The following is a 113,466-nucleotide window of genomic DNA, read 5'->3' on the forward strand; positions in this document are numbered from 1 at the left end:
CGCGCTACGAGTACTCGCCGGCAGGTTCGGGGCGCATGTCATGGGTAAGGCAGGTCTCCCGCGCATAGGTTCCGGCTTGCTACGTAGACGAGCCGCGCGAGCCTTTTTTGAAGCCGTCCGTGGGGGGCTCGCGCATGTTATGCGCGGCGTATGGGACGGTGCGCCGCGCGTTTATTTGACTGCAAATAACGTTGCATTCATCAGCAGCTTGAAGACGAACCCGAGCGACATCGCCGAGGCCACGCCGAAGCACCATAGCGCGATGAACCACAGCCAGCCCGGCAGCTTGCGGCGTTGCATCGGGGCCGCGTCGGGCGAGCCGTGCGAGCGGGCCGAGCCGCTCTGCTCAGTGATAGTGATGTTGGTCGTCATGACGCACCTTGCCTCGGAATACCCAGTAACCCATCGTCGTATAGGCGATGATGATCGGCAGAATCACCGCCGCGCCGACCAGCGTGAAGGTCTGGCTCGAACGCGGCGCGGCCGCTTCCCACAGCGTCATGCTCGACGGAATGGCGTAGGGCCACAGGCTCACCAGCAGTCCCGCGTAGCCGAGCAGCACCAGCAGCAGCGCGAGCACGAACGGCGTGTTGTGATGTCGCGCCCGCACCGCGCGATGCATCAGGAACGCGCAGATCGCGACGAGGAACGGCACCGGCAGCAGGCGGTAGAAGAGGTTGTCGTGGAACCAGCGCTGCGCGATCGTCGGGTCCTGCAGCGGCGTCCACAGGCTGACCATCGCGATGAAGCCGAGCAGCACCAGCGTCAGCGGCCAGACTACGCGATGCAGCCGGCGTTGCAGATCGCCTTCGGTCTTCGCCACCAGCCAGCAGCAGCCGAGCAGCGCATACGTGACGACGAGCCCCAGACCCGTGAGCAGGCTGAACGGCGTGAGCCAGCCGAACGCGTCGCCGGCATAGCCGCCGTCGATCACCGGAATGCCTTGCAGGAACGCGCCCAGCACGATGCCCTGGAAGAACGTCGCGCCCGCCGAGCCGCCGATGAACGCCAGATCCCACAGATGTTTCGTGCGATTGGCCTTGGCGCGGATCTCGAACGACACGCCGCGAAAGATCAGGCACACCAACATGAAGATCAGCGGTAAATACAACGCGGACAGCACGGTCGAGTACACCACGGGGAACACCGCGAACAATGCGGCGCCGCCGAGCACGAGCCAGGTCTCGTTGCCGTCCCACACGGGCGCGACGGTGTTCATCATCAGGTCGCGTTCTTTCTCATCAGGGAAGAACGGGAACACGATGCCGATGCCCAGATCGAAGCCGTCCAGCACGACGTACATGAAAAGGCCCAACGCGATGATCGCGGCCCACACGACGGTTACGTCCATTTTCTTTCTCGCAAGTGGTTGGGGTGAGGGGTTGCGCTTACGCGGCGTCGATCATCTGATCGGCGGCCGACAGCGGACGGCGCGCGGTCTGATTCGGCTCGCGTCGCGGCACACCGTGCGGCGTGTGGCCCGGCAGCGCCGGACCCGAGCGCATCAGCTTGAGCATGTAGTAGATGCCTGTGCCGAACACGAGGAAGTAGACGACCACGAAGGCCATCAGCGAAATGCCGACCTGTTGCGACGTCAGCGGCGACACCGCCTGCGAGGTGCGCATCACGCCGTAGACGACCCACGGCTGGCGGCCCGCTTCGGTCGTGACCCAGCCGGCCAGCAGCGTGATGAAGCCGGTCGGGCCCATCGCCACCGCGAAGCGCTGGAACCACTTCGATTCGAACAGGCGTTCGCGGCGGCGCAGCGCCCACGCGGCGAGCGACATCACGATCATCAGCACGCCGAGCCCCGCCATGATGCGGAAGCTCCAGAACACCACCGTCGAATTCGGGCGGTCCTGCGGCGGGAATTCCTTCAGGCCGCGAATCTCGCCGTCCCAGCTATGCGTGAGGATCAGGCTGCCCAGGTGAGGAATCGACACGGCGTAGCGCGTGGTTTCGGCCTTCATGTCGGGGATGCCGAACAGGTTCAGCGCGGTGCCGCCTTTCTCGGTGTCCCACAGGCCTTCGATCGCGGCGATCTTGGCCGGCTGATATTCGCGCGTGTTCAGACCGTGCTGATCGCCGACGAATGCCTGGATCGGCGTGAGGATCAGCAGCAGCCACAGCGCCATCGAGAACATTTTCTTCACGGCCGGATCGCGCCGTCCGCGCAGCAGATGCCATGCGCCCACCGCCGACACCACCAGCCCCGCGACGATGAACGCCGCGAGCGCCATATGCGCGAGCCGGTACGGGAACGACGGATTGAAGATGATCTTGAACCAGTCGAGCGGCACGACGTGGCCGTTCACGACTTCGAAGCCTTGCGGCGTTTGCATCCAGCTATTGGACGCGAGAATCCAGAAGGTCGAGATCAGCGTGCCGATCGCCACCATCAGCGTGGCGCCGAAGTGCGCGCGCGGACTCACGCGCTGCCAGCCGAACAGCATGATGCCGAGGAAGCCCGCTTCGAGGAAGAATGCGGTCATCACCTCGTACATCAGCAGCGGACCTGTCACAGGTCCGGCGAACGACGAGAAGCCGGACCAGTTGGTGCCGAACTGATAGCTCATCACGACGCCGGAGACGACGCCCATGCCGAAGGCCACTGCGAAGATCTTCGACCAGAACAGGCAAAGATCTTTGTAGTACGCCTTTCCGGTTTTCAGCCAGCGCCATTCGAGCACCGCGATAAAGCTGGCGAGGCCGATGCTGAGCGCCGGAAACACGATGTGAAAGGAGACGGTGAACGCAAACTGGATGCGGGCGAGATCGAATGCCGATATTGCGGAGTTCATGAGCGTGGTGTGCGTGATGGCCGCGAGAGCGGACTACGCGCGTCGACCGTTGTCGGTGCGCACTGCGGCGGGCAGTGGCGCAAGAGTAGGGGAACAGGGGAAAGTTTGCTGCGCTGCGACGTGCGTCAAAAAACCGCCTTGTTTTACGCCGTTCTTGCCTTTTTAAGCAGCAAACCGTTGATGAGTATCAAGTTTTTCTGATTGTTTTCGGCAGCGGATTCCATGCGGACCAATCGAAACTGCGTCAATAGACCGCGCTGCAGCAACGCGGGCGATGAGGGCTGTGGCGGGCCATAGCGGGCAGTCGGTGGTGATGTCGACGGCGCGCATCCAAGGGCGGATTGGAAAGCGCACGCCGCGCGATGAGCGCGCTTCAGGCGGCTTCGCTCACCCACGCCGCATGCGGCCCATGGCGAACGAAACCCTACGCCCGTCGTCAACCGACAATTCGCCGATCCGAACCGACTTCCGCCGTTTTGTCGGCTAGCGGACAAATAAGTTTGCCTCTACCATGCATGCAGCCAGTTGTCGGCGTTCCCGGACGAGTGCACGCTCGAGCGGCACGCGCGCCGTGTAGCCATCAAGTCGTTTATTCCCGTTATTCGTTTCGAATAGTCATGCCGACGCACCGTGAGCGAAACTCCGGCGCGCGTCGCGAATCCGTCATCGATATGCAGTGCAATGCAGCGCAGGCCGTGCTCGAACGCGCGTCCTGTCATGCGTCCGCGAATGGTCCGCAAGCCAGCTTCATCCACCTGCCGGCGACGGCAGACTTCATCCACAAGGAGTCAGCAGATGAGCACGATCAAGACGAAAGACGGTACCTCGATTTTCTACAAGGACTGGGGCAAGGGCCGCCCCGTCGTGTTCTCGCACGGCTGGCCGTTGACCGCGGATGCGTGGGATGCGCAGATGCTGTTTCTCGGCAGCAAGGGCTTTCGCGTGATCGCGCACGACCGCCGCGGGCACGGCCGCTCGGAGCAGCCGTGGGACGGCAACGACATGGACACCTATGCCGACGATCTCGCCGCGCTGATCGAGCATCTCGACCTGCAGGACGCGACGCTGGTTGGCCATTCGACCGGCGGCGGGGAAGTTGCGCATTACATCGGCCGGCATGGCACGCAACGCGTCGCGAAGGCCGTGCTGATCGGCGCGGTGCCGCCGCTGATGTTGAAGACCGACGCCAATCCGGGCGGCCTGCCGATCGACGTGTTCGACGGCATCCGCAAGGGCGTGGTCGACGACCGCTCGCAGTTCTTCAAGGACCTCGCGCTGCCGTTTTACGGCTACAACCGGCCGAACGCGAAGGTGTCGCAAGGGGTGATCGATTCGTTCTGGGTGCAGGGGATGGCCGGCTCGATCAAAGGGCTGTACGACTGCATCAAGCAGTTCTCGGAAGTCGACTACACGGAAGACCTGAAGAAGATCGACGTGCCGACGCTGGTGCTGCACGGCGACGACGACCAGATCGTGCCGATCGACGCGGCGGGGCGGCAGACCGCGAAGATCGTCAAGGACGCGACGTTGAAGGTCTATCCGGGTGGGCAGCACGGGATGTGCACCGTCGAGGCCGACAAGGTGAATGCCGATTTGCTGGAGTTCATCGGGTCGTGATGCGGTGATGCGGTAATCCGCGCGAGTGCGGAGTGCGGGCGTGTTCGAGGCGGCCGGCGCGGGCGGGCAGCGGTGAAGGCCGCGCCGCGTCGTCCCGTGGCGGTCGCCGGCTTCGTGGCCGTACTCGTGCTTGTCTCGGCCTCGCACCTCGCGCGATAAAGCGCGGGCGCTTCAAACTCAGGGACGCCCGCCCCCTCACGCAGTCGGCCACCCCATCCGCGCTGCGCGCCGCAATGCCGAGCGCACCACCATCCGGTGGAACGGCGCGATCGCGAAGATATAAAAACGCCCGAGCCCATTGTGGCAATGCACGACCGTCGACAGCACCAGATAACGCGAATGCCCATCGCGCGTGCGCCGGGTCTGCTGCAGCACCGACAGCCGGAAGTCCAGATGACTGTCGTTCTCGCCGAGGACGATCTCGTGCGCGCTGCGCGTGTAGATCCTGAAGATGTCGACGCGCTCGCGCGGTCCGGCCGAGCCTTCCGCGCGCAACTGCCGGGTCGTCTTGAGCCCGAAGCGGGCGACCAGCGCATCGCGCAGCGCCAGCAGTTTCGCCACCCATCCCGCCTGATGCGCGAACAGGAAGCGCGCGAGCAATTCCGGATCGTCGATCGCATTGTCGGGCAGGCGGACCGCGTACGCGTCCGCGAGATCCGGCGCGTGGTACAGGCGGGTCACCGCCGATTCGGACGGCAGGGCGACGGATTGCACGGAGGAGTCGGCGTGGGTCATGGTGACGTGCTGCGCTGAAAGTGAAGCGGGCTCGAAGGGCGCGTCGGCAACTGACGACAATGACGACTGCGGCGGCGCGGCGGTTCGCCGTTTCGCGGAGGCACAAGCGCGACGAACGCGACGAACGGGCGGGTCAAACAAGCGGACAAGTCTACGCGTGCTTGCGCGCGGCTGCGTCGACGGAAGGCGATGCGCTGCGCGTATAACGGCAACACAAGGAAAAAGTTTAGATTAAGTTATACGACATCTTATAAATTCAGTGCGGCTAGCTTCTTGTTTCTGAAGGGAAAGCCGTTTCTATCACGAGGCTTATAGGGGTAAATGCCTGGTTGAATTCCGCTTGAGCATCGCCGATAGTACGTTATCGTACAACTAGCGTGTGTTATGCAGGTGGCATTACCCACGCCGGCCCGCCAGTTGTATCCCCCAGTTCGATCGCGCGCGGCGCAGTCAAAACGCGGCAAGACGCAGTAAAGGAACCCCTATGAAGAAGATTGCTCTCAGTGGCGCCGGCGGCCAGCTCGGCTCCGTGGTACGCGCTGCCATGATTGCGCGCGGCACGCCGTTGCGTTCGGCGGCCGGCTCGAAAGCGCTGACGCCTCTCGTCGAAGGCGAGGACGTGATGCATGGCGACCTGCGCGATCCGGTGGTTGTCGATCGCCTGCTCGAAGGCGTGGACGTGCTGATCCACTTCGCCGGCACGAGCGTCGAGCGCCCGCTGCCCGAAATCATCGAGAACAATCTGCGCGGTCTTGTCGAAGTCTACGAAGGCGCGCGCCGTCACGGCGTGAAGCGCATCGTGTTCGCGAGCTCGAATCACGCGATCGGCATGTACCCGGTCACGGAGCGTCTGTCGCTCGATTGCGAACTGCGCCCGGACGGCTTCTACGGCCTGAGCAAGGTGTGGGGCGAAGCGCTCGCCCGCATGTACTGGGACAAGCACGGCATCGAGAGCGTGTGCGTGCGCATCGGCAGCTGCCTCGAACGCCCGACCGAACCGCGGCATCTCGCGACGTGGTTCGGCCATCGCGATCTGATGCACTTCCTCGACCGCTGCGTCGAAGCCGAGGACGTCGGCTTCCTGACCATCTGGGGCGTGTCGGCCAATACGCGCAGCTGGTGGGACAACAGCGGCGCCGCGCGCTTCGGTTATCAGCCGACCCAGAATTCCGAGGACTACGCCGCCGAAATCCTGGCGCGGCCGAACCCGCTCGACGCGCTGGGCCAGCGCTTCCAGGGCGGCGGTTTCGTCGGCATCGATTATTCGCGCGAAGACGGCGGTCCGGACGCACCGGCCGCCACGGCGGCACGGCCGGTCTGACTGGCGCAGCATCACGAGGAGACGCAGTCATGAAAATCAAGGGCATCCGCTGGTGGATGGTCAGTCTGGTCGCGGCCGGGCTCATCATCAATTACCTTGCGCGCAATACGCTGTCGGTCGCCGCGCCGACGCTGATGAAGGACCTCAATATCACCACCGAGCAGTACGCTCACGTGGTCGTCGCGTGGCAGCTTTGCTATGCGTTCATGCAGCCGGTCGCGGGCTTCGTGCTCGACACGGTCGGCACCAAGATGGGCTTCGCGGCGTTCGCGCTCGCGTGGTCGCTGGCCTGTGCGGCGGCGGCGTGGTCGACCGGCTGGCGCAGCCTCGCGTTCTTCCGCGGGCTGCTGGGTCTCGCTGAAGCGGCCGGCATTCCGGCCGGCGTGAAGGCAACCAGCGAATGGTTTCCGGCGAAGGAACGCTCGGTCGCGATCGGCTGGTTCAACATCGGCTCGTCGATCGGCGCATTGCTGGCGCCGCCGCTGGTGGTCTGGGCGCTGTTGCGCGGACAGTGGCAACTGGCGTTCGTGATCGTCGGCGTGGCGGGCATCGTGTGGAGCGCGCTGTGGATGGTGATGTACAAGCATCCGCGCAAGCAGAAGATGTTGAGCGACACCGAGCGCGACTACATCCTGAGCGGCCAGGAAGCGAAGCACGCGGACCCCAGCGCGCCGAAGCGCAGCTGGCGCGCGATGCTGGGCAGCCGCGATTTCTGGGCAATCGGTATTCCGCGCATGCTGTCCGAGCCGGCCTGGCAGACCTTCAACGCGTGGATTCCGTTGTACATGATGACCGAGCGTCACATGAACCTGAAGGAAGTTGCGCTGTTCGCATGGATGCCGTTCCTCGCCGCCGACATCGGCTGCGTGCTCGGCGGCTACCTGAGCCCGCTGTTTCACAAGTACGCGAAGGTGTCGCTGTTCACGTCGCGCAAGATGGTGTTCGTCGTCGGCGCGCTGTTCATGATCGGACCGGCGTGTGTCGGCCTCGTGCAAAGTGCGTACGTGGCGGTGGCGCTGCTGTGCATCGGCGGCTTTGCGCACCAGACCCTGTCGGGTGCGTTGTACGCGATCACGTCCGACATGTTCGGCAAGAACGAAGTCGCGACCGCGACGGGCATGGGCGGCATGGCCGGTTATCTGGGCGCTGCCGCGTTCACGATGCTGTTCGGCGTGCTGGTCACGCAGATCGGTTATAGCCCGCTGTTCGTCGTGCTGGCCGTGTTCGATCTGATCGCCGCCGCCGTGGTCTGCCTGCTGGCGAAGAGCAACGACAAGGCGCCCGAGCCGCGCTGGTCCGGCGCGGGTGCGGTTGCCGCGAAGTAACTGACTCGGTGAGTCCCGCGAGCGTGATTCGCGGGACCTCCAGCGTGACTTGCAAATAGGGAAGCGGCGCCTCGTCGATGAGGCGCCGCTTTTTTTAGCTTCTTCACGCCGGCCTGGGATGACGAACATGACGCCGCTTGTGCGAATGCGCGGCTCCATGCGTCGACCCTGGCGGCGCTAACGGCGGAGCCGACCTCACCCGCACGCCATCGAGTGCTGTGGGATAATTGCGCGGTTTGCCCGGAGCGCGGCTCAAAAGGTTGTTCGCACGGGCGCGCGAGGGGCCTTACTCCCGTGGCCCGCTTCTTTTCAGCGATATTTCTTCAACAACCACGATGCCCGCATACCGTTCCAAAACCTCCACCGCCGGCCGCAACATGGCGGGGGCGCGCTCCCTGTGGCGCGCCACCGGCATGAAAGACGAAGACTTCTCGAAGCCGATCATTGCGGTGGTCAATTCGTTCACCCAGTTCGTGCCCGGCCACGTGCATCTGAAGGACCTGGGCCAGCTCGTCGCGCGCGAGATCGAAGCCGCCGGCGGCGTCGCCAAGGAATTCAACACCATCGCGGTCGACGACGGCATCGCGATGGGCCACGACGGCATGCTGTATTCGCTGCCGAGCCGCGACATCATCGCCGACTCGGTCGAATACATGGTCAATGCGCACTGCGCCGATGCGATGGTGTGCATCTCCAACTGCGACAAGATCACCCCCGGCATGCTGATGGCCGCGATGCGCCTGAACATCCCGGTGATCTTCGTGTCCGGCGGCCCGATGGAAGCCGGCAAGACGCGCCTCGCGAATCCGAAAACCGGCACCATCGAGTTCAAGAAGCTCGACCTGGTGGACGCGATGGTGATCGCCGCCGACAAGGCTTACTCCGACGCCGACGTCGCCGAAGTGGAACGCTCCGCGTGCCCGACCTGCGGTTCGTGCTCGGGCATGTTCACGGCGAACTCGATGAACTGCCTGACCGAAGCGCTGGGTCTGTCGCTGCCTGGCAACGGCACGGTGGTCGCCACGCACGCGGACCGCGAGCAGCTCTTCAAGCGCGCCGGCCGTCGCATCGTCGAACTGGCCCGCCAGTACTACGAGCAGGAAGACGCGAGCATCCTGCCGCGCGCGGTGGGCTTCAAGGCCTTTGAAAACGCGATGACGCTCGACATCGCGATGGGCGGCTCGACCAACACGATCCTGCACCTGCTGGCGATCGCGCTTGAAGCGGAGATCGACTTCACGATGACCGACATCGACCGTCTGTCGCGCATCGTGCCGCAGTTGTGCAAAGTGGCGCCCAACACGAACAAGTACCACATCGAAGACGTGCATCGCGCGGGCGGCATCATGGCGATCCTCGGCGAACTGGACCGCGCCGGCAAGCTGCACACCGACGTGCCCACGGTGCACGCGCCGACGCTGAAGGACGCGCTGGATCAGTGGGACATCGTGCGCACCGAGGACGACGCGGTGCGGACCTTCTACATGGCGGGTCCGGCAGGCGTGCCGACTCAGGTCGCGTTCAGCCAGAACACGCGCTGGCCGAGCCTCGATCTCGATCGCGCGGAAGGCTGCATCCGTTCGTACGAACACGCGTTCTCGAAGGAAGGCGGCCTCGCTGTGCTGACCGGCAACATCGCGCTCGACGGTTGCGTGGTGAAGACCGCGGGCGTCGACGAGAGCATCCTCGTGTTCGAGGGGACGGCTCACGTCACCGAGTCGCAGGACGAGGCGGTGGAGAACATCCTCGCCGGCAAGGTCAAGGCGGGCGACGTGGTGATCGTGCGTTATGAAGGCCCGAAGGGCGGCCCCGGCATGCAGGAAATGCTCTATCCGACGAGCTACATCAAGTCTCAGGGTCTCGGCAAAGCCTGCGCGCTGTTGACGGATGGCCGCTTCTCGGGCGGCACCTCGGGCCTGTCGATCGGTCACTGCTCGCCGGAAGCGGCAGCGGGCGGCGCGATCGGCCTCGTGCGCGACGGCGACAAGATCCGCATCGACATTCCGAATCGCACGATCGACGTGCTGCTGTCCGATGAGGAACTGGCGAGCCGCCGCGAAGCGCAGAACGCGAAAGGGTGGAAGCCTGCGAAGCCGCGTCCGCGCAAGGTGTCGGCGGCGCTCAAGGCGTATGCGAAGCTGGTCATGTCGGCCGATAAGGGTGCGGTGCGCGACCTGTCGCTGCTGGAGGACTGATCGTGTGACGGGCTTTGCGCCCGGTTGCATGCAAGTAAAAAAGCCGCTCTTTCGAGCGGCTTTTTTTTCGAACAGACACCTCGGGCTGCTGCGTGCGCGACGAACGCTGAACATTGACGCATGCACAGCATTCGCCGCGACAGGGCAAAGACCGGCGAGTCTCGCGGCCGCTGGCCATCCCCCGACGATTCCCGCTTACCGCTGATCGACCACCGTCGTGTTATAGGTCGTCGACCCAATCACCACATTGTCCAGCGCGATGCCGTTGACGTTGTACGCGTAGATCGGCCCCGGCGTGCTCGCGCTCGCCGGTCCTGCGCACACCGCGGTGCCCAGATTGCAATTCTTGATCGTGACGCCGGTGATCGCCGGAATCGCCGGCGCCGGGCTCGCGCCGTTGTAGTCGAACGCGACCGGCCCTTGCGCGACGATTGCCTGGAAGCACGAACCCGTCACGCCGTTGAGCGTCACGTTGCTCGCCTGCACGTTCGAGATGTTGACGTTTTGCACGACCGCCGGACGCGTGCGAATCGCGTCGTTGGCCGGCTGGTAGTCGCAGTCGAACGTGATCAGGCCGCCCTGGGCCGCCGACGGATTGGCCGCCGTCGGCGTGACCACGCCGAGCGGCACCGTGCCGTTGATCGGACTGCCGGGCAGCAACGCGCTGCCGTAGCCCGAGCCTTTCAGCGCGACGCCGTTAGGCAGCGTGACCGTATCGACGTAGAAGTTCTTCACGAAGCCGCCGCGATTCATGTTTGTCTTGATCCGGATCGCGATGTTCAGCGGATTGGTTGCCCAGTTCTGATTGAGCATCTGCAGATTGCGCGCGTAGATGTTCTGCACGCCGCCGCCCATCTCGCTGCCGAGCGTGATGCCGCCGTGGCCGCTGTTCATCGTGCAGTTCTGGATCACGTGGTTCTGCGCGGGGCCGTACTGCGTGTCGAGGTCCTTGCCCGATTTGATCGCGATGCAATCGTCGCCGGTGTTGAAGGTCACGCCGTCGCACAGCACGTTGTCGCATGCGTCCGGGTCGAAGCCGTCGTTGTTCGGGCCGATGCTGTTGGTCGTCACGCCGCGAATCACGACGTTCTTGCAATCGGTCGGATGATGCTGCCAGAACGGCGTGTTGTTGGTCGCGTAGTTCTCCATCAGCACGTTGGTACAGCCGAGGAATTCGACCATGCACGGACGCAGGTAATGGCCGACGCCGAAGATGCGTTGCGCGACCGGCACGCCCGCTTCGGACAGCGCGGGCAGGTAGTTCGCGTCCTCTTGCCATGGCGTGGTGGGGCTCGTGAGCTGCGCATACAGCGCGTCGGAAATGCCCGGCGCGGCGGTGCGCAAATCGACGTTGTTGGGGTTGAGCGACACCTGCGACGGCGTCGTCGAACCCGCGCAGCCGTACGCGCCGTTCGATCCCTTGAAGGTCCACCAGCAGGTCGCGGTGTTGCCCGTGCCGGCGAACGGCGTCATCGCCTGTCCGTTGAGCACCGAGGTCGCGTCCTCGCCGGTCAGCGCGATGTTGGTCTGGTTGCGCGCGTAGACCGGCGAGCCGTAGTTCAGGCAATCGTTTGCCTGCCAGCGGCTATAGAACAGGTTGCCGTTCGCGCCGCAGTTCACCGGGCCGTCCTTCGCGTAGTCCGCGGGATTCGGGCTGAAATAGATCGTGCAGTTCGCGCTCAGATGGAAGTTGACGTTGCTGAGCAGGACGATCGGTCCAGCGCAATACCACGTGCCGGCCGGCACGACCACGCGTCCGCCGCCGGCCGTGTTGCACGCCTGGATCGCGGCCAGAAACGCGGGCCGCGAATCGAACGAACCGGCGGCGTTGGTCTGCTCCGAGCCGGGGCTCGTGAGCGATGCCGAGCCCGTGTACGGATTGGTCGCGGCGATCACGGAGCAGGGCTGCGCGCCGTACTGCGTGACCACGTAGTCGCGCGCGGGAAACATCGACTGGTTGATGCCTTTCAGCGACGCGATGATCTGCGTGGCGGCGCCCGACGTGCCCCAGATCGGGTCCTGCACGACCGGCGGGGTGGTGGGCGCGGCCGGGGTGGACGGTTCGTCGACGGAACTGCCGCACGCGGACAAGCCGCCCAGCAGCGTCGCGCCCGCGGACGTGCCCGCCAGCACGATGAATGCGCGGCGTGCGGGCGAGTGGAGTTCGGTTTGCTTGCGGCTTCTCGATGCGTTCCGTTGGCCGTTATTTTTATGCTGCGTTGTCACGGATGTCTCCTTGCCCTTCGAGGGCGTTGTTAGTGATCGTGAGGACAGGTGAGGACGACGGTGCGTCAGCGGTGCTTTTCCATTAAGGTAGTCATCCTTAATATCTGTAAGGAACCGGCGACGCTGGTGGGACCGTTGTCGTCGAGTCAGGCTTCAGAGCGGGAGCGCCCGCACGCGTCGCTCCATCGACTCCATCTGCACGGAACCGGTGGAAGGACGCGGCGGGCACGATGTGCGGCGTTAAGCAAGTTGCTGGCCGATTTCGTGATTGGCGAGCACTTCGAGCGCGCGCACCATCGCGGAGTGGTCCCACGCCTTGCCGCCATGCGCGACGCACGCGTTGAACAGCGCCTGGCAGGTGGCGGTGTTCGGCAGCGACACGCCGAGCGCTTGCGCGGTCGACAGCGCGAGGTTCAGGTCCTTCTGGTGCAGCTCGATGCGGAAGCCCGGATCGAACGTGCGTTTGGTCATGCGCTCGCCGTGCACTTCGAGAATGCGCGACGACGCGAAGCCGCCCATCAGCGCTTCGCGCACGCGCGCCGGATCGACGCCGGCCTTCGACGCGAGCAGCAGCGCTTCGCCGACCGCTTCAATCGTCGCGGCGACGATCACCTGATTGGCCACCTTGCACACCTGACCCGCACCCACCGCGCCGATCAGCGTGACGTTCTTGCCCATCATGTCGAACAGCGGCTTGACGCTGTCGAAGCTCGCGGGTTCGCCGCCCACCATGATGGTCAGCGAGCCGGCCTTGGCGCCGACTTCGCCGCCCGACACCGGCGCGTCCAGGTACTCGGCGCCGTGCTCGCGCACGCGGGCCGCGAATTCGCGCGTGGCCATCGGCGAGATCGAGCTCATGTCGACCACCGTCTGCCCGGCGCGCAGCGCGCTTGCCAGTCCCTGTTCGCCGAACAGCACGCGTTCGACGTCCGGCGTGTCCGGCACCATGATGAAGATCACGTCGGCCTGCGCGGCGACGGCGGCGGGGCTGTCGCACGCGACGGCGCCGGCCTGGACGAGTTCGTCGGGCACGCCGCTGCGCGTGAACGCGGCCAGCGCGACGCCGTTCTTGAGAAGGTTGGCGGCCATGGGCTTGCCCATGATGCCGAGTCCGATAAAGCCTGCTTTTTGCATGGAATGCTCCAAAGATGTCATGGCGGCCGTGCTTGCGGCTGATTCAGTCCTGACCGATGTCTGGTCGACGCCTGGTTGGGCCTCGCTCAGCCCTGGCCCGCCGGTTTCTGCATGAAGTGTTTCTGAACCGTCTGCGCGGCGTTTTTCAACAGACCCATGTCCGCACACACCGCGACGATGCGGCAACCCATCGACAGATAGCGCTCGGCGTCCGCTTGCGCGGGCGCGAGGATGCCGCTCGATTTGCCGGCCGCCTGCGCGCGCTCGAACACGCGCGCGATCGCCTGTTGCACGTCGGGATGGTTTGCGTTGCCGAGGTGACCGTAGCCGGCGGCGAGGTCGGACGGGCCGACGAAGACCGCATCGATGCCGTCCACCGCGAGGATTTCGTCGATCGCGTCGACGGCTTTGCGGCTTTCGATCTGCACGATCACGCAGACGTTGTCGTTGGCGATGTCGAAGTAGTCGGGCACGCTCGCAAAGCGATTACCGCGATGGCTCACCGACACGCCGCGAATGCCCTGCGGCGGATAGCGCGTCGCGGCGACCGCGCGGGCCGCGTCGTCGGCGCTTTCGATGAACGGCACGAGGAAATTCGAAAAGCCGCTGTCGAGCAGCCGCTTGATGAACACGCTATCGTTGGCCGGCGGCCGCACGACCGGCGCGCTCGCGCTGTCCTTGAGCGACATCAGCTGCGGAATCAGCGTGAGCACGTCGTTCGGCGCGTGTTCGGCGTCGAGCAGCATCCAGTCGAAACCGATGCCCCCCAGCAGTTCCGTGACGACCGGACTGGCGAGCGACGCCCAGCAGCCGATCTGGGTTTCACCGCCGCAAACCGCGCGACGGAAGCGATTGGGTAAGGCCTGGTAGGGCGTGACGGGCATACGATATCTCCTCGAACGGCAATAGATCGGGCGAGTCCGACGACGGCGATGCGCGATGTTATAAGTCGTCGTATGTCTTGTCGTCAGGTTAGCATTGGCCTCAAAGGTTGTAACGGCCACGTAAACCCGAATTCCCCGCCAGACAAGCGTTTCAGGTTGCGCTGAGGGGTCGCTATGTTGTAGGATGACTTATATCTAAGGCCTTCAATTAAGGAAAGCGAAATGTCTATTACCGGTGAAATGCTGATCGGCCGCCAGGCGGTGCGCGGCGAGGAACAACCACTGCACGCGGTCAATCCCGCTACGGGCTCCGAGATCGCCGAGCCGGTTTTCGGCAGCGGCGGCGTTGCTCAGGTCGAGCGCGCGTGTGAACTGGCGCAGCAGGCGTTCGACAAATACCGCGCCTTGCCGCTGACGGTGCGCGCCGAGTTTCTCGAACGCATCGCCGACGGTATCACCGCGTTGGGCGACGCGCTGATCGAGCGCGCGCATCAGGAATCCGGTCTGCCGAAGACGCGTCTGGAAGGCGAGCGCGGCCGCACGACCGGCCAGCTCAAGCTGTTCGCGCAAGTCGTGCGCGCCGGCCAATGGCTTTCCGCGACGCTCGACTCGCCGCTGCCGGAGCGCAAGCCGCTGCCGCGCTCGGATCTGCGTATGCAAAAGATCGCGCTCGGCCCGGTCGCTGTGTTCGGCGCGAGCAACTTCCCGCTCGCGTTTTCGGTCGCGGGCGGCGATACGGCGGCAGCGCTCGCGGCCGGTTGCCCGGTCGTGGTGAAGGCGCACCGCGCCCACCTCGGCACGTCGGAAATGGTCGGCCGCGTGATTCAACGTGTCGCGCAGGAAATGGATCTGCCTGAAGGCGTGTTCTCGATGATCGTCGGCGCGGGCAATCTGGTCGGCGAAGCGCTGGTCGCGCACCCGGCGATCAAGGCGGTCGGCTTCACCGGTTCGCGCGCAGGCGGCACTTCGCTGATGCGCGTCGCGGCGGCGCGTGCCGAGCCGATTCCGGTCTACGCGGAAATGAGCAGCATCAACCCGGTGTTCATTCTGCAGAACGCACTCGCGCAACGCGGCGACAGCATCGCGCGCGGTTTCGTCGATTCACTCGTGCTCGGCGCAGGTCAGTTCTGTACGAATCCGGGTCTGGCGATCGTCGTCGACAGCGACGCGCTGAAGGGCTTTGTCGCGACGGCGTCGGAAGCGCTGGGCGGCAAGCCGGCGCAGACCATGCTGACCGCGGGTATTCACGCCGCGTATCAGGACGGCGAAAGCAAGCTGGCGGCGACCAAAGGCGTCGAAGCCGTGGCACGCGGCGTCGAAGCAACCGGCCCGACGCAGGCTCGCGCGGCGCTGTTCGTCACCGACGCGCAGACGTTCCTCGCCAACCCGGCGCTGGAAGACGAAGTGTTCGGCCCGGTGTCGACGATCGTGCGTTGCAAGGACGAGCAGGAGTTGCTGAAGGTGGCCGAGCACTTCGCCGGCCAGTTGACCGCCACGCTGCAAATGGACAGCGCCGACCTCGCCGTAGCGAAGAAGCTGGTGCCGATTCTCGAGCGCAAGGCAGGGCGGATTCTGGTCAACGGTTACCCGACGGGCGTCGAGGTGTCGCACGCGATGGTGCACGGCGGCCCGTTCCCGGCGACCTCGGATAGCCGCGCGACGTCGGTCGGTACGACGTCGATCGAGCGTTTCCTGCGCCCGGTGTGCTACCAGGACTTCCCGGCGGATCTGCTGCCGGAAGCGCTGGCCGACAGCAATCCGCTCGACCTGTGGCGTCGTCGCGACGGCGAAATCACGCGCGGTTGACGCGATTGAGTACATGATCGCGTTCGTGGCCCGGCAGATAAGCGGGCCGCGAACGCGGTGAAAAGAAGAGCAGGATAAAAAATGGCCGGGAAAATCCCGGCCATTTTTTTGCGTGCAGCTCGTGCTGAATCAGCTGTTCGCCTCGGTCACCTCGTTGGCGCGCCGCAACCGCTCGCGGCTATTCGACAGGTGCATGCGCATGGCCGCGCGCGCGCCTTCCGCGTCGTGCCGCGTGATCGCTTCGAGAATGCTCTCGTGTTCGAGATTGACGAGCGACAGATACGCGTCCGGCTCCGCCCGTGCAATGCCGGCCGAGTCGAGCCGGTTGCGCGGAATCAGCGCGCTGCCCATTTGCGTGAGGATGTCGACGAAATAGCGGTTGCCTGTTGCGCGCGCGACCGAGATATGGAACTGCAGGTCGGCGTCGACACTGTCCAGCCCGTTGTGCCGGGTCGCCTCGATCGCGTCGAGCGCGGCGCGCATGCGCGCGAGATCGTCCGTCTTCGCGCGTTGCGCGGCGAGGCCGGCGCATTCCGTTTCGAGGCTGATACGCAGTTCGAGGATGGACAGCACGTCGCGCAGCGTGGTGGCCGGCACCATGTCGATGCCGAGCTTTTCGCGCTGCGGTTCCAGCACGAAGCTGCCGATCCCGTGCCGCGTCTCGATGATCTTGCCGGCCTGCAGACGTGAAATCGCTTCGCGGATCACCGTGCGACTCACGCTCAGCGTGACCATCAGCTGTGATTCGGTCGGCAGTTTGTCACCGGGCTTCAGCGCGTTGGTCGCGATTTGCTCGGTGACGTAGTTCACGACGAACTCGGCAAGATTGCGAGCGCGTCGTGGCGGTGCAGCGGATGCCAGTGGAGTAGCCATCGAAAACGCCCCTTGAATCAGATAGTTGCAGATACGCTCTGCGGTTCATTATACCGTCGTCTGATGACTGATTATAAAAACGCCGGATCATTTTCAGCGCCGCTGCCTGAGGTGGCGGCGACGCATGCCGAAGGGCGCCCGGCGCGGCAGGACAGGGCTCGCGCGAGACGCCCGGAAGTACGATAACCGCTCGCCGCTCAGGCCTGGCGCAGTTCGACCCGTTTGATGTCCTTGACGATCACCAGATAGCTGAACACCGTCAGCAGCGCGTTCGCGCCGACGAACACCAGCGCGCCGTTGAATGAGCCAGTGCGGGCGACCAGGTAGCCGATCACGATCGGCGTGACGATGCCGGCCACGTTGCCGAACATGTTGAAGATCGCGCCCGACAAACCCAGTGCTTCTTTCGGCGACGTATCGGCGACCACCGCCCAGCCGAGCGCGCCGATGCCTTTGCCGAAGAACGCGAGCGACATCAGCGCGACGACGATCCAGTCGGTCGACACATAGTTGCAGCCGATGATGCTCACCGACAGCAGCATGCCGCCGACGATCGGCACCTTGCGCGCCACCGTCAGCGAGTGGCCGCGGCGGATCATGCCGTCCGACAGCACGCCGCCGAGCACGCCGCCGGAGAAGCCGCAGATCGCCGGCAGCGACGCCACGAGGCCCGCTTGCAGGATCGTCATGCCGCGCGCCTGCACGAGGTAGATCGGAAACCAGGTCAGGAAGAAGTAGGTCAGCACGTTGATGCAGTACTGCGCGAGATAGACGCCGAGCAGCATGCGGTTGCCGAGCAGTTGACGCACCAGCGACCAGCCGCCGGTGTTTTCGATCCGCTCGGCGCGCGCCGTTTTCTGATGCCCGGTCACGACGCCGCCGCCCTGCTGGATGTACTCCAGTTCGGCGCGCGAGACGCGCGGATGGTCGGCGGGATTCTTCATCACCTTCAGCCAGGTGACGGCGAGCGCGAGGCCGATGGCGCCCATCACGACGTACACCGCCTGCCAGCCGAACGAGTGGGTAAGCCACGCCATCAGCGGCGTGAACACGACTGCGGCAAAGTATTGCGCAGCATTAAAAATAGCCGATGCGGTGCCGCGTTCGCTGGTCGGGAACCAGCTCGCCACCACTTTCGCGTTAGCCGGAAACGCCGGCGATTCGGCCGCGCCCATTGCGAACCGCAGCGCGAACAGCGCGACGATGGCGGCGCCCGCGCTGCCGAGCAGACCGATCGAGCTTTGCAGCAGCGTGAAGAGCGACCACAGGAAAATGCTCGCCGCGTACACGCGCCGCGCGCCGAAGCGGTCCAGCAGCCAGCCGGCCGGCAGTTGCGACAGCACATAGGCCCAGCTGAACGCGGAGAAAATGTAGCCCATGCGGATCGCGTCGAGGCTGAACTCGGTGCGCATCGCCGAGCCGGTCACCGAAAGGGTCGCGCGGTCCGCGTAATTGAGCGTGGTGATCAGAAAGATCAGCAGCAGGATCGCATAGCGCACTTTGGTGCGCTTCGCAGTGTCGGCGGGATTCGCCGTGCGGCTCATCTCCATGGTCATCTCCTGAAATATTTATGCGTGGGAGCTGGGCTCCTGGGGCCGGTGGTGGCCCTGATGTCCGGCACCCGAAGGCCACGCGACGCGGCTTCGCGTGATGCGTCGCATGCCGCTGCGCGGTACAAAAAACGCCCGGTGACGTTGCCGTCCCGGGCGCTCGTGACGGAGCCGTCTACGCGGTTCTTGCTCGCATGGCCGTCGGGTGTTGATCCGGCTGTGACGCCGGAAACAACGCTTACTGCGGTCCGAGCTTCTTGATCAGCGCGTCGAGCTGGCTCATTTCTTCGTCGGTCAGGTCGGTCAGCGGTGCGCGAACCGGACCTGCGTCGTGGCCAACCAGCTTCGCGCCAGCCTTGACGATGCTGACCGCATAGCCTGCGCGACGGTTGCGGATCTTCAGGTACGGCAGGAAGAATTCGTCGATCAGCTTGCCGACCGTCGCGTGGTCGTCAGCGGCGATCGCGCGGTAGAAGTCCATCGCGGTCTTCGGGATGAAGTTGAACACGGCCGACGAGTACACCGGCACGCCCAGCGCCTTGTAGGCCGCGGCGTAGACTTCAGCGGTCGGCAGGCCGCCGAGGTACGAGAAGCGATCGCCCAGACGGCGGCGGATCGTCACCATGTTTTCGATCTCGCCCACGCCGTCCTTGAAGCCGATCAGGTTCGGGCAGCGCTCTGCCAGACCTTCGAGCATGTCGGCGTTGAGCTTCGAGTTCGCACGGTTGTAGATGATCACGCCCATGTTCGGCACGGCCTTGCAGACTTCTTCCGCGTGCGCGGCGATGCCTTCCTGGCAAGCTTCCGTCAGGTAGTGGGGCATCAGCAGAATGCCGTTCGCGCCGTGACGCTCGGCTTCCTTCGCGTAGTCGATCGCCACGCGGGTCGGGCCGCCTGCGCCGGCCAGGATCGGTACCTTGCCTTTGCAGACTTCGGTCGCGGTACGCACCACGTTCGAGTAGTCGTTGTGCGTCAGCGAGAAGAATTCGCCCGTGCCGCCGGCGACGAACAGCGCCGATGCGCCGTACGGCGCGAGCCATTCGAGGCGTTCTGCGTACGTGTCGGCGCGGAAATCGCCTTGTGCGTCAAAGTCGGTAACGGGGAAGGACAGCAGGCCTTCCGAAACGATCTGCTTGAGTTCCTGCGGTGTCGTCATGGTGAATATCCAGGCGTCAGTTTTGAGTCGATTAGTCGAAGTTCAATCGAAATGGAGATTTCTTATACGTCATCGTACAACAACAAATCGGCTAACTCAACGGGGTTTTCACGGCATAATGCACGCTATAGGGTAAATACGGAACGTCCACGCAAAGTTTGATGTTGTAGGATGACGTATGAATAGCTGGCGCAGCGGGCGATCATGCCAAAAAGCGCCATAAGGATCGATGCAATGGAACAATCTCCGCTCTACATTCGCGTTCACCCCAATGACAATGTCGCGATCGTCGTCAACGACGGCGGACTGGGTGAGGGCGCCGTTTTCCCCGATGGCCTCACGCTGCGCGAGCGGGTGCCGCAAGGGCACAAAGTCGCGCTCGCCGATCTGGCCGAGGGCGACGAGGTCATCCGCTATAACGTGGTGATCGGCTATGCGCTGAAGGCGCTGCCCAAAGGCAGCTGGATCAACGAACACGTGATCCGCATGCCGAGCCCGCCGGGACTCGAAGACCTGCCGATCGCGACGATCAGGGCGCCGGAGATGCCGCCGCTCGAAGGCTTCACGTTCGAGGGCTACCGCAACGCGGACGGCTCGGTCGGCTCGCGCAACATCCTCGCGATCACGACCACCGTGCAATGCGTGGCCGACGTGGTCCAGCATGCGGTCACGCGCATCAAGGCCGAGCTGCTGCCGAATTATCCGAACGTCGACGACGTCGTGAGCCTCGGCCACACGTATGGCTGCGGCGTCGCGATCGACGCGCCCGACGCGATGGTGCCGATCCGCACCGTGCGCAACATCAGCCTGAATCCGAACTTCGGCGGCGAAGTGATGATGGTGAGCCTCGGCTGCGAGAAGCTGCAGCCCGAGCGCCTGATGCCGCCCGGCACGATTCCGATCGCGGCGGCCGCGAATGTCGCTGAAGTCGCGGACATCGGCGACGTCGAAGCCGATGCGAACGGCGACGTGGTGGTGTTGCAGGACGACTCGCACGTCGGCTTCCAGTCGATGATCGAATCGATCATGCGGATGGCCGACGGTCATCTGAAGCGCCTGAACAATCGCCATCGCGAAACCTGTCCCGCGTCCGATCTGGTGATCGGCGTGCAGTGCGGCGGCAGCGATGCATTCTCCGGCCTGACCGCGAATCCCGCCGTGGGCTTTGCGACCGATCTGCTGGTGCGCGCCGGCGCGACGGTGATGTTCTCGGAAGTCACCGAAGTGCGCGACGGCGTCGATCAGCTGACCGCGCGCGCGGCCAACGCGGACGTGGCGGCGGCGATCATCCGCGAGATGCAGTGGTACGACGATTATCTGAAGCGCGGCGGCGCGGACCGCAGCGCCAACACGACGCCGGGCAACAAGAAGGGCGGTCTGTCGAACATCGTCGAAAAGGCGATGGGCTCGATCATCAAGTCGGGCAACTCGGCGATCTCCGGCGTGCTGTCGCCGGGCGAAAAGGTCCGCCAGAAAGGCCTGATTTACGCGGCCACGCCGGCGAGCGATTTCATCTGCGGCACGCTGCAGGTCGCCGCGGGCATCAATCTGCACGTGTTCACCACCGGCCGCGGCACGCCGTACAGCCTCGCCGAAGTTCCGGTCATCAAGGTCGCGACCCGCTCGGATCTCGCGCGCCGCTGGCATGACCTGATGGACGTCAACGCCGGCACGATCGCGACCGGCGCATCGACGATCGAAGAGGTGGGTTGGGAACTGTTCCGCCTGATGCTCGACGTCGCCAGCGGACGCAAACAGACCTGCGCCGAAAAGCTCAAGCTGCACAACGCGTTGACACTGTTCAACCCGGCGCCGGTGACCTGATTTCCGGTGGCGCGGTGTGCCCGTGCCGCGAAGCCGATCCGATCGCAAACACATCAACAGAAAGACATGACCGACTCGAACCTTGACCGCTCCGCGGCACAGAAACCTTTCCGCCGTCTGCTGCTGACGGGCGCTGCCGGTAACCTCGGCAAGCAATTGCGCGGCGCGCTCGCCGCATGGGCCGACATCGTGCGCGTGACCGACATCGCGCCGCTCGGCGAAGTGGCGGAGCACGAAGAAGCGTCGATCGTCGACCTCGCCAACGCGGACGCGGTTCACGCGCTGCTCGAAGGCGTGGACGCGGTGGTTCACCTTGGCGGCATTTCCGTCGAAGCGCCGTTCGAAGACCTGCTCGAAGCGAATATCCGCGGCCTGTACAACCTGTACTCGGCGGCGCAGAAGCAGGGCGTGAAACGCATCATCTACGCAAGCTCGAACCACGCGGTGGGCTTTCATCCGACGACGTCGGTGGTCGATATCGACGCGCCGCTGCGTCCCGACACCCTGTACGGTGTGACCAAATGCTTCGGCGAATCGCTGTCGCGCTACTACTTCGACCGCTTCGGTCTGGAGACGGTGTGTCTGCGGATCGGGTCGTCGTTCGAACAGCCGCGCAACCCGCGCATGCTCGTTACCTATCTGAGCTACCGCGACTTCATCGAGCTGGTGCGCTGCTCGCTGTTCACGAACCGCGTCGATCACGCGATCATTTACGGCGTGTCGGATAACCGCATCTCGTGGGTCGACAACAAGAAGGCGGCGTTCCTCGGCTTCCGTCCGCAGGACAGCTCGGCGCAATTCGAGCATCTGTTCCCGGCCAGCGCCCCGAACACCGAGTTCGACGATCCGACCCAGCGTTTCCAGGGTGGCCCGTTCGTGCTGGCGGGTCCGATGGAGCCGAAACGGTGAGCGTCACGATGAATGCGCCGGTGGAGCGGCTCGACGCGGCCGGGCGAGCGTCGGTGGGCGAAAGCCCGGTGTGGCGTCCGGCCGAGCAGGCGCTGTACTGGGCGGACATCCCGGCGCAGAAAATCGTGCGGCTGCGGGTCGATTCGGGCGAGCGCACTGAATGGCTATTGCCGGAGAAGGTCGCCTGCATCGCGTTCGATCGACGCGGCACCGTGCTGGCCGGTTGCGAGACAGGGCTCTTTGCGGTCGCGCTGACTGAAGCTGCGCAGGTTTCGGCTGGCGGCGAACCGGTCGCGGCGTCGATGCGCAAGCTCGCCGCGCCGGCGTTCCCCGCCGACGGCATGCGTTTCAACGACGGCCGTTGCGACCGCCAGGGCCGCTTCTGGTCCGGCACGATGGTGATGGACATGGCGGCGGCCAATCCGGCCGGCGCGCTGTATCGCTTCGATGCTAACGGCGTGCTGTCCGCGCCGGTCGTCGATGCGCTGATCACACAGAACGGCCTGGGCTGGTCGCCGGACGGCAAGACCATGTACCTGTCCGACTCGCATCCGCTGCACCGGCTGATCTGGGCATTCGACTACGACGTCGAGTCGGGCGAGCCGCGCAACCGGCGCGTGTTCGCCGACCTGCATCACTATGCGGGGCGCCCCGACGGCGCGGCGGTCGACGCCGACGGCTGCTACTGGATCTGCGCGAACGACGCGGGCCTGCTGCTGCGCTTCACGCCGCAAGGCAAGCTCGACCGGCAGGTGCCGGTCCCGCCGACCAAGCCGGCGATGTGCGCGTTCGGCGGCAGCAACCTGGACACGCTGTTCGTCACCTCGATCCATCCGGGAGCGAGCGCGAGCGAGCACGACGGCCATCTGTTCGCCGTGCGCCCTGGCGTGACCGGGCTGCCGGAGCCCGAATTCGCGGGCCAACTGTAAGCCTGTCCCGTATGAAAGCTGGCGCCGGAGCGGTTTGGCCGGCCGGCGCCAGTCACATTATTGCTTCGTAATTCATCACTCGTCGTACAACACTGTGGCGTACAGACCACGGTCCGACGACGTTTCGGCAACAAAAATCCCAGCGTGCCGACACGCCTTCCTTCCCTCCCCATTTCTTCTCCCACTGGCGCGGGCTCTCGCCGCGACCCCGATCAGGTCATCCATACCGAGGCTGTCAATTGTGCGGGTAAATACCGTCTGTACAAGTGAAAATGCCTTTTATAGACTTCGTATGTCGTCGTACAACGTATAAGCCCAAACAGATTCCTTTCTGTTTAATTTGAGATGACTGGGGAAAGCAAGGCGTTTGCGCACACGAGATTCGCACCACCGTAATCAAAGTAAAAGAAGTGAGGTTGTCTGGCAGGAGTACTGAGTATCTGTGCCGGGGAATTTGTGCAGACCAGTACGGCAACGCACTCGCCACCGCGAGGCCGCGGGTGCCGAGCCGGGAGACGCAGCAAAACCAGGGCGCATCCGCAATCGATTGGATGGTCTATTTTTCAAGGAATGTCACGATGAACAAGAAGTTTGTCTCTTCCCGTGTTTCGATGATCGTCGCTGCCGCGACGCTGGCGTTCACCGCCGCGTCGGCAGAAGCGCGCGTGTTCCGTGTTTCGGACGTGCATGGCGACACGTACCCGACCAACATGGCCGTGAAGTACATGGGCGAAGAAATCAACAAGGCAACCGGTGGCAAGGATTCCGTGAAGGTCTTCGGCAACAGCGCGCTGGGTTCCGAAAACGACACGATCGATCAGGTGCGCATCGGCGCGCTCGATATGGCGCGCGCCAACGGTGCCGCGTTCAACGAAATCGTTCCTGAATCGATGATCCCGTCGCTGCCGTTCCTGTTCCGCGACATCGACCATTTCCGCAAAGTGATGTACGGCCCGGAAGGCCAGAAGATTCTCGACGCGTTCGCGGCGAAGGGCATGATCGCACTGACGTTCTACGAGAGCGGCGCGCGTTCGATCTACACGAAGAAGCCGATCCATTCGCCGGCTGACATGAAGGGCCTCAAGGTGCGCGTGCAGCCGTCGGACCTGATGGTCGACGAAATCCGCGCAATGGGCGGCACGCCGACCCCGATGCCGTTCGCCGAAGTCTATACGGGCCTGAAGACGGGTCTGGTGGACGCAGCGGAAAACAACATCCCGTCGTACGAAGAAACCAAGCACTTCGAAGTCGCGCCGGTGTTCTCCGAAACCCAGCACTCGATGACGCCGGAAGTGCTGGTGTTCTCGAAGAAGGTGTGGGACACGCTGACGCCGCAACAGCAGCAGATCATCAAGAAGGCAGCGGCTGATTCGGTGCCTTACTACGAGAAGCTGTGGACCGCGCGTGAAGCCGATGCGAGCAAGACAGTCACCAAGGGCGGCGCGACGATCGTTGCGGCCAACCAGGTCGATCGTGCGGCTTTCGTGAAGGCGATGCAACCGGTGTGGGCGAAGTATGAAAAGACCCCGCAGATGAAGCAGCTCGTCGACGAGATCCAGGCAATCAAATAAGATTCGCGGCCGCAGCGGCGGCCAATCGCGGCGGAAACAGCCTTGCAGGAAGCTCTGCGGGCTTTTCCGCTGCGTGGCATGCCGTGCTCGCGCATTCGAACGTGGTTGCTGAATATTAAAGACAGGCCTGTTGTGAGCAAGGACGGGGTCAATGAGTTTCTTGAAACGCCCAAATGATTTTCTCTTTCGCGTGCTGACTGTCGTGGCGTCGACAAGTCTGGCCGTGCTCTGTCTGCTGGTGATCTATAGCGTCGTGATGCGCTATGTCTTCAGCGACGCACCCGATTTCGTCGAGCCCATCGCATTGCTGCTGGTGATCGTGATCGCCATGTTCGGCGCCGCGCTCAAGGTTCGCGAAGGCGGTCACATCGGACTCGATTCGCTGGTCAAGAAGTTGTCGCCGAAAGGACAGGTGATTGCGGCGGGGATTCAGCATCTTTGCCTGATGACCTTCGCCGTGATGGTTTTCATCGGTTGCCTGGATATGGCGAAGACCACCATGGAAGACCGGATTCCGATTCTCGGTTTGCCCGAAGGATTGCGTTATTGCATTCCGGTCGTTGCCAGCGTCTGCATCGCAATGTTCTCGTTCGAGCACCTGCTGGCGCTCTTCGTCAAGAAACAAAAATAGAACAATCATGGAACTCGCCCTTCTTGGTATCAGCTTTATTGTCTTTCTCCTGCTCGGGGTTCCGGTTTCATTTGCGTTGGGACTCTCGTGCGTCCTGACGTATCTGTTCGAGGGCTTGCCGGCGGCCACCGCCATGCAGTCGATGATCTCGGGGATGAACGCGTTTTCGTTCCTCGCGGTGCCGTTCTTCATCTTCTCCGGCGAACTGATGCTGCACGGCGGCATCGCCGACCGCATCCTGCGTTTCGCGCAGGCCACGGTGGGGCATTTCCGCGGCGGCCTCGGCATGGCCAACGTGGTCGCGTGCACGCTGTTCGGCGGCGTGTCGGGTTCGCCGACCGCGGACACGTCCGCAATGGGCGGCGTGGTGATTCCGCTGATGAAGCGCGAAGGCTATAGCGCGGCTTATGCGGTCAACGTCACGACGCACTCGTCGCTGGCGGGCGCGTTGATGCCCACGTCGACCAACATGATCATCTACGCGTTCGCGGCACAGGGCATCACCGGCACGCTGAACGGCGTGAAGATGAGCGGCGTGTCGATCGGCGATCTGTTGTTCTCGGGTCTGCTGCCGGTGTTGTGGGTGATGGGCCTCGTGCTGATCGCGGCCTACTGGCAAGCCGTCAAATACGGCTATCCGCAGCGTCCCGACGGTTCGACCGGCGTGCAACGCTTCCCGGGCTGGATGGCGGTGTGCCGCACGTTCCTCGGCGCGGTGCCGGGCCTGATGGTCATCGCGATCATTCTGGTGTGCGTGGCGAAGGGGATTGCCACCGCGACGGAAGCCGCCGCGATTGCCGTTGCCTATTCGCTGATCCTCACGCTAGTCGTGTATCGCACGATGACGATGAAGAAGCTCGGCTTCGCATTGTCGAAGGCGGCCAAGACGACCGGCGTGGTGCTGCTGCTGATCGGCGTGTCGAACATGCTGCGCTTCCAGATGGCTTATCTGGAGATTCCGGATGCGATCGAACGTCTGCTCGACGGCGCGACGACGCTGCCCTGGCTCATGCTGCTGTACATCAACCTGATCCAGATTTTCCTCGGCACGTTCGTCGACATGGCGGCGCACATCCTGATCACGACGCCGCTGTTTCTGCCGATGGCAATGCACAACGGAGTGGGTCCTGTCCAGTTCGGCATCATGATTCTGTTGAACTGCGCATTGGGTCTTGTACACCCGCCAATCGGTTCGGTACAGTTCATCGGCTGCGCGATTGGCAATGTGTCGATTGGTGAAACTACCAAGATGGCGTGGCCGTATTACCTGGCTATCTTCAGCGCGATCAACATCGTGACGTACGTACCGATGTTCTCAACCTGGTTGCCGAGCGTGATCAATGGGCACCCTGTGTTCTGATTCACGCTCATAAATAAATAACACACACACTCAGCGGCGCTCGTTCAAGGCCGCACTCAAAAAAAGAATTTTTAACGCAGGAGTAGAAATGAAAAAGGCACTGGTTGGTTCGGCTCTGGGGTTGGTCGCCCTGGGCGCGCAAGCGCAGAGCAACGTGACGCTGTACGGTATCGTCGATACGGGTATCGGCTATCAGAACAGCGCGACGACGCTGAGCGCAGTGGGCTCGGCGAAGCCGTCGGCAGGTGGCGCGTCGCAAGTCAAGATGATCAACGGCATCTGGGCTGGCAGCCGTTTCGGCCTGAAGGGCTCGGAAGATCTGGGCGGCGGTACGAAGGCGATTTTCCAGTTGGAGCAGGGCTTCAACAGCGCAACCGGCGCACAAGGCGTATCGGGTCTGGCGTTCAACCGTCAGGCATGGGTCGGTATGTCGAACGGCGCGTTCGGTACGCTGACGGCTGGCCGTCAGTACACGTCGTACTACACGCTGCTGTCGCCGTATAGCCCGACCACGTGGCTGACGGGCGCATACGGCGCGCACCCGGGTGATATCGATTCGCTGGATACGCTGTACCGCGCGAACAACTCGCTGGTCTACACGTCGCCGAGCTTCGGCGGCCTGACGGTCAGCGGTTCGTACTCGCTGGGCGGCAATGCGGGCAGCTTCGCCGCTGGCCAGGTCTGGAGCGTCGCAGCACAGTACCTGAACGGCCCGATCGGCATCGCAGCAGGTATCCAGCGCATCGACAACGCAGGGATCGCGACCCGCACCCCGGCCGCAGTGAACTGGAATTCCGCAATGTCGAACAACGGCGCGGAGCCGGCAGTGTCGGCAATCAACAACGGCTTCCAGACCGCAGCGAAGCAGCAGCGTATTGCAGTGACGGGCGGCTACGCGTTCAACTCGCAGTGGGACGTGTCGTTCGCTTACTCGAACGTTCAATACGCTGCCGGTTCGGGCTCGTTCTTCCACGACACGCAGATCTGGAATACGGGTGGCGCAGTGCTGCACTGGAAGCCGATCACGCCGCTGGACCTGGCCGCTGGCTATAGCTACACCCGTGCAACGTCGTCGAACGGTATTGCGAGCACGGCTGCCTACAACCAGTTCAACCTGTCGCAGTACTACAGCCTCTCCAAGCGTACGGGTCTGTATGCGCTGGAAGCGTATCAACGCGCTAGCGGCCAGACGCTGGCAGGCGACGGCCGGACGATCATCGACGCAACGGCAAGCGTTGGCGATGGTCAGAATGGTGCGCCGTCGTCGTCGCGCAGCCAGATCGCTGTCGGCGTGGGCATCATCCACAAGTTCTAATCGGACGGTGGAGTGGCGGCGTTTTGCTAAGCCGCCACGACAACGCATCGAAAAAATGCGTTGTAGAGCAACAACAGTTACGCGCGCAATGTGCGTAACTTTTCAGCGGTGCGGGGCCTTCGCGGCCTCGCGCGCGTTGGTCCCTCCAGCGCATTTCTACTGCATGAACGTCACTAGCGCGCTTGAGCCGCTATTCGGCGTCCGACCACAAACGTCCCCCCGTCGCCCAGTTTTCGCGCTTCACGTCCGTGAGGATGATGTCCACCGAGTTCGGTTCGACGCCGAGCGATTCGCAAGTCGCTTGGGTGATGGCTTCGACGAACTGGCGTTTCTGTTCCAGCGAGCGGCCTTCGAAGAGTTCGATATGAAACGTGGGCATGGTGTGACTCCGTTCGTTGAGTAATGAAATAGAAGTAGATGGCGTTGCCATGGACCGGCTTCAGTCGCGATAGCCGCGATCGAGCCGGTCGAGCTTGCGCAGCAGCGCAGGCCATTCGAGCGCGCCTTCGATCGCACCGCCGTCGTACAGTTGTTCCGCGGTGCGTGCGGCGACCGCGTCGTCCGGCACCACGAGTTGCGCGCCGCATGCCTGCGCCTGCAACTGGATCTCGCAGGCCTTCAGCAGCGTGGCCATCAGCACGTAGGCTTCGGCGACCGTGCGGCCGGCCGTCAGTGTGCCGTGATTGCGCAGCAGCATCGCGGGTTTGTCGGCGAGATTCGCGACGAGGCGCTCGCCTTCGGCCGCGCTGAACGCGAGACCTTCGTAGTCGTGATACGCGAGCTGGCCGTAAAAGCGCAACGCGTGTTGCGAAGCGGGCAGCAAGCCCGCCGGTTGCGCGGACACCGCCACGCCCGCCGTATTGTGCAGATGCATCACGCAGAACGCGTCGGCGCGCGCCGCGTGGACGGCGGCGTGCAGCGCGAAGCCGGTGGCGTTCACCGCATGATCGCTGGCGCCGATGATATTGCCCGCGATATCGATCTTCACGAGGTTCGACGCGCACACTTCGTCGAACGCGAGGCCGAATGGATTGATCAGAAAATGGCCGGGTTCGCCGGGCACGCTCGCCGAGATATGCGTGTAGATCAGATCGTCCCAACCGTTAAGCGCCGCGAGGCGGTAGGCGGCGGCCAGGTCGACGCGGGTGTGCCGCTCCGCGTCCGGGAGCGGGCCGGACTCGGCGACGCGGCCGGCCGGGGTGTGAGTGAACGACATGACTGGCTCCTCAGTTGCGTGGGTTGCATCGTGTTTGCCGGATGCTGCGTGATGCATGCTTGATGCTACATGTGGTCAGCGTGTGCAAACCTGCGCGCGATGCTACCGCAGCGTGTCAATTCGTGCGTGAGGCGTGCGGCGGGAGCGGGCTTCGGTCAGCCGGAAGTTGTGCCGGTCCTGCATGTCCGGCTGCGAGCGCGCCGCGTATGACACGCTGCCTGAGCCACTGCATGCACCACGTCGCGAGGACGAACGGCGCCGTCATCGCAGGCCAGCCGAAGCGGGTGGCCGCCGCTTGCAGCGCGACCGAAACGGCCACGCCGCCGAGCATCCACGCGAGCCCGCTATCGACCAGCGCGAGTGCGGTCAGCGCGCCGTTGAATCCTGACAGGCCGGCGTCGAACGAGTTCGAGGTTGCGCCGAGCAGCAGATTCGCGGCGCTCGCGAGCGTCGCGCCGACCAGTGCACCCAACGCATGCCGGCGCGATGCGGCGGCGATGCCGATCAGCACGAGGCAACCCGGCAATGCGTCGGAGGCAAAGACGGTTTGTGCGAACGCGGCGAATACGCCGCTACTCCATTGGGCCGCGCCCGACGCGAGCAATGGGGCCACGCCGGTTGGCTGTGCGCCGCTCGTGACCATCGGCAACCAGAGCCACGTCACGATCAAACACGGGCTTGATAAGCCGCTCAGCCCACGCGCACGCAACCAGTTCGACCACGGCCCCGCGAGCCATGCCGTGGCCGTCGCGCCGAGAATCGCGACGGCCACGGCGGTCGGCGCGTCGGCGATGAAGCTGAAGGCGGCGAGACCCGCCAGCGCACCGTTGAAGCCGTGCAGTCCGGCGCGCGTGTCGTCGTCGCGATAGCCGGCCAGCAACGCGCTCACGTTAGCCGCGACCGCACCCATCAGCGCCGCGCAGGCGAGGCGCGGGTTCGCCAGCAGCCACGCGGCGAGCAGACACGCGCCGGTGAACGCATTCGCTTGCAGGACGATCTGGCCGAGGCTGCGCAACAAGGTGCGCAAGGCGTCGGATGGGGCGTCGGTCGCGGCGGCGTGCATGGTTGAACGGCGGCTCGGTTGAATGTCGATGGGGTTGGCGGGAGTTCGCAGCGTGAGTGTCAGCGTCCTGCTCGACTGCGAACCGCGAGCATAGGCCAGCCAGACCGCCATAGGCATCGCCGCGCGTTGATAGTGGCTATTTGCGTCGCGACACCTGTGCCCGACGCACACGCCGTCGCCGACGTGCAAGCATTCGCGCTACGATAAGAGCCCGGTGCGCGGGCTGCGCCGCTTCGCGAGGAGACAGGCTGATGCGTGAACTACGATGGGCATCGGAAGAGGGCGACGGCATCGAACACCTGACGTTCGACGCGCACGACGACGGCTTCGCCGTAGAGAGCGTGGTGGTCGGCCAGCGCTACGGCAACGCGTACGGGCTGCACTACACGGTGCGCGGCGACGCGCAATGGCGCACGCGTCATGCGTGGCTGAAGATCGTCGGCGGTGGCGAACTGGAATTGCACGGCGACGGCGCGGGTCATTGGCGCGACGGCCACGGCCTCGTGTTGAGCGCACTCGAAGGCTGTATCGACATCGATATAGCGGCCACGCCGTTCACCAATACGTTGCCGATCCGCCGCCTGCAACTGGCCGAAGGCGAGCGTCAGCCGATTTCGGTCGCGTATATCTCGACGCCGGATTTGCAGGTCACGCGTGTGGAGCAGGCGTATTCGTGCGTCGCGTTCGAGCGCGAGTATCGCTACGAAGGCATCTTCCGCAACTTCACTGCGAACATGCAGGTGGACGAGGACGGCCTCGTGATCGACTATCCGACGCTGTTCACGCGTCTGCCGCGCGCGCGTTGAGCGCGGCTGTGGACGCGGCCGGGTCGCCGTGCCCGGTTCGATGCTGTTCGACGAAGCGTTCGATGCTCGCCGCGATCAACGCGGGGTCACGCAGCACGACCCAGTGGCCGGCATCGATCTCGTGGCGTTCGTAGGCGCCGAGCCAGCCGTGTAATCCGAGCGATAGTTCCGGCCCGACATAACGGTCGCGCAGCGGCACGATGAATTGCACCGGCGCGTGCGCACGACGCGCGCGCGGCCGCAGCAGCTTGTCGATGAAGTTCGCGCGATACAGATTCAGACCGTTGATCGCATTGCGCATCTGCGCCGGATCGTGAGCCGGGCGCACGCGTTCGGTCAGGCGCAGCCATAGCGGCCACATGCGTACGCCGCCCGCGCGCCACACCAGTTCCGGCAGCCACGGCAGATGAAAGAAGAAGATGTACCAGGACTTGAGCGTTTGCCGCACGCCGCGGCCAAACGGACGTTTTGCCGCTTTGCGCTGCGGGTCGGTTGCGTCGTCACCGCGCAGGTTGAGCGATGCATGATCGAGGCATGGTCCGGAGATCGACGTATACGACGCGATACGGCCTTTGAACGCCGGATCGGTGACGGCTTCCCAGCTTTGAATCGAGCCCCAGTCGTGCCCGACCAGATGGAAGGGCTGCGGGCCGCAAGTTGCATCGACAACCGCGGCGAGATCGGCGGCGAGTCGATCGACACGGTACGCGTTGCGCGTCGCCGGCGCGTCGGAAGCGCCCGCGCCGCGCACGTCGTAAGCGATCACGCGATAGCGCGTATCGAGTTGCGCGCGCACAGGCTCCCACACCCGTGCCGAATCCGGATAGCCGTGCACCAGCAAGATCGGCGGCGCGTCGCGCGGCCCGCTCACGTAGACCGCGAGCCGTACGTCGCCGGTCTCGACCGACAGCGCGTCGCGTATCACGCGCTCGCCTGCACGCCGCGCCGCGTGGCCTTGCGAGCGCTCGGGGTGATGGCGTTGGCGGCGTCGATCGCGGCGACGAGTCCGTCGATCCTCGCCAGTTGCGCGCGATTGTCGTAATCCCACGGATGGAAGCCGGGCCGGAAAAAGCTCAGCCATTCCCCGGCGATGCGCGGAAACACGCCGTGGCGCGGACCGTACAGATACTTGACGATGCGCCACATGCCGCGCAAATGGCCGCCGCGTTTGCGATCGGCGATCAGCAGACGCACGTGGAAGTCGAACACGATCAGCCAGAACGTCACGGTGGTGGCGAGCATCGTGCCGGTGCGCAGCAGATAGCGGCCGAGCCCAGGTTTGAGCACGGTATTCCAGACGTCATAGGAAACGGCCTTATGCTCGGTTTCCTCCAGCGCATGCCAGGTCCACATCTGCGTATAGCCTTCGACCGATCCACCGATGCGCGTCGCGTCCTCTAGTAGCAGGTTGGCGAGCATCGCCGTGTAGTGTTCGAGGCAGACGGTGATCGCGAGCTGATACGAATCCGGCAGCACCTTGCGGAAGAAGTTGAGAACCGCCCACAGTCGCTTGTCCAGTTTGTGCGCGGGCAGGCCGGCCTCCTGCAACAGGTCGTTGTACTCGATGTGCTCGCGCGTATGCATCGCTTCCTGACCGATGAAGCCGAGCACCTGCTTCTTCAACTCGGGGTCGTCGATGCGGTCGCGATAGTTGCGCACGCTGTCCATGAAGAACCGTTCGCCAGCCGGGAACAGCAGCGACAGCGCGTTGAAAAAATGCGTCACGTACGGGCCTTGCGCGTGCCAGTCGCATGCGCGTTCGGGCGGCAGGTTGAAGCGGACGTCGCGGCGAACCGGCATCATGGCCTTTCTCCTTGTGATTCTGGGCGCACGACTGAGCGTGCGGGGTGAGTGGAGCGCATCGCGCGCATCACGCGCGTTTGCCGTCGACCTGAGCGGCGCGGCGCGCGCGCTTTTCGGCGACGCGTTTCAGTCGCCGCGTTTGCATCACGACCAGCGCCTGGTAAGCAGCCGGCAACATGCGAGCGAGCCAGTCGGCGGCGCGCGCGTCGCGTCCGATCAGCACGCGCCGTTTGTTCTTGCGCACGCCGTCGAGAATCACGCGCGCGGCGTCGTCGGCGGTGGTGATGAAAAACTTCTCGAAGTCGTCCTTGCCTTGCTGTTCGTTCTCCAGCATGAAGCCGACCATGTTCGGCGCAATCCGGCTCGCCTGCGCGATGCCCGTGCGAATGCCGCCCGGATGCACGCAAGTCGCGGATACGCCGCACTTCATCAGGTCGAGTTCCTGGCGCAGTGCTTCGGTGAAGCCGCGCACGGCGAACTTGGTCGCGTTGTAGCCGCTCATGCCCGGCTGTGAAAACAGGCCGAATACGCTCGACGTATTGACGATGTGTCCCGCGCCGGACGCTTTCAGATACGGCAGGAACGCCTTCGTGCCATGCACCACGCCCCAGAAATTGATGCCGACGATCCACTCCAGATCGGCGTAATCCATGCCTTCGATGGTGCTCGACAGCGCCACGCCCGCGTTGTTGAACACGAGGTTGACGCGCTCATGCCGCAGCGCCGTTTCGGCGGCCCATGCGAACATCGCCGCGCGGTCCGCGACGTCGAGCACGCGCGTCGTGATGTTCAACGGCGAGCCGACGATGTGCGGCGCAGCGGCGCGCGCCAGTTGCTCGGTCTCGGCGAGGCTCGTCGCATTGCGGTCGGCGAGCGCGAGGTGGCAGCCTTCGCGCGCCAGTTGAATCGCGAGCGCGCGACCCATGCCCGAACCCGCGCCGGTGATCGCGGCTACCCTGTCGGTAAAGTTGTTCATCGGCTTATCTCCTGTCCTCTCTGAACGGTGCGCTGTCGTTGTCGTTATGGTTGTTGCTTGTGCTCTCGTCGATGCGTCGTCAGGATGTCTGCGCCGACGTCGCGGCGGCGCTGTCATGAACCTGCGTGAGCGGCTGCGTGCCCGGCTGAGCGCCAGGTTGCGGTACGGGCGAATACGCGAGATAGTCGGCCATGCTGAAGGTGCGGGTGGCCCGGCGGAATTTGTACGCAAAGCCCGGCCACAGCGTGGTGTTCTTGCCGGTCTTCGGATCGAGATACCAGCTCTTGCAGCCGCCCGTCGACCAGATCGCGCGGCTGAGCTTCTGCTGGATCTGTTCGTTGTAGCTGTGCTCTACCTGCGGGCGCACTTCGATCGCGGCGGTGCGCTCGGCCTGCATCATTTTCAGCGCGCGCAGGATGTATTCGACCTGCGATTCGATCATGAACACCATCGAGTTATGGCCGAGACCGGTGTTCGGGCCGACGATCATGAAAAAGTTCGGATAACCAGGCAATGTCGTACCGAGGTACGCATGCGCGCCGTCGCGCCACGTATCGACGATATCGACGCCGCCGCGGCCACGCACCACGCCCGCCGGAAACGGATCGGCCACCTGGAAACCGGTGCCGAAGATCAGGCAGTCGACCGGATGGCGCACGCCGTCGGTGGTGACGACCGCGTCTTCTTCGATGCGGGCGATGCCGGTGGTCGTCACCGACACGTTCGGCCGGGAAACGGCAGGGAAGTAGTCGTTCGAAATCAGGATGCGCTTGCAGCCCATCGTGTAGTCCGGCGTGAGCGTGGCGCGCAGTTGCGGGTCGGGCACCTGTCGGCGCAGATGACGCTCGGCGACTTTCTGCGCGGTCTTCATCAGCGACGGATGAATCGCGAAGCCAAACGCGCGCGATTCAAGCATGCAGTAAAGCGCCGAACGCATGATCTTCTGCGTGAACGGCAGGTGCCTGAACAGCCACTGTTCGAGCGGCGTCACCGGACGGTCGGCCTTCGGCATGATCCACGGCGGCGTGCGCTGGAACAGATCCAGATGCGCGACACGCGGGGCGATCTGCGGGACGAACTGGATCGCGCTCGCACCTGTGCCAATCACGGCGACGCGTTTGCCGTCCAGCGGACAGCCGTGGTCCCAGTGCTGTGAGTGAAACGACTTGCCGCGAAACGTTTCGATGCCGGGGATGTTCGGCATGGCCGCCCGCGACAGGCCGCCCATGCCCGAAATCAGCACGCGCGCCGACCATTGCTGGCCGTTCGCGAACGTCAGTTGCCAGCGGTGACGCGTGTCGTCGTAGACCGCGCTCGCGAGTTCATGAGCGAAGCGCAGATGACGCTGCACGCCGAAGCGCTGCGTGCAATCTTCGAGATACGCGCGAATTTCCGGCTGGCACGCGAACATGCGGGTCCAGCGCGGATTCGGCGCGAACGAAAACGAGTAGACGTGCGATTGGACGTCGCATGCGCAACCGGGGTAGTGGTTGTCGCGCCACGTACCGCCGACCGAGTCGGCCTTTTCGGCGATGATGAAATCGGTGATGCCGGCTTGCCGCAACCGGATCGCCATGCCGAGGCCCGCAAAACCGGAGCCGATGATGGCAATGTCGGTTTCGACGGGGGCGCCGGCGTCGGGCGGCGCGGCGTCATGCGGCGTCATACGTGCGTTCATCCGATCCGTCTCCATTTTGACTCTATTAACTGTTACATTGGTTGATGTAACCATAGAGGCTGGGAACGGATGACGCAAGACGCCGGTTAGACGCCCGACTCTAGGCGCGCGTCGGCACGGCGCCTCGCGCGCTTCACAGGCCGGCGCGCTGTACGCGCCAACGCTTCAGCGCGTGGCGAGTGCCGCCGCGACGACCGGGCTTTGCCAGACGTTGTCCTTCACGGTAATTTTCTGCGGGATCAGGTGGGCGCCGTAGAACGCGTCGGCGACGACCTGCTGGGAGCGCACGATCTCGTCATTGACGGCGCTGGTGCCGTACGGATAGCGGCGCACCCACGTCTCGACGACCTTCTGATCGAGGCCGACCTTGGGCGCGATCAGCGCGGCGGTTTCCACCGGATGGCCGTTGACCCACAGGCCGGCAATGCGCAACTGCCCGAGTATCGCGCCGATCACGTCGGGATGTTGCTGCGCGAAATCGCGCGTCGCTTCGTAGAAGTTGTACGGGCTGTTGAGCTGCGCGTAGTCGACCAGCGTGCGCGCCTTGAGCGCCTGTTGCGCGGACGCGTAGTACGGATCCCAGATCACCCATGCGTCGACGCTGCCGCTTTCGAAGGCGGCGCGTGCATCGGCGGGCGCCAGGTACACCGGACGAATATCTTCGTACTGCAGGCCAGCCTTTTTCAGCGCTTCGAGCAGCAGATAGTTCGAACTCGAGCCCTTCTGCAACGCGACGCGTTTGCCCTTCAGATCGGCGACATTGCGCAGCGTCGAATCGCTTCGGACCAGGATCGCTTCCGCGTGAGGTCCCGAAGGCTCCGCACCCACATACACGAAACGTACGCCGCCGGCTTGCGCGAATACCGGCGGTGGCGCGCCGGTCGAGCCGAAATCGACGCTGTCCGCGTTCAGCGCTTCGAGCAGTTGCGGCCCCGCCGGGAATTCGAACCACTTGACGGTATAGCCGAGCGGTTTGAGTTTCTCGTCGAGCGAGCCTTGTGCTTTGAGCACCGCGAGCAAGCCCGATTTCTGATAGCCGATGCGCAATACTTTGCCCGGCTCGCCGTTGCCGCCCGCGCTCTGCGCGGAAGCGCTCACGGTCGTGAAAGCAGCCAGCAATGCGGCGGCGAGGTGGTGCGGGAAACGAGGGTGACGTGCCATCCGGCGATCTCCATTGCAGTCGATTGACGTGTGCGCCGGACGTGTGTCGCGCGGTCCGCCGCGCCGCGCGAGGAGCGCGCGCGTGGGGAGGACGCGGCGGGAAACACGTTGCGGCGACGTTCGAGGATCGTCGCATGGACGTCCCGCTGCTCAAACGAAGCAATCCAGATTTGAATATGACGTGCGAGTGTGAAGAGGGCGCTGTATTGGCGCATGCACGTCGCGAATCAAACGGAAAGAAGGGCGGACGCCGGGGCGGCCACACGCACGGACACACGCGCGAGCACAGTCATGGGCATGGGCACGGGCTCAAGCGCGAATACCGCCACGCAAACGCGCCACGCATGCACGCAAACCCCGGCCCCAGCCTTACTTCCTGGCTTTGCTCTTCTTCGTCTTCGCCCGCTGCGTGGACGGGCTGTCCGCCGGATGGCCAAGCTTCTTTTCCATGATGGCAGCCGTGCGATCGCCCAGATAATCGCCGGACGCTTCTTCGAGCGCGCGGTTCATTTCGCTTTCGACCAGCACGTTCGCCAGCGGCCGCAAGCGCCAGATTGCGTCGACCAGCACGGGCACGTCCGCGGGCGGCGGTAGCGCGTCGGCGTCGTAGCGGTCCAGTTGATGCACCACCAGATCGACTAGCGCTTTGGCGACCGCATTGAAATGCGGCCTCGCGATGCTCACGGCGTCCAGCAGATCGGCCAGTGGAATGCCTTCCTTCGCCATGGTCGCGCCGGCGGCCAGCGCGGTGGGATTGCTCGACACGAACGAGAGGCCGTCGCGTTCCAGCAAACCGAGATCGACCGCTTTCGAAAGCACGCCCGGCGACGCGTTGCCGCCGAACATCCGCAGCAGTTCGACCAGCGAGTATTTCTTCGGCCGCTCGCGCGACCAGCGTCCGCCGATCGCGGTTTCGAGCCCGAGGATCGAGCGAAGGTCGTGGCCTTCGTCGACCGCCATGATCAGGTCCTGGATGTTCGCGAGCGTGTAGCCGCGGGTCAGCAGGTGATTGATCAGCTTCAGACGCGACACGTGCGAGTCGTCATACACGCCGACGCGGCCGCGCTTTTCCGGCGGAGCGAGCAGGCCGCGATCCTGATAGGCGCGCACGTTGCGCACGGTGGTGTCGGTGACGCGCGCGAGTTCGTCGACGGTGTATTCGGCGCGGGGCACGTTGCTGGCCGGCTCGACGGAACCGGCAGGCGAGGGCGGAGCGGGAGGCGGCTTCTTGGACATGGAGGGATTTTAACGCGCCGGCCTCGGGCCTCACCAGCGCGGTGCCTAGCCGCGTTCCCTGCTTGCGTCCCCGCCGGTGTCTCCGGTCGCGCGCCCGGCGACATCGTCCGGCACGGTGGTGTTGCCGCGTCCGAGCGTGCGCTGCATCAGCGTCGTGTCGAGCCAGCGGCCGTGCTTGAATCCGACCGCCTTCAGCGTGCCCGTCAGTTCGAAGCCCAACTGCGTGTGGAGTGACAACGAACCGCCGCTGCCGTTATCGGCGATCACGGCGATCATCTGGCGCCACGGTCCGCTTTCGCACCGTTCGATCAGCGCCTGCAGCAGCACGCGTCCGAGGCCGCGTCCGCGATAGGCGTCGCCCACGTAGATCGAATCTTCGATGGTGTTGCGATATGCGGCCCGCGGGCGGTACGGCGTCGCGTAGCAATAGCCGGCGACTTCGCCGTCGATCTCGGCGACCATATACGGCAGCCTGTGAGCGCGCACCGACGCGAGCCGCTTGCGCAGTTCATCGACGGACGGCGGGGTCTCTTCGAACGAGGCGACCCCGGTCAGTACGTGATGTGCGTAGATCGCCTGAATCGCGGGGAGATCGGCTTCGGTGGCGTCGCGGATTGGCGGGGCCGCGAGTGTGTCCGTTGATGTGCTCATGGACCGGGATGCGGAAGGCGTGGGGCGGGTCGTGCTCATACGTGTTCCTGTCGTGGCAGGTGAGTTCGATGAAACGCTTACTATGCGCGCCGCGCGCGCCGATTTGAAGCGAGTCAAAAATCGCGTGATGCGTGGCGGGTGATGACAGCAAATGGGCAGCACATCCGCTCGCGTCGTTAGCGGGCGATGCCAGCGAGTTTCGACGGCGCGGCACACGCGTTCAATTCGATGGCTCCGCACTGGGCACTGGGCACTGAAGTGCGTCACAAATCGAACTGATCGAATTCGCTTTGCAGTTGCCGGTTCCGCGCCACGCGTTCGTCGATCCCCGGGCCGAGCCGTTCGACGATCGCCGAGATCAGCAGATTGAACAGGCAGGTGAGCGGGGCGAGCGAGTCCCAGAACTGACCGACGTCGGTCTTCACCTGCAGCAGGTCGCCGTCGAAATCGCGCGCCCACGGACAATAGATATCGGTGACGAGCGCGAACGGCAGGCCGCGGCGCGTGGCCGCTTCGCAATAGCGGCGCGCGACCTTCGAGTACGCGCGGGTGTCGGTGACGATCAGATACGGCGACTTGAACTCCGAGTTCAGCGAATCGACGTAGGAACCCGACATGCCGTCGGAATAGAACACACGCGGCCGGATGTATTCGAGGTAGCTATAGAACGCGTTGCTGATGCCGCGCGTCGATTGAATGCCGAGGATATAGACCGCGTCGGCGTTCGAGATGCGCTCCGCGACACGGGCGAACAGCGGCGTCTGCGCAAGCTGGTAGACATGCTGGATCGCGCCGATTTCGAGTTCGAGCGAATGCGCAAGCGCTTGCTGCGCCACGGGCGCGTGTGCGTGCGGCGCGGCTTCGCCGGTCCGGTCGCCCTGGCCGCCTTGCCCGTTCTGATCGCTTTGGGCGGCCGTACGGCGGAATGCGTCGAGCCGGTCGGTGATCAGCCACGGACGCTCCTGCGCGCCGCGCAATTCGCGCTTCAGGTCGTCGAGATTCCGATAGCCGACGCTGCGCAGGAAGCGGCCGACCGAAATGCCGCTGGTGCCGGCTTGCTGGGCGATCTGATCGGCGGTTTCGAGGCCGAGCCGGTCGAGGTTCGCGAGCATGTAGCTGGCGACGCGTTTCGAGGTCGGGGTGAGTTCGGCAAAGCGGGCTTCGACGGTTTGAGCAAAAGCGGTCGGCATCGTAAGTCGCGGCGCGGTGGTGGGTCGATCATCGGAATGATGACATAGTCGACCGGCGGCAAGCGTCCATGCGCATGACGCCGACCGTGCGAGGCGCGCCGTTCAAACCGCCGGCCGCACCGGCGCGGTTCGCGAGAAACGCCGCGCGCCCGCCACGCATGCCACCACCACGACGGTCACCACGACCATCGCCGGCGGCACCTGCTCATGCAGCAGCAGGCCGGCGAGCAGCAATCCGAAGAACGGCTGCAGCAACTGCAACTGTCCGACCGCCGCGATGCCGCCGAGCGCGAGGCCGCGATACCAGAACACGAAGCCGATCAACATGCTGAAGAGCGACACGTAGGCGAGCCCCCAGAACGCGGCGTGACTCACGCCGTCGAACGAAGCGGGCCGGGTCCACCATGCGAGCGGCAGCATCAGCGGCAGCGACAGCACGAGTGCCCACGAAATGACCTGCCAGCCGCCGAGATGCCGCGACAGCCGCGCGCCTTCCGCATAGCCAAGCCCGCAGACGACGATCGCGCCCAGCATCAGCGCGTCGCCGATCGGCGACGCGTCGATGCCGTGACGCAGCGCGAACGCGACCACCGCGCCGCTGCCGAGCGCCGAGAACAGCCAGAACGCCGGCTGCGGACGCTCGCCGCCGCGCAGCACGCCGAAGATCGCGGTGGCCAGCGGCAGCAGGCCGACGAACACGACCGCGTGCGCGGAACTCACATGTCGCAACGCGAGCGCCGTCAACAGCGGAAAGCCGACCACCACGCCGAGCGCGACCACCACCAGCGGAATCAGATCGCGACGCGCGGGACGTGCCTGACGAAACACCAGCAGCAGCAACAGGCCGAGCGTGCCCGCGATCGTCGCGCGCGCGACGGTCAGAAACACCGGGTCGAGTCCTTGCACGGCAAGCCGCGTGGCCGGCAGCGAGCCGCTGAAAATCAGAACGCCCGCGAGTCCGCTGAGCCAGCCGTTGGTTGTCTTGTCCATCGGAAGAGAGTCCATGCCCATGAAAAGACCTATAGCATCCGACTTTTCACCGTTAACGGTAAGCTACAGATCAGTACAATTCACACAAACTGTACCGAACATGGAGCAGTACAGATGGCGGAAAGCGAGAGTGGCCGGGTCACGTCGGGCACGCGGGTCGGCACGGTGATGGACAGTTTGCGCGAGCGCATTGCAAGCCGCTCGCTGATGCCGGGCGCCCGCGTACCGTCGATCCGCGCGATGACCGACACGCTCGGCGTATCGAAGTCGACCGTGGTGGAAGCCTACGACAGGCTGGTCGCGGAAGGCGTGATCGTCGCGCGGCGCGGCTCTGGATTCTTCGTGTCGGGCCATGCGCCGCCGCTCGCGCTCGCCGATATCGGGCCGCGGCTGGATCGCGAGGTCGATCCGTTGTGGCTCACGCGACAGTCGCTGGAGGCGGGCGCGAAAGTCCTGAAACCCGGTTGCGGCTGGGTGCCGTCCGCATGGCTGCCGGAAGACGGTGTGCGCCGCGCGCTACGCGCGGTGGCGCGCGATCCGCAGTCGCTCCTCACCGACTACGCGAGCCCGGCGGGTTTGCCCGCGCTGCGTCAGCAACTCGCATGGCGGCTCGCGCAGCACGGCGTCGAGGCGCCGCCCGAGCAGATCCTGTTGACCGACGGCGGCACGCATGCGCTCGATCTGGTGTGCCGCTTTCTGCTCGAGCCGGGCGACACCGTGCTGATCGACGACCCGTGTTATTTCAACTTCCAGGCGCTGCTGCGCGCGCATCGCGTGCACATCGTGAGCGTGCCGTACACGCCTTCCGGGCCCGATCTGACGGCTTTCGAACGCGCGTTGAGCGAGCATCGTCCGCGGCTCTACGTGACCAATTCGGCGATCCACAATCCTACCGGGGCGACGCTCGCGCCGGCGGTCGCGCATCGGTTGCTGAAGCTCGCGGGCGAACACGATCTGCTGATCGTCGAGGACGATATCTTCGCCGACCTGGAGAGCGAACCCGCGCCGCGACTCGCCGCGTTCGACGGACTCGCGCGGGTGGTGTCGATCGGCAGCTTTTCGAAAACCCTGTCCGCGGCGGTGCGTTGCGGCTACATCGCCGCGCGAGCCGAATGGATCGAGCCGCTGATCGATCTGAAACTGGCGACGTCATTCGGCAGCGGCCAGCTCGCGGCGAGCGTCGTGCATCGCATGCTGGTGGACGGCACCTATCGCCGGCATCTGGAATCGATGCGCGCGAAGCTCGCCGACGCGATGGGCGAGACCGTCAGGCGTCTGGGCAATGCGGGCCTCGCTATCTGGACGCGGCCGCGCGCCGGCATTTTCGTGTGGGCGCGTCTGCCGGGTTCGCTCGATGCCGCCGATATCGCGCGTCACGCGCTCGCCGACAACGTGGTGTTCGCGCCGGGCAATGTGTTCAGCGCGTCGCAATCGGCGGCGGGTTTTCTGCGCTTCAACGTATCGCAATGCAATCGGCCGAAGGTATACGAGACGTTGCAACGGGCGATGGAGGCGTGCGCCGCCGTGGACGCGAAAGAGCGGGCGCGCGCCTGATCGCGCGCGTCCCGCGGTTCACAGATGCAGCAGGCGGCTACTTGCACAGGAGCAGCAGACGCTCCTGATCCGAGCAGGTAGCGCGCGGTTTCTGCGCGGCCTGGGTGGCCGTCGCGTTCATCGCCGCGGTGCGGTTCGTCAGGCAGGCACGCAGATGCTTTTCGACCGGGCCGTAGTATTTCCAGCCGCGCACGAGTGTCGGCAATTCGAGCTTCACCTGCTTCCATTTCGGATGGCCGTGCTCCTGCAGTGTGTCGAAGTTCGCGCACAGCGAGTCGGCGAAGCGATTCAGATTGCCGACCGTATCGCGCAGGCCGTAGTCGTAGGTCACGAGAAAGGCCTTCACGGTCAACGCGGGGACGTCTTCCTTCAACCAGGTCGGGTAGCTGGTCGTGCGGATCGTGGTGGGGAAGTAGGTCTGCTTGGCGCGTGTGGTTTCGGGCGCGTTGGGATCGGCGCGCAGCAGGCGGATCTGTTGCAGCAGCTCGGGGTTCATGTCGTTGAACAGCTTCGCCGGTTGCCCGACGACGATAATCGCGACGTCCACCTTCTTCACGATCAGCGCGGCGAGCGCGTCTTCGTTGCTCAGGTGCTGAACGTTCTGCGCGGGAATCGGCTGGTTGAACATCAGGTGATAGAGCGTCGTCGCCGATTGCGCGGTGCCGCTGCCGAGCAGCCCGACGCTGATGGTCTTGTCCTTGATGTCGGCCAGCGTTTTCAGCGGCGAATCCGCGCGCACCACGACGTTAATTTCTTCATCGTAGAGCGGCATGATGAGCCGCAGCGGCCGGATCGTCGTGCCGGCGTCAGGGTTGCCGGCGTTGGCCATGTCGATGTAGGCCTGGTACACGTCGGACTGCACCAGCGCGAGTTTTACGCCGGGCTCGAAGCGCATGCGCTGCACATTCTCGGCCGACCCCTTCGATGCCACCACGTCCAGATCGATGCCGACAGGCTGGGCCACCCATTTCGACAGGTCCTGGCCGATCTGGATATAAGTGCCGCGCTCGGGACCGGTGACGATCTTGTAGTGCGCCGGTTCCGCGCCGGCGGCCAGCGAACATACGACGAGCAGCGCCAGCCCCAGCCATCCTGCAAGAAGTCTCTTCAGCATGGTCTATCCACCTATCGGTCAGGTTTGTACAGCCTCGCGCGTCAGTACGCGTGAGGCGCAAGAGAGCCGGTTGCCACGTTATGGTCGACGCGCTTCGACAGCCTTGTCCGTCTGCTGCCGCTCAGAGCACACGCATTAATGTGTGCGATGGGCGCACCGTGCTGCTATGTATTTCGGTATCCAGACAAATTTGTCATCGGCTCGGGTCACTGGCTGGATGGCACACTGGCGGAAGCCTTGCCGCCATTCGACGGTGCGCGGGTCCAACCGGAATCCTTGATGGCGCGTTCACGTGCGTCGAGGCTACTCGTTGCGCCGCCGGCGGTTCCCGTCGCGCCGGCGCGCGGCGCGGCAGCGGACAGTTCGCTGTTGGCCGGCATCCCCTGGGGCAACGGTGTCTGTATTTGCGCCTGCTGCGTTGCCGTGGCCGTCTGTGCCTGGCCGGGCGGCTTGCCTTGAGCCGGAACGGCAGCCCCCGCGTGCGGGTTCAGCGGCGCCCAGCCGGTCTCGCGAATCACGCGTTCGAGAATGCCTTTCGCCGTGTCGTTGCCGGTGTCGATGGTGAGCGCCTCGTTGGCATGCGCGCGCGCGCACGACCATGACTGCTGCGCGATGCAGGTTTGCGCGGCCTGCAACGCGCTATCGCGACGCGTGGTCAGCGGGCGCAATTCGGCCGCCAGGTCCTGCGCGTCGCGGCCGCCGGGTTGCAGCGCCAGCGCGGCGCCGAGCGCGGCTTGCGCGGCGGACAGATTGTTGGCGCGGAACGCGAGCCGCGCCGATTGCAACGCTTGCGTGGCATCGCGGAACTGCAACGCGGGTTTGACAGGTGTCGCGACGATGGGCGGCGCAACGGCTGGTGGCGCGACGACCGGGGGCGCGACAACGGGTGCTGCAACGACGGGTGCCGCAACGACGGGTGCAGCAACAACGGGTGCAGCAACGACGGGTGGTGTGGTGACCGACCGTGTCGCGACAGATGGTGCCGCCACCGGCGGTGCGACGGTCGCGGCTGGCGCGGCTGGCGCGACCCTCGCGACGGTTGCCGGTGTCGAGGGCTTGACCGCGGCGGTCGGATGATTCGACTGAGCGGGCGAGAATGGCGCGATCGTGCCGGTGGTCGTTGTGGCGTCGTGAGTGGCGGATGCAGTCCGCTCACCGACGATATCTTCCGAGTCGTTGTAGTCACTGAATAGTGCGTAGCCGACAAACGCCAGGCCGATTACGACAACTGCCGCAATCGCGAGCAGCACACGGCGAAACGCCGCGGCTGTGTCGCGCGGAGGATACGGTGCGTTGTCGTCGTACGGCGGCAACGGTGCGTGAGTGTGAGCGGGCAAGCGCGACGTGCGGCGCGCAGTGTCGGGAGGTACGGCCTCATCGGGATGCACGGCGTGAGCCGTTGCGTCGGCCTCGTCGGGGAGAGCCTGCGCGTCGCCGAACTGCCGCGCGGGCGGACTCATCGCGCCGGGTCGGCTGCCGGGAAACGGCGTGCGCTTGTACATGCTTTCTTCGAGCGGATGCACTGCGCCGCAATATGGGCAATAGTCGACTTGCCGGTACAGCGCACCGCCGCACCGTTTGCAGGGCGTAGGAAAACTGTGGCCGAGTGCTGTCTGGGTGGACATGCCGTGGACCCACCTGTGGAAAACGATGCCATTACGGCATGTTCCGGATCGTGTTGAAGCTGGAGCCTTGTCCGCGGAATCACGATCCACATGCGCCGGAGAGTCGGGGAACGCAAGCCCACGCTTGCGATACCGTGCTTCCAATATGTGGCGTTTCGCACGTAACGTCAATCGACGTTCCCCCCTATCCTATGTGCGCTACCGCACATTACCAGGTACGACGAAACAGTGTGGATGCCGGCGAATGAGCGCAGGGGAGCGCGCTATTTCACGCCACTGGATGGCGGGCGGTGTTGCAGCGCGGTAGTGCGCGCCGGCGTAGCGGCCAAAAAAGAACGAGGTCGACGCCCATGGCGTTCGACCTCGTCAATAAGCGCTTGTATCAAGCGCCGGAAGAAAACGCAACCGACGATCAGTGTTTGCGCAGCGGATGGTCCTTCAGCAACCACGCGAGCGCGAAAGCGAGCACCACCACGCAGGCCGCCGCGAGATACACCGTATGCAGCGCGCCGGCGAACGCATGCAGATAGTCGTTGCGCAGCGCTTCAGGCAATTGATGGATCGCGGCAGGTCCCAGCGCATGCGGCAGTTCGGTGTCGGGCGGAATCAGCTTTTCGAGGCGCGCGGCGAGACCGTTCGAGAACACCGCGCCGAAGGCGGCCACGCCGATCGATCCGCCGATCGAACGGAATAGCGTCGCGCCCGACGTGGCCACGCCCATATGCTTGAACTCGACGGTGTTCTGCACGGCGAGAATCAGCACCTGCATCACCATGCCGAGGCCGCAGCCGAGCACGCCCATGTAGAGATACATCACATGAATCGGCGTGTCGATCTGCAGACGCGACAGCAAAATCATCGCGATGGCCACAAGAGCGGTGCCCATGATCGGGAACATGCGGTACTTGCCGATCTTGCTGATCACGCGGCCTGTCACCATCGACATCACGAACAGGCCGCCCATCATCGGCAGCATCTGCATGCCTGCCTCGGTCGGCGTCGAGCCTTTCACCACCTGTAGATAGAGCGGGATGAACGTCACCGAGCCGAACAGCGACACGCCGATGATGAAGCCGATCAGACTGCTCAGCAAAAACGTGCGCTGTTTGAAAAGTTCGAGCGGCATGATCGGTTCGACCGCGCTGCGTTCTTCGTGGATGAAGCCCCAGATCGCCACGAGGCCCATGCCGAGCGTGAACCACAGTTGCGGCGACGACCACGGCAGGATCGTGCCGCCCTGGCTCGTGAACAGGATGATGCAGGTGAGCGCGCCGGCGAGAAACGCGGCGCCCATGTAGTCGATGGTGTGCTTCACGTGACGAACGTGGGGCTTGAAAACCACGCCGATCACGATCAGCGAAATGATGCCGAGCGGCAGGTTGATGTAGAAAATCCAGCGCCACGTCAAATGTTCGACGAGGAAGCCGCCGAGCAGCGGGCCAATCACGGTGGCGAGACCGAACACGCCGCCGAATACGCCCTGGTAGCGGCCGCGTTCAGCCGGCGGAATCACGTCGGCGATCGCGGCCATCGTCACTACCAGCAGGCCGCCGCCACCGAGCCCTTGCAGCGCGCGCAGCACGATCAGCTGGGTCATGTTCTGCGCGACGCCGCATAACGCGGAGCCGGCCAGAAACACGATGATTGCCGTCTGCAGCACGATCTTGCGGCCGAACAGGTCGCCGAATTTGCCGTACAGCGGCACGACGATGGTCGAGCTGAGCAGGTAGGCCGTGACCACCCATGACAGGTTGTTGAGCCCGCCGAGTTCGCCGACGATGGTCGGCAGCGCTGTCGAGACGATCGTCTGATCGAGCGCGGCGAGCAGCATGACCAGCAGCAGCGCCGGAAACAGCAGGCGGATCGGCGGGTGGGCTGAGGCTGGCGAATCCGCCCGTAGGTCCGGGCGCGGGTCAGGCTGCAAATCGGGCTGCATTCGCTTGGCGGGTTGAGTCGCGGTCGATTGTTCCATGGCACCATGGCATTGAAATTAATTAATTCGGAGATTAATATATGCGACATCGTGTCACTCGTCAAATGGAATGCAATGGCAAGGACCCCGTCAGATGAAGCCGCGGCGAAAAAATCCCCGCATGGCACGGCCGCCGTCAAGGCGAGCAGGACGCCGAGACGCGCGGTGAAAGCGGCTTCGCACGAGGCAACGCGGGCCGCAATGACGGCAACTACGGCAACTACCGCAACTGAAGCAACCGCCACACCCGCTACCACCGCCGCGCCGATGCGTCGCCCGGGCAGGCCGACGGGCGCCGCGCGCGGAACGCAACAGCGAAGCCGGTTGCTCGAAGCGGCGCTCACGCTGTTCGCACGGCAGGGCATCGTCGACACCACGCTCGGCGAGATCGCGCGCGAGGCGGGCTTCACGCCCGCGATGATGCATTACTACTTCAAGACACGCGAACAACTGCTCGACGTGCTGGTCGAGGAGCGCTTCGGGCCGTTGCGCGCAGGACTCGGCATGCCGTTCCTGGAGAATCCCGACGATCCCGTTGCGGCGATCACGCAACTCACGCAGCGGCTCGTGCAGGTGGCGACCGAGCATCCGTGGTTTCCGTCGCTGTGGGTGCGCGAGGTGATCAGCGACGGCGGCCTGCTGCGCCAGCGCATCCATGAACGCTTCGGCGACGCGCATCAGAAGGCGTCGCTCGCGGCCATCGCACGCTGGCAGAAGGAAGGGCGTCTGAACGCGGGGCTGGAGCCCGCGCTGGCGTTCGTCTCGCTGATGGGGCTGACGCTTCTGCCGCTTGCCACGCTGAAGCTGTGGCGCAACGATCCTTTGCGGCGGAACATCGGCGGCGCGGAGATCGCGCGGCATGCGGTTGCGTTGCTGCTTCAGGGAGTGGGGCCGAAGCAAGGCGATTGAGTTCGGGCGAGGCGTCGTAACGCGCCACGCCCGGTCACGCGATGTGCTGCTTCAGCCTTGTCGCTTTCTTTTCCATTCTTCAAAAGCCGCCTTCGTCGCTTCGTTTGGCGGATAGGTGCCGGGCAACGCGGCGCCTTCGCGAATCCGTTCCGTCAAAAACGTTTCGAGCTGTTCCTGTTCGACGGCGGCTTGCGCGACCTCGGCGGCCATCTTGAGCGGAATCACCACCACGCCGTCCGCGTCGCCGACGATCACATCCCCTGGAAACACGGCGACGCCGCCGCAGCCGATCGGCACGTTGATATCCACCGCGTGATGGCGGATCAGATTGGGCGGCGCGCTCGCGCCCGCACAGAACACCGGCATGCCGAGCGCGGCGATCGTGGTGCTGTCGCGCACCGGGCCGTCGGACACCATGCCCGCCACGCCGCGCACCTGCAAACGCAGCGAAAGGATCGAACCAAACGACGCGCTGCCGCGCTCGCCGCGGCAATCCTGCACGAGCACATGACCGGCCGGGATCGTCTCGACGCACTTGCGCTGCGCGTACTCGGGGTCCGCAAACAGTTCGAGCACGTCGATGTCCTCGCGCGATGGGATATTGCGCAGCGTGAACGCCGGGCCGACCAGATTCGCGCCGCTGTGCGAAGCGAGCGGCGCAACGCCTTGCATGAACGTATTGCGCAAGCCGCATTTGAACAATTGCGTGGTCAGCGTGGCGGTGCTGACATGGCGGAGCGCTTCGAGCGTCGCGGAATCGAGATTGGACATGGTGTCGGCTGGCCTCGGTTAATCAGGAACGGTGGTCGGCAAATGCGCGTTGCGCGGAGTGGCAACGGCGCTCGCGAAGGCACTGGCGAACGCACTCAAGCCGTCGCCGCGCCCACGATGATAGCGCCGCCGCACATCACGCCGCCGACTCGGTCAGCGCTCGCGTAAGAGGCGTGAACGTACCGCGCGGATGAAGCGACGCATGCTTGACGAGGGCGAGGCACGCCACGTGCTACCACGCAGATAAATGTGCACGCCGCGCGAGCCCAACCTAACCCTCTCGCCGGCGACGCAACAGAATTCGAATACACGAAAAGATGCCGGCGCGGGAAGTGCCGTACGAACGGGGTTCCTGCGAGCCGCCACGGCGATCGGGTGTCGGCATCGGTTTGCGAGAGGCGGGCCGAGAGCCGGTTTTTCATCGGCGTGCAGTTTGGCGCATTACTGTGCGCGGGTTGCGTTCGGGCCATGTCCTACAATGTTGGCCCTTGTGTGCAACTCGGTGCATGAAATCGAGTCGGAACCATGGACAGCAATATCGCAGCCGCGCAAATCGGCGGCAATCAACAGAACGAAACGTTGGCCACGTCTGGCGGCCTAACCGGTTTTATAGAGCAACAACAGAAAATGAACGGTGCATTGAGACTCGATCAGGCCACGATCGTGCTCGTAGAAGACGACCCGGATAGCCGGGAATCGCTGACCTTGTTACTCGAAGCGGAAGGCGCGAAGGTCTGCGCCGTGGCGGACGCGGAGGAAGGCGTCGAAGCGGCGCTGCGGTTGTTACCCGACGCGGTCGTCTGTGACCTCGACCTGCCGGCCATGGATGGCTTCTATCTGATCCAGCGGCTGCGCGACCACGAGATTCGCGGCGATCACTCGCCATCGGTCGCGGTGGCGCTTACGGGTCACACCGACGACGCGTACCGCTTGCGCAGTATCGGCGAAGGTTTCCAGCATTTCATGACCAAACCCGCGTTGCCGGAAGATCTGGTGACGCTGCTGCACGACGCGATCGACGCCCGCGCGGCGGGATGAACGGCCAGGCGGCTTAACGGGCAGCGGGCTCGTGGCGCACGTGGGCCGCGAGTTCGCATGCGGGCTTGAAGAGCGGGAAGAAAGGCGGCTGCGGCGAGCAGGCCGACCCAAGGCGCGATCCGCGAACCGGAGCGCAGGGGGCGCCGTTATTTCGCGGCAGCGACCGGCGTCGCGGCGCCGGTGCCCGCGACTGCTTCCGCCGCCTGACAGGCGGCACACAATCCCTTCAGTTCGATTTCATCGCTGGCGAGGCGGTAGCCCGCGTCCTGAATCTGCGCGACTAGCGCCTGACGCAGCTTCGGCTGATGCAACTCGGTGACGCTGCCGCATTGCTGGCAGACCACGAGGATGCCGTGCTGGCATTGCGTCAGATCGTGGCAGACGGTGAACGCATTGATCGATTCGATCCGATGCACGAGCCCCGCCGACAGCAGAAAGTCCAGCGCGCGATACACCGTCGGCGGCGCCGAGCCCGGATGGATCTGGCGCATTTCGTCGAGCAATGAATAGGCTTTGGTGGCGCGTCCCGAGTTCAGCAGCAATTCGAGCACCTTGCGGCGAATCGGCGTGAGTTTTTCGCCGCGTTCGCGGCAATATTCTTCCGCGAGCGTCAGCGCGGCTTCCTGCGAATCGGCCTGCGCCGGCTCGTGCGCATGAGCGGCGTGGGCGGCGTGGGCGGAGGTGGCCTGGTCGGCGGTTGCGGCGGGCTTGGCGGTCTTCATCCGTCGATTATAAGGGCCCGCGGCGCTCGCCGTGGCCGTGTGCGCTGTGCCGTGCCGCCGCGGTCGCGGCGGCGGCGCGGGCCGTGGGGAAGGTAGCCGCGCCACCGCAACCCGCGCTGTCACGCGCGTCGGTGAGGCCAGTTCAGGTCAGCGCAAAGTCCACATACTTCTTGAACCCCGAGCGCGTCGCAATGCGCGAATACCAGCGCTCCAGATTCGGCAGCGGCGCGCGCTCCACGCCGTCGAGCCCGAACCAGCGTTTCGCGTACGCGCCGATCACGATATCGGCGAGCGTGAACTTCTCGCTTTCGAGAAAGAAGCGTCCTTGCAGATGCGTGTCCAGCATGCGCCACAGCAGGCTGACCGCGTCGAGGTCGGCGGCGAGCTTGACGGTGTCGCGCTGCGTCTGCGGTGTGCGCACGAGGGCCCAGAACACCGGACGCTCGGCGGGTTGCAGCGTGCTCAGCGACCAGTCCAGCCAACGGTCGATACTCGCGCGCTGTGTCGGCGTGGACGGATAGAGCAGGCTCGACTCTCCGTATCGCAGCACCAGGTAGCGCAGAATCGAGTTGGATTCCCACAGCACGAAGTCGTCGTCGACCAGGGTCGGGATCTTGCCCGTCGGGTTCATCGCAAGGTAGTCGGGCTCGTTGTTGCGGCCGAATTGCAGACCGGCGTCGATGCGCTCATACGGCAGCACGAGTTCGTCGCAGCACCACAAGACTTTTTGGACGTTGACCGAATTGGCCCGTCCCCAGATCGTAATCATCCGGTCAATCCTTTTCTTTTGGTTGGCAAGCCGCACGCGGCGCGCGGCGTTCAGCCAGTAACGATACACGATGCGTGCGGGTCGCGCGCCCCTTGCGACGCGTCGCGTTGCGTACAATGACCGCACCCGACTACGACGAGGCACCGCATGGCCCGCATTGTCCCCGACGACTGGAAGAGCCTCGCCGCCACCGGCGCGGCGGCACGCGAACGCGAAACCCTCGCGTTGCTGGAAGAGGCGCTTCCCCCCGACTACACCGTCTACCACGGCGTCCACTGGACGCGCCTGAACCAGAACTTCTCGGTGTTCGGCGAGGCGGACTTCGTGGTCGTCAGCCCGGCCGGGCGCGTGATGATCGTCGAACAGAAAACCGGTTTTCTGCGCGAAACGCCCAAGGGGCTCGTCAAGGTCTATCTGCAAACCGAGCGCAACGTGGCGATCGCGCTCGCGCACACCATCGAAGGTTTGCACCGGCGCTTCACCGCGGCCTTCGGCGCGGGCACGTACTTCATCGAGGAATTGCTGTACTGCCCCGACCACATCGTCAAGGATGCGGCGATTGCCGGCGTGAATCCGGCACGCATCGTCGACGCAACGCGTAAGGACCGGCTCGCGGCGGTGATCCGCGAAGCGCTGCCGGCCGACGAGCCGCGTCTTGCATGCGCATCGAAGATCCATCACTTTCTCGCCGACGAACTCGCGTTGACGCCCGACACCAGTGTGCTGGTCGGTCAGGCGGGCACGCTCGTCACGCGCCTTGCGGGCGGGCTCGCGACGTGGGCGCCGCGGCTCGAGTTCTCGCCGTTCCGGTTGCGCGTGATCGGCACGGCCGGCTCGGGCAAAACGCAGCTCGCCGTGCAGGTGATGAAGGATGCGGTGGCGCGCGGCCAGCGGCCCTTGTACGTGTGCTTCAACCGGCCGCTCGCCGATCACATCGCGCGGGTCGCGCCGGCCGAGGCGAGGGTCGCGAACTATCACCAGTTGTGCGACTGGATCGCGCGCGACGCGGGTCGCGAGCCGGATTTCCAGTCCGGCCAGGTGTTCGATCAACTGGAGGCGATGTTCGCCGACACGCCGATCGAGCCGCGCTGGCAATTCGACGTGTTGATCGTCGACGAAGGCCAGGATTTTCAGCAGCCGTGGGTCGTCGCGCTCGAACGGCTGCTGCGCCCCGGCGCCGCGTGGTGGTGGCTCGAAGACCCGTTGCAGAATCTGTACATGCGTGAACCGGTCGCGCTGCCCGGTTGGACGACGTTGAAAGAAACCACCAACTATCGCAGTCCGCGCGACATCCTCGACTATCTGCGCGAGGTGATCGGCGCGTCGGTGCCGCTTGCCGCGGCGCTCGTATCGGGCAGTCCGTTCGACGGCTCCGATATCTCGCTGTCCCTCTACGACGAAGCGCACGCCGCCGACGCCAGCATCGAGGCGACCAAGCGCGCGATCACGCAGGCGCTGTCGCTCGGCTTCCGCAAGCAGGACATCGTGGTGCTGTCGTTCCGCGGCCGCGAAGGCTCGGCGATGACCGCGCTCGATCATCTCGGCCCGCACCGGCTGCGAACCTTCACCGGCAAGTACGACCTGTTCGGCAATCCGGAGTACCGCGAAGGGGACGTGCTGTTCGAATCGATCTACCGCTTCAAGGGGCAAGCCGCGCCGTGCGTGATTTTCACCGAGGTCGACTTCGATACGTTCGACGAGCGCATCGCGCGCAAGCTGTTCGTCGGCGCCACTCGCGCGACGATGAAGCTGATCGTCGTCGCGTCACAGCGGGCCGCGCGGCACTTGCGGCTGCGCGATGGGAAGGAGAGCAGGGAGGTGAGGGAGGGCTAGCGGCGGCTCAGGTTGTTCAGCCTGCTTTCAAACCGCACGCGACTCCGCTCAACTCCACGCGCGCGCGCCCACCAGCATCCCGCTGCGTGATCCCGCATCCCACCAGATCACTCGCAACAGCGGTGCTTGCTGCGCGATCAGCAGCGCCTGCACCGGATCGCTCTCGACGAAATGCGTGACGCCGGCGCGCAATGCCGCGCCGGCTTTGTGAGCGGCGGCGCCGGCGGGACTTTCGTCGTGTGCGCCGGGGCTGCGCATGACCAGTTGCATATGACCGAAGCCGTGCCGCGCGAGCCATGTCTCGGTGCGCGCGCGATCCAGTTCCGGGCGGCCGGTGATGATCGTGCGCACCCGCTGCAGGTCGATGCCGGGCAGTACCTCGAACGGCAGCAGCGCGTCGCGCTCGGCGAGCGCCGCGGCGAGATCTTCGTCATAGCGTGCGAGCGGCACGTCGGGTAACAGAATGCCGTCGAGGTCGATCGCGTAGGTCGTGTATTCGTGATCGTCCGCCATCGCGGGCGCATTGCCCGCCGCGACGCGCTCCCAGTCCTCGCGATAACGCTCGGTGTAGGCCTGACGCTCCCACGGGAACAACGCGAAGTAGCCGCGCGCATCGATCGCATAGTCGGGCTGCGTGCGGCTCAGGTCGTCGACCGCGCCTGTCAATGTTTTGACGTCGAGTCCTTGCTGGCGCAGAAAGGCGATGCAATCGGTCAGCGTGAAACCGCGCCCCGCGATGTCCTCGCACAGCAGCACTTTCGTTCCCGCAGGCGGAATCGGCAGCGTCGAATCCCACGCGACCGCGCGCGACTGCCGGTCGTAGCGCAGGAAGGCGACCGGCGTGCCGACCGCATGCGACACCATCAGCGCGAGCGGCGCGCCGCCGCGCAGAATGCCGATCGCCATCGTGAAGCGCTCCGCGAGCAACGCGGGCTGCAGCGATTCAATCCAGTGATCGAGCTGTTCGTACGTCAGAGGCAAAACCGGCTTGTTCATAACTCTTATGGCGTCGCGGCGCTCGTAGGGCGAGTGTCTGCGGAGCGCGCGCGGCTTGCCGCGATGTGGCGGCGGCGCGTCCTCATCTGTGAGTCGAAGAATTTTGGCGATATTATGCCTGCGGTTCATGGATCGCGCGTCGGGGTGACGCGCATCGCCGGCGGGGCCTGTCGCGAGTGCGACGCCGCGCCGGATGAAGCATCGGCAAGGGCGGCAATGGAATGGTCGGCTTGACGCCGCGCCGCCCGCAAAGCAAAAGACAACAGATAAAAACAGGTGACCAATAGTGATTGCAGTGCTGTACGAAAGATATCGAGCACGCGGGCGGGTACCGACTCGCGTACCCACGCGCGCACGCTGGGCAATGAGCGTCCTGTTCGCACTGGCCGCATGCGGAGCGCGGGCGCAGTCGGCGCCGCCGCCTCTGGTGCTCGACGTGGAGGGCGAGATCGGCAAGACCACCGATGCGGTGCATCACGTCTATCACTTCACCGAGGCCCAACTGCTCGCGCTGCCGGTTCATTCGATCACGACCTCGACCACGTGGACGCCGCGCTCCACCTTCACAGGACCGCTGCTGGCGGATATTCTGAAGACCGTCGGCGCGTATGGCAGTGAGGTCGAGATCCACACGCTCGACGACTACACCTACACCGTGCCGGTGTCGGACTGCGATCGCTATGGCGTGGTCGTTGCGTACAGCATGAACGGCCGCCGTCTGAAGATCAGCGACTTCGGGCCGCTCTTCCTCATCTACCCGCGCGACGCGTACCCGAATGAACTGACGGGCGCGTTGGGCGATTCGAAATTCGTATGGCAGATCAAGGCGCTCATCGTCAAATAGCGCGCCGTCCGTGGCGTCGCGTTTTCTACGTGCTGATCTGGCTGACCGCGCTGGCCGCGCCGGTTGGCGCGATCGGCTATCTGTTGTACGCGAATCTGCTGAATCCGCGCGCCACCGAGCAGTTGACCGGCACGTACGACGGTTTCTACTGGGACGCCGCGCAGTTGCAGATCGCGTACGCGCGCTTCGAGAACCAGTTGCTGCTGTATCAGTCCGGCGTCGACGACGATTACGAGCGGCTGATGCTGCGCTTCCAGTTGCTGCAATCGAAGCTGCACGTGATGGCCGGTTCGACGCGCCGCCTGACCTCGCAGCTCGCGTTGCTGCAACGGCAACTCGACGAAATCAAGTCGCTCGATCATCTGCTCGGTGACATTCAACCCGCGGTCGAGGCGTTGCCGCAGGAGCGCAACCGGGCCAACGGAATCGTCGCGCAACTGCGCGAGCACTGGAGCCAGGTCAACGATCTGGCGCTGAGCCGCCGCTTCGCCGACGTCGCTGACCGCGAGGCGATGAACCGCGACTTCATCGACAAGCGCCGCATGCTGTTCGCGGGCGGCCTGCTGCTGCTGTTGCTGTCGGCGGCGGCGACACTGTTGCTGGTGCTCAACGGCCGGCGCCGTACGCGGCTGATGCACCAGCAGCATGCGGCGCTCGCCGCCGAACACCAGGCGAGCCGCGCCGCGCGCGAGGCGAGTCTCGCGAAGGACGCGTTTCTCGGCATGATCAGCCATGAGTTGCGCACGCCGTTGCACGCGATCGTGTCGTCGATCGAATTGCTGGGCTTCAACTATCACTCCGAGGCCGACCGCAAGGTGATCCAGCGGCTCGAAACCGCCGCGCGCCATCTCGAAGCGCAGATGAAGGACCTGACCGACTACGCGCGGCTCGGCGCGGGCAAGCTCGAATTGCGGCATGAGCATTTCGAGCCGCGCGAGCTGCTGGCGTCGATCGTCGACGAACACGCGATGTCGGCCGCCGCGCGCGGTCTGAAGCTCGAAAGCGAGGCGAGCGGCGCGAGCGGTCTGGTCGATTCCGACCCGCACCGGATTCGCCAGATCGTCAACAACCTCGTCACCAACGCGATCCGCTACACCGAAACCGGTACGGTGCGCGTGCAATTGCGGCAGGAGCCGGCGGTGCTGATGTTCGTGGTCAGCGATACCGGGCCGGGTGTGCCGCAGGCGCAGATTCCGCTGATCTTCCAGGAGTTCACGCAACTGGACGCGTCGCGCACGCGCCGCTTCGAGGGCGCGGGCATGGGGCTGACCATCGTGCAAGGGCTGGTGAAACTGTTCGGCGGCACCGTCGACGTGGCGAGCACGGTGGGCAAGGGCACGTGCTTCACCGTGACGATTCCGGTCGCCTCGGTCGCGACCCCGGCACCCGCGGGCGTCGCCGCGGCCGCCGAGCCGGGCGGCGCGCGGCCGTGCGTGCTGATCGTCGACGACAACCGGCTGATTCGCGAGTCGCTCGGCGAAATGATCGTGCACATGAATTTCGACGCGCACGCGGTCGCCAATGCCGACGACGCGCTCGCCTGGCTCGAGACGCGCCGCTGCGACGTGGTGCTGCTCGACCTGCATATGCCGGAGCGCGACGGTTATAACTTTCTCGCGGACTTTGCGCGGCGCGGCGGGCCGTCGTCGGGCGCGCCGGTGATCGTGGTCAGCGCGTATGCGCCGGAGGCGGACACACGAAGCGCGGCGGAAACAGCGGGAGTGGCGGAGGGGCGCGCCGCGCAGCCGTTCTTCGAGGCGCTATTGAAGCCGGTGCATTACGAGGATTTGCGCAGCGCGTTGCAGCGGGCCCTGGCTGCACGGCATGCGGTCTGATGCCCCGATGGACGCGCGGGATGCATTGTTGAATGGTGCAGGTTGGCGGGGAGTGAAAGTGGGCATCAACCTGAGCACGCACCTTCAGCCGCTGGGCGGCGCGGCTAGGCCCGCTTGAGCGCAGGCGTCAGGGCCGGTTCAGCCGTTTGGACAGATCGGCGACGAGGATCGCCATGCGCGCGGGCTTTTCGTAGCACGCGACATCGTAATTGCGGATCACCTCGCTGATCTCCGATTCGCTGGCCTTGCCGGTCAGCAATTCGCCGGTCAGCACGAAGATGGGCGCGTCCGGATTCTCCGACGCGCGCACCGCCCGAATCGCGGCCGCCGAGGTTTGCGCGCCGAACAGCCAGTCGATCACGACGCCGTCGAACACCTGTGTTTGCAACTGTTCGACGAAGGCCGCGAGTCCGTAGATCGCCACCGCCGCGAAACCGTTGCGTTCGAGATAGTCGCGCAGATTGTCGGCGCTGGCCTGATCGTCGTCGACCACGGCGATGGTCGGCTTGTCGGTCTCGGCGCGGCGCGGATAGATCTCGATCTTGTGGACCTCGTACGCGCTCTGGTAGAGCGTGCCGTCATGGCGCGCGACACGCCATTGACCGAGCTTCGAGTACGCGACGAATTCCGGGCGGCTGCCCGGCTCGAGCGCGACGCCGACCCACGCGGTGCACGGCAGTTCGAGCGCGCCGACGCAGAACACGGCTTCCTGGGCGATCGCCCCGACCATGCCCGGATCGAGCGACTGCGCGCCGAACAACTGCGCGGCGGGTTCGCCGAATACCTCGGCGACTTTCTTGATCTGCGAGAGGGTCCACGGACTATTGCCGCGCAGCTTGCGGTGCCCCTGTGAAAAACTCAGATCGAGGATGCGGCATAGCTCCGTGGTTTGCTGGCGCTTGCCGATTCCATGCCGGCTCATCAACTCGCGCACGCGCTCGGCGACTGCGATGGAGTCAGGTGAGTGTGTTTCGTTGGTCATACTGCGTAAGAATCCGCCGTCTTAAAGGGTACTGGGGATGCGATACGACAGGCGCAGTGCGACCCTGCACGGTCGGTGCGCATCGACCGGTGACGCAGGGGATCGCCAATGTACCGTAAAAATTTATCGCGATTTGTATTTTTGTAAGACCGCCGCCGGGCCCGTCGGTGCGAGAAACGAAACGGACCGGCCGACGATTTTTATCCATTTAGCATCAAATGTATTTTACCGACGAAATGGTGCCGAATCTGTAGAGAATTCGTAAGGTGGGACAATGCGTCCGGTGATGGGCGTCGTCCGGCGGTGGCGGCACGCCTGAGTGTGGCGTGAAACGGTGCGCCGATGGCCGTCCACCGCCGTCTGGCAACGTGCCGGCCGGGCACTCGCCGCCGCCGCGCAGCCTACTGCGCCGGCATTTTGTCGAGTTTGGCCGCCGAGCTTTTCAACCCTTTGAAAATCCGTTCGGCGACTTTGGCCGGAAAGCCCTCGGGCAATTCCGCCGACACCCGCGCGATCACATCGGGGGTCTGCTCGATCAGCCGCTGGATCAACGGCTCGGCATGCGCGCCGTAGGAACACTTGAGCGCCATCGTGTTGAAATGGCGGCGCTGCACGTCGCGGAACGCGTCGTGTTTGCTGCGCGACCACATGCCCATTGCGAGCCTCGCCTTGAACCATGACCACTGGTTGGGGCCGTTGCCTTCGACCGGCCAGATCGACATCACGTCGTAAAGCGGCGTCATGCGGAACTGGCCGCCCGCCAGCAGGCGAATGCTGAAGTTTTTCGCGTGGCCGTCGGGCGCCGCCAGCATCCAGAACAGAATCTGGCTGGCGAGCAAGGTTTCGATGTCTTGCCGGGCCTCGACCGATTGCTGCAGGATCCGCGCGAGATCGAGCACGCCGGGGCCGCCTTCGTTTTCGTATTTGCGATGCGACGGCACGCCGTACACCTGGCAGAAGTCTTCCTGCGGCAGACGCAGCAGCCATTGCCCGCTCGAATGCATTTGCCGGTCGAACCGCTCGACGCTCAACACCCGCTGCTTGCCGAACGTCATGATCTCCGTGTTCGCAGCCGGCAGGCCGTACGCGCGCAGAATCCGCAGGCATAGCCACTCGTTTTCGACCGAGGTGCTGAGGTCGGCCAGCTTGTTGCCGACCAGACCGAGCGGCAATTTGAAAATATGCGTAGTGGGCGTGGCGCCGTGCGGCCGTTGCCATTTGCCGTCGTGCCACAGCAGCGCGGTTTTTTCCTGCGCGCCCGCGAGCGAGATGCGGAAGTCGTCGGTTTCGTCGGGCGAGCCGAGGGCCGGCGTGCTGACCGTGCGCGCCAGCATGGCCTCGATGTCGTCGTCCGAAAGCGGCGTGCCGTCGATCCGGTCGACGCCAGCCGGCACGTCGTCTTCGGCAAGCAGCTGGACGGCGCCCACGCAGTCGCGGCCGATGGCTTGCAGCAGGTCGAACGCATCCAGCGTTTCGGTCTGGTAGCGTTGGGCGATGCGTTTTCTGATCGCGTCGCTGTCGGGCAGCAGGTTGTCGAAGTAATTGAGCACCCGCGGCCCTTTTTGCGCCATGTTGCCCGGCGTAAACGGCAGCGACAGCGACAGCGGCCGGCCCGCGGGCGACGCGGCCCATGCGGGATCGTAGGCGAACTCCATGGGGCCGCGCGCGGGCAGCCGCCAGACGCCCACGCGTTCGCCGTTGGCCCAGACCGAAAGTGCTCGTGAGTGCGTTTGCCGGGCCATGCTCACCACTCGACGATCGGGGCTTGCTCGCGCACCGGCTGGCTTTTGTCGCGCACCTGCAACTGCAGGCCGTAGATGCCGCAGAGCGCCAGCAATTGCGCGAGGGTCAGCGCGCCGGCGTCGGTTTCGAGCGCGGAGATGCGGCTCTGGCTGATGCCGAGCCGGGCGGCGGCCTCGGCCTGGGTGAGGCCGGCTTGCCGCCGGCTGGCGGCGAGCAACTGAGCCATCTGGTCCGGCGTGGCGATGAGGTGGAGCATGGCGGATTATCTGTGAGACGAATAAACGTAATTTATGCGTCATACGAATATTTGTCAAATATTCGTCTCGCGAATATTTTGCAAATATCTGCCAGACGAATAAAATGCCAATATCTGTGTAACGCATAAATCGCCCGCAACCCGCAACCCGCAACCCGCAACCCGCAACCCGCAACCCGCAACCCGCAACCCGCAACCCGCAACCCGCAGCCCGCAGCCCGCAGCCCAATAGCATCCGATGCCCGTCGGCATTGCGGACGACCGTTCCGCCTGCGAAGATGACGCCCACACTTAAAACCAGCCTGCCCGATGACCACGACTTACCCGCTGCACGCGAATTTCACCTCCGCCGACCAACCCTTCCCAGCCCAAGCCGACGTGGTGATCGCCGGCGCCGGCATCATGGGCTGCGCGGCCGCCTACTATCTGGCGCGCCGCGGACTCTCGGTGGTCGTGCTCGACAAGTCGCGGATCGCCGGACAGCAGTCGTCGCGGGCGTGGGGCTTCGTGCGTCAGCAGGGCCGCGAAGCCGCCGAAGTGCCGCTGATGATGGCGAGCATCCCGCTGTGGAAAGAGCTCGAACGCGAGCTGAATTTCGATCTGGAATGGCGCCAGGGCGGCTGCCTTTATGTGGCGTCGGATGAAGAGGGCTGGGCGTCGTTCCAGCAATGGATGGACGTCGCGCGCCAGTACGGACTCGACACGCGCACACTCGACCGCAAGCAGATCGACACGGTCGTGACCGGCATGCACGGCCCCGCGCTCGGCGGTCTCTACACGCCGAGCGACGGCCAGGCCGAACCGCGCCGGGCCGCGGCCGCGTTCGCGGTGCGGGCCGCCGAAGCCGGCGCGCTATTTTTCGAAGGCTGCGGCGTGGTGGGCGTCGAACGGGCTGGCGGTGCGATTGCGGGCGTGGTCACCGAACGCGGCACCGTGCGCACCTCGCGCTTCATTTGCGTGGCCGGCGCCAGCAGTTGGCGGCTGCTCGACACGCTCGGCCTTGAATTGCCGCAGCAGGCGGTACGCGGCACCTGCATGCGTACCAACCCGTTGCCGCGCATCACCGCGTCCACGTTCTGGGGCCACGGCCTCGGCGTGCGCCAGCGTGCGAACGGCGTGATCAATCTCGCCGACGACATGCAGGTCGACGTCGACATGACGCTCGGCCATTTCCGCGCGCTCAAATGGTTTTTGCCCGAGTTGTGGAAGCAGCGCGAGAAGTTCAGCTTCCATCTGAACGGCGCGTGTCTGCGCGATCTGCGCGAGCGCCTGCCGGGCGGCGTGGCGGACGGCGAGCGCGTGCTGCATCCGCGCGATCCGCATCCGCAGCCGAACGTCGGCCACGCGCCGCGCGCGTTGAAAAAACTGCGCGCGTTGTTCCCGGTGTTGAAAGACGCGCAGGTGGTCGAATCGTGGGCCGGTCTGATCGACGTGCTGCCCGACGGCATTCCGGTGATCGACGCGCCGCCGCAAGTGCCCGGGCTGACGATCGCTACCGGCTTTTGCGGGCACGGGTTCGCGATGGGGCCGATCGTCGGCAAGCTGCTAGCCGGGATGAACGACGGCGGCGCGGCCTCGCTCGATCTGTCCGCGTTCCGCTTGCAGCGTTTCTTCGACGGCACGATGCAGCGGCCCCGCAGCATGCTGTAACTTTAACGACGGCCCGCCACCTCACGCCACGCCCGACCGATGCGATGAACCCGCCGACACTCCGCCACGCCGACGTACCGTACTACACGCAATGGGGCAGCCTCGACTGGGTTCGGCACATCGTCGAACAGCAGGGCGACCCGTGCGACGATCCGCACTGGCAGCGCAGCGGTTTCGCCGATCCCGAGCGCTACCGTTTCTGGGCCAAACGACTGTGCGGCCTGACCTGCCTCGAATCCGCGCTCGACTACTGGCGCATCGCGCACGCACCGCGCGCCGCACTGCTCGACGAGGCCTTGCAACACGGCGTGTACCGGATGCGCGAGGACGGCGGCGTCGACGGGCTGATCTACCGGCCGTTTGCCGGGTGGGTGGGCGACGCGTTCGGCGTGCAGGTCGACGTACTGCAGCAGGCGCCACTCGAGGAGATCGCCGCGCGGCTCGACGCCGATACGCTGGCGATCGTTTCTGTCAGCCCCGAGATCCGCTATCCCGAGCGGTCGAATCAACGGCGGGGCGGCCATCTGATCCTGCTGCACGGACGCGATCGCGACGGGGTGTGGTTTCATAATCCGTCGGGCATCGCGCCGTATCAGGCGGACGTGTATCTGCCGTTCGAGACCATGAAGCGGTTCTACGCGGGGCGCGGGATGATGCTTGCCCGGGGCGGTCGGCCGGGGCACGAAGGGTGACGGTGAGCCGTCCGGCAAGGGCGCGCTGCGCGCGCTGATCGGGCCCGTTTTCTGCTTGGGAGTTTTCGTCGACTTTTGCGATATCGGATCTGACATGAAACGAACCTACAGCCTGCTTGCTGCCAGCCTTTTCGCACTTGGCGCTGCCACCTCGGCGAACGCCGCCAGCCGCGACGAACAGACCAAGGCGTGTCGCGGCGACGCGATGCATTTCTGCGCGGCCGATATTCCCCACGAAGACAAGATCACCGCGTGCATGAAGCAGCACATCGACGAACTCAGCCCGGCGTGTCGCGCGATGTTCAAAGGCGGTGGCAAGAAAGAGGACGATAAGGGCGCGTCGCAGTGAGGGTGGGGTGGCCGTCGCGAGTTGGGGTTCTTGACGGGAGACACCGCGCGCTAGGTTGCGAGTGGTTTTGTTTGAGCGTCGCGTTCGGCGTGGCTTGAATCGCACGTTGCGCGCGGCAGCACATGTTCCTTGCAAGTTCGGCGACGTGATCGCACGTGGTCGCGCTCGCACTCGCCGTGCTTCGTCCTCAACCGCGCTCGACGGCCTGCGCCACCCATCGCCGAACTCGTTCCTCAACTCAGACTCCATCACGTCGACATTTTCGGCGTGACTGTTCAATCTCTCCGCGGTCGGTTACGGTGACGTCTTGCCGTGATGTCACCGAACTCAACCCTTCATCAAGGATTGGACCGACCTGCTCATGACCCGCCCGACCACGCAGATTTTCGACGCCGCCGCGACCGCGCGGCTGATCCCGTATGCGACGCTCGTCGACGCGCTCAAGCGCGCGAGCATCGACTACGCGCAGAAGCGCATTGCGAGTCCGGAGCGGCTGGTGGTGCCGCTCAACGAAGGCGGCATCATGCTGTCGATGCCGGCCACCGCGCCGGATCTCGCGATCCACAAGCTGGTCAACGTGTGCGCGAGCAATGGCCCACGCAATCTGCCGACGATCCACGGCCAGGTCATGGCCTTCGACGCCGATACCGGCGAGACGCTGTTCATCCTCGACGGTCCGACCGTGACGGGCCGCCGTACCGCCGCCATGTCGATGCTGGGCGTCGAGACCTTCGCCGCGCGCTCCGATGTCCGCAAGCCGCGCGAATTCCTGCTGATCGGCACGGGCACGCAGGCGCTCAATCATCTGCAGGCCATCGGCGAACTGTTTCCCGACGCGCGCGTGCTCGTGAAGGGCAGTGCGCCTGCCCGAGCCGAAGCATTTTGCGCCGCGCATCGCGGTAGCGTGCGCGAGCTGCACCCGCTGAGCGGCGCGACGATTCCCGAGTCGATCGACGTCGTGATCGCGCTGACCACCAGCAAGCAGGCCGTCTACGACGAAGCCGCGCGTGTCGGGCGGCTCGTGATCGGGGTCGGCGCGTTCACGCCGGCGATGGTCGAAATCGGCACGCGCACGATCGCCGCCAGCGCGCTGTTCGTCGACGATCCGGCCGGCGCGAAACACGAGGCCGGCGACTTCATCCAGGCGGGCGTGGATTGGGCGACGGTCCGCGGGATTGCTTCGGTGCTGGAAAAGGCGGGGCTGGAAACAACGTCGTCGTTGCCGATGGAACAGCCCGTGGTTTTTAAAAGCGTCGGCTGCGCGGCGTGGGACCTCGCGGCATGCCGCGTGGCGCGCGACGCGTTGTCGGCCGCGTGAACGCCAGGCGAAACGGCGCGCGTTCCGCTCGAACGCCTGGCTGATCGGACCGGGCTCGCAGGCGAGATCGAGCGCGACACGCATGATCACACTTTGCACGAGCGCCGCAAACGCGGTCCGCATGAAAGGCCCGCAAGCTACCGTCCGCGACCGGCCGTCCGCTACCGGCCGAAAAAAAGCCCTAGGAAACAAACCTTCACCCTCTCAGGTTGGCATCTTGCGCCAACCTGAGGCCAATGTTGCCGTGCAAACAATCTCAAAACGTTGCACCATAGGCGTTTGCCGGAAAAAAGCACCGGTTCGCCGGCGCTTTTTTCGTCCCCTTGACCGACGCCTCCTCCATCACGACGCTGCGACCGCGCTATGACGACCCAACACGCTTCTGCCACTCCCGACCTGCCGCTCGACATGATCATCTTCGGCGGCACCGGCGATCTGTCGTTTCGCAAGCTGCTGCCCGCGCTCTACATGGCGCATCTGCATTGCAATCTGCCGCCGGATACCCGCATTCTCACGATCGGCCGCAAGCCCTGGTCGCGTGACGAGTACATCAACGAATTCATGGAGCTGAAGGCGAAGCCCTTCATCGAAAAGAAGGCGTTCGACGCCGCCGCGTGGGACAAATTCCTCGCGCTGTTCGAGTACGTGCGGATGGACGTCGATTCGGCCGACGACTATCAGCGCCTGAAAGAAGCGTCGCGCGACGGCGTGCGCCGCGTGTTCTATCTCGCGACGTCGCCGGATCTGTTCATGCACATCTGCGATCACCTGGCGTCGGCGCAGCTGATCGACGGCAATTCGCGCGTGGTGCTCGAAAAGCCGCTGGGCCACGATCTGGCCTCCGCGCAGGAGATCAACACGGCGGTCGGCAAGCACTTCAGCGAAGCGCAGATCTACCGGATCGACCATTACCTCGGCAAGGAAACCGTGCAGAACCTGATGGTGCTGCGCTTCGGCAACGCGATCTTCGGGCCGCTGTGGCAGGCGCCGTACATCAAAAGCGTGCAGATCACGGTCGCGGAAACGGTCGGCGTGGGTAGCCGCGCGGGCTTCTACGACAAGACCGGCGCGCTGCGCGACATGGTGCAGAACCACTTGCTGCAACTGCTGTGCATCGTCGCGATGGAGCCGCCGGTGTCGCTCGACCCGGATGCCGTGCGCGACGAAAAGCTCAAGGTGCTGCGCTCGCTGCGTCCAATGACGCCCGAGGACATCGCCCGCGATACCGTGCGTGGCCAGTACACCGCAGGCGCGGTCGACGGCGAGGCGGTGAAGGGCTATCAGGAAGAAGACAACGTGCCGACGGGCAGCCGCGCCGAAACCTTCGTCGCGTTGCGCGCGCATATCAACAACTGGCGCTGGGCCAACGTGCCGTTTTTCCTGCGCACCGGCAAGCGGATGCAGAAGAAGGTGTCGGAGATCGTCATCGAGTTCTCCGAGCTGCCGTTCTCGATCATCCCGAGCGGTGGACGCAACTATGGCAACCGCCTGGTGATCCAGTTGCAGCCGGAAGAGTCGATCCAGTTGCAGATGCTCGCGAAGGAGCCGGGCAGCGGCATGCACATGCTGCCGGTGAATCTGAATCTGGATTTGCAGCAGGCCTTCACCGAGCGCCGCGCGGAAGCGTACGAGCGTTTGCTGATCGACGTGATTCGCGGACGCCTCACGCACTTCATGCGCCGCGACGAACTGGAGGCCGCATGGGCGTGGGCCGAGCCAATTCTGGAAGGCTGGGCTAAGTCGGGCGACAAGCCGCGCGGTTATACGGCGGGGACGTTCGGGCCGGCGGCGTCGACTGCGCTGATGGCGCGTGAGAATGCGGTGTGGGCGGAAGAGTCGCAGTAATCGGCGTGTGAAGGGGGGCGCAGCGCGGTTTCCTTGAAACTTCGTTGTGCTGCCCGCGAGGGGTGGAGGGGCGGCGGGTGAAGACCTCGGCATGTTCCATTCCGGGTTTATCGCTGCGGCTCGCCGGCGGTCGATATATTCAGGAGTCAGGCAATACGCGTCGCCGTTCTGGCGACGCGTTACTCACTTTACTTACCAGGTCTGCACATTCGCGACGATCTTCGGCGGTCGGCCGTCGCGACGCGTCTGCTCGCGACTGTTAAATAGTTAGCCATCCAGATCAATCTACCCGCATGTGTTCCGCCAGAAAATCTAGCAGTGCGCGCACGCGTGCAGGCAGATGGCCGCCCTGGCCGAGATAGAGCGCGTTAACCGGTTCCGTGTCGCCGGGATTGAGCGCGTCCAGCAGCACGACGAGGCGCCCGGCGGCCACGTCGTCCCGCACCTGAAACGCGGCGAGCCGCGCAAGTCCCACGCCGGCCAGCGCCAGTTGACGCAACGTCTCGCCGTCGCTGACCAACGCGTTGCCTTCGACCGGCACGGCGATTCTGCGGCCGGCTTCATCGAGTAGCGGCCAGCCGTTGACCGCTCTCGCGAAACCGAAGCCGATCCGGTTATGCGCGCTCAGATCCGCAGGCGCGAGCGGCGTGCCGTGCCGCGCGAGATACGCGGGCGCGCCCACGATCACCATGCCAGCGTCGCCGAGCTTGCGCGCGACGAGTTGCGAATCCTTCAGCGGGCCGCTGCGAATCGCGACATCGGTACGCTGTTCCAGCAGGTCAACCACCTGGTCGGTCAGCACGATATCGAGTGTGATGTCCGGATGGGCATCGAGAAACGCCGGCGCCAGCGGCAGTAGATAGTGCCGCCCGAGCGGCACGTTCGCATGCACACGCAGCCGCCCGCGCGGCGACGCGCCGAGGGCCGCGCCGCGTTCGGTTTCGTCGAGTTCCGCGAGCACGCGCACGCCGCGCTCATAGAAAACGCAGCCTTCCGGCGTGAGTTGCAGATTGCGCGTGGAGCGGTTGAGAAGCCGCGCGCCGAGCCGGGCTTCGAGCCGCGCGACCAGTTTGCTGACCGCCGACGGCGTCATCCCCAACGCGCGCGCAGCTGCCGAAAAGCCGCCTAGTTCGACCGACTGCACGAACACTTCGAGTTCGCCGGAACGGTTCACGTCCAAACGTGCCATCGTGAGTTCAATTCACAGGTGATGTGCCAGCGGGCAGTCTACCGAAAGCGTGGTTGCGCCGATATCTTTCGTTGACCGGACGGCATGCGCCGTCGCAATGAAACGATCAGGAGCGTTGCAATGAACACGACGAAGAAGGTGGCTTTGGTAGTGGGCGCGCAAGGCGTGATCGGGCGCAATCTGGTCGAGCATCTGGCGACGCTCGACGATTGGGATGTGATCGGCCTCGCGCGGCGCGGCGGCGCGGCTGCACAGCGGGTCCGACACATCGCGGTCGATCTGCTCGACCCGGCCGACGCGCAAACCAAACTGCGCGGCCTCGAGCACGTCACGCACGTGTTCTACGCGGCGTATCAGGACCGCCCGAGCTGGGCCGAACTGGTGCCGCCGAATCTCGCGATGCTGGTCAACACACTGGATGCAATCGAGCCCGTCGCAGCCGGTTTGCAGCATGTGAGCCTGATGCAGGGCTACAAGGTGTACGGCGGCCATCTCGGTCCGTTCAAGACGCCGGCGCGCGAGGACGACGCGCAATTCATGCCGCCCGAATTCATGTTCGATCAGCAGCGTTTTCTCGAAGCGCGCCAGGCGGGCAAGCGCTGGCACTGGTCGGGGATTCGGCCCGCGGTGGTGGGCGGCATCGCGCTCGGCAATCCGATGAACCTCGCGGTGGCGATCGCCGTGTACGCATCGATGTCGAAAGAACTCGGTTTGCCGTTGCGCTTTCCCGGCAAGCCTGGCGCGTATGACAAGCTGCTCGAAATGACCGATGCCGGGCTGCTCGCGCGCGCAACCGTGTGGGCCGCAACCGAGCCGCGCGCCGCGAATCAGGCGTTCAACATCAGCAATGGCGACCTGTTTCGCTGGAACGACATGTGGCCGAAGATCGCCCGTTATTTCGAACTCGACGTGGCGCCGCCGCTGCCGATGTCGCTCGACACGATCATGGCCGACAAGGCGCCGTTGTGGAATGCGATGACGCACAAGCACGAGTTGCAGCCGGTTGCGTATCAGCACGTATCGTCGTGGCGCTTCGCGGACTTCGTTTTCTCGTGGGATTACGACATGTTCGGCGACGGCTCGAAAGCGCGGCGTTTCGGCTTTCACGAATTCGTCGATACGGAAACGATGTTGATCGGTCTCTTCGACGATTTGCGTCGCCGCAAGCTGATTCCGTGAATGAGTCAATCTGCATGACGATTTGATTTCAGCGACTTTACGTCTATGATGAACTTCCTTACGCGTAGCACAGCGATATAAAAAAGGAGACATCAATGAGGCGAGTTCTCGTGGCATTGACATGCGCGGCCAGCATGGTCGTCGTTCTGATCATCTCAGCCTGTGGCGGCGACAATCTCACCACACCGCCCCAGCCGACCAAAGTCATCATCGACAGCGATTACAACACCCTCAGCGACGACGGCCAGCTCGGCGTGATGGCGGCGCAATTGCAGGCGCAAGGCTCGCTGAAAGTACTCGGCATTACGGTGGTGTCGGGCAATGAATGGTTGAAGCAGGGCGTGGCGGATGCGTTGAAATCGGTCGAGCGTCTCGGTGTCGAAAAACAGATTGGCGTGTATGCGGGCGCCAATTACGCTTTATCGCACGACTTCGCGACAATTCAGGCCGAGCAGGCGCAATTCCCCGGCGGCGACGGCTATCTCGGCGCATGGAATACGCCCGAACCCAAATCAAATAGCGACCTCGTCGCGCCGCCTGACGGCTTCGCGACGCACACGCAAGTGCAGAGCAAGAGCGCAGTCGATTTCATCGTCGATTCGGTGAAGCAATATCCCGGCGAAGTGACGATTCTCGCTATCGGCCCGCTGACCAACATTGCACTGGCTACTCGCCAGCATCCGGAGATCGTGCCGTTGATCAAGCAGATCGTCTACATGGGCGGCGCGATCGACGTGCCGGGCAACACTACGCCGACCGCCGAGTTCAACTGGTGGTTCGATCCGGAAGCGGCGAAAGCCGTGCTGCGTCTGCCGATCAAACAGGTGGTGGTGCCGCTTGACGTGACGGACACCGTGAAGATGGACAAGACGCTTTACGACCGGGTTGCGCATGATCCGACGAAGCAGACCATCGTCACGCAACTGTTCAAGACGTTGAACGGCTATGGTTTCGACGGCAAGAACGGCTTCGAGACGAACCCGAACTACACGACGAATATCTGGGACACGCTGACGCTCGCGTATCTGATGCATCCTTCGTTCGCGACGCAAACGGTGGACGAGTGGGTGGATGTGGATACGAGCTTCGGCGCCAATGACGGCAAGGCAACGGGTTATACGAGTTCGCCGCCGGCGGGGTTGCAGAAGATGACAATCGTCAAACGCTTCGACAATCCGAAGTTCTTCGACTTCTATGTGGATCTGTTGACGCGGCCAGTGCCGGTCACGCTACCGAACTGACACGTTAATTCGCGCGGCGCGCCTGCATTCACCCGCCTCAGGCGGGATGCAACCCGCGCAACAACTGGCGCACGCGCGACATATCCTGATCGACGTGCTCCGCTTTCTCGAACAACTCCGCGAGCCAGTCGACGAACGCACGCACGCGCGGCGATACGCGGCGGTTCTTCATGTAGGCGACCGAGACGGGCATCGGCACGGGTTTCCATTGCGGCAGCACTTCACGCAGCAGACCTGAATCCAGGTAGGGCTGCGCGGCGATGCGCGCCGGTTGAATCAGGCCAAGGCCTTGCAATCCGCAGGTGAGATACGCCTGCTCATCGCTGACTTTGACGAAGCCGTTGACCTTGACGTTTTGCGCCTCGCCGTCCACTTCGAAATCGAAATCCACTTCACGGCCGTTATGCGGCGACATGCAATTGACCGCAACGTGCGCGCGCAGATCGTCGAGCGCAACGGGCGTGCCGTGACGGGCCAGATAAGCCGGACTTGCGCAGGTCACGTGTTCGAGTGTGCCGAGTTGCCGCGCGACGAGATTCGAATCCGGCAATTCGCCGAGCTGGATGCTGCAATCGATGGCTTCGGAGATCAGATCGACGGTGCGGTTGCTCACGCCGATTGCCAGATCGAGGTTCGGATAGCGCGCGTGAAAGTCGTCGAGTGCGGGCAGGACAATCGCGCTTGCCACTGCGCCCGGCATTTCGATGCGTAGGCGACCGGTCAGGTTGTCGGTTGCGTGACGGATGCTGGCTTCCATTTCGTCGAGGTCGGCGAGGATTTGCGCGCAGCGTTCGTAGTACGCGGCGCCTTCCGGCGTGACGCTCAGGCGCCGCGTGGTGCGGGCGAGGAGGGCAGTGCCTAGCAGCGCTTCCAGATTCTGGACGATGGTGGTCGCCGTCGCGCGGGGAATGTTCAAGGATTCCGCTGCGCGGGTGAAGCTGTTGGTGTCCACGATTCGGATGAATGTGCGCATTGCAGTTATTCTGTCAATCACGGTCAGACTCCAGGTGGTGGTGGTGTAGTGTTTTTTTGCCTTCGCGGCGCTTTGGTGGTGTTCTTCTGGTGTTGGCCTTTCCTTGAATTCACGGTGGTCTATTGGCGTTGCACCTGTGCGGGGCGGCACCTACTTTCTTTGCCTGCCGCAAAGAAAGTAGGCAAAGAAAGCGGCTTCAAACCGCCAGCTCTTAAGCGGGTCCCCTGGCTTGGAGGGGGCAGTGGTACATCTGGAATCCGTGCATTCGCGCATTCAGCCTTAGTGACACAGCCGTCATTCGCTCCCGCTCAGCACTGCGTGCGTCGCGAACGGGTATGCGTGGGAAACCCGACAGTACTTTTTCAGCTGGTGAAAAGGCATCGGCTTCGCCTCAGCGAGTCGCCGAATAAAAATGTTCTAGTGAGGTACCACGTCGGCGCGCGAAGCGTCGCCGGAAGAATGACTGCCTTGTCACTCGGGCGGAATGTGCGAATGCACGGATTCCAGATGCACCACTATCCCCTCCAAGCCAGGGGACCCGCTTAAAAGTTAGCGGTGTGAAGCCGCTTTCTTTGCTTACTTTCTTTGCGGCGGCAGAGAAAGTAAGTGCCGCCCCGCACAGGGGCAACGCTAATAGACCACCGTGAATTCAAGGAAAGGCCAACATCAAAAAGAGCACAGCCAGAAAAGTGCCGCGAAGGCAAAACAACAAACTAGTCGAATGAAAAACCCGCGCCGCAGGCACAAAAAACCAACCGCTGCGCGGGCAAAACCCAATCACTTCCGTAACGAATCCAGATCAATCACAAACCGATACTTAACATCACTCTTCAGCATCCGCTCATAAGCCTCATTGATCTTCTGCATAGGAATAATTTCAATATCCGAAGTAATCCCATGCTCTCCGCAGAAGTCCAACATCTCCTGCGTCTCCGCAATCCCCCCAATCAACGACCCCGCCAAACGGCGGCGCTTCATGATCAGGTTGAACACCTGCGGCGACGGATGATCGTGCTCCGGTGCGCCGACCAGCGTCAGCGTCCCATCCCGCTTGAGCAGATTCAGAAACGGATTCAGATCGTGCGGCGCAGCCACCGTATTCACAATCAGATCGAAGCTGTTCGCATGCGCGTCCATCTCTTCCTGATTCTTCGAAATCACCACCTCGTGCGCACCGAGCCGCTTCGCGTCTTCGATCTTCGACGGCGACGTCGTGAACAGCACGACATGCGCACCCATCGCACGCGCCAGCTTCACGCCCATATGACCCAGGCCGCCGAGGCCGACCACCCCGACCTTCTTGCCGGGACCGGCACCCCACGTGCGCAGCGGCGAGTACGTCGTGATGCCCGCGCACAGCAGCGGCGCGACGCCCGCCGGGTCGAGATTGTCCGGCACGCGCAGCGTGAACGCTTCGTCCACGACGAGCTGCGTGGAATAGCCGCCATACGTGACCTGACCGTCGACGCGGTCCACGCCGTTATACGTGCCGACAAAACCGTTCTCGCAATACTGTTCGAGACCTTCCTCGCAACTCGCGCACGTGCGGCACGAATCGACCAGACAGCCGACACCGACGATGTCGCCCGCCTTGTACTTGGTGACGTCAGGACCGACAGCGGTCACGCGGCCAACGATCTCGTGGCCCGGCACCACCGGAAACACCGTGTTCTGCCATTCATTGCGTGCCTGATGCAGATCGGAGTGGCACACGCCGCAAAACAGAACTTCCATCTGCACGTCGTGCGCGCGCAGTTCGCGGCGCTGGATTTCGAACGGGGCGAGCGGCGCGGTAGCGGCGGTCGCTGCATAGGCATAAGTCGTGCTCATGGGTAGCTCCAGCAAAGAGGGTGATGGTGCAAGGCGCCGGCGATGGGCAACGCGCGTTGCCGATGCGGCTAGCCCTGGCTTGAACCGGGATCACGGCGGCGACGGTCGACGCGTTGATTGCTGAATCCGCCGAAGCGTTGGATTGGCAACCGGGCCCGGCGCAGCGCGGAAAAAGATGATCCGGCAGGGTTCCCATGATAGGAGCGGGGAGCGAGTGCGGGAATGCCTGAATGTCTTGAAGATTTGCCTAAAGCTCCTGGCGAGCAGCGCGATAGGTTGTTTGATGCTAAATTTCAAGCATTATTCTCTTGCTCGTCACTATACCGTCATGTCCACAGCCACTACCGGGCCTGTCTCGATTGATCCGGCGCAGCAGCGCGTAGTCGATCTGTTCGACGTGCTCGCCCCCAATTCCGGCATCACACGTTCGAGTCTGGAAGGCGTCAACCTGATGCGCGCGAACAGTCCGATGCCGCGCATGCCGGTCATGTATGAGCCGAGTATCGTGATCGTTTGTCAGGGCCGCAAGCGCGGCTTTCTCGGCGATCAGACGTTCCAGTACGACGCGCAGCAGTACCTGGTGTTGTCGGTGCCGCTGCCGTTCGAGTGCGAAACCGAGGCGAGTGTGGAGGAGCCGTTTCTCGCGATTTCCATCCGCGTCGATCTGACCATGGTCGCCGAGTTGTTGATGGCGTTGAACGAAACGCAGGGCGCCACGCAGCATGAACCGGCCGGCATCTATTCGACGCCGCTCGACCCGGCGCTCTGCAACGCGGTGCAGCGTTTGATGGACGCGTTGGCGTCGCCGCTCGACGCGCGCATTCTCGCGCCCGGCGTCGTACGAGAAATATGCTATCGCGTGTTGACCGGCGAACAGGGCGACGCGATTCGCGCGGCGCTCACGCATCAGAACCATTTCGGCCGCATTGCCAAAGCACTGCGCCGCATTCACGCGGACTACCACGGCCAGCTCGACGTCGACACGCTCGCGTCCGAAGCGGGCATGAGTCTCGCGGTGTTTCACGCGCAATTCAAGGCCGTCACGGCGACCTCGCCGATGCAATACGTGAAGACCACGCGTTTGCATCACGCGCGTCTGCTGATGGTGCAGGATGGATTGAGTGCGGGCGCGGCGGCCGCGCGCGTCGGTTACGAGAGCGCGTCGCAATTCAGCCGCGAGTTCAAGCGGCTGTTCGGCCTGAGTCCGGTCGACGAAGTCAAACGCATGCGCACTGTCTACGACGCGCCGGCGCCGCGCGTGCAGAAGCCGGTGGCGCGTTACGTGACCGCTGTTTAGGCGGCTGCGTGAGCGGTACGGCGCGCGCTGGCAAGCGCCCGCCCGTCTATAAGCCGCTGAACCAGTTGTAGCCCTGATCTTCCCAATAGCCGCCGGGATTCGTATTGGTCACGAAAATCGCCGCGATATGCTTGGGGTTCTTGAAGCCGAGCTTGGTCGGCACGCGCAGCTTCAGCGGATAGCCGTACTTCGCGGGCAGTGGCGCGTTGCCGAAGTCGAGCGTCAATTGCGTTTGCGGATGCAGGGCGGTCGCCATGTCGAGGCTCGAATAATAGCGGTCCGCGCACTTGAAGCCGACATAGCGGGCACTCAGATCCGCACCGATGCGCTCCAGAAACGTGCGAAACGGCACGCCGCGCCATTGCCCGATCGCGCTCCATCCTTCGATGCAAATATGGCGCGTAATCTGCGAAGCTTGCGGCAACGCGCGTAGCTGATCGAGATTCCAGCTGCGCTTGTCCGCCACGAGTCCCGACACTTCGAGTTGATAGGTGGAGCCGTCGATATCGGGCGCGTCGAACTCGGGATAGAACGCGTTGAATGGAAACGGGTCGGTGATCTCGCGGGCCGAATAAGTCGGCGCGAGTTTGTTGCGGTCGAACAGCCACGCCTGCACGCGATCGTTCCAGCGCGACATCGCCCACAACACCTTGTCGACGGAATCGTTGTCCTGCATGTTGCAGCCCGAGAGCATCGCGAGCGCGCCGATCGACAGCGACGAGCGTAGAAAGAGGCGCCGCTGCAGCCGCTCGATTTGCGGCCGATGATCGGCGAGAACGATCCGCGATTGCCGGGCGTCGGCGACGTCGCCGGCGCGGGGAGGTTTAGATGCGCTCATGCCTGAGTCCTTTGATGCGCGGTACCGTGGGCACGCCGCGCGCGGCCGGTGAGCATCGGCAGTAGCGTGCGCGGCACCAGCAGCACCAGCGCCAGATGCACGACGACGAATCCGACCACGCCCGCCATCGCGACGAAATGCACGCGCCGCGCGAAATCGAAACCGCCGAACAGCGCGGTGAGCCACGAGAATTGCACGGGCTTCCAGATCGACAGCCCGGAGGCGACCAGCAACACGCCGAGCGCCAGCACGAACAGATACAGCGCACGCTGCACCGCGTTGTATTTGCCGGTATCGTGCGGGAGTTCGAAGCGCAGCGCTAACGCCGCATCGCGTACGACTTCGCGTGGATAGACGGGCAACAGTTTGCGGCGAAAATGTCCGCGACCGATACCGTACGCGAGATACAGCAATCCGTTCGCGCAGAGCAGCCACATCGCAGCGAAATGCCAGGCGATCGAGCCGCCCAGCCAGCCGCCGACGGTCGCCCACACGGGGAAGCGGAACGGAAAGAACGGCGACGCGTTGTAGATCGCCCAGCCGCTCATCACCATGCAGACCATCGCGAACGCGTTGATCCAGTGCGTCACACGGACGACCAGCGGGTGAACGAGCAGGCGCGCTTGCGGTTCGGTCATGAGCGAGGAAGACGACACGAATGGAAAATGGAAAGCCGCGTCATCACGCAACGCGGCTGCCTGTAGTCAACGAAACATTGCGATGTGCGCTTACATCGGCGGCGTCACGCCGTGCTCGCCAGCCGAGATGAAGTTCGCCGTCATCGAGCCGTCCGCTTCCTTGTGCGCGAACAGCACGACCTTCGCGCCGGGCACCAGCAGCGAGCGGTCGCCCGGTTGCAGGCTGACGATAGGCACGTCTTGCGGAATCACGATTTTCTTTTCGCCGTCCTTGTACTTCACGGTGATCGTGCGGCCGTTGCTGACCACCAGCGAGCCGACCGTGCCGTTGGTCATCGTGCTGTTCGAACCGAGATCCCACGGACGGTGGCCTTCGCCCGAGCCGCGCATGCTGGCCGGGAACACGTGGACTTCGAGCGCCTTCAGTGTGCCGTCGGCCTGCGGAATCGCGGCGGTGCCCACGTAGCTGTCCGGCTTGATGTCGCTCACGTTGGCGAGCGTGACGCCGCGAATCGGTGTGTCCGCGGCGAGTTTCACGTCGACGTCCTTGCCGTCGCGGGTATGGACCTTGAGCAGATCGCCCGACAGCGACGTCACCGTGCCGCGCACGCCAGTCGGCGCGGCGTTTTGGGCTTGAGCGGCGCTCGTGCTCGCGAGCAAAGCGGCGGCGACGAGCGCGGGGGCGACGAGTGCGCGCAGCGCATGCGCGGAAACGATCTTCATGTATCTGCTCCAGGGTGGTGAACGGTTCGAACAGATTAGGCCGCCAAGTGGCTCGTCAGGGTGACAGACAGATGACAAAAACGTCATGAACCGCGCGTCGCCGCCACGTAGAATGGGCCGCGTCGGCGTTCTCCGGCGCTGCGGTTCCCCCGCGCGCCGGAGAACGCCGCGAGTTACTGCCTGAATTGCGGTCTGAGTTGGAGCCAGAGGGCGAGGCCAGGCCGCGAGCCGCATCCCGAATTGGAGCACCGAGCACCATGAGCATTCTCGTCATCGAAGACGATCCGAAGACCGGTGATTACCTGAAGAAGGGTTTGCGCGAGAGCGGCTACGCGGTCGATCTCGCGCGCACCGGTACGGACGGTCTGCACATGGCGCTCGAACATTCATACGACCTCGTGGTGCTGGACGTGATGCTGCCCGGCATCGACGGGTGGGAGATCATGCATGCATTGCGCGCGCGGCGCGATCTGCCGGTGATCTTTCTCACGGCGCGCGATCACGTCAGCGACCGCATTCGCGGTCTCGAACTCGGCGCGGACGATTACCTCGTCAAGCCGTTTTCGTTCACCGAACTGGTGCTGCGCATTCGCACGCTGCTGCGCCGTGGCGTGATCCGCGAGAGTGATGTGTTCGAAGTCGCCGACCTCAAGCTCGACGTGCTGCGCCGTAAAGTGACGCGCGAAGGCGTCGAAATCCCGCTCACCAACAAGGAATTCATGCTGCTGCATCTGCTGGTGCGCCGCCAGGGCGAAGCGTTGTCGCGCTCGCAGATCGCGTCGGAAGTGTGGGACATGAACTTCGACAGCGACACTAACGTGGTGGATGTTGCGATCAAACGGTTGCGCGCGAAGGTCGATCATCCGTTCGAGAAGAAGCTGATCCATACGGTGCGCAGCATCGGCTATACATTCGGCGACAGCGCATGAGACTCTGGACCGAGCGTTCGCTGACCGCGCGCACCACGGCGCTGTTCGCGCTGATCGCATGCGTGGTGATCGGCACGCTCGGCGCGTACTTTTATCACTCCGCCGAAGTGTCGCTGCAACGCCGCGCCGACGTCGTGCTGACCGGCCGCGTCGAGCATTTCAGCCGGATCGTGCATGACCTGTATTCGGTCAGTGAACTGAAGACGCGGCCGCTGCTGTTCGAAACCATGCTCGGCGCGGAGCAGGACGTGCTGCTGTTTCGCCGTCCCGGGGAAGCGCCGTTCGTCGACGTGAACCCCGCGAACGTCGCGGTGCCCGCGCTGCCGGCCGGCGCGGTGGACCGCGTGCCGAGTTTCGCCGACATTCACCAGACCCGCCTCGCCGACGGCGTGCCGGTTCATTGGGCGATCGCCACTGCGAGAGCGCGCGAGGACGGCGCGGAAGTCGAAGTGATCGCCGGGCACCCGATGACGCAGGAAGTACAGATGCTCGCCGCGTACCGCAATCGCATCGTGCTCGCGACGCTGACCGGCATGCTGGCCGCGACGCTGCTCGCGTGGTACGTGCTGCGCCGCGCGTTGCGGCCGGTTCGCGCGATCGCCGCGCGTGCCGCGCAAATTAGTCCGGCGAGCCTGTCCGTGCGTCTCGACAGCGACGCCGCGCCGGTCGAATTGCGGCAGCTCACGCACGCGTTCAACGCGATGCTCGACCGTCTCGCGGACGGCTATCAGCGCCTGTCACAGTTCTCCGCCGACCTCGCGCACGAAATTCGCACGCCGGTCGGCGCGCTGATCGGCCAGACCCAGGTGACGCTCGCCAAGCCGCGCGAGCCCGACGAATATCAGCAACTACTCGAATCGAATCTCGAAGAATTGAACCGCTTGAGCCATATCGCTGAGAACATTCTGTTCCTCGCGCATGCGGACCATGCGGCGCTGTCCATCGAACGCGAGCCGGTCGATCTGCACACGGAACTCGTCAGGATCGCTGATTATTTCGAAGGCCTCGCCGACGAACGCGGCATGCGCTTTGAAGTCGACGCGCAAGGCGTAGCGTCGGTCAATCCGCTGCTATGCCGACGCGCGATCAACAATCTGGTGGTCAACGCGGTGCGCTACGGCGCGAGCGATACCGTCGTGCGTCTGTGTGGCGTACAGGACGAGTCGGGCGCAGCCGTGGTGGTCGAAAACGAGGGCGCGCCGATTCCCGCCGCGCAACTCGACCGGCTGTTCGATCGCTTCTATCGCGCGGATGCGGCGCGCAGTGCGTTCACCGAATCGAGCGGATTGGGGCTCGCGATCGTCAAGGCAATCATGCATTTGCATGGCGGCACCGCGAGCGTCGCGTGTCCGACACCGGGCGTGGTGCGCTTCGAGTTGCGCTTTCCGCGCGTCTAATCGCCGGCCTGGCCAACGGCCGGCGCGGCGGGCGCGCCCAGCGTTTGCGGTTCGTGGCAACAGACGCACAGCTTGTTGCCGTCGGGATCGCGAAAGTAGGCGCCGTAATAGTTCGCGTGATACTGCGGACGCAAACCCGGCGGACCTTCGCACGCGCCGCCGTGAGCGAGCGCGGTGGCATGCGCCCGGTCGACGGTCGCGCGGTCGGCGGCGAGCAGCGCGATCATGTGGCCATTGCCGGCCACCGCGGGGCGCCCGTCATAGGGTTGGCCGATCAGGAACAGCGGACGCGGCGCGTCGGCGGCCATCCAGCCGGCCCAGCCCGGATCGTCGTCGCGGAACTTCAGTTGCAGTCCCAGCGGGTCCATTAGCGGCTGATAAAAAGCGAAAGCACGCTCGAAATCGGTAATGCCGACGAATACGTGGGACAGCATCGTGTCGCTCCTCGTGGGCGCCGCCTGGAGGCGCGCTGTTCGATCAGACCTTCTTCAGATACGCGGCCTTCAGCATGAAGCTGCCCGCGTCCATTTTGCAGTCCACTTCATGATCGCCGCCGACGAGCCGAATGCTCTTCACCCTGGTACCCATTTTCAGCGTAATCGACGAGCCTTTGACCTTCAGGTCCTTGATCAGGACGACGACGTCGCCATCGGCGAGCGGGTTGCCGTTGGCGTCCTTGACGATGCGCTCATCGGCATCGTCGGTGGAGGCGGTCGCGTGGATCGGCCATTCATGCGCGCAATCCGGACACACGTAGTTGTCGCCTTCGGGGTAGGTGTTGTCCATCGCGCATTGCGGGCAGGCGGGGATCGTCGACATGATTTTCTTTGCGGGCCGCCAGCGGCGGCGCGTGACTTCAGGGCCGGCGAGTATAGCGGACGCGCGCGGCCCGCACGCAGTCACGGCGCCGGATGCTGCGGCAGCGCAAAGGGGTCGCGCAGATTGCGTCATGCGTTGCGTCCGCCATCGAGCGGCGCGGCCTATACTCAATTGATACCGAAACGATCTCGCCCGCTTCAGCGCGCTTTGTGATGGTTCGCTAAGCGCTTCCACGGTCCGCGTCCCACCTCAGGAGTCATGTCATGGTCAAGCTCGCTCTGTACGTTCATCTCGAAGCCAAGCCCGGCAAGGAAAAGGAAGTCGAGGCGTTTCTGCTCGGCGGTCTGCCGCTCGTCGAACAGGAGCCGGCCACGACCGCGTGGTTCGCTTTGAAGATGGGGCCGTCGACCTTCGGCATTTTCGATGCCTTTCCCGACGAAGCCGGCCGCGACGCGCATCTGAACGGCAAGGTGGCGGCTGCGTTGATGGCTCAGGCGGGCGAGTTGCTCGCGTCGCCGCCGAGCATCAACAAGGTGGATGTGCTGGCCGCGAAGCTGCCGGGCTGAGGTGGGGCGTCGCGCGCTTTCTACTGCGCTAATGCAGCGCAGCGCAGCGCCGCCGCTCAACCACCCGCCGCATGCCTGGCCGGCTGATTCGCGTAGTGCGTGCGCTTTTCCTCGTACATCAACAGGTCCGCGCGCTGCACGCCCGATTCGAGCCGGTCGCCGCGCTCGCAGGTCGCCGCGCCCATTGAAAAGCTCAGCGGCGAGCCCGGATAGAACTGGTTGTTCATCTCCACCAGCTGACGGATCGCATCGACCATCGCCGCGCCGCCGCGCTCGTCGGTGTCCGGCATCAGGATCGCGAACTCATCGCCGCCGATGCGCGCCGCGTGAAACGGCGGCTCCATCGCTTTCGCGAGCACTTCGCCCGCGCGCCGCAGCAGCGCGTCGCCGGCGGCGTGGCCGAGTTGATCGTTCACGCGTTTCAGGCCGTTCAGGTCGGCCATGATGATCGTCACCGGCCACGGTCCCTTGCGTTCGAGACGGTTCAGTTCGTCCACGTAGAACGAGCGGTTGCGCAGCTTGGTCAGCACGTCGTGCTTGCCGAGGAACTCCAGATAGGCTTCGGCCTTCTTGCGCGCAGTGATGTCCGTGAGCGCCACCAGCACCAGATCCCAGTTCTGCTCGTGACCCGGCAGCACCGAGAACTGCAGGTGCACGTGCACCTCGCTGCCATCGAGCGAATAGTTGAGCACTTCGCGCTGCTGGAACAGCTTGCCGTCCCACAGATCAATCAACTGCTCGCGAAAGTGCGGGCGCATGTCGTCGCGGAACACGTCGGACAGATGCGCGAGCAGCGTTTTCTTGTCCTGCGCGGCGAACATGTCGAGCGTGTGCTGGTTCACGTCGAGCACGTGAATTTCCTGCATGCAGCGCTCGACGAACTCGGGATGCACATCCGTGAACACGCGGAAATCGGCGATGCCGGCCGCGCGCGCATCGTCGAGCAGGCGTTTGACCGCGCTGAAATCCTCGACCCACAACGACACCGGCGAATGTTCGAACAGCCCGCGCACGTACTGTTCGGCGAGCGTCACACGACGCCGTGCGCCTTCGAGCTCGGTGATGTCCTCGACCGACACCAGCACGCGATCCCAGCGCGCCTCGTGGCCGGGCAGCACCGCGCCCTTGAGCAGCACGTCGAGCCGCCGGCCGCCGAGCGTGTAGTTGACGGTCTGGCTCGTGAACTGCGCGTGGCCTTCCCACAACTGGCAAAGCTCTTCGAGGTGCGTCTTGAGCATGTCGTCGCGGAACACCGACGCGAGATTGCCGGTCAGCGCGGCGAAATCGGCGGCCTCGAATTGCGCGAGCGTCTTGCGGTTGACCTTGATCACGCGGATGCTATGCGCGCATTCGGCGACCCGGCGCGGGTCGTCGGCGAAATGCGCACGCAGATCGGTCACGCCTTCGGTCCGCCACGCATCGAACAGCGCGCGCACGCCGCTGAAGTCTTCGAGCCACAGCGAGACGGGCGCGAGCTCGAACATCTCGGAGTCGTCCCCGGAAGGCGCTTCCTGCGGGACAACATGAACGGGCGCGGAGCCGCGCGGGAGAATATCGAGCATGAGGGTCTCGGGATCGAAGGTGCGGCTATTTTAAGGCGCGTTCGGCATCGGCTGAAAAGAAAGGCGGGCGGCGCAGCGTATCGCGCAACGCTATTCAACAGGTTAACGGCGATGCGACGCGGGACTTGAGACGCGGCGTGCGAGCGCTGCGAGGTGGGGGGGCGCGTAGGAGTGCAGAGCCGCGGAAACACGCATGAGCGCGTGCGAGGCGCTGCCCGCAGCAGGTATTTAACGGCCTTGCTACACTCGACGGCCAAGGATTTCCTCCACCCACGCCGTCAACCAGAACGCCTTCATGAAGCCATCCCTGCTGGTGCTGATCCACCTGAACGACGCGAGCCGCGCGAGCATCGAGGCCGCCTTCGACGTCCTCTACGCGCCCGACACCCCGCAGCGCGACGCCGCGATCGCCGCGCACGGCGAGACGATCCGCGCGGTGCTGACCAACGGCACGACCGGCCTGAGCGCCGCGGAAATCGACCGGATGCCGCAACTCGAACTGGTTAGCGCGCTCGGCGCCGGCTACGAAAACCTGGCCGTCGACCACGCCCGCGCGCGCGGCATCGTGCTCGTCAATGGGGCGGGCACCAACGATCATTGCGTGGCCGATCATGCGTTCGCGTTGCTGCTCGCGGTCGTACGCGACGTGCCGCAACTCGATCGGGCCACGCGCGAAGGCGTCTGGCGCGATACGCTGCCGCTGCAACCGAACGTGTCGCACAAGCGTTTGGGGATCGTCGGGCTCGGCAATATCGGCGAGAAGGTCGCGCGGCGCGGCGCGGGCTTCGACATGGAGATCGGCTATCACAACCGTAAGCCGCGTGAAGGCTCACCGCTGCGTTACTTCGACAGCGTGCAGGCGCTCGCGCGGTGGTGCGATTTTCTGGTCGTGGCGACGCCGGGCGGGGCGGGCACGCGTCACCTGATCGACGCGAGCGTGCTGGAGGCGCTTGGTGCACGGGGTTTCGTCGTCAACGTGTCGCGCGGCAGTGTACTGGACACCGCCGCGTTGGCGCGGGCACTGAGCGCAGGGACGATCGCCGGCGCCGCGCTCGATGTCTACGAAAGCGAGCCGTACCCGCCCGAGGCGTTGCTGGCGTTGCGCAACGTGGTGCTGACGCCGCATGTGGGCGGCCGCTCGCCGGAAGCGATCACGGCCTCCGTCGACAACTTCCTGAGCAACGCGAAGCGGCATTTCGCGGGCGAGCCGGTATTGACGCCGATCTGAAGCGAAGAGTGGGGGTGAGTCACCCGCCGCCTACTTCTCCTCGTCGCGCCCCGGCCGCGCGCCGATGTACTCGTACTCATCGGTATTGAGCCGCGACACCCGCAACTCGACCGCGCTGCGATGATACGAATAGGCAATACGCCGGATCTCCAGCAACGGCGCGCCGACCTCGACACCCAACTGCGCGCTCTCGATCTCGTTCGCCAGCGCGACGCTCACGCGTTCGTCGGTCTCGACCACATTGATGCCGAACACGTCCTGATAGAAGTTGTACAGCGTGTTCGGCCGGTTGCGCAGCTTCGCCTCGGTGAGAGCGGGAAACTGGGCTTCCGGCACGGTGATGTGTTCGATTAGCACCGTCTTGCCATGCAGCGCGAGGCCGTTGACGAACTGGAACACGCGCGCGCCGGTCTCGATGCCGAGCATCGCCGCGACCTCGCGCGATGCGCGCGCCTTTTTGAAATCGATCAGCGTGACGACCGGATAGGCCTTGTCGCCGTCGCGCCGCACAACGCGGAAGAAGCGGAAGAAATGCCGGTCGCGCTGGTGCATCGACACGAAGGTGCCGAGGCCCTGATGACGGATCAGGATGTTCTCCGCGCAGAGCTCGTCGATCGCTTTGCGCAGCGTGCCGATCGACACGCCGAAGCGCTCGGCGAGCCGCTTCTCCGAAGGAATGCATTCGCCGCCTTTCCATTCGCCGGCCGAGAGCGCGGCGAGAATCGCGCTCTTGACTTCCTTGTACCGCGTACCGCCCAGCGCGGGCGGATTGATGGCGAGCGTGCTCATGAAAACCCTCTGAAATGCGCGAGTCGCACGACGCCGCTCGCTAAGGTTGGACCCGCCCTGATTTTAAACGACAAATTCATCTAGTCCATCTAGATGAGATAGATTCTGTCGGCTCGTCGCGACAGGGTTTGGGACACCTGCATCGACCCCTCGCGCATGCGCAAGAATCCCTTGTCCTCAAGCCAAGAATTACTGGCTTTTCACGCACCCGCACGCGGCGCTAACCTGACGTTCAGCAGTCAGTCCCCACCGAACCACAGAATCATCGAACCAGCGGGCCATCACCCTATGCAGCCATCCGTCAGCGACATGCTGAGCGTGCGCGTCTGGCGCGGGGCCGAAGACGGCGCCTTCGAGCCGTTCGAGGTGCCGCGCCGCGCGAGCCAGACCGTGCTGGACGTCGTCACGCACATTCAACGCAGTATCGACGCCACGCTGTCCTACCGTTTCGCGTGCCGGGTCGGCATGTGCGGTTCCTGCGCGATGACCGTCAACGGCCGCGCGCGCTGGACCTGCCGCACGCACGTCGCGCAAGTGCTGCGGCGTCCCGGCGAGGTCCTCGAAATCGCGCCGCTGAACCACCTGCCGATCGTCAAGGATCTGGCCGTGGACATGACCCAGTTCTTCGATAAATGGCGCGACGCGAAGGGCTTCTTCGCGGGCAATCGCGACCGTGGCGCGCCGCTCGAACAGATCGATCCCGCGTCGCCCGAACGACGGGCGGCGGATGCGGGCATCGAGTGCATCGGCTGTGGCGTGTGCTATGCGAGTTGCGACGTGGTCGGCTGGAAACCGGATTACCTCGGGCCGGCCGCGCTGAATCGCGCATGGACGCTCGTCAACGACGTGCGCGACGTGCAGCAGCGCGCTCGCCAGGACGCGGTGGCCACCGACGCCGGCTGCCACTCGTGCCATACCCTCGGCTCGTGCACGGAACGCTGCCCGAAAGCGCTCGCGCCGACCGCGAGCATCGCGGGCCTCAAACGCGCAGCGCGTGCACAACCCAAAGGCGGCACGCGATGAAGCGGACCTTCGACGCGTGGTGGCTGCAACGCCTGTCCGCGATGGTGCTGACGCTGTGCGTCGCGATTCATCTGGCGACCATGATCTGGGTCGTGCATGGCGGCCTGCGCGCGGTGGATGTGATCGCGCGTCTGCACGGCAATCTCGCGTGGGGGCTGTTTTATTCGGTCTTCGTGATCGCGGCGGCGCTGCACGTGCCGGTGGGCCTGCGCCGTATCGCCGACGAATGGCTGAACTGGCGCGGCGCCTGGGCCGCGCGCGCAAGCATGTTGATCGGCGCGGGGCTCGCACTGGCAGGTTTGCGCGCGGTATATGGATTGATCGCGGGGGTAGCGGTATGAACTCCACCATCCGTACCACGCCAGCCGCTCGTGCGCGCGCCGCAACGCCGGGCCGCAAGCTCGACTTCCGCGCGCGCAACCATCCGGCGTGGTGGGCGTTTCTCGTGCATCGGCTGTCCGGGCTCGCACTGGCGTTTTTTCTTCCCGCGCATTTCTGGGCGCTCGGCACTGCTCTGAACGGCGCCGCGCGTTTCGAATCGTTCCTCGCCGTCACGCGTTCGCCGGGTTTCGTGTTCGCCGAGTGGGGGCTCGTCACGCTGCTCGCCGCGCATCTGATCGGCGGCGTGCGCCTGTTGCTGATCGAGTTCCGGCCGTGGAGCGGCTTGCGCAAGGACCTGATCGCGCTGACGGCGGGCGGGGCGTTCGTGATCGGGATGGCGTTTGCGCTTTCACTGACCTTGTGAACGCGCGTTCAAAGAGGCCTCAATGGAAACGACCATGATGGAAACGACAGCACACACGGCGGACTTCACCGTCGACTACGGGTTGATCGAGGAGATCGCGAGCACGTTGTATATCCGCTCGCTGAAACAGCTGCCGCCGGACGTGAAGGAAGGCATCGCGAAGCTGGAGGCGGCGGAGCGCAACGACACCGCGCGCCGCGTGCTCGGCACGATGCGCCAGAACATCGTGGTGGCCGAGCAGGCCGACAACTTGCTGTGCCAGGACACCGGCCTGCCGATCTACAACGTGACGCTCGGCGAGGGCGTGCACTTCGACGGCCTGCGTCTGAAGGCGGCGATCCGCAGCGGTTGCGCGCGCGCGACGCGCGAGCATCCATTGCGCTCGTCGGTCGTGCATCCGCTCACGCGCCATAACGAGCAGAATTCGTGCGGTGCGGAAGTGCCGGTGATCCACGTCGATTTCGACGCGACGCCGCGGACGCTGTCGATCGAAATGATCCCGAAGGGCAGCGGCTCGGAGAACAACTCGTTTCTGCGTATGGCGATTCCCGCCGAAGGCGTGGACGCGATCCGGCGCTTCGTGATCGACTGCGTGGTCGAGGCCGGCGGCAAGACCTGTCCGCCGACGATCGTGGGCGTGGGCGTCGGCGGCACGTCGGACCTGTGCGTGGCGCTCGCCAAGCGGGCGGCCACGCGGCCGCTCGGCACGCACTGCGCCGACGAACATGGCGCGGCGCTGGAGCGGCAGATGTCGGAAGCGGTCAATCAACTGGGCGTCGGGCCGCAGGGCCTCGGCGGCGATGCAACCGCGTTCGCGGTGCATGTCGAACTGGCGGCGACGCACATCACGATGAACCCGGTCGCGGTGAACATGCAGTGTCATTCGGCGCGCCGCGCGCGCGCTACGTTGAGCGCCCGGGGAGTCGAGTATGGCTATTGAAACATCGCTGCATGCGCCCGTGAGCGGCACGCACCACACGCTCGACATGCCCGCGACCGAAGCGCAGATCCGCGCGCTGCGCATCGGCGATACGGTCACGCTGAACCGCACGCTGTTCGGCATTCGCGACGCGACGCAGATCCATATGTTCGATCATGGCCGCACCACGCGCTTCGATCTGCGCGGCCACGCGGTGATCCATACCGCGCCGAATGTGCGGCGCATCGAAGTCTCGCCGCAACATCCGGCGGGCTACGAGCCGGTGTGCATCGGCACGACGACGTCGGCGCGCATGGAGCGCTTCACCGCGCCGCTGATGCAAACCTACGGCGTGCGCGCGGTGATCGGCAAGGGCGGGCTCGGCGCGGCGTCGAGCGCGGCGTTCGCGGAATTTGGCGGCGTGTATCTGGCGATCGTCGGCGGCACGGCGGCGCTCGAAACGACGTGGATCGAGCAGATCGAAGACGTCGATCTCGACGACCTCAACCCCGAGTCGCTGTGGCGTTTTCGCATTCACGGCTTCGGGCCGCTGCTGGTCGCGATGGACAGTCACGGCGGCAGTCTTTACACCGCAGTCCAACAGAACACGCGAACGCAGCGCGACGCGGTGCTCGCGTCGCTTGGCATTCGCGCCTGAGGCAACGGAGAGCGCAGCGCGATGAAACAGTTCGATACCGACATCCTCATTCTCGGCAGCGGTGGCGCGGGGCTGTTCGCCGCGTTGCACGCGCAGGCCGCCGCGCCGCATCTGCGCATCACGGTTGCCGTCAAAGGGTTACTCGGCAAATGCGGCTGTACGCGCATGGTGCAGGGCGGCTACAACGTCGCGCTCGCGCCGGGCGATTCGATCGAGCGGCACTTCATGGACACGATCGAGGGCGGCAAGTGGCTCTCGAATCAGGACCTCGCGTGGATGCTGGTGACGGGCGCAGTCGAGCGGATTCGCGAACTCGAAAACGAGCTGGGCTGCTTCTTCGACCGCAACCCGGACGGCTCCGTGCGGCAGAAAGCGTTCGCGGGGCAGACGTTCGACCGCACCGTGCACAAGGGCGACCAGACCGGCATCGAGATCATCAACCGGCTCGCGGAGCAGGTGTGGGCGCGCGGCATCGAGCGGCTCGAAGAACATCGCGCGGTGGAGTTCATCCGCAGCCGCGATGGCGCGACGCTCGCCGGCGTGCTGATGATCGACATGCGCAGCGGCGAATTCGTGTTCGTGCGCACGCGCGCGGTGCTGCTCGCGACCGGCGGCGGTCCGACCATGTACCGCTATCACACGCCGAGCGGCGACAAGAGTTGTGACGGCATGGCGATGGCGTTGCGCGCCGGCCTCACGCTGCGCGACATGGAGATGGTGCAGTTTCATCCGACCGGTTTGCTGGCGGGCGCGGACACGCGCATGACCGGCACCGTGCTCGAAGAAGGCTTGCGCGGCGCGGGCGGCTATCTGCTGACCGGCGCGGGCGAACGCTTCATGCAGGCATACGACCCGCGCGCGGAACGCGCGACCCGCGATGTGGTGTCGCGCAGCATCTTCCGTGAACTGCGCGCCGGGCACGCGACGCCGAACGGCGGCGTCTATCTGCAGATGCATCACCTCGGCGCGGACAGCGTGCGGCAGAAGTTCAAGGGCATGGTCGAGCGCTGCGCCGATTGCGGTTTCGATCTGGCGGGCGGGCTCGTCGAAGTGGTGCCGACCGCGCACTACATGATGGGCGGCGTCGAGTTCGACGCCCATTGTGCGACCACATTGCCGGGGCTGTTCGTCGCCGGCGAGGATGCGGGTGGTGTGCATGGCGCGAACCGGTTGGGCGGCAACGGCGTGGCGAATTCGACGGTGTTCGGCGGCATAGCGGGCGACACGCTCGCGGCCTGGGTGCCGCGTCACGGCTATTTCGCCACCGCCGACACAGACACGATCAACGCGGCGATGGCGCGCTGCACGCATCCGTTGCATCAACCGCCGGGCGATCTCGAAGCAATCCGCGACGGGCTCGCCGAAGTGATGTGGAACGACGTCGGGATTCTGCGCGATGCCGAAGGGCTCGAACGCGCGCGCCATCGACTCGGCGAACTGGAAGCGCAACTGGAGCGGACCGGCGTCGACGGCCGCGACTTGCGCTTCAATCTGTCGTGGCACGACTGGATGAACCTGCGCAACCTGATCCTCGTTAGCCGCGCGATCACCGAATCCGCGCTGCTGCGCGAGAATTCGCGCGGCGCGCACTACCGCGAGGACTTTCCGGAAGCGGGCGATCTGGAGACTTCCGAATACATGTGCCTGCGTCTCGAAGGCGAGCGCTTCGCCGCGAGCCGGCAGCGCGTTCAGTTCACGCGGGTGCGTCCGGGCGAATCGCTGCTCGAAGAGGAAAGCTCGGCGGTGTCGATGAAATGACGCTTGACCGCGTCCGTGAACGCCTCGCGCGGGTGATCGCGCCGTTCGAGCAAACCGACCCGGCGCGGCGTGACGCGCTCGGGTAGCGGCGTCACCTGCAGCCCCGACTCGCGCGTCCAGTTCGCGTTCGCGAGCAGCGGCACGATCGACACTCCGAAACCGCGCCGCACCATCTCCGAGATCGCTTCGATCGAATTCAACTCCATGATTTCGTTGCGCGCAGTGCCGAGTTGGCGCAGCGCGTTATCGACCAGCACACCCGTCCACGTGTGACGGTCGAAGCGGATGAACGGCTCTTCGAGCAGCGCGTCAATCGACGCATGCGGCGCGCCCGCCGGCGAGATGAACACCATCGGCTCGCTGTACAGCATCGTCCATTTGAGCGTAGCCGGCAACGCGGACGGCGACTGCGCGACGATCGCCGCATCCAGTTCGCCGCTTTCGACGCGCGCGGCGAAGTCGCTCGACAAACCGGTGAACAGCTTCAGATCGAGTCGCGTATAGCGCTGCTTGAGCTGGAGCAGCGCATCGGCGAACGCGCCCATCAGCGACGACACCAGCGCGCCCACGCGCACCGTGCCGGACAGTTCGCCGGCGTCGCCGGTTGCAAGGATCTGCCGGTAGTTGGCCACCAGCGTTTCCGCGAGCGGCAGCACCGCGCGGCCCTGCGCGCTGAGCGACACCGAACGCGCCGCGCGATCGAACAGCACGAGATCGAGATCACGTTCGAGCGAACGCATCTGCAAGCCGACGGCGGCTTGCGTGAGACACACTTCGTCGGCGGCGGCCGCGAACGAGCCGTGCCGCGCCACCGACAGAAACGTCACGAAATAGCGGATTGCGCTCACTTCACTGCATGCCCCAACGCTGCACCGTATGACGCTCCAGCACGCGGAAGATCAGATTCTCGACCGCGAGTCCGATCAGGATCACCGTGAACAAACCGGCGAACACGTTGGCGATATCGAGCAGGTTCTTGTTCTCGTAGATGAACCAGCCGAGACCGCCCGAGCCCGAACTCACGCCGAACACCAGCTCGGCGGCAATCAGCGTGCGCCACGCGAAGGCCCAGCCGATCTTCAAGCCGGTGAGGATGCTCGGAAACGCGGCGGGCACCAGAATCTGCCACACGTAGCGGCCGCCGCGCAGACCGTAGTTGCGTCCGACCATCTTCAGCGTGTTGCTCACCGACAGAAACCCCGAGTGCGTATTCAGCGCCACCGACCACGTGACCGAATGCACCAGCACGAAGATCAGACTGCCGTTGCCGAGGCCGAACCAGATCAGTGCGAGCGGCAGCAATGCGATGGCCGGCAGCGGATTGAGCATCGAGGTCATCGTCTCGAGAAAGTCGGTGCCGATGCGCGACGTGATCGCCGCCGCCGTGAGCAGCGCGGCCAGCACGATTCCGCACGCGTAGCCAATCAGCAGCACATGGATCGACGCCCACGCCTTGCCCGGCAACTCGCCGCTCGCGATGCTTTTGAAGAACGCTTCGATGGTCGCGCTGAAGGTCGGAAAGAGCAGCGGATTGTTCAGCACGCGGCCGTAGATTTCCCACACGCCCGCGAGCAGCACCAAGATGATCAGCTTGCGTATCCACGCCTGGTTGTAGAGCCGCTCGAACGGCGACAATGGCTTTTCGACGACGCTGAATTCGCGCGTCTCAGCGGGCTCGCGAACCACCTCGGAGCGCCGCACGACCGCGGGCGTCTCGCGCTGACCGGAACCATCATGGGTAAGCATGTCAGACATTTTCGGCCCTCTCGATCTCGTCTTCGAACAGCATGTGCTGGATGCGCTTTTCGAGCGCCACAGCTTCTTGCGGCGTGCTCGCCGTTTCCAGTTCGGCCTTCACCTGGCCGGGGTGGGGCGACAGCAGCAGAATGCGGCTGCCCACCTTGATCGCCTCGGGAATCGAGTGCGTGACGAACAGCACCGTGAAGCGTGTTTCCTCCCACAGCGCGAGCAGTTCGTCCTGCATCTTGCGTCGCGTGAGCGCGTCGAGTGCGGCGAACGGTTCGTCCATCAGCAGGATGTCGGGCTCCATCGCCATGCCGCGCGCAATCGCGACGCGCTGTTTCATGCCGCCCGACAGCGTGTGCGGATAGCTGTCGGCGAACGCGGCGAGGTTCACCTTCTCGATGTAGTGCATCGCACGCTCTTCGATCTCCTTGCCGTGCAGCCGGCGCGACGCCTGCAACGCGAACATCACGTTCTGCCGCACGGTTTTCCACGGCAGCAGTTGATCGAACTCCTGGAACACCATCATCCGGTCGGGCCCAGGCCGCGTGACCGTTTTGCCCTTCAGCGAGATCGTGCCCTCGGTCGGCGGCAGATAGCCGCCCACGCTTTTCAGCAGGGTCGACTTGCCGCAGCCGGACGGACCGAGCAATACGAAGCGGTCGCTCTTGAACACTTCGAAGTCGACGCGGTAAGTGGCCATCACGAGCGTCTTCGGCGTCTTGTACTGCAGCGTCACGCCGCGTACGGCGAGGAGCGGCGAGGTGTCGGGATAGGGCGTGGCGTGGGTCGCGGCGCGCATGTCAGCTTCCTTGCAGGGATTGAGCGGTGGGGAAGAATATGTCCTTCCACGAGTCCGGCTTCTTCTTGATGAGGCCGGTGCGCGCCATGAAATCGGCGTATTTGATCGTGTTCTGCGGCACGGTGGTGAACGACACGTCGGGCGACGTGATCATTTTCTCGACCTCGTCGACGCTGCTCTTTTCCTTCGAAATGCGCAGATACGCGACGGCGGCGGCATGCTTGTCGTGATTGATCCACGCTTCGGATTCGCTCAGCGCGTCCATGAAAGCCTTCGTGAGCTTCGGGTTCTCCTGATAGAAGCGCGTCGTGCACCACACGAGATTGAAACTCGACTTGCCGCCGAGCACGTCGTACGAATTGAGCACGGTGTGCACGTTCTGCTTCTGCAACTCCTGCTCCTGGAACGGCGGCGAGCCGAAATGCGCGGTGACCTCGCTGTTGCCGGACATCAGCGCCTGCTGTGCGTCGGGATGCGCGAGCGACACGGTGTACTTGTCGAGCTGCCCCTGGTTGCCCGCGCCGAACGCTTTTTCGGCGGCCATCTGCAACGTGATCGCCTGGATCGATATCTTGGCGGCCGGCAACGCGATCTTGTCCTGGCCGGTGAAATCCTTCAGCGTCTTCACTTTCGCGTTGGTCGTATTGAGCAGCAGCGGCATCGAATTGATCGCGGACAGCGCCTTGACCTCGACCGGCGTGCCGGCGGTGCGCGACCACAGCAGCACGAGCGGCGCGACGCCGCCCGAGGCGATCTGCAGCGAATTGGACAGCAGCGAATCGTTCATCACGTTGCCGCCGGCGAATTCGACCCACGACACCTTCAGGTCCTTGATGCCTTCCTGCGCCGCGTGTTTCTCGAACAGTTTCTGGTCCTGCATGATCATCAGCGGCAGGTAGCTGACGCCGTATTGCCGCGCGATCTTCACCTCGCTCAGTTCGGCGCGCGCAGCGCCGGCGGCAAGCATGGCCGATAACACGCAACTCACGCCGATCGTTCGAAACAGTCTCTGCACGTTCATGTCTGGCACACCCTATGGTTGTGGAGCGCCGGTGCGGCGCGCGTGGGGAAGGATCGGGCGAAGGCGGGAGCGGGCGCGGCTAGCGCGTGGGCGCACGCGCCTGCATCAACGGGCACAGTTGCAGCGCGGGCCCGACGAGCGCTCGCGGCGAGAGGAGCGGGGCAAGCATCATGCGTGTCTCCAGTGGCCGGCGGTGCGCGGGGTGACGCGGTTTGCGCCCTGGCGCCGGCATGCGTTCAGCTTTTGTGCCGATGCGTCGATGGCTTCGCGCGCTGCCGCGTACATCGACATGATCGGTGTTATTTAGGTCATCTGTATGAGTGTGGAGTCTAGGCGATGATGTAGGCGAAATCAAACTCGGGGAAACGCGATAACGCGCGCGGCGCTCGGAGAAATCGCGCACAGCCGCGCCAGCACGGCCCGCGCAGGCCGCGAGCGGCGCGGCAATAGTGGAAAACACGCCTCTAACACATATAGATGACCTAGTTGACATCCGAAAAATCGGCGCCTACTATGCATTCACCGCAACGCGTTTCGAGCGCATTGCCCCGGCGGCACCCCACCGCATTCAACACACGAACGGAGACGCTAATGAGCAATCCCACGACAGACATCAACGGCACCCCGGCAGCGGGTGCGTCGCCCGGACGCAAGACGATCCACATCGTTCTGCACGAAGCGAAGGACACAGTCGGCGTGGCGGTAGTCGAAGGCATCAAGGCGGGCACGCAACTGAACGCATGGATCATGGACGACGACGAGATCGTCAGCTTCCCGGCGAAGCAGGACATTCCGATCGGCCACAAGGTCGCGCTCAAGGACATGGCCGTGGGCGACACGGTGTTCAAATACGGCGTGGATATCGGCAAGGTGGTCGCGCCGATCACAGCCGGCGAGCACGCGCACGTGCACAACATCAAGACGAAGCGCTGGTAAGCGGCGGGCGTCGCCCGAGCCTCAGCGTTTCCCGCACTTCCCGGAATAGAGCCGCACCAACCCGAACGAGAGAGACACCATGAGCGTGATTGACCTGGATACGACTTTCCGCGGCTATCGTCGCGACAACGGCCGCGTGGGCGTACGCAACCACGTGATCATCCTGCCGGTTGACGATCTGTCGAACGCCGCGGCGCAAGCGGTCGAACACAACATCAAAGGCACCATGGCCTTGCCGCATCCGTATGGGCGGCTGCAATTCGGCGCCGACCTGGATCTGCACTTCCGCACGCTGATCGGCGCGGGCAGCAACCCGAACGTCGCGGCGGTCATCGTGATCGGTATCGAGGAAGGCTGGACCAAGCGCGTGGTCGACGGCATCGCGAAGACCGGCAAGCCGGTGATGGGCTTCGGTATCGAACTGCACGGCGATCACGACACGATCATGCGGGCGTCGAAAGCAGCGAAGGAAATGGTGCAGTACGCCACCTCGCTCGATCGCGAGGAATGCCCGATTTCGGATCTGTGGGTGTCGACCAAATGCGGCGAGTCGGACACCACGTCGGGTTGCGGCGCGAATCCGACCGTCGGCAACGCATTCGACAAGCTGTACGGCCTAGGCACCACGCTGGTGTTCGGCGAAACATCGGAGCTGACCGGCGGCGAACAGATCGTCGCCGCGCGCTGCGCGAACGACGGCGTGCGCGAGCGCTTCCAGTTCATGTTCGACCGCTATCAGGACATGATCAACCGCTGGAAAACGGATGACCTGTCCGAGTCGCAGCCGACCAAGGGCAACATCGCGGGCGGCCTGACCACGATCGAAGAAAAGGCGCTCGGCAACATCCAGAAGATCGGCAAGAAGTGCATGGTGGACGGCGTGCTCGACAAAGCCGAGGAGCCGACACATGCCGGGCTGTGGTTCATGGATTCGTCGTCGGCGGCTGCCGAGATGGTGACGCTGTGCGCGGCGTCCGGCTTCGCGGTGCATTTCTTCCCGACGGGGCAGGGCAATGTGATCGGCAATCCGATCGTGCCGGTCATCAAGATCTGCGCGAATCCGCGCACGGTCCGCACGATGGGCGAGCATATCGACGTCGACGTGACCGGCATTCTGCAGCGCGAGCAGAATCTCGACCAGAGCGGCGACAAACTGCTCGAATGTATGATGGCCACGATCAACGGCCGCTTCACGGCGGCGGAAGCGCTCGGTCATCGCGAGTTCGTGCTGACGCGGTTGTTCGAAAGCGCCTGATCCTTGCAGTTGAGCCGCTCCGCGAGCGAGGCCGACCAGCCTCGCCAGCTCGCCGGGTAAATCCGCCAGGCGGGCGCGGAGCGGCCCCCACATTCCCGGCGCATGCCGGCACGGAGACTGGCTGGCAGGCCGCCCGTGTCCGGCCTTTCATGCGGCAGTGGCGTCGGCTCGACATCTGGCAGCAGCGAGTGGAGGAGACACCATCTTGCGCATGCTCAAACATCTCTACGTGCAGGTTCTGATCGGACTTGCCGCCGGTATTCTCGTCGGTTACTTCTGGCCCAAATTCGGCGTCGAAATGAAACCGCTCGGCGATACGTTCATTCGCCTCATCAAGATGCTGATCACGCTCGTGATCTTCTGCACGGTGTCGGTGGGCATCGCGCGTATGGAAAGCCTGAAACAGGTCGGCCGCGTCGGCTTCAAGACGCTGCTGTACTTCGAGGTCGTGACCACGATCGCGCTGGTGCTCGGACTGGTGGTCGCGAACGTGCTGCGGCCCGGCGACGGACTCAATATCGATCCCGCGTCGCTCGACACGCACGCGATGTCGCATTACGTGGCGGACGCGCACGTGTCGTCGTCGAGCTTCATCGACATGATCGTGCCGAATTCGGTGGTCGGCGCATTCGCTCGCGGCGATCTGCTGCAGGTGCTGCTGTTCTCGGTGCTGTTCGGCATCGCGCTGTCGATCATGTCGCAACGCAGCCGTCTGCTGATGCGCGGCATCGAGCAGTTCGGCGACACGCTGATGCGCATCGTCGAAATGATCATGCGGCTCGCGCCGCTCGGCGCATTCGGCGCGATTGCGTTCACGGTCGGCAAGTACGGCATCGGTACGTTGCAGCAACTCGGTCTGCTGATTCTGTGCTTCTACATCACCAGCATCCTGTTCATCGCGATCGTGCTCGGCGCGGCCGCGCGCTGGGCCGGTGTCGGGCTCTGGCCGCTGTTGCGCTACTTCCGCGAGGAACTGCTGATCGTGCTCGGCACGTCCACCACGGAATCGGTGTTGCCGCGTCTGATGGAAAAGCTCGAACGCATGGGCTGCCCGCGCGCGATCGTCGGGCTCGTGCTGCCCACCGGCTATTCGTTCAATCTCGACGGCGCGGCGATCTATCTGACGATGACGTCGCTCTTCATCGCGCAGGCCACCAACACGCATCTGACGCTGATGCAGCAGATCGGCCTGCTGGCGATCCTGATGCTGACGTCCAAGGGCGGTGCGGGCGTGGCGGGCGCGGCGCTGGTCGCGTTGACCGCGACGCTGTCGACGCACAACATCATTCCGGTCGCGGGTATCACGCTGATTCTCGGCGTGGACCGCGTGCTCAACGAGGTCCGCGCGCTGACCAACATGATCGGCAACGTGGTGGCGACGCTGGTGGTCGCGCGTTGGGAGGGCGCGTTCGACGCGCGCGCGGCACGCGAATTCCTCGCCGCGCCGCGTGAAGTGCAGGCGCAGGCTCAGGCTCAGGCTCAGGCGCCGCGCCAACCGCAGCCGAAGCCGAAGCCGAAGCCTGAGGCGGCGCATCCCGGTCTCGACGAAACCAGCCGCCTTGCGGCGGGCAAGGGCGGCTAGATGATGAAGAAGATCGTTATCAGCGAGTTCATGGACGAGGCGGCGGTTCATTCGTTGCGGCAGCGCTTCGACGTGCGCTTCGATCCCACGCTGTTCCTCGAGCCGTCGCGCCTCGCCGCCGAACTTGCGGACGCGCACGCACTGATCGTGCGAAACCGTACGCAGGTCACGGCGGCGCTGCTCGACGCCGGCCCGCAACTCAGCGTGGTCGGGCGGCTCGGCGTCGGTCTCGACAATCTGGATCTCGCCGCCTGCGCCGCGCGCAACGTGGCCGTGTTCCCGGCGACCGGCGCGAACGCGCAGGCGGTGGCCGAGTATGTGATCGCGACCGCGCTCGTGTTGCTGCGCGGCGCGTATCTGCGTAGCGCCGACGTCGCGGCGGGTGCGTGGCCGCGCGAGGCATTGTCCAATGGCCGGGAAGCTGCGGGCAGCGTGCTTGCGGTGATCGGCTTCGGCGGGATCGGGCAGCGCGTCGCGGCGCTCGCGCGCGCGCTCGGCATGACGGTGGTCGGCTACGATCCGCAGCAGCCCGCCGACGCGCCGTGCTGGCGCAGCAGTGGCGCACGCGCACTGCCGCTCGACGACGCGCTCGCGCTTGCCGATGTCGTCACGCTGCACGTGCCGCTCGTCGACGCGACGCGCAACCTGCTCGACGGCGAGCGCATCGCGCGGCTCAAGCGCGGCGCGGTCGTCATCAACACGGCGCGCGGCGGCACGCTCGACGAGCGCGCGCTCGCCGTCGCGTTGCGCGAACAGCGGCTCGCGGGCGCGGCGCTCGATGTCTTCGCCGACGAACCGTTGCCGCCCGGCTCCCCGCTCGCCGACGCGCCGAACCTGATTCTCACGCCGCACATCGCCGGGCTGACGAAAGAGGCCAACGAGCGCGTGAGTTCACTCGTCGCCGAACGCGTGGCCGCCGCGTTGACGCATGGCGCGCCGGACGCGATGCGGAGCGCCGTGTCAAACTGATGCCCTCCTGAATCCACCCAACCAGAGGAATGATCGATGGCCCGACTGCTTCCCGACGCGCTCAACGTGCTTGCCGTCGGCTCACTGCGCCATGCGGGCGCGTTGCCGGCGACCGCTGAATCGACGGCACGCGCGCTCGTCTATGCCGACCTGCGCGGTCTGTCGTCTCACGGCGTGTCGCGCCTGCCGATGTATTGCGCGCAGTTGCGCAACGGCCGCGTCGATCCGGCCGCGCAAGCCGCCATCGTCGCGGATCGCGGCGCGACAGTGCTGATCGATGCGGCGGACGGCCTCGCGTATCCGGCCTGCGATCTCGCGGTGTCGACGTTGATCGGGCGCGCGCAGCAATTCGGCAGCGCGGTCGCGGGCATCAAGGGCAGCCACCACTTCGGCGTCGGCGCGGCGCATCTGGCCGCGCTCGGCGAGGCGGGCATGGTCGCGCTCGCGTTCAGCAATTCGCCGGCGGCGATGCCCGCGTGGGGCGGCAAGCGTGCGCTGTTCGGCACCAATCCGATCGCCGCGGTGTTCCCGCGACGCAATGGCGACCCGCTCGTGATCGACCTCGCGCTATCGCAAATCGCGCGCGGCAAGATCGCGATTGCCGCGCGTGATGGCAAGCCGATTCCCGAAGGCTGGGCGACCACCCGCGACGGCCTGCCGACCACCGACGCGCGCGCCGCGCTCGACGGCATGATGCTGCCGTTCGGCGGCGCGAAGGGCGCGATGCTCGCGCTGATCGTCGAACTACTCGCGGCGGCGCTGACCGGCGCGAACTTCGGCTACGAGGCGGGCTCGTTCCTGACCGAGGAAGGCGAGCGCTCGCGCATCGGCCATCTGTTCTGGGCGATCGATCCGGGCGCGCTCGCCGGCGATGACGCGTATCTGTCGCGCGTCGAGGCGCTGATCGAGATGATGCTGGAAGACGACGACGTGCGGCTGCCAGGGTATCGACGCGAAAGCCTCGCGCGCACGGCGGAGAAAGAGGGCGTCGAGATTCCGGACGCGCTGATCACGCAACTGCGGGGGCGTGATTGAAGCCGCTGGGTCAAACAGCGGCCCACTGAAAGGCGAACGGAAACTATCGGCAGCGCGGATAGTTTCCGTCGCGAATCGCGATTTCCCTTCTGGCGCCGCGTCGAATAGGATGGTCGGTATCGATTCACCCCGCTTCGACACCCCCGCAGCAGCGACGGAGATTCCGCATGGAACACCACGCCCGCACGCAGAACGAACGGCTCGACATCAAGACCACCACCTGCTACATGTGCGCGTGCCGTTGCGGCATCCGCGTGCATCTGCGTGACGGCGAGGTGCGCTACATCGACGGCAATCCGGAGCATCCGCTGAATCAGGGTGTGATATGCGCGAAGGGCGCGTCGGGCATCATGAAGCAGTACTCGCCCGCGCGTCTGACCCGGCCGCTGATGCGCAAGGCCGGCGCGGAGCGCGGCAGCGCGCAGTTCGAGCCGGTGTCGTGGGAGGTCGCGTTCGACGTGCTCGAAAAGCGACTCGCATCGATCCGCGCCACCGACCCGAAAAAATTCGCGCTCTTCACCGGCCGCGACCAGATGCAGGCGCTGACCGGCCTGTTCGCGAAACAGTTCGGTACACCTAACTATGCCGCGCACGGCGGCTTCTGCTCGGCCAACATGGCGGCCGGGATGATCTACACGATCGGCGGGTCGTTCTGGGAATTCGGCGGCCCCGATCTGGACAGCGCGAAACTGTTCTTCATGATCGGCACGGCGGAGGACCATCATTCGAATCCGCTGAAGATCGCGATCTCGAAGTTAAAGCGCGCAGGCGGCCGCTTCATCGCGATCAATCCGATCCGCACCGGCTACGCGGCGATTGCCGACGAGTGGGTGCCGATCAAACCCGGCACCGACGGCGCGCTCTTCATGGCGTTTCTGCACGAACTGATCGCCGCCGATGCGTGGGATCACGAGTTCGTGCAGCGCTTTACGAACGCGGCGGAACTCGTCGATCTCAATGAAGCCAGCGAAAACTTCGGCCTGTTCGTGCGCGATCCGGCACGGCCCGTCGGCAATCCGCTGTTTCCGCAGAATCATTTGTGGTGGGACGCACAGACAGGGCGCGCGGTGCCGCATCATGCGAGCGGGGTGACGCCCGCGCTCGACGGCCGCTATACGCTCGATGACGGCACGCCGGTCACGCCGTCGTTTGCGTTGCTGCGCGAACGCGTGGCCGATTGCACGCCCGAGTGGGCCGCTGAAATCACCGGCATTGCGGCGGACACGATACGCCGTCTCGCGGGCGAAATGATCCAGACGAGCCGCGCGCATCGGATCACGCTGCCGATCCGCTGGACCGACGCTTGGGGCGAGACGCACGAAACGGTTACCGGCAACCCGGTCGCCTTTCATGCGATGCGCGGCCTCGCCGCGCATTCCAACGGCTTCCAGTCGATCCGCGCGCTCGCGGTGCTGATGTCCTTGCTCGGCACGATCGATCGGCCCGGCGGCTTTCGTCACAAGTCGCCGTTTCCGCGCGCGGTGCCGCCGTCGGCCAAACCGCCGAACAGTCCCGATGCCGTCAAGCCGAACACGCCGCTCGCGAGCGGTCCGCTCGGCTGGCCCGCCGCGCCCGAGGATCTGTTCATTGACGAGCACGGCGGCCCGGTGCGCATCGACAAGGCGTTCTCGTGGGAATATCCGCTCGCCGTGCATGGCGTGATGCACAGCGTGATCACCAACGCGTGGCGCGGCGATCCGTATCCGATCGACACGTTGATGATTTTCATGGCCAACATGGCGTGGAATTCGTCGATGAACACGATGAAAGTGCGCGAGATGCTGGCCGACAGGCACGCGAACGGCGACTACAAAATTCCGTTTCTGGTGGTGTGCGATGCGTTCCAGTCGGAGATGACCGCGTTCGCCGATCTGATCCTGCCGGACACGACGTATCTCGAACGGCACGACGCGATGTCGATGCTCGATCGGCCGATCTCCGAGTTCGACGGCCCGGTGGATTCGGTGCGCGTGCCGGTCGTGCCACCCACCGGCGAGTGCAAGCCGTTCCAGGAAGTGCTGATCGAACTCGCGTCGCGGCTGAAGTTTCCCGCCTTCACCACGGCCGATGGTGCGCGGCGCTTTCGCGACTATCCCGACTTCATCGTCAATCACACGACCGCGCCGGATTCCGGCGTGGGCTTTCTGATCGGCTGGCGCGGCAAGGACGGCGACAAGGCGTTGGTCGGCGAGCCGAATCCGCAGCAATGGGAGCAGTACGCGAAGAACAATTGCGTGTTCCATTACCGCTTGCCCGAGACGATGCAGTACATGCGCAATTGCAACGGGCCCTATCTCGACTGGGCGGTGAAAAACGGCTTCCGCAAATTCAACGAGCCGATCCTGATCCAGCTTTACTCCGACGTGATGCAGAAGTTCAGACTCGCCGCGCAAGGGCGCACGAGTGGACGGCAGCCGCCGGATCATTTGCGCGAGCGGGTCGAAAAGTATTTCGACCCGCTGCCGTTCTGGTATGCGCCGCTCGAAAGCGCGGCCACCGATCTCGCGCGTTTTCCGCTCGCGGCCGTGACGCAGCGGCCGATGGCGATGTACCACTCGTGGGACTCGCAGAACGCGTGGCTGCGGCAGATTCATGGGGAGAACTATCTATACATGAATCCGCTGATGGCCGCGGAGAACGGCATCGAGGACGGCAACTGGATCTACGCCGAGTCGCAATGGGGCCGCGTGCGCTGCATGGCGCGCTTCAGCGAGACCGTCGAGCCCGGCACGGTGTGGACGTGGAACGCCATCGGCAAGGCGTCGGGTGCGTGGAATCTCGGGCCGGGCGCGAACGAATCGCAGCGCGGCTTCCTGCTCAATCACCTGATTACCGACGAGTTGCCCGCTCGTGACGAAACGGCCGCGCGGCTGTCGAACTCCGATCCGGTGACCGGCCAGGCCGCATGGTACGACGTGCGCGTGCGCATCTACCCGGCGGAGGCCGATGCGCGGCATACGCTGCCGCAATTCGCAGCGATGCCCGCGCTGCCTGGATCGAACGGCGTGGTCTCGCGGATCGTGCAGACTTACTTCGCGGGACGCGGCGAGTTCGCGGCGAGGCTGCGGGGAGCGAATCGGCGGAAGTAGCGAGGCAGTGGAGGCACAAACGGAAGCGTAAGCGGCGAGGCAAGGAGCGTTAGATGACCCAGATGGCGTTGGTGATCGATCTGAACGTGTGCGTGGGATGCCAGGCGTGCGTGACGAGTTGCAAGGAGTGGAACACGTCGGGCGAGTCGGGCAGTCTCGCCGATCTGAACCCCTACGATGCGGACCCGTCCGGCACTTTCTTCAACCGTGTGCAGAGTTTCGAAGCCGGCAGTTTCCCGAACGCGGAGACGATCCATTTTCCGAAATCGTGTCTGCACTGCGAGGACCCGCCGTGCGTGCCCGTCTGTCCGACCGGCGCGAGCTACAAGCGCAAGGAGGACGGCCTGGTGCTGGTCGATTTCGATCGCTGCATCGGCTGCAAGTATTGCGCGTGGGCGTGCCCGTACGGCGCGCGCGAACTCGACGAGGCGCGCAAGGAGATGACCAAGTGCACGCTGTGCGTCGATCGGATCCACGATGAAAATCTCTCCGAACGCGATCGGCAGCCGGCCTGCGTGCTCGCGTGCCCGACCTCGGCGCGGCTCTTCGGCGATATTCACGATCCGCAGTCGGTGGTCTCGAAAGCGATCGAGGAGCGCGGCGGATATCAGTTGATGCCCGAGTGGAACACGCGGCCCGCGAATCATTATTTGCCACGCGTGCCCACTGCGGCTTCGGGCTGCGGCGGCGATGCGTGCTCGTGCAAGACGGCCGGTTCGTCCACGGACGACGCGGGCCGTGCACCCGCTTCGCTCGACGCGCAGCTCGAGCGCGGTGAACTGCATCTCGCGTCGATGGCGACGCGCATCGGGTAGAACCCACAGGACCTCACGATGAATCCGGCATTTTCCGTAGTTTTCCTGACTACTTTGAGCGGTGCGGCGCAAGGCCTGCTGATCGCGCTCGTCGGCGTGGAAAGCGCCGCGCATCTGGGCCTGCTCGCATCGCCTGCGGTCGCGTTCTATGTGATCGGCGCGGCGGTGTCGGTGCTGTTGGGCGGACTTGGACTGATTGCATCGTTCTTCCATCTCGGTCATCCCGAGCGTGCATGGCGCGCGATCGCGATGTGGCGAACCTCGTGGCTGTCGCGCGAATGTCTGTGCTTGCCCGCATTTCTCGCGTGTGCGTTCTTCTACGGCGTCGCCCACTGGTTCGATTCGCCGTGGTCGCTTGCGCTCGGCTGGCTCGGCGTGCTGGCGAGCGCCGCGCTGTTCGTCTGCACCGCGATGATCTACGCGTGCCTGCGCTTCCTGCAGGAATGGGCGACGCCGCTCACGCTCGTGAACTTCACGCTGCTCGGTTGCGCGTCGGGCTTCACGCTGGCGACCGCGCTGAGCGCGTGGCGGGCGCCCGCGCTGACCGCCGGGCTCGCGATCTGCGCGTGCGTGCTGACGCTCGCGGGTTGCGCGAGCCGTTCGGCGTCGCTGGTGCGCAATGCGCGCTTGCGGCCGAAGTCGACGGTGCAGAGCGCGACCGGCATCCGCAATCCGAAGCTCGTGCAGGTCTCGCGCGGCTTCACCGCCGGCGCGTTCAATCTGCGCGAGTTCTTCCATGGGCAAACGGCGCGCACGCTGCGCGGCATCAAATGGGGCTTCCTCGTGACGGCGTTCGTCGCGCCGGTCGTGTTAATCGCGCTCGGCGCGAGCCTGAATTCGCTGGGCGCGTCGTTCGGCCTGCTCGTCGCAGCCTGTCTCGTGCAGTACGCGGGCCTCGTCGCGGAACGGTGGTTCTTCTTCGCCGAGGCGAAGCACCCGCAGAACCTCTATTACGCGAGAGTCGGCTGAAGCGCGGCCTCGCAGGGCCGCGCGGTCGTGCCGCGCACGATCAGCTCGATCGGCAGGCGCTCGTGCGGCGGCGGCTCGCCGTCGGCGAGCCAATGGAGGACCGCGCGCGCGGCGCGCTCGCCGAGTTCGTAGGTCGGCAGCAGGATCGTGGTGAGGCCGGGCATGATCTGCGATGCGATCGGCAGATTGTCGCAACCGACGATCGACAGCGCGCCGGGCACGTCGATGCTTAGCGCCTGTGCTTCGAACAGACAGCCGAGCGCGAGCACGTCGTTGCCGCAAAAGATCGCGGTGGGCGAAGGGCGCAGTTTGAGCAGATGTTGCAGACCAGCGCGGCCGCCTTCGAAGCCGAACGGCTGCTCGATCACGCAGGCGTCGGGCAGTGTGCAGCCATGTTGCGCGAGCGTCTCGCGAAAGCCCTCGATGCGTTCGCGGGCGCGGTCGTTGTGCCGCGTGAAGCCGGACACCGCGCCGAAGCGGGTATGACCGAGCGAGAGCAGATGATCGGCCGCGAGCTGGCCGATCAACCGGTTGTCGAAGCCGATCGACGGCGGCGTCTCCCCAGCGGCGGCGAGCTCCGCAGACGGATGCGACCACATGATCACCAGCGCGACCTGGCTCGCGCGGATCAGCTCGTAGGTTTGCGCGGCGTGATCCTGGCCGACCAGCAGGATCGCGTCGACCGAACGTTCCAGCAGCGCGCGCACCACCTCGGTTTCGGCGGACAGGTTGTACTCGTGCGCGGAGATCAGCAGTTGATAGCCGGAGTTCGACAGCGTGGTCTGCAATCCCTGCACCGCGCGCGCGAAGATCGCGTTGTCGAGGGTCGGCACGATCGCGCCGACCGTGCGCGCCCGCCCTAGCGCGAGCGCGCGCGCCGCGCCGTCCGGCACGTAGCCGAGCGTCGAGATCGCCTCGCGAATGCGCGCGCGCGTGCCCGGCTTGACCATGTCAGGGTTGGATAAGGCGCGCGAAACCGTGGCCGTGGAGACCTCGGCCAGGCGCGCAACGTCGCCGATGCGAGCCCGCGAAAGAGGTGGATTGCTCACGTGAAAGTCCAGTCCGAAGTCAGTCCGGCCAATGTCGATAAACCGATTGTAGTCCGCCAATGCAAGCGCACAACATTTTGCGGAGCATACCCGTGTAAGTCCCGATACAAGTATTGCCCAGCGGGATTATAGTGAAATGCAAGCGGTTGCATTTTGCTGCAACGATGCACACCGCATCCCACGAGGAGACGACGTGCTACTGGCTATTCGTTCCATCCGCTCACCGCGCCTTGCCTGCAGTCTCGCCACACTCGGCGCGACGCTCGCGCTCTGGTACACACTGACCGGTCTCACCGGCCTGGTCGGGCCGTCGCGTTTGCCGGCGCCCGCGGAAGTGTGGCAGGCACTGTTGCAGGTGGCGGGCGAGGGCTACGCGGACGGCCGCCTCGACCAGCACATCGTGCAAAGCGTCAAGCTCGTGCTGTACGGTTTCTTCACCGCTGCTGCCACCGGCGTGCCGCTCGGCTTGTGGATGGGCCAGTCGCGCCGCGCGCAGGCTTTCTTCAATCCCATCTTCAGCATGCTGCGGCCGATTCCGCCGCTCGCCTGGATTCCGCTCGCGATCGTCTGGCTCGGTCTCGGCGACGCCGCGAAGGTCATGGTGATCTGGTTCGCGGCGTTCGTGCCGTGCGTGATCAACAGCTTCGCGGGTGTGCGCAATCTCGACCCGGCGTTGCTCGAAGCCGCCGACATGCTCGGCTTGCGGCGCGGGCAGTTCGTGCGCGAAGTGATGTTGCCCGGTGCGTTGCCGATGATCTTTACTGGCCTGCGGCTGTCGTTGCAGGCGTCATGGACCACGCTCGTCGCCGGCGAATTGATCGGCGCGGTGCGCGGCCTCGGCCATCTGCTGACCCAAGGCTCGCTCGACATCTTCCCGGCGATGATCTTCGTTGCGATGTTGAGTGTCGCGCTATGCGGCTGGCTGATGACCGTGCTGCTCGGCATGATCGAAAACCGTTCGATGCCCTGGAGGCCGTCGCGATGAAACTGCAGCATCTGGCGCGTTCCGAAATGGATCCGATGGCCGTGGTCAGGCGAACCGATGCGGCGCACGCGAAAGACGCGCGTCGCCTGGCCGGCCGCAGCGACGCTGACGCGCGCGCTGGCGCGCCGCGTCGCGGCACGCTGTGGGCGCTGAGCGCGGCCGGTCTGATCGCGTTCTTCGGCATCTGGTGGCTGGCTGCCGCGGCCGAGTTGATCCCCGCGATGTTCCTGCCGACGCCGCTCGCGGTGGCCACGCGTTTCGTCGAACTGCTCACGCATCCGTTCGCCGGCTACACGCTCGAACAGCATCTGTGGTCGAGCCTGCAGCGCTATCTGCTGGGTCTCGCGCTGGCCATCGCGGTCGGCGTGCCGCTCGGTCTGATGATGGGCTGGTTCCGCTGGCTGGACTACATCGTGAGTCCGTTGTTCGAAACGTTGCGCTTCGTCGCGCCGATCGCGTGGGTGCCGTTCGCGGCACTGTGGTTTGGCACGGGGATCGGGGGGCCGGTGCTGATCATTTTCGCGGGCGCGTTTGCGCCGTGCGTGGTGAACGCGTATCGCGGCGCGCAGCTGGTCGACGGGCGGCTGCTCGAAGCCGCGCGAATGCTGGGTATGACGAACCGCATGATCGTTTGCGAAGTGCTGTTGCCCGGCGCATTGCCCGCGGTGATCGCGGGCTTGCGGGTGGCCGCCGGCCTCGGCTGGATGTCGCTGGTCGGCGCGGAGCTGATCGTCGCGTCGAGTGGGATCGGCTACATGATGGTGAAAGGGCAGTCGGCCATCAATACCGCCACCGTGATGAGCGGCATGATTGCGATCGGCATGGTCGGCGCGCTGATCGACTGGCTGCTCGGACGAATCGAGACGTTCGCGATGCGCCATCGGCGCCGCGCGCGCCGCTGACAAGAAGGCGGCATGGCGAACGCCCGCCCGCAATAGCGGCCTTTATCGAAGCCCGAATCGCCTGGTGAACCCGCTGCAAATTGCTACGGAGTACCAACATGAGTGTGATCCGTTTTGACGATGTCTCCCGTGTATTCAGTCATAACCGCAGCGGCGTGCTGGCGTTGGACCATGTCGATCTCGAGATCGACGACCGCGAGTTCGTCGCGATCGTCGGGCCGTCGGGCTGTGGCAAGACCACGTGCCTGCGCATGGTCGCCGGGTTGGAGTTTCCATCGTCGGGCGCCGTCAGTGTGGATGGCCGCAAGGTGCTGCGCCCCGGCCCCGATCGCGCGGTGGTGTTCCAGCAATTCGCGCTGTTTCCGTGGAAGACGGTCTATCAGAACATCGAACTCGGATTGCGCGCGCAAGGCGTGCAGGCGCCGAAGCGTCGTGACACGATCGAACGCTACATGGATCTGATGAATCTGCGCGGTCACGAAAGCGCGTATCCGCATCAACTGTCGGGCGGTATGCAGCAGCGCGTCGCGATCGCGCGCGCTTATGCGCTGGACCCCGGCGTGCTGCTGATGGATGAGCCGTTCGGCGCGCTCGACGCGCAAACGCGCATCGTCATGCAGGAAGAACTGGTGCGCGTCACGCGTGCCAATCCGCGCACCGTGCTGTTCATCACGCACGCGGTCGAGGAGTCCGTCTATCTGGCGGATCGCGTGGTTGTGATGACGAACCGGCCTGGCCGGATGAAGGAAATCGTCGACGTGAAGTCGGTGCGCGAAGCGAATCAGTGGGATCAGCACAAGCGGATCGAGGACGTGATGGATCTGGAGTCGTTCGTGCGTCTGCGCACGCATATCTGGAAGTCGTTGCGTGATGAACATGGCGGCGAGCGCGAAGCCTCGTGAGTGGCCCGACGAATTCAGAACGAGGAGACCAACATGAAATGTTTGCGAGCGATTCCCGTCATTGCAATGCTCTGTACCGCGCCCACGCTGTTCGCCACGCATGCCGATGCCGCTGCGCTCACGCCGATCAAGGTGTCGTATCAACCGGCGCTGTACTGGGCGTTGCCGTTCTACGTGGCGACGGAAAAAGGCTGGTGGGCGGGCGCGGGGCTCGCGCCGGAATTCGTCGTGTTTCCGGCCGGCGTGCCGCAAATGGCGGCAGCCGCGGCGAAGTCGTGGGATGTCGGCGGAACCGGCTCGGTGCCGGCGGTGCTCGGCTATAAACGCTTCGGCGTCGAAGTGATTGGAATCACTAACGATGAATCGCAAGGCAACGTGCTGATGGCGAGCAAGGCACGCTACGACGCGGTGAAGAACAATCCGGCGTCGCTGAAAGGGCAGACGATCGTACTGACGTCCAACTCGACCGGCGACTACGCGGTGCAGGCGTGCCTGAAGAAGTACGGACTCGCGAAGTCCGACGTGACGCTGAGAAACATGGGCCAGGCCGAAATCATCTCGGCAATGTCATCCGGCAATGCGGACTACGCCGGGGTCTGGGCGCCGTATGACTACACGCTCGAAGAAAAGGCCGGCGCGCGCGTGCTGTGCAGCGGCAAGGACGGCGGGGCGTCGGTGCCTGGGGCGCTGGTCGTGCGCGGCGACTATGCGAAGGAACATCCGGAGGCGGTGGCGGCCTTTCTCGCCGTCTATCTGCGCGCGTGGTCTTGGATGAAGGCCAATCCCGACGAGGCTGTCGCGTTGATGAAGAAGTTCTATCACGAAGGCGGCGTCACCATCACCGACGCGTCGATGCAGAAGGAGTTCGCCACGCGCCCGACCTTTGATCTCACGCAGCAACTCGCCGCGATGGATCGCAGCAAGGGCCCGTCCGAAGCGGACAAGTGGTTCACCAGCATCGCACAGTTCATGCGCGCGTCGGGTGCGCTGACGGCAGTGCCGGATGCGAAGGACTACATCGACGACAGCATGATGAAGCGCGTGCAGGCCGACCCAAAACTGTCCGCGTTCGCGACCGCGACCAAATGAGTGCGAGCCGGGGCGAGCGTCCCGGCTCGAAGTGCTGAGCGCGAAAAAAAGCGATAGCGAAACGACACCGCGGCGAGACCCAGGCAAAGAGCCAGGCAAGACCCCAGCGGTCTTTTTTAAAGCCCCGTCATGCAAGCGGTTGCATACGCCGAATTCATACCTACCGCACTGGCATCGAGAGGAGAAAGCGATGAGCGTCACCTACCTGAAGAAAGCGAGCAAGACTCCGGAAACGGAAACCGCCACCGCGCAGAAAGTCGTCGCGGAGATGCTGGCGCAAATCGAGGCGAACGGCGAGTCCGCCGCGCTCGCTTACGCGAAGCAGCTCGATGGATGGGACGGTCCGATCATCGTGTCCGCCGACGAAATCGAGCGGCGCGCAACCGAAGTACCCGCGCACGTGCGGGCCGACATCGACTTCGCCGCGCGTCAGGTGTTCGACTTCGCGCTCGCGCAGCGTCGCTCGATCGAAGACTTCGCGGTCGAGCTGTACCCCGGCGTGACGGCCGGGCAGAAGGTCGTCCCGGTGAACGTGGTCGGTTGCTACGCGCCGGCGGGGCGCTATGCGCATATCGCGTCCGCGTACATGGGTGTCGCGACCGCGAAGGCCGCGGGCGTGAAGACGGTGATCGCGTGTTCGAGTCCGTTCCGCGGCGGTGGCATTCATCCATACGTGCTGTACGCGTTCAAGGCGGCGGGCGCCGACGTCGTGATGACGCTCGGTGGCGTGCAGGCGATCGCGTCGATGGCGTACGGTCTCTTCACCGGCAAGCCCGCCGACGTGGTGGTCGGGCCCGGCAACAAGTTCGTCGCGGAAGCCAAGCGCGCGTTGTTCGGCAAGGTCGGCATCGACGTGTTCGCGGGACCGTCCGAAGTTGCGGTGATCGCCGACGAGAGCGCGGACCCCGCGATCGTCGCAAGCGATCTGGTCGGCCAGGCCGAACACGGACACGAATCGCCGGCGTGGCTGTTCACGTCATCGAAGGCGCTCGCGCTGGAGGTGATGCAACGCGTGCCCGAACTGATCGAGCGCTTGCCGCCGACCGCGCGCGATGCGGCCGGCGCCGCGTGGCGCGACTATGGCGAAGTGATCGTCTGCAATACGCGCGAGGAGATCGCCGAGGTGTCCGACCGCTACGCGCCCGAACACCTCGAAGTGCACGCCGCGAATCTGGACTGGTGGCTCGAACGGCTCACGTGCTACGGCTCGCTATTTCTCGGAGAGGAAACCACGGTCGCGTTCGGCGACAAAGCCAGCGGCCCGAACCACGTGCTGCCGACCAAGGGCGCGGCGCGTTATTCGGGTGGCCTGTCGGTGCATAAATTCGTGAAGACGCTCACGTGGCAAAAGATGACGCGCGACGCCGCGAAGCAGATCGGTGAAGTGACGGCGCGCATCTCGCGGCTCGAAGGCATGGAAGCCCACGCGCGCACCGCCGACGACCGGCTCGACAAGTACTTCCCCGACGAGCGCTTCGTGCGCGGCGAACCGGTGGTGGTGTGATGGCGGCGCAAGTCGAAGCGGCGGTATTGCCGCGCATGCTGGGCCTGTTCGATCTGAGCGGCCGCACCGCGCTGGTAAGCGGGGGCAACTCGGGAATCGGCGAGGCGATGGCGCACGCGCTCGGCCTCGCGGGCGCGCGCGTGATTCTGGTCGCGCGGCGGCCCGACGCGCTGGAGGCCGCGCGCGAGCGCTGCTGTGCCGCCGGCATCGACGCGTACATCTTGCCGTACGATCTTGCGGACGAAGACGCCGCCCGCGACTGCGCGCTCGCGGCGCAGCGCGAGTATGGGCAGATCGACATTCTCGTCAACGCGGCGGGGATCAATCTGCGCCAGCCGTTCGTCGAGGTCACGCCCGATGCGTGGCGGCGGCAGATCGCGCTGCATCTGGGCGCGCCGTTCTTCATGACACAGGCGCTCGCGCCCGCGATGCAGTCGCGCGGCTTCGGGCGGATTCTGAACATCGCGTCGCTGCAGTCGTACCGCGCGTTCGGCGACAGCGCGCCGTATGGCGCCGCTAAGGGCGGCATCGTGCAGCTCACGCGCGCTATCGCGCAGGCGTGGTCGCGGCACGGCATCACGTGCAACGCGATCGGCCCCGGCTTCTTTCCGACCGCGCTCACCGCGCCCGTATTCGCCGACGCCGCGCTCGCCGATCATCACGCGGTCCAGACCTGCATCGGCCGCAATGGGCGGGTCGAAGATCTGTACGGCGCGACCGTGTTTCTCGCGAGCGAAGCGTCGGCTTATATCACCGGACAAACCCTGATGGTCGATGGCGGCTATACCGCGCGCTGACTGCATCGGAGAACGCACATTCATGAAAGCACTCGTGTACACGCAGCCCAATGAGATGCAACTGCAGGAGCGGCCGTACCCGCACGCGGAAGCCGGCGAGGTCGTGCTCAGAATCGACGCCGTGGGAATTTGCGGCTCCGATATGCACGCGTATCACGGTCACGATCCGCGCCGCAAACCTGGGCTCGTGCTGGGGCACGAGTTCGCCGGCACGATCGTCGAAACGCGGGCGCCGCATTTGCCGGTCGGATTGCGCGTGACCGGCAATCCGCTGATCACCTGCGGACGCTGCGACTATTGTCTGCAAGGACGCGACAATCTGTGCGTCGACCGGACCATGGTCGGCATGACGCGGCCGGGTGCGTTCGCCGAATACATGTCGATTCCGGCGGCCAGCATTGTCGAGATTCCGCGGCAGATGTCCGCGACGCATGCGGCGATGACCGAGCCCGCCGCGACCGCGCTGCATGCGATCAATCTGTCGATGCGCGCGCTTGCGCGGCCGTTGCCGGAGACGCGCACGCTGGTGATCGGCGGTGGCGCGATAGGACTGCTGTCGGCGTTGCTGCTGAGCAGCTACGGTTGCCGCGACGTGCAGATGGCCGAGGTGAATCCGCTGCGGCGCGAGTCCGCCGAGCTGCATGCGAGATGCCACGCGTTCGATCCGAAGAGCGTCGAGACGCCGCCGAACCATTTCGATTTCGTGCTCGACGCGGTCGGGGCCAAGGCGACCCGCACGCTCGCGATGGCCGCCGTGAAACCGGGCGGCGTGATCATGCACATCGGTTTGCAGGATTGGGCGAGCGAGATCGACATGCGCAAGCTGACGCTCGCGGAGATCGCGCTGTTGGGCACCTATACGTATTCGATGGCGGATATGCGAGCCACAGTGGCGGCGCTCCACAAGGGCGCGTTCGGCGATCTGCGTTGGGCGCAAACGCGGCCGCTCGATGACGGCGGCCGCGCGTTCGCGGAGTTGGACGAAGGGGTGATCGGGTCGAGTAAGGTGATTCTGTTGCCGGCTTAGTGGTTTGCCGCGTGAGCGCCCGAGCCGGCGCGCTCACGACGACATCCCCAATTTCATCCACACGCGCCCACTTCGCCGCAAGCAGTGCAGAAGTCGCACCCGTCCTTGCGAATCACCGCATTCGCACCGCAAGACCCGCACTTGCGACCCAGCATCGTATGCAGTCCTTGCGCGCCGCCGGGTTGCGTCAACGTGTCGACGTCGGCGGCGGTATTGGCATCGGCAGGCGGCGGACGCAGGCCGAAGTCCGCCGACAGCGCCGTCTCCGCTTTCATCTGCCCGCGCGGCAGGCGCGCCAGCATGCGCGACGGCACCTGATTCCCTTCGGCGTCGAGAAAGCCGCGCCGATGCAGAATCTGCTGGATCGCAAACGCGAGCGCAGCCACTTCCGAATCGTGCCAGCGCGGCGCGCGATGCCCGTCGAGACGTTGTACGTCGCCGAGCCGGACCTGTCCGCGATCCCACGAGACCTTGCGCATGTCCTGCAGATTGCGCGCGACGAACCCGCCGCGTGCGGCGAGGGACAGCGAGCGCATCGTCGCCGTGATCCATTGCTGCGATTCGTCGCGCTGACCGGTGGGAATGAAGAACTCGATAGGCCGCTCGATCGTCACGTCCTCACCGCCGAGGCGCCCGGTCACTTCGATGAACGACGCCGCCACGTAAAGAGACTTCTTGCCGGCCTGGGTCAGATATTCGACCTTCTCGATGATCGCCGGCAGCTCGCCCTTGGGCCGATGGTCGATCGCGATACGCAGCGGATCGAGATCGCTCTCGGCGAGCGTGTCGTCCGCTTGCGGCGGGCTCACGCTCAGCACCGCGCCGAGCGTTTCATTCGGGCGATACGTGGCGAGACCCTTCAGGCCGTTTTTCCACGCGTCGAAGTAGAGGCTTTCGAACGCTTCGAACGGATAGTCGGCGGGCACGTTGACCGTCTTCGAGATCGAGGTGTCCACGTACGGCTGCACGGCCGCCATCATGTCCAGGTGGTCGCGCGCCGACATCTGCAGCGCGCTGACGAAATAGTCCGGCAGCTTCTTCACGTCGCCGCCCAGCTCGCGATAGAGCCGGTATGCGTAGTCCTCGACGTCGAACGATTCGCGGCCGCCGTCGGCCATCACTTTCATGCGCGAGTAGGTCCACGAGAAGGCCGGCTCGATGCCGTTCGACGCGTTGTCCGCGAACGCGAGGCTCACGGTGCCGGTCGGCGCGATCGACAGCAGATGGCTGTTGCGGATGCCGTCGCGGCGGATCGCCTGCTTGATGTCGTCGGGCAGGCGCGACGCGAAGGTGCCGGCTTCCAGATAGCGTTCGGCGTCGAACAGCGGAAACGCGCCGCGCTCTTTGGCCAGTTCCACCGAAGCGCGGTACGCCTCGTCGCGCATCAGCTGCGCGATGCGCACGGCGAAGAAGCGGCCTTCCTGCGAGTCGTAGCGCAAGCCGAGCATCACGAGCGTGTCGCCGAGGCCGGTGAAGCCGACGCCGATGCGGCGTTTCGCGCGCGACTCGTCGTACTGTTGCGGCAGCGGCCACAGCGTGACGTCGAGCACGTTGTCGAGAAAACGCACCTGGGTGCGCGTGCGTTGCGCGAGGCCTTCCCAGTCGAACGATGGCTTGCCGCCTTTCATCTGCGCGAACGGATCGATCACGAAGCGCGTCAGGTTCAGCGGGCCGAGATTGCAGCAGCCGTACGCCGGCAGCGGTTGCTCGCCGCACGGGTTGGTCGCGCGGATGGTTTCGACGGCGCGCAGATTGTTGTCTTCGTTCATCCGCGAGATGAACACGATGCCGGGTTCCGCGACGTCGTACGTGGAGCGCATGATGCGATCCCAGATCTCGCGGGCCGGGCGTTCGCTGTACACCCACAGGCCGTCTTCGCGCTGCCGCACGTCGCCGGCCGAGCGCAGCGCGGGCGACGGCTCCGCGTGATGCACGAGTTGCCACGGCTGGTCTTCTTCGACGGCGCGCATGAATTCGTCGGTGACGCCGACCGACACGTTGAAGTTGTTCCAGCGGCCCTTCGAATGCTTGGCCTCGATGAATTCGAGCAGATCGGGATGGCTGCAATCGAGCACGGCCATTTGCGCGCCGCGTCGCGAACCGGCGCTTTCGACGGTGCGGCACGACGCGTCGAACACGTCCATATAACTGCACGGTCCCGACGCCGACGAACTGGTGGTGTGAACGCGCGCGCCCTTGGGCCGGATCGCCGAGAAGTTGTAGCCGACGCCGCCGCCGCGGCGCATGGTTTCGGCCGCCTGCAGCAGCGCGACATAGATGCCGGGCAGACCTTGTTCGTCGACGCCCTGGATCGCATCGCCGACCGGCTGCACGAAGCAGTTGATCAGCGTGGCGGCGATGCCGGTGCCGGCCGCGCTCATGATGCGGCCGGCACCGAGCGCGCCGTGCCGCAGGTTGTCGACGAAGCGCGCCTCGACCGCTTCGCGCAGTTCCGGCGGCTCCGCTTCGGCGACGCCGCGGGCGACGCGTTTGAAGACGTCGTCGGCGGATTGCTCGTCGCCTTTCGCGTATTTTTCGAGCAGGACGTCGATGGAGAATTGTTGCGGAGCGACGAGGGGAGCGGGGGGCGCTAATGCCGCGCGGGTGTCCGGCGTGTCTTCTGCCATGGTAGGCCCTCAAACGGCGCCGCAGCGGGCGCGGCGCGGTGGGTGGAAAGCGGGTGACTATACCGCCGCGCTGCAAGCGGGCGGCTGACGTGTCGCAACGTGGTCCACCTTAACGCACGTGGCGAAGGGCCGCAATCGGAGGCGTTTGGGCCGCGGTACGACGCGGTGGGCGGGGCGCCCGGTGTGGTGCGCGGTGTTTGCCGGGTACGTCGGCGCGGGACGCGCGACGCCGGCAAAGATCACAGGTCGGAGAAAAAACATTCCGCGGGGAGACAGCGGAATCGGGCTGCGGGAAGTGTCAGGCTTCCGCCAGCGCAC

General features: G+C 64.8%; 102 protein-coding genes (1 of these 102 cut by a window edge). 52 read left to right on the top strand and 50 right to left on the bottom strand.

All coding sequences use genetic code 11. The features are described from left to right. Positions 1-171: 171 nt before the first annotated feature. The 3 genes from BGI01S_RS30330 to BGI01S_RS21055 are packed head-to-tail and all read right to left on the bottom strand — an operon-like array spanning position 172 to position 2,801. Entirely contained in the window at positions 172-372 is a 201-nt protein-coding gene (locus BGI01S_RS30330; RefSeq protein ID WP_157004243.1) for a hypothetical protein, read from the bottom strand. Beyond that, the gene (gene cydB, locus BGI01S_RS21050) at positions 347-1,351 is read right to left on the bottom strand and encodes a cytochrome d ubiquinol oxidase subunit II (protein ID WP_042327957.1); all 1,005 of its coding nucleotides are present in this window, start codon (positions 1,349-1,351) and stop codon (positions 347-349) included. The genes BGI01S_RS30330 and cydB overlap by 26 nt, the downstream gene beginning before the upstream one ends. Before the next feature lie 37 nt (positions 1,352-1,388). Beyond that, entirely contained in the window at positions 1,389-2,801 is a 1,413-nt protein-coding gene (locus BGI01S_RS21055) for a cytochrome ubiquinol oxidase subunit I (RefSeq protein WP_042327958.1), read from the bottom strand. A gap of 795 nt (positions 2,802-3,596) precedes the next feature. Between BGI01S_RS21055 and BGI01S_RS21060 the strand changes: the two genes are divergently transcribed. Next, entirely contained in the window at positions 3,597-4,418 is an 822-nt protein-coding gene (locus BGI01S_RS21060) for an alpha/beta fold hydrolase (RefSeq protein WP_042327960.1), read from the top strand. Between the two features lie 195 nt (positions 4,419-4,613). Here the strand turns inward: BGI01S_RS21060 and BGI01S_RS21065 are convergent, their stop codons facing one another. After that, positions 4,614-5,153: a DUF2867 domain-containing protein gene (locus BGI01S_RS21065; protein ID WP_042327962.1), complete on the bottom strand. Its 540-nt coding sequence runs from the start codon at positions 5,151-5,153 to the stop codon at positions 4,614-4,616. A 484-nt stretch (positions 5,154-5,637) separates the two neighbouring features. On the opposite strand from BGI01S_RS21065, the gene BGI01S_RS21070 reads away from it, so the two are divergent. The 3 genes from BGI01S_RS21070 (at position 5,638) to ilvD (ending at position 9,994) form a co-directional block, all read left to right on the top strand. After that, positions 5,638-6,474, top strand: coding sequence for an NAD-dependent epimerase/dehydratase family protein (locus BGI01S_RS21070; protein ID WP_042327963.1), 837 nt, complete (start codon positions 5,638-5,640; stop codon positions 6,472-6,474). Positions 6,475-6,503: 29 nt separating this feature from the next. Next, positions 6,504-7,799 (top strand): MFS transporter, encoded by a 1,296-nt coding sequence (locus tag BGI01S_RS21075; protein ID WP_042327964.1) that lies wholly within the window; start codon positions 6,504-6,506, stop codon positions 7,797-7,799. Between the two features lie 335 nt (positions 7,800-8,134). After that, positions 8,135-9,994 (top strand): dihydroxy-acid dehydratase, encoded by a 1,860-nt coding sequence (ilvD, locus tag BGI01S_RS21080; RefSeq protein WP_042327965.1) that lies wholly within the window; start codon positions 8,135-8,137, stop codon positions 9,992-9,994. A 195-nt stretch (positions 9,995-10,189) separates the two neighbouring features. Here the strand turns inward: ilvD and BGI01S_RS21085 are convergent, their stop codons facing one another. The 3 genes from BGI01S_RS21085 to garL form a co-directional block, all read right to left on the bottom strand. After that, complete coding sequence (locus tag BGI01S_RS21085; RefSeq protein WP_042327966.1) at positions 10,190-12,220, bottom strand: glycoside hydrolase family 28 protein; 2,031 nt, start codon at positions 12,218-12,220, stop codon at positions 10,190-10,192. Positions 12,221-12,460: 240 nt separating this feature from the next. Beyond that, the gene (locus BGI01S_RS21090; protein ID WP_255219758.1) at positions 12,461-13,522 is read right to left on the bottom strand and encodes a 2-hydroxy-3-oxopropionate reductase; all 1,062 of its coding nucleotides are present in this window, start codon (positions 13,520-13,522) and stop codon (positions 12,461-12,463) included. Beyond that, positions 13,441-14,238 carry a 2-dehydro-3-deoxyglucarate aldolase gene (gene garL / locus BGI01S_RS21095; protein WP_042327968.1) on the bottom strand — a complete coding sequence of 266 codons (798 nt, stop codon included), beginning with the start codon at positions 14,236-14,238 and terminating at the stop codon, positions 13,441-13,443. Before garL ends, BGI01S_RS21090 begins: the two co-directional genes overlap by 82 nt. 222 nt (positions 14,239-14,460) lie before the next feature. Here garL and BGI01S_RS21100 point away from each other — a divergent pair, with 222 nt between their 5' ends. Next, the gene (locus BGI01S_RS21100; RefSeq protein ID WP_042327969.1) at positions 14,461-16,044 is read left to right on the top strand and encodes an aldehyde dehydrogenase (NADP(+)); all 1,584 of its coding nucleotides are present in this window, start codon (positions 14,461-14,463) and stop codon (positions 16,042-16,044) included. 129 nt (positions 16,045-16,173) lie between these two features. Here the strand turns inward: BGI01S_RS21100 and BGI01S_RS21105 are convergent, their stop codons facing one another. The 3 genes from BGI01S_RS21105 to kdgD all read right to left on the bottom strand — a co-directional run bounded on the left by BGI01S_RS21105 (position 16,174) and on the right by kdgD (position 19,623). Continuing rightward, positions 16,174-16,917: a FadR/GntR family transcriptional regulator gene (locus BGI01S_RS21105; RefSeq protein ID WP_042327970.1), complete on the bottom strand. Its 744-nt coding sequence runs from the start codon at positions 16,915-16,917 to the stop codon at positions 16,174-16,176. Between the two features lie 197 nt (positions 16,918-17,114). Continuing rightward, positions 17,115-18,467 carry an MFS transporter gene (locus BGI01S_RS21110; protein WP_042327971.1) on the bottom strand — a complete coding sequence of 451 codons (1,353 nt, stop codon included), beginning with the start codon at positions 18,465-18,467 and terminating at the stop codon, positions 17,115-17,117. A 238-nt stretch (positions 18,468-18,705) separates the two neighbouring features. Beyond that, on the bottom strand, positions 18,706-19,623 hold the full coding sequence (gene kdgD / locus BGI01S_RS21115; protein WP_042327972.1) for a 5-dehydro-4-deoxyglucarate dehydratase: 918 nt from the start codon (positions 19,621-19,623) through the stop codon (positions 18,706-18,708). Between the two features lie 234 nt (positions 19,624-19,857). Here kdgD and garD point away from each other — a divergent pair, with 234 nt between their 5' ends. The 7 genes from garD to BGI01S_RS21150 all read left to right on the top strand — a co-directional run bounded on the left by garD (position 19,858) and on the right by BGI01S_RS21150 (position 28,162). Continuing rightward, complete coding sequence (garD, locus tag BGI01S_RS21120; protein ID WP_042327973.1) at positions 19,858-21,447, top strand: galactarate dehydratase; 1,590 nt, start codon at positions 19,858-19,860, stop codon at positions 21,445-21,447. A 66-nt stretch (positions 21,448-21,513) separates the two neighbouring features. Beyond that, positions 21,514-22,356 (top strand): NAD-dependent epimerase/dehydratase family protein, encoded by an 843-nt coding sequence (locus tag BGI01S_RS21125; protein WP_042327974.1) that lies wholly within the window; start codon positions 21,514-21,516, stop codon positions 22,354-22,356. Positions 22,357-22,364: 8 nt separating this feature from the next. After that, positions 22,365-23,285, top strand: a complete 921-nt coding sequence (locus tag BGI01S_RS21130; RefSeq protein WP_042328097.1) for an SMP-30/gluconolactonase/LRE family protein — start codon at positions 22,365-22,367, stop codon at positions 23,283-23,285. 578 nt (positions 23,286-23,863) lie between these two features. Next, positions 23,864-24,856, top strand: a complete 993-nt coding sequence (locus BGI01S_RS21135) for a TRAP transporter substrate-binding protein (RefSeq protein WP_042327975.1) — start codon at positions 23,864-23,866, stop codon at positions 24,854-24,856. A gap of 151 nt (positions 24,857-25,007) precedes the next feature. Then, complete coding sequence (locus BGI01S_RS21140) at positions 25,008-25,487, top strand: TRAP transporter small permease (RefSeq protein WP_042327976.1); 480 nt, start codon at positions 25,008-25,010, stop codon at positions 25,485-25,487. A 7-nt stretch (positions 25,488-25,494) separates the two neighbouring features. Continuing rightward, positions 25,495-26,847 carry a TRAP transporter large permease gene (locus tag BGI01S_RS21145; protein WP_042327977.1) on the top strand — a complete coding sequence of 451 codons (1,353 nt, stop codon included), beginning with the start codon at positions 25,495-25,497 and terminating at the stop codon, positions 26,845-26,847. Between the two features lie 88 nt (positions 26,848-26,935). Further along, on the top strand, positions 26,936-28,162 hold the full coding sequence (locus BGI01S_RS21150; RefSeq protein WP_042327978.1) for a porin: 1,227 nt from the start codon (positions 26,936-26,938) through the stop codon (positions 28,160-28,162). A 190-nt stretch (positions 28,163-28,352) separates the two neighbouring features. On the opposite strand, the gene BGI01S_RS21155 is transcribed toward BGI01S_RS21150, so the two are convergent. From BGI01S_RS21155 to BGI01S_RS21165, 3 genes are all read right to left on the bottom strand, one after another. Next, positions 28,353-28,592, bottom strand: a complete 240-nt coding sequence (locus tag BGI01S_RS21155) for a 4-oxalocrotonate tautomerase (RefSeq protein WP_084585445.1) — start codon at positions 28,590-28,592, stop codon at positions 28,353-28,355. A gap of 9 nt (positions 28,593-28,601) precedes the next feature. Continuing rightward, a complete protein-coding gene (locus BGI01S_RS21160; RefSeq protein WP_042327980.1) occupies positions 28,602-29,378 on the bottom strand; it encodes a class II aldolase/adducin family protein in 777 nt (258 codons plus the stop codon). Positions 29,379-29,493: 115 nt separating this feature from the next. Further along, positions 29,494-30,441: an urea transporter gene (locus BGI01S_RS21165; protein ID WP_042328098.1), complete on the bottom strand. Its 948-nt coding sequence runs from the start codon at positions 30,439-30,441 to the stop codon at positions 29,494-29,496. Positions 30,442-30,692: 251 nt separating this feature from the next. Here BGI01S_RS21165 and BGI01S_RS21170 point away from each other — a divergent pair, with 251 nt between their 5' ends. Beyond that, positions 30,693-31,247 (top strand): putative glycolipid-binding domain-containing protein, encoded by a 555-nt coding sequence (locus tag BGI01S_RS21170; protein ID WP_042327981.1) that lies wholly within the window; start codon positions 30,693-30,695, stop codon positions 31,245-31,247. Here the strand turns inward: BGI01S_RS21170 and BGI01S_RS21175 are convergent. The 9 genes from BGI01S_RS21175 to BGI01S_RS21215 form a co-directional block, all read right to left on the bottom strand. Next, positions 31,222-32,172: an alpha/beta fold hydrolase gene (locus BGI01S_RS21175; RefSeq protein WP_042327982.1), complete on the bottom strand. Its 951-nt coding sequence runs from the start codon at positions 32,170-32,172 to the stop codon at positions 31,222-31,224. The two genes, BGI01S_RS21170 and BGI01S_RS21175, sit on opposite strands and share 26 nt — an antisense overlap. Next, on the bottom strand, positions 32,169-33,050 hold the full coding sequence (locus tag BGI01S_RS21180; RefSeq protein ID WP_042327983.1) for a metal-dependent hydrolase: 882 nt from the start codon (positions 33,048-33,050) through the stop codon (positions 32,169-32,171). The genes BGI01S_RS21175 and BGI01S_RS21180 overlap by 4 nt, the downstream gene beginning before the upstream one ends. 67 nt (positions 33,051-33,117) lie before the next feature. Further along, positions 33,118-34,026 carry an SDR family NAD(P)-dependent oxidoreductase gene (locus tag BGI01S_RS21185; RefSeq protein WP_042327984.1) on the bottom strand — a complete coding sequence of 303 codons (909 nt, stop codon included), beginning with the start codon at positions 34,024-34,026 and terminating at the stop codon, positions 33,118-33,120. A gap of 79 nt (positions 34,027-34,105) precedes the next feature. After that, positions 34,106-35,704, bottom strand: a complete 1,599-nt coding sequence (locus tag BGI01S_RS21190; RefSeq protein WP_042327985.1) for a flavin-containing monooxygenase — start codon at positions 35,702-35,704, stop codon at positions 34,106-34,108. 165 nt (positions 35,705-35,869) lie between these two features. Continuing rightward, positions 35,870-36,865 (bottom strand): sulfonate ABC transporter substrate-binding protein, encoded by a 996-nt coding sequence (locus tag BGI01S_RS21195; protein ID WP_042327986.1) that lies wholly within the window; start codon positions 36,863-36,865, stop codon positions 35,870-35,872. A gap of 369 nt (positions 36,866-37,234) precedes the next feature. Continuing rightward, positions 37,235-38,101 (bottom strand): MerR family transcriptional regulator, encoded by an 867-nt coding sequence (locus BGI01S_RS21200; protein ID WP_042327987.1) that lies wholly within the window; start codon positions 38,099-38,101, stop codon positions 37,235-37,237. 45 nt (positions 38,102-38,146) lie between these two features. Further along, a complete protein-coding gene (locus BGI01S_RS21205; RefSeq protein ID WP_042327988.1) occupies positions 38,147-38,791 on the bottom strand; it encodes a GNAT family N-acetyltransferase in 645 nt (214 codons plus the stop codon). Positions 38,792-39,015: 224 nt separating this feature from the next. Next, a complete protein-coding gene (sapR, locus tag BGI01S_RS21210; RefSeq protein ID WP_042327989.1) occupies positions 39,016-39,942 on the bottom strand; it encodes a sap1 transcriptional regulator SapR in 927 nt (308 codons plus the stop codon). A gap of 102 nt (positions 39,943-40,044) precedes the next feature. Beyond that, complete coding sequence (locus tag BGI01S_RS21215; RefSeq protein ID WP_042327990.1) at positions 40,045-40,932, bottom strand: DMT family transporter; 888 nt, start codon at positions 40,930-40,932, stop codon at positions 40,045-40,047. Positions 40,933-41,046: 114 nt separating this feature from the next. Between BGI01S_RS21215 and BGI01S_RS21220 the strand changes: the two genes are divergently transcribed. Further along, positions 41,047-42,486, top strand: coding sequence for an aminotransferase-like domain-containing protein (locus BGI01S_RS21220; protein ID WP_042327992.1), 1,440 nt, complete (start codon positions 41,047-41,049; stop codon positions 42,484-42,486). Between the two features lie 37 nt (positions 42,487-42,523). Here the strand turns inward: BGI01S_RS21220 and BGI01S_RS21225 are convergent, their stop codons facing one another. The 3 genes from BGI01S_RS21225 to BGI01S_RS21235 form a co-directional block, all read right to left on the bottom strand. After that, complete coding sequence (locus tag BGI01S_RS21225; protein WP_042327993.1) at positions 42,524-43,600, bottom strand: TAXI family TRAP transporter solute-binding subunit; 1,077 nt, start codon at positions 43,598-43,600, stop codon at positions 42,524-42,526. Positions 43,601-43,806: 206 nt separating this feature from the next. Then, positions 43,807-45,225, bottom strand: coding sequence for a hypothetical protein (locus BGI01S_RS30335; protein WP_042327994.1), 1,419 nt, complete (start codon positions 45,223-45,225; stop codon positions 43,807-43,809). Between the two features lie 412 nt (positions 45,226-45,637). Beyond that, on the bottom strand, positions 45,638-47,161 hold the full coding sequence (locus tag BGI01S_RS21235; RefSeq protein ID WP_157004248.1) for an MDR family MFS transporter: 1,524 nt from the start codon (positions 47,159-47,161) through the stop codon (positions 45,638-45,640). Between the two features lie 237 nt (positions 47,162-47,398). Between BGI01S_RS21235 and BGI01S_RS21240 the strand changes: the two genes are divergently transcribed. Beyond that, positions 47,399-48,106 carry a TetR/AcrR family transcriptional regulator gene (locus BGI01S_RS21240; RefSeq protein ID WP_157004244.1) on the top strand — a complete coding sequence of 236 codons (708 nt, stop codon included), beginning with the start codon at positions 47,399-47,401 and terminating at the stop codon, positions 48,104-48,106. Between the two features lie 51 nt (positions 48,107-48,157). Here the strand turns inward: BGI01S_RS21240 and BGI01S_RS21245 are convergent, their stop codons facing one another. Then, entirely contained in the window at positions 48,158-48,877 is a 720-nt protein-coding gene (locus BGI01S_RS21245) for a ribonuclease activity regulator RraA (RefSeq protein ID WP_042327996.1), read from the bottom strand. Between the two features lie 525 nt (positions 48,878-49,402). On the opposite strand from BGI01S_RS21245, the gene BGI01S_RS21250 reads away from it, so the two are divergent. After that, positions 49,403-49,915: a response regulator gene (locus BGI01S_RS21250; protein ID WP_042327997.1), complete on the top strand. Its 513-nt coding sequence runs from the start codon at positions 49,403-49,405 to the stop codon at positions 49,913-49,915. Positions 49,916-50,061: 146 nt separating this feature from the next. Here the strand turns inward: BGI01S_RS21250 and BGI01S_RS21255 are convergent, their stop codons facing one another. Together BGI01S_RS21255 and BGI01S_RS21260 are read right to left on the bottom strand one after the other, a co-directional pair. Further along, complete coding sequence (locus tag BGI01S_RS21255; protein WP_042327998.1) at positions 50,062-50,637, bottom strand: Fur family transcriptional regulator; 576 nt, start codon at positions 50,635-50,637, stop codon at positions 50,062-50,064. Positions 50,638-50,779: 142 nt separating this feature from the next. Next, positions 50,780-51,406, bottom strand: a complete 627-nt coding sequence (locus BGI01S_RS21260) for a glutathione S-transferase family protein (protein ID WP_042328101.1) — start codon at positions 51,404-51,406, stop codon at positions 50,780-50,782. 147 nt (positions 51,407-51,553) lie between these two features. Between BGI01S_RS21260 and BGI01S_RS21265 the strand changes: the two genes are divergently transcribed. Further along, entirely contained in the window at positions 51,554-53,239 is a 1,686-nt protein-coding gene (locus BGI01S_RS21265) for an ATP-binding domain-containing protein (RefSeq protein WP_042327999.1), read from the top strand. A 48-nt stretch (positions 53,240-53,287) separates the two neighbouring features. Here the strand turns inward: BGI01S_RS21265 and BGI01S_RS21270 are convergent, their stop codons facing one another. Both BGI01S_RS21270 and BGI01S_RS30340 read right to left on the bottom strand, forming a co-directional pair. Further along, positions 53,288-54,235 carry a phosphoribosyltransferase gene (locus BGI01S_RS21270; RefSeq protein ID WP_042328000.1) on the bottom strand — a complete coding sequence of 316 codons (948 nt, stop codon included), beginning with the start codon at positions 54,233-54,235 and terminating at the stop codon, positions 53,288-53,290. Positions 54,236-54,360: 125 nt separating this feature from the next. After that, positions 54,361-54,600, bottom strand: coding sequence for a hypothetical protein (locus BGI01S_RS30340; protein ID WP_157004245.1), 240 nt, complete (start codon positions 54,598-54,600; stop codon positions 54,361-54,363). On the opposite strand from BGI01S_RS30340, the gene BGI01S_RS21275 reads away from it, so the two are divergent. Beyond that, on the top strand, positions 54,600-55,079 hold the full coding sequence (locus tag BGI01S_RS21275) for a putative pterin-binding protein (protein ID WP_084585449.1): 480 nt from the start codon (positions 54,600-54,602) through the stop codon (positions 55,077-55,079). The two genes, BGI01S_RS30340 and BGI01S_RS21275, sit on opposite strands and share 1 nt — an antisense overlap. Then, complete coding sequence (locus BGI01S_RS21280) at positions 55,049-56,914, top strand: ATP-binding response regulator (protein ID WP_042328001.1); 1,866 nt, start codon at positions 55,049-55,051, stop codon at positions 56,912-56,914. Before BGI01S_RS21275 ends, BGI01S_RS21280 begins: the two co-directional genes overlap by 31 nt. A gap of 127 nt (positions 56,915-57,041) precedes the next feature. On the opposite strand, the gene BGI01S_RS21285 is transcribed toward BGI01S_RS21280, so the two are convergent. The 3 genes from BGI01S_RS21285 to BGI01S_RS21295 form a co-directional block, all read right to left on the bottom strand. After that, entirely contained in the window at positions 57,042-57,896 is an 855-nt protein-coding gene (locus tag BGI01S_RS21285) for a helix-turn-helix domain-containing protein (protein ID WP_042328002.1), read from the bottom strand. A 401-nt stretch (positions 57,897-58,297) separates the two neighbouring features. Continuing rightward, a complete protein-coding gene (locus BGI01S_RS21290) occupies positions 58,298-59,638 on the bottom strand; it encodes a type II toxin-antitoxin system HipA family toxin (protein WP_042328003.1) in 1,341 nt (446 codons plus the stop codon). A 2-nt stretch (positions 59,639-59,640) separates the two neighbouring features. Then, positions 59,641-59,895, bottom strand: coding sequence for a helix-turn-helix domain-containing protein (locus tag BGI01S_RS21295; RefSeq protein WP_042328004.1), 255 nt, complete (start codon positions 59,893-59,895; stop codon positions 59,641-59,643). A 309-nt stretch (positions 59,896-60,204) separates the two neighbouring features. Between BGI01S_RS21295 and BGI01S_RS21300 the strand changes: the two genes are divergently transcribed. The 5 genes from BGI01S_RS21300 to zwf all read left to right on the top strand — a co-directional run bounded on the left by BGI01S_RS21300 (position 60,205) and on the right by zwf (position 65,749). Further along, complete coding sequence (locus BGI01S_RS21300) at positions 60,205-61,545, top strand: NAD(P)/FAD-dependent oxidoreductase (RefSeq protein ID WP_042328005.1); 1,341 nt, start codon at positions 60,205-60,207, stop codon at positions 61,543-61,545. A gap of 44 nt (positions 61,546-61,589) precedes the next feature. Next, positions 61,590-62,237 carry a C39 family peptidase gene (locus tag BGI01S_RS21305; RefSeq protein ID WP_042328006.1) on the top strand — a complete coding sequence of 216 codons (648 nt, stop codon included), beginning with the start codon at positions 61,590-61,592 and terminating at the stop codon, positions 62,235-62,237. Between the two features lie 94 nt (positions 62,238-62,331). Then, positions 62,332-62,586, top strand: a complete 255-nt coding sequence (locus BGI01S_RS21310) for a hypothetical protein (protein ID WP_042328103.1) — start codon at positions 62,332-62,334, stop codon at positions 62,584-62,586. A gap of 361 nt (positions 62,587-62,947) precedes the next feature. Next, positions 62,948-63,904, top strand: a complete 957-nt coding sequence (gene lhpI / locus BGI01S_RS21315) for a bifunctional Delta(1)-pyrroline-2-carboxylate/Delta(1)-piperideine-2-carboxylate reductase (protein WP_042328007.1) — start codon at positions 62,948-62,950, stop codon at positions 63,902-63,904. Positions 63,905-64,267: 363 nt separating this feature from the next. Further along, entirely contained in the window at positions 64,268-65,749 is a 1,482-nt protein-coding gene (gene zwf, locus BGI01S_RS21320; RefSeq protein ID WP_042328008.1) for a glucose-6-phosphate dehydrogenase, read from the top strand. A 280-nt stretch (positions 65,750-66,029) separates the two neighbouring features. On the opposite strand, the gene BGI01S_RS21325 is transcribed toward zwf, so the two are convergent. Beyond that, a complete protein-coding gene (locus tag BGI01S_RS21325) occupies positions 66,030-66,938 on the bottom strand; it encodes a LysR family transcriptional regulator (protein ID WP_042328009.1) in 909 nt (302 codons plus the stop codon). Positions 66,939-67,058: 120 nt separating this feature from the next. Between BGI01S_RS21325 and BGI01S_RS21330 the strand changes: the two genes are divergently transcribed. Both BGI01S_RS21330 and BGI01S_RS21335 read left to right on the top strand, forming a co-directional pair. After that, positions 67,059-68,117: an SDR family oxidoreductase gene (locus BGI01S_RS21330; protein WP_042328010.1), complete on the top strand. Its 1,059-nt coding sequence runs from the start codon at positions 67,059-67,061 to the stop codon at positions 68,115-68,117. A gap of 95 nt (positions 68,118-68,212) precedes the next feature. After that, the gene (locus tag BGI01S_RS21335; protein ID WP_042328011.1) at positions 68,213-69,358 is read left to right on the top strand and encodes a nucleoside hydrolase; all 1,146 of its coding nucleotides are present in this window, start codon (positions 68,213-68,215) and stop codon (positions 69,356-69,358) included. A gap of 37 nt (positions 69,359-69,395) precedes the next feature. On the opposite strand, the gene BGI01S_RS21340 is transcribed toward BGI01S_RS21335, so the two are convergent. Further along, on the bottom strand, positions 69,396-70,352 hold the full coding sequence (locus BGI01S_RS21340) for a LysR family transcriptional regulator (RefSeq protein ID WP_042328012.1): 957 nt from the start codon (positions 70,350-70,352) through the stop codon (positions 69,396-69,398). 756 nt (positions 70,353-71,108) lie between these two features. Next, entirely contained in the window at positions 71,109-72,161 is a 1,053-nt protein-coding gene (locus tag BGI01S_RS21345) for an NAD(P)-dependent alcohol dehydrogenase (RefSeq protein WP_042328013.1), read from the bottom strand. A 328-nt stretch (positions 72,162-72,489) separates the two neighbouring features. Here BGI01S_RS21345 and BGI01S_RS21350 point away from each other — a divergent pair, with 328 nt between their 5' ends. Next, entirely contained in the window at positions 72,490-73,458 is a 969-nt protein-coding gene (locus BGI01S_RS21350; RefSeq protein ID WP_042328014.1) for an AraC family transcriptional regulator, read from the top strand. Between the two features lie 46 nt (positions 73,459-73,504). Here BGI01S_RS21350 and BGI01S_RS21355 read toward each other — a convergent pair whose 3' ends face one another. The 3 genes from BGI01S_RS21355 to BGI01S_RS21365 form a co-directional block, all read right to left on the bottom strand. Then, positions 73,505-74,296: a molybdopterin-dependent oxidoreductase gene (locus tag BGI01S_RS21355; protein WP_042328015.1), complete on the bottom strand. Its 792-nt coding sequence runs from the start codon at positions 74,294-74,296 to the stop codon at positions 73,505-73,507. After that, entirely contained in the window at positions 74,293-74,934 is a 642-nt protein-coding gene (locus tag BGI01S_RS21360) for a cytochrome b/b6 domain-containing protein (RefSeq protein ID WP_042328105.1), read from the bottom strand. The genes BGI01S_RS21355 and BGI01S_RS21360 overlap by 4 nt, the downstream gene beginning before the upstream one ends. A gap of 90 nt (positions 74,935-75,024) precedes the next feature. Then, entirely contained in the window at positions 75,025-75,657 is a 633-nt protein-coding gene (locus tag BGI01S_RS21365) for a DUF5666 domain-containing protein (protein WP_042328016.1), read from the bottom strand. A gap of 257 nt (positions 75,658-75,914) precedes the next feature. Between BGI01S_RS21365 and BGI01S_RS21370 the strand changes: the two genes are divergently transcribed. Together BGI01S_RS21370 and BGI01S_RS21375 are read left to right on the top strand one after the other, a co-directional pair. Then, positions 75,915-76,586, top strand: a complete 672-nt coding sequence (locus tag BGI01S_RS21370; RefSeq protein ID WP_042328017.1) for a heavy metal response regulator transcription factor — start codon at positions 75,915-75,917, stop codon at positions 76,584-76,586. Beyond that, positions 76,583-77,983, top strand: coding sequence for a heavy metal sensor histidine kinase (locus BGI01S_RS21375; RefSeq protein WP_042328018.1), 1,401 nt, complete (start codon positions 76,583-76,585; stop codon positions 77,981-77,983). Before BGI01S_RS21370 ends, BGI01S_RS21375 begins: the two co-directional genes overlap by 4 nt. Here BGI01S_RS21375 and BGI01S_RS21380 read toward each other — a convergent pair. Together BGI01S_RS21380 and BGI01S_RS21385 are read right to left on the bottom strand one after the other, a co-directional pair. Continuing rightward, entirely contained in the window at positions 77,980-78,417 is a 438-nt protein-coding gene (locus tag BGI01S_RS21380; RefSeq protein ID WP_042328019.1) for a VOC family protein, read from the bottom strand. The genes BGI01S_RS21375 and BGI01S_RS21380 overlap by 4 nt on opposite strands. 43 nt (positions 78,418-78,460) lie before the next feature. Further along, entirely contained in the window at positions 78,461-78,802 is a 342-nt protein-coding gene (locus BGI01S_RS21385; protein WP_042328020.1) for a zinc ribbon domain-containing protein YjdM, read from the bottom strand. Positions 78,803-79,065: 263 nt separating this feature from the next. On the opposite strand from BGI01S_RS21385, the gene BGI01S_RS21390 reads away from it, so the two are divergent. Continuing rightward, positions 79,066-79,368, top strand: coding sequence for a putative quinol monooxygenase (locus BGI01S_RS21390; RefSeq protein WP_042328021.1), 303 nt, complete (start codon positions 79,066-79,068; stop codon positions 79,366-79,368). Positions 79,369-79,424: 56 nt separating this feature from the next. Here the strand turns inward: BGI01S_RS21390 and BGI01S_RS21395 are convergent, their stop codons facing one another. After that, entirely contained in the window at positions 79,425-80,930 is a 1,506-nt protein-coding gene (locus BGI01S_RS21395; RefSeq protein ID WP_042328022.1) for a sensor domain-containing diguanylate cyclase, read from the bottom strand. Between the two features lie 295 nt (positions 80,931-81,225). Between BGI01S_RS21395 and BGI01S_RS21400 the strand changes: the two genes are divergently transcribed. Beyond that, positions 81,226-82,158, top strand: coding sequence for a 2-hydroxyacid dehydrogenase (locus BGI01S_RS21400; protein ID WP_042328023.1), 933 nt, complete (start codon positions 81,226-81,228; stop codon positions 82,156-82,158). A gap of 30 nt (positions 82,159-82,188) precedes the next feature. Here BGI01S_RS21400 and BGI01S_RS21405 read toward each other — a convergent pair whose 3' ends face one another. Beyond that, positions 82,189-82,947: a GntR family transcriptional regulator gene (locus tag BGI01S_RS21405; RefSeq protein WP_042328024.1), complete on the bottom strand. Its 759-nt coding sequence runs from the start codon at positions 82,945-82,947 to the stop codon at positions 82,189-82,191. A gap of 288 nt (positions 82,948-83,235) precedes the next feature. On the opposite strand from BGI01S_RS21405, the gene BGI01S_RS21410 reads away from it, so the two are divergent. From BGI01S_RS21410 to BGI01S_RS21435, 6 genes are read left to right on the top strand one after another with little or no spacing between them, the layout of a single operon-like run. Beyond that, a complete protein-coding gene (locus BGI01S_RS21410) occupies positions 83,236-83,970 on the top strand; it encodes a succinate dehydrogenase/fumarate reductase iron-sulfur subunit (RefSeq protein WP_042328025.1) in 735 nt (244 codons plus the stop codon). Continuing rightward, positions 83,967-84,311 (top strand): succinate dehydrogenase/fumarate reductase transmembrane subunit, encoded by a 345-nt coding sequence (locus tag BGI01S_RS21415; protein ID WP_042328026.1) that lies wholly within the window; start codon positions 83,967-83,969, stop codon positions 84,309-84,311. The genes BGI01S_RS21410 and BGI01S_RS21415 overlap by 4 nt, the downstream gene beginning before the upstream one ends. Then, positions 84,308-84,715, top strand: coding sequence for a succinate dehydrogenase, cytochrome b556 subunit (sdhC, locus tag BGI01S_RS21420; RefSeq protein ID WP_042328027.1), 408 nt, complete (start codon positions 84,308-84,310; stop codon positions 84,713-84,715). Before BGI01S_RS21415 ends, sdhC begins: the two co-directional genes overlap by 4 nt. Positions 84,716-84,737: 22 nt before the next feature. Then, positions 84,738-85,655, top strand: a complete 918-nt coding sequence (locus tag BGI01S_RS21425) for a fumarate hydratase (protein ID WP_255219761.1) — start codon at positions 84,738-84,740, stop codon at positions 85,653-85,655. After that, positions 85,645-86,292 (top strand): fumarate hydratase C-terminal domain-containing protein, encoded by a 648-nt coding sequence (locus BGI01S_RS21430; protein WP_042328028.1) that lies wholly within the window; start codon positions 85,645-85,647, stop codon positions 86,290-86,292. The genes BGI01S_RS21425 and BGI01S_RS21430 overlap by 11 nt, the downstream gene beginning before the upstream one ends. Positions 86,293-86,313: 21 nt before the next feature. Then, positions 86,314-88,050, top strand: a complete 1,737-nt coding sequence (locus BGI01S_RS21435) for an L-aspartate oxidase (RefSeq protein ID WP_042328029.1) — start codon at positions 86,314-86,316, stop codon at positions 88,048-88,050. Here the strand turns inward: BGI01S_RS21435 and BGI01S_RS21440 are convergent. From BGI01S_RS21440 to BGI01S_RS21455, 4 genes are read right to left on the bottom strand one after another with little or no spacing between them, the layout of a single operon-like run. After that, positions 87,981-88,898, bottom strand: coding sequence for a LysR substrate-binding domain-containing protein (locus BGI01S_RS21440; RefSeq protein ID WP_042328030.1), 918 nt, complete (start codon positions 88,896-88,898; stop codon positions 87,981-87,983). The genes BGI01S_RS21435 and BGI01S_RS21440 overlap by 70 nt on opposite strands. Position 88,899: 1 nt before the next feature. Further along, positions 88,900-89,805 (bottom strand): ABC transporter permease, encoded by a 906-nt coding sequence (locus BGI01S_RS21445; protein WP_084585451.1) that lies wholly within the window; start codon positions 89,803-89,805, stop codon positions 88,900-88,902. Further along, on the bottom strand, positions 89,798-90,595 hold the full coding sequence (locus BGI01S_RS21450) for an ABC transporter ATP-binding protein (protein WP_042328031.1): 798 nt from the start codon (positions 90,593-90,595) through the stop codon (positions 89,798-89,800). The genes BGI01S_RS21445 and BGI01S_RS21450 overlap by 8 nt, the downstream gene beginning before the upstream one ends. Position 90,596: 1 nt before the next feature. After that, positions 90,597-91,616, bottom strand: coding sequence for an ABC transporter substrate-binding protein (locus tag BGI01S_RS21455; RefSeq protein ID WP_042328032.1), 1,020 nt, complete (start codon positions 91,614-91,616; stop codon positions 90,597-90,599). Between the two features lie 591 nt (positions 91,617-92,207). Here BGI01S_RS21455 and BGI01S_RS21460 point away from each other — a divergent pair. The 8 genes from BGI01S_RS21460 to BGI01S_RS21495 all read left to right on the top strand — a co-directional run bounded on the left by BGI01S_RS21460 (position 92,208) and on the right by BGI01S_RS21495 (position 102,266). Next, positions 92,208-92,552 (top strand): UxaA family hydrolase, encoded by a 345-nt coding sequence (locus BGI01S_RS21460; protein ID WP_232624462.1) that lies wholly within the window; start codon positions 92,208-92,210, stop codon positions 92,550-92,552. Positions 92,553-92,631: 79 nt separating this feature from the next. Then, positions 92,632-93,807 carry a UxaA family hydrolase gene (locus tag BGI01S_RS21465; protein ID WP_042328033.1) on the top strand — a complete coding sequence of 392 codons (1,176 nt, stop codon included), beginning with the start codon at positions 92,632-92,634 and terminating at the stop codon, positions 93,805-93,807. Between the two features lie 211 nt (positions 93,808-94,018). Beyond that, positions 94,019-95,389, top strand: a complete 1,371-nt coding sequence (dctA, locus tag BGI01S_RS21470) for a C4-dicarboxylate transporter DctA (RefSeq protein ID WP_167335670.1) — start codon at positions 94,019-94,021, stop codon at positions 95,387-95,389. Between the two features lie 3 nt (positions 95,390-95,392). Further along, positions 95,393-96,358, top strand: coding sequence for a hydroxyacid dehydrogenase (locus BGI01S_RS21475; protein WP_042328111.1), 966 nt, complete (start codon positions 95,393-95,395; stop codon positions 96,356-96,358). Between the two features lie 36 nt (positions 96,359-96,394). Beyond that, a complete protein-coding gene (locus BGI01S_RS21480) occupies positions 96,395-97,393 on the top strand; it encodes an Ldh family oxidoreductase (RefSeq protein ID WP_042328034.1) in 999 nt (332 codons plus the stop codon). Between the two features lie 167 nt (positions 97,394-97,560). Continuing rightward, complete coding sequence (locus BGI01S_RS21485) at positions 97,561-100,482, top strand: molybdopterin-dependent oxidoreductase (RefSeq protein WP_042328035.1); 2,922 nt, start codon at positions 97,561-97,563, stop codon at positions 100,480-100,482. Positions 100,483-100,535: 53 nt separating this feature from the next. Beyond that, a complete protein-coding gene (locus BGI01S_RS21490; protein WP_042328036.1) occupies positions 100,536-101,297 on the top strand; it encodes a 4Fe-4S dicluster domain-containing protein in 762 nt (253 codons plus the stop codon). A gap of 18 nt (positions 101,298-101,315) precedes the next feature. Then, positions 101,316-102,266 (top strand): dimethyl sulfoxide reductase anchor subunit family protein, encoded by a 951-nt coding sequence (locus BGI01S_RS21495; RefSeq protein WP_042328037.1) that lies wholly within the window; start codon positions 101,316-101,318, stop codon positions 102,264-102,266. Here BGI01S_RS21495 and BGI01S_RS21500 read toward each other — a convergent pair. Next, complete coding sequence (locus BGI01S_RS21500) at positions 102,248-103,315, bottom strand: LacI family DNA-binding transcriptional regulator (protein WP_042328112.1); 1,068 nt, start codon at positions 103,313-103,315, stop codon at positions 102,248-102,250. The genes BGI01S_RS21495 and BGI01S_RS21500 overlap by 19 nt on opposite strands. A gap of 193 nt (positions 103,316-103,508) precedes the next feature. Between BGI01S_RS21500 and BGI01S_RS21505 the strand changes: the two genes are divergently transcribed. The 7 genes from BGI01S_RS21505 (at position 103,509) to BGI01S_RS21535 (ending at position 110,521) form a co-directional block, all read left to right on the top strand. Continuing rightward, positions 103,509-104,300, top strand: coding sequence for an ABC transporter permease (locus tag BGI01S_RS21505; protein WP_042328038.1), 792 nt, complete (start codon positions 103,509-103,511; stop codon positions 104,298-104,300). Beyond that, positions 104,297-105,202: an ABC transporter permease gene (locus tag BGI01S_RS21510; protein ID WP_084585454.1), complete on the top strand. Its 906-nt coding sequence runs from the start codon at positions 104,297-104,299 to the stop codon at positions 105,200-105,202. The genes BGI01S_RS21505 and BGI01S_RS21510 overlap by 4 nt, the downstream gene beginning before the upstream one ends. 98 nt (positions 105,203-105,300) lie before the next feature. Next, complete coding sequence (locus BGI01S_RS21515) at positions 105,301-106,104, top strand: ABC transporter ATP-binding protein (RefSeq protein WP_042328039.1); 804 nt, start codon at positions 105,301-105,303, stop codon at positions 106,102-106,104. 33 nt (positions 106,105-106,137) lie between these two features. Next, positions 106,138-107,193 (top strand): ABC transporter substrate-binding protein, encoded by a 1,056-nt coding sequence (locus BGI01S_RS21520; protein WP_042328040.1) that lies wholly within the window; start codon positions 106,138-106,140, stop codon positions 107,191-107,193. A 190-nt stretch (positions 107,194-107,383) separates the two neighbouring features. Continuing rightward, the gene (hpsN, locus tag BGI01S_RS21525; RefSeq protein WP_042328041.1) at positions 107,384-108,697 is read left to right on the top strand and encodes a sulfopropanediol 3-dehydrogenase; all 1,314 of its coding nucleotides are present in this window, start codon (positions 107,384-107,386) and stop codon (positions 108,695-108,697) included. Beyond that, positions 108,697-109,494 (top strand): SDR family NAD(P)-dependent oxidoreductase, encoded by a 798-nt coding sequence (locus BGI01S_RS21530; RefSeq protein ID WP_269781770.1) that lies wholly within the window; start codon positions 108,697-108,699, stop codon positions 109,492-109,494. The genes hpsN and BGI01S_RS21530 overlap by 1 nt, the downstream gene beginning before the upstream one ends. A gap of 22 nt (positions 109,495-109,516) precedes the next feature. Next, positions 109,517-110,521, top strand: coding sequence for an alcohol dehydrogenase catalytic domain-containing protein (locus BGI01S_RS21535; RefSeq protein ID WP_042328042.1), 1,005 nt, complete (start codon positions 109,517-109,519; stop codon positions 110,519-110,521). Between the two features lie 53 nt (positions 110,522-110,574). Here BGI01S_RS21535 and BGI01S_RS21540 read toward each other — a convergent pair whose 3' ends face one another. Together BGI01S_RS21540 and BGI01S_RS21545 are read right to left on the bottom strand one after the other, a co-directional pair. Continuing rightward, the gene (locus tag BGI01S_RS21540; protein WP_042328043.1) at positions 110,575-113,148 is read right to left on the bottom strand and encodes an adenosylcobalamin-dependent ribonucleoside-diphosphate reductase; all 2,574 of its coding nucleotides are present in this window, start codon (positions 113,146-113,148) and stop codon (positions 110,575-110,577) included. A gap of 298 nt (positions 113,149-113,446) precedes the next feature. Continuing rightward, on the bottom strand, positions 113,447-113,466 hold the 3' end of the coding sequence (locus tag BGI01S_RS21545; RefSeq protein WP_042328115.1) for a DUF3331 domain-containing protein. The gene runs 265 nt beyond the window's last position; the window shows 20 of its 285 coding nt (coding positions 266-285); its start codon lies beyond the right edge, outside the window — the gene reads right to left on this strand; its stop codon occupies positions 113,447-113,449.

The organism is Paraburkholderia ginsengisoli NBRC 100965, from assembly GCF_000739735.1.
In the GTDB taxonomy this organism is placed as follows: domain Bacteria; phylum Pseudomonadota; class Gammaproteobacteria; order Burkholderiales; family Burkholderiaceae; genus Paraburkholderia; species Paraburkholderia ginsengisoli.

Excerpts from the sequence above, each read along its gene's own strand:
- BGI01S_RS30330 (WP_157004243.1), bottom strand. The coding sequence starts at position 372 with ATGACGACCAACATCACTATCACTGAGCAGAGCGGCTCGGCCCGCTCG.
- cydB (WP_042327957.1), bottom strand. The coding sequence starts at position 1,351 with ATGGACGTAACCGTCGTGTGGGCCGCGATCATCGCGTTGGGCCTTTTC.
- BGI01S_RS21055 (WP_042327958.1), bottom strand. The coding sequence starts at position 2,801 with ATGAACTCCGCAATATCGGCATTCGATCTCGCCCGCATCCAGTTTGCG.
- BGI01S_RS21060 (WP_042327960.1), top strand. The coding sequence starts at position 3,597 with ATGAGCACGATCAAGACGAAAGACGGTACCTCGATTTTCTACAAGGAC.
- BGI01S_RS21065 (WP_042327962.1), bottom strand. The coding sequence starts at position 5,153 with ATGACCCACGCCGACTCCTCCGTGCAATCCGTCGCCCTGCCGTCCGAA.
- BGI01S_RS21070 (WP_042327963.1), top strand. The coding sequence starts at position 5,638 with ATGAAGAAGATTGCTCTCAGTGGCGCCGGCGGCCAGCTCGGCTCCGTG.
- BGI01S_RS21075 (WP_042327964.1), top strand. The coding sequence starts at position 6,504 with ATGAAAATCAAGGGCATCCGCTGGTGGATGGTCAGTCTGGTCGCGGCC.
- ilvD (WP_042327965.1), top strand. The coding sequence starts at position 8,135 with ATGCCCGCATACCGTTCCAAAACCTCCACCGCCGGCCGCAACATGGCG.
- garL (WP_042327968.1), bottom strand. The coding sequence starts at position 14,238 with ATGCCCGTCACGCCCTACCAGGCCTTACCCAATCGCTTCCGTCGCGCG.
- BGI01S_RS21100 (WP_042327969.1), top strand. The coding sequence starts at position 14,461 with ATGTCTATTACCGGTGAAATGCTGATCGGCCGCCAGGCGGTGCGCGGC.
- BGI01S_RS21105 (WP_042327970.1), bottom strand. The coding sequence starts at position 16,917 with ATGGCTACTCCACTGGCATCCGCTGCACCGCCACGACGCGCTCGCAAT.
- BGI01S_RS21110 (WP_042327971.1), bottom strand. The coding sequence starts at position 18,467 with ATGGAGATGAGCCGCACGGCGAATCCCGCCGACACTGCGAAGCGCACC.
- kdgD (WP_042327972.1), bottom strand. The coding sequence starts at position 19,623 with ATGACGACACCGCAGGAACTCAAGCAGATCGTTTCGGAAGGCCTGCTG.
- garD (WP_042327973.1), top strand. The coding sequence starts at position 19,858 with ATGGAACAATCTCCGCTCTACATTCGCGTTCACCCCAATGACAATGTC.
- BGI01S_RS21125 (WP_042327974.1), top strand. The coding sequence starts at position 21,514 with ATGACCGACTCGAACCTTGACCGCTCCGCGGCACAGAAACCTTTCCGC.
- BGI01S_RS21130 (WP_042328097.1), top strand. The coding sequence starts at position 22,365 with ATGAATGCGCCGGTGGAGCGGCTCGACGCGGCCGGGCGAGCGTCGGTG.
- BGI01S_RS21135 (WP_042327975.1), top strand. The coding sequence starts at position 23,864 with ATGAACAAGAAGTTTGTCTCTTCCCGTGTTTCGATGATCGTCGCTGCC.
- BGI01S_RS21140 (WP_042327976.1), top strand. The coding sequence starts at position 25,008 with ATGAGTTTCTTGAAACGCCCAAATGATTTTCTCTTTCGCGTGCTGACT.
- BGI01S_RS21145 (WP_042327977.1), top strand. The coding sequence starts at position 25,495 with ATGGAACTCGCCCTTCTTGGTATCAGCTTTATTGTCTTTCTCCTGCTC.
- BGI01S_RS21150 (WP_042327978.1), top strand. The coding sequence starts at position 26,936 with ATGAAAAAGGCACTGGTTGGTTCGGCTCTGGGGTTGGTCGCCCTGGGC.
- BGI01S_RS21155 (WP_084585445.1), bottom strand. The coding sequence starts at position 28,592 with ATGGCAACGCCATCTACTTCTATTTCATTACTCAACGAACGGAGTCAC.
- BGI01S_RS21160 (WP_042327980.1), bottom strand. The coding sequence starts at position 29,378 with ATGTCGTTCACTCACACCCCGGCCGGCCGCGTCGCCGAGTCCGGCCCG.
- BGI01S_RS21165 (WP_042328098.1), bottom strand. The coding sequence starts at position 30,441 with ATGCACGCCGCCGCGACCGACGCCCCATCCGACGCCTTGCGCACCTTG.
- BGI01S_RS21170 (WP_042327981.1), top strand. The coding sequence starts at position 30,693 with ATGCGTGAACTACGATGGGCATCGGAAGAGGGCGACGGCATCGAACAC.
- BGI01S_RS21180 (WP_042327983.1), bottom strand. The coding sequence starts at position 33,050 with ATGATGCCGGTTCGCCGCGACGTCCGCTTCAACCTGCCGCCCGAACGC.
- BGI01S_RS21185 (WP_042327984.1), bottom strand. The coding sequence starts at position 34,026 with ATGAACAACTTTACCGACAGGGTAGCCGCGATCACCGGCGCGGGTTCG.
- BGI01S_RS21190 (WP_042327985.1), bottom strand. The coding sequence starts at position 35,704 with ATGAACGCACGTATGACGCCGCATGACGCCGCGCCGCCCGACGCCGGC.
- BGI01S_RS21195 (WP_042327986.1), bottom strand. The coding sequence starts at position 36,865 with ATGGCACGTCACCCTCGTTTCCCGCACCACCTCGCCGCCGCATTGCTG.
- BGI01S_RS21200 (WP_042327987.1), bottom strand. The coding sequence starts at position 38,101 with ATGTCCAAGAAGCCGCCTCCCGCTCCGCCCTCGCCTGCCGGTTCCGTC.
- BGI01S_RS21205 (WP_042327988.1), bottom strand. The coding sequence starts at position 38,791 with ATGAGCACGACCCGCCCCACGCCTTCCGCATCCCGGTCCATGAGCACA.
- sapR (WP_042327989.1), bottom strand. The coding sequence starts at position 39,942 with ATGCCGACCGCTTTTGCTCAAACCGTCGAAGCCCGCTTTGCCGAACTC.
- BGI01S_RS21215 (WP_042327990.1), bottom strand. The coding sequence starts at position 40,932 with ATGGACAAGACAACCAACGGCTGGCTCAGCGGACTCGCGGGCGTTCTG.
- BGI01S_RS21220 (WP_042327992.1), top strand. The coding sequence starts at position 41,047 with ATGGCGGAAAGCGAGAGTGGCCGGGTCACGTCGGGCACGCGGGTCGGC.
- BGI01S_RS21225 (WP_042327993.1), bottom strand. The coding sequence starts at position 43,600 with ATGCTGAAGAGACTTCTTGCAGGATGGCTGGGGCTGGCGCTGCTCGTC.
- BGI01S_RS30335 (WP_042327994.1), bottom strand. The coding sequence starts at position 45,225 with ATGTCCACCCAGACAGCACTCGGCCACAGTTTTCCTACGCCCTGCAAA.
- BGI01S_RS21235 (WP_157004248.1), bottom strand. The coding sequence starts at position 47,161 with ATGCAGCCCGATTTGCAGCCTGACCCGCGCCCGGACCTACGGGCGGAT.
- BGI01S_RS21240 (WP_157004244.1), top strand. The coding sequence starts at position 47,399 with ATGACGGCAACTACGGCAACTACCGCAACTGAAGCAACCGCCACACCC.
- BGI01S_RS21245 (WP_042327996.1), bottom strand. The coding sequence starts at position 48,877 with ATGTCCAATCTCGATTCCGCGACGCTCGAAGCGCTCCGCCATGTCAGC.
- BGI01S_RS21250 (WP_042327997.1), top strand. The coding sequence starts at position 49,403 with ATGGACAGCAATATCGCAGCCGCGCAAATCGGCGGCAATCAACAGAAC.
- BGI01S_RS21255 (WP_042327998.1), bottom strand. The coding sequence starts at position 50,637 with ATGAAGACCGCCAAGCCCGCCGCAACCGCCGACCAGGCCACCTCCGCC.
- BGI01S_RS21260 (WP_042328101.1), bottom strand. The coding sequence starts at position 51,406 with ATGATTACGATCTGGGGACGGGCCAATTCGGTCAACGTCCAAAAAGTC.
- BGI01S_RS21265 (WP_042327999.1), top strand. The coding sequence starts at position 51,554 with ATGGCCCGCATTGTCCCCGACGACTGGAAGAGCCTCGCCGCCACCGGC.
- BGI01S_RS21270 (WP_042328000.1), bottom strand. The coding sequence starts at position 54,235 with ATGAACAAGCCGGTTTTGCCTCTGACGTACGAACAGCTCGATCACTGG.
- BGI01S_RS21275 (WP_084585449.1), top strand. The coding sequence starts at position 54,600 with ATGAGCGTCCTGTTCGCACTGGCCGCATGCGGAGCGCGGGCGCAGTCG.
- BGI01S_RS21280 (WP_042328001.1), top strand. The coding sequence starts at position 55,049 with ATGGCAGATCAAGGCGCTCATCGTCAAATAGCGCGCCGTCCGTGGCGT.
- BGI01S_RS21285 (WP_042328002.1), bottom strand. The coding sequence starts at position 57,896 with ATGACCAACGAAACACACTCACCTGACTCCATCGCAGTCGCCGAGCGC.
- BGI01S_RS21290 (WP_042328003.1), bottom strand. The coding sequence starts at position 59,638 with ATGGCCCGGCAAACGCACTCACGAGCACTTTCGGTCTGGGCCAACGGC.
- BGI01S_RS21295 (WP_042328004.1), bottom strand. The coding sequence starts at position 59,895 with ATGCTCCACCTCATCGCCACGCCGGACCAGATGGCTCAGTTGCTCGCC.
- BGI01S_RS21300 (WP_042328005.1), top strand. The coding sequence starts at position 60,205 with ATGACCACGACTTACCCGCTGCACGCGAATTTCACCTCCGCCGACCAA.
- BGI01S_RS21305 (WP_042328006.1), top strand. The coding sequence starts at position 61,590 with ATGAACCCGCCGACACTCCGCCACGCCGACGTACCGTACTACACGCAA.
- BGI01S_RS21310 (WP_042328103.1), top strand. The coding sequence starts at position 62,332 with ATGAAACGAACCTACAGCCTGCTTGCTGCCAGCCTTTTCGCACTTGGC.
- lhpI (WP_042328007.1), top strand. The coding sequence starts at position 62,948 with ATGACCCGCCCGACCACGCAGATTTTCGACGCCGCCGCGACCGCGCGG.
- zwf (WP_042328008.1), top strand. The coding sequence starts at position 64,268 with ATGACGACCCAACACGCTTCTGCCACTCCCGACCTGCCGCTCGACATG.
- BGI01S_RS21325 (WP_042328009.1), bottom strand. The coding sequence starts at position 66,938 with ATGGCACGTTTGGACGTGAACCGTTCCGGCGAACTCGAAGTGTTCGTG.
- BGI01S_RS21330 (WP_042328010.1), top strand. The coding sequence starts at position 67,059 with ATGAACACGACGAAGAAGGTGGCTTTGGTAGTGGGCGCGCAAGGCGTG.
- BGI01S_RS21335 (WP_042328011.1), top strand. The coding sequence starts at position 68,213 with ATGAGGCGAGTTCTCGTGGCATTGACATGCGCGGCCAGCATGGTCGTC.
- BGI01S_RS21345 (WP_042328013.1), bottom strand. The coding sequence starts at position 72,161 with ATGAGCACGACTTATGCCTATGCAGCGACCGCCGCTACCGCGCCGCTC.
- BGI01S_RS21350 (WP_042328014.1), top strand. The coding sequence starts at position 72,490 with ATGTCCACAGCCACTACCGGGCCTGTCTCGATTGATCCGGCGCAGCAG.
- BGI01S_RS21355 (WP_042328015.1), bottom strand. The coding sequence starts at position 74,296 with ATGAGCGCATCTAAACCTCCCCGCGCCGGCGACGTCGCCGACGCCCGG.
- BGI01S_RS21360 (WP_042328105.1), bottom strand. The coding sequence starts at position 74,934 with ATGACCGAACCGCAAGCGCGCCTGCTCGTTCACCCGCTGGTCGTCCGT.
- BGI01S_RS21365 (WP_042328016.1), bottom strand. The coding sequence starts at position 75,657 with ATGAAGATCGTTTCCGCGCATGCGCTGCGCGCACTCGTCGCCCCCGCG.
- BGI01S_RS21370 (WP_042328017.1), top strand. The coding sequence starts at position 75,915 with ATGAGCATTCTCGTCATCGAAGACGATCCGAAGACCGGTGATTACCTG.
- BGI01S_RS21375 (WP_042328018.1), top strand. The coding sequence starts at position 76,583 with ATGAGACTCTGGACCGAGCGTTCGCTGACCGCGCGCACCACGGCGCTG.
- BGI01S_RS21380 (WP_042328019.1), bottom strand. The coding sequence starts at position 78,417 with ATGCTGTCCCACGTATTCGTCGGCATTACCGATTTCGAGCGTGCTTTC.
- BGI01S_RS21385 (WP_042328020.1), bottom strand. The coding sequence starts at position 78,802 with ATGTCGACGATCCCCGCCTGCCCGCAATGCGCGATGGACAACACCTAC.
- BGI01S_RS21390 (WP_042328021.1), top strand. The coding sequence starts at position 79,066 with ATGGTCAAGCTCGCTCTGTACGTTCATCTCGAAGCCAAGCCCGGCAAG.
- BGI01S_RS21395 (WP_042328022.1), bottom strand. The coding sequence starts at position 80,930 with ATGCTCGATATTCTCCCGCGCGGCTCCGCGCCCGTTCATGTTGTCCCG.
- BGI01S_RS21400 (WP_042328023.1), top strand. The coding sequence starts at position 81,226 with ATGAAGCCATCCCTGCTGGTGCTGATCCACCTGAACGACGCGAGCCGC.
- BGI01S_RS21405 (WP_042328024.1), bottom strand. The coding sequence starts at position 82,947 with ATGAGCACGCTCGCCATCAATCCGCCCGCGCTGGGCGGTACGCGGTAC.
- BGI01S_RS21410 (WP_042328025.1), top strand. The coding sequence starts at position 83,236 with ATGCAGCCATCCGTCAGCGACATGCTGAGCGTGCGCGTCTGGCGCGGG.
- BGI01S_RS21415 (WP_042328026.1), top strand. The coding sequence starts at position 83,967 with ATGAAGCGGACCTTCGACGCGTGGTGGCTGCAACGCCTGTCCGCGATG.
- sdhC (WP_042328027.1), top strand. The coding sequence starts at position 84,308 with ATGAACTCCACCATCCGTACCACGCCAGCCGCTCGTGCGCGCGCCGCA.
- BGI01S_RS21425 (WP_255219761.1), top strand. The coding sequence starts at position 84,738 with ATGGAAACGACCATGATGGAAACGACAGCACACACGGCGGACTTCACC.
- BGI01S_RS21430 (WP_042328028.1), top strand. The coding sequence starts at position 85,645 with ATGGCTATTGAAACATCGCTGCATGCGCCCGTGAGCGGCACGCACCAC.
- BGI01S_RS21435 (WP_042328029.1), top strand. The coding sequence starts at position 86,314 with ATGAAACAGTTCGATACCGACATCCTCATTCTCGGCAGCGGTGGCGCG.
- BGI01S_RS21445 (WP_084585451.1), bottom strand. The coding sequence starts at position 89,805 with ATGTCTGACATGCTTACCCATGATGGTTCCGGTCAGCGCGAGACGCCC.
- BGI01S_RS21450 (WP_042328031.1), bottom strand. The coding sequence starts at position 90,595 with ATGCGCGCCGCGACCCACGCCACGCCCTATCCCGACACCTCGCCGCTC.
- BGI01S_RS21455 (WP_042328032.1), bottom strand. The coding sequence starts at position 91,616 with ATGAACGTGCAGAGACTGTTTCGAACGATCGGCGTGAGTTGCGTGTTA.
- BGI01S_RS21460 (WP_232624462.1), top strand. The coding sequence starts at position 92,208 with ATGAGCAATCCCACGACAGACATCAACGGCACCCCGGCAGCGGGTGCG.
- BGI01S_RS21465 (WP_042328033.1), top strand. The coding sequence starts at position 92,632 with ATGAGCGTGATTGACCTGGATACGACTTTCCGCGGCTATCGTCGCGAC.
- dctA (WP_167335670.1), top strand. The coding sequence starts at position 94,019 with ATGCTCAAACATCTCTACGTGCAGGTTCTGATCGGACTTGCCGCCGGT.
- BGI01S_RS21475 (WP_042328111.1), top strand. The coding sequence starts at position 95,393 with ATGAAGAAGATCGTTATCAGCGAGTTCATGGACGAGGCGGCGGTTCAT.
- BGI01S_RS21480 (WP_042328034.1), top strand. The coding sequence starts at position 96,395 with ATGGCCCGACTGCTTCCCGACGCGCTCAACGTGCTTGCCGTCGGCTCA.
- BGI01S_RS21485 (WP_042328035.1), top strand. The coding sequence starts at position 97,561 with ATGGAACACCACGCCCGCACGCAGAACGAACGGCTCGACATCAAGACC.
- BGI01S_RS21490 (WP_042328036.1), top strand. The coding sequence starts at position 100,536 with ATGACCCAGATGGCGTTGGTGATCGATCTGAACGTGTGCGTGGGATGC.
- BGI01S_RS21495 (WP_042328037.1), top strand. The coding sequence starts at position 101,316 with ATGAATCCGGCATTTTCCGTAGTTTTCCTGACTACTTTGAGCGGTGCG.
- BGI01S_RS21510 (WP_084585454.1), top strand. The coding sequence starts at position 104,297 with ATGAAACTGCAGCATCTGGCGCGTTCCGAAATGGATCCGATGGCCGTG.
- BGI01S_RS21515 (WP_042328039.1), top strand. The coding sequence starts at position 105,301 with ATGAGTGTGATCCGTTTTGACGATGTCTCCCGTGTATTCAGTCATAAC.
- BGI01S_RS21520 (WP_042328040.1), top strand. The coding sequence starts at position 106,138 with ATGAAATGTTTGCGAGCGATTCCCGTCATTGCAATGCTCTGTACCGCG.
- hpsN (WP_042328041.1), top strand. The coding sequence starts at position 107,384 with ATGAGCGTCACCTACCTGAAGAAAGCGAGCAAGACTCCGGAAACGGAA.
- BGI01S_RS21530 (WP_269781770.1), top strand. The coding sequence starts at position 108,697 with ATGGCGGCGCAAGTCGAAGCGGCGGTATTGCCGCGCATGCTGGGCCTG.
- BGI01S_RS21535 (WP_042328042.1), top strand. The coding sequence starts at position 109,517 with ATGAAAGCACTCGTGTACACGCAGCCCAATGAGATGCAACTGCAGGAG.
- BGI01S_RS21540 (WP_042328043.1), bottom strand. The coding sequence starts at position 113,148 with ATGGCAGAAGACACGCCGGACACCCGCGCGGCATTAGCGCCCCCCGCT.